Genomic DNA, 114,305 nt, shown 5'->3' on the forward strand with positions numbered 1-114,305 from the left:
CGGTGTCCGGTAGTGCTTTGAGCCTGCTGTTGAGCGCGGCCACCACGTTGGCCAGCCGGGACTTGCCGCCCTCTTCGGTCGGCATCGACTGATCGAGCATGATCGTGACGGCGGGGCTTCCCGTCGGCGCGGCGGTCGCATTGGCCAGCGTGACCCGCATGGTGTTGTCACCGATCGACAACGGGGCCGCCAGCTTCCCGAAATCGGTCACGTCGCTGGACGGAGGCGTCGTCCCCTCTGCCCGGAAGCCGGCCTTCGCCAGCTCGGCGAGCTGCTCGGGTTTGCGTAGGTAGCGGGCGAATTCGTTGGCCGCGGTGACCTGTTCCTTCTCCAGCCAGTCTCCGGCCAGCAGGACAGTCGGGTAGTCGGCGGTGGCGGTCGGGCCGGGCGGCACCCAACCGGCCAGTGAGGACTTGGCGTCGTCGAGTGACGTGCCCCGCTGGAAGACCTGTTGTTCGGTGGTGGCCACCGCGTGTACCGGCGCGGTCGCCGGATCGGACGCGTTGAGCAGCGCATCCAGGGCGGTCCCCAGTTCGGCGTCGTCGAGCTTGGGCTGCCCATTGAGCAGACTGTTGACGCCGCTCATACCCGAGGTCGGCGGCGCCCCGGCGGGCGCGGATGCCGCGGCCACGGCCTCGGCGGCAAGCGAGGCGGCGTCGCCGTTGCTGTGGGTCGGCAGCGCGAGTTTGAGCGTGCCCCAACCGGGCAGCTTGAGCGCGTTCATCGCGGGCGGGCTGCTTTGCAACTGCGGCAGGGTGGCCCAGGTCTGTTGTGCCAGCGCGTCCTTGAGCTGCGGACGGACCGCGAGCAGAACCGGTGAGGTGACCAGGGAGCGGCTGTCGCTGACGGTCTTGGCGCCGGCGGTCGCCTCCAGTCGCGCCTCGGCGATGCTGCTGGCCGGTATCCACAGCGCCGGACGATCGCCGAGTTCCTTGGGCCACGTATTCGCGAAACCACTGACCACGCGGTCGGATTCGGCGGACTGCACGCGGACCTTGACGCAGCGGTCACCCACGGGACTGACCGATTCGTTGTAGGCGTTGGCGAGCCCCTCGATATGTGTCGAGATGGTCGGGTCGGCGATGACCGCAACGCCGAGTTCACCGTCGACACACCGCGCGGCCGCGGCGTCGCTGCGCCCGGCGAGAACGCCACCGACGAACTTCCACAGGATCATCGCGCCGACCACGGCCACCACCGTGACGAGGGCGACGATCACACCGACGCTGACACCGCGGCGCCCGGACGCGACCGCGCGATGGCTGCCGGTCCACTCGCCGCCGTCCCAGTCGCCGCCGTGCTGGCGACTCGACGGGGTGGACGGGGGTGGCGGTTCGGAGACGGCCTCGAACTGCGCGGTCGGCTGATCATCGGCGTAGTCGTCGTCCGCGTACTCGTCCTCGGAATACTCGGCCGAGAATTCCGGCGCATAGTCGTCGTCGGCGGCATCGGCGTACTTGCCGCGGTATCCGTCGATGAACTCGTCGTCGTAACCGGCGTCCTCGACGTAGTCCGCTTCGTCGTAGTCGGCGTATTCCGAGTCCCGATAGTCCGATTCGTAGTCGTCGTCACCGTCCGCGTACCGGGGCGTGCGGTAGTCGGGCTCGGCTCGATGCGCCCGGTCGTCGGGCTGGTCGCGGTAGGCGGGCGCATCCCGGTAGCCGCGGTCGGCCGGATGCCCGGGCGCGCCGAAATCGTCTCCGGCGCGCCGAGACTGCTCGCGGCGGGGCGGTTCGTAGTCGGGCTCGTATTCATCGGAGAACCCGGACTCGCCGACGTGCGGCTCGTCGGGAGCATCCTCAGGGTCGGGAATGCTGTGCCTGCCCATTCCTAACCCCTGTACGTCTCGCGCCGACTAGTCATCCGGACCCGCCGAAGTCTAATCACTTCCCGGCGGTGCTCGCTTTGAACTCGCGGCGGCGCCGGTGCAGGATCGGCTCGGTGTAACCGTTGGGCTGCTGGGCCCCGGACAGGATCAGCTCCTGTGCCGCAGCAAACGCGATGCTGGCCTCCGGGTCGGGGGCCATCGCCAGGTAGTCGGCGTCACCGGCGTTCTGCTCGTCGACGACTGCGGCCATCCGGCGCAGGCTGGCCTTGACGTCCTCTTCGGTGATGACGCCGTGACGCAGCCAGTTGGCCAGCAGCTGGCTGGAGATCCGCAGGGTCGCGCGATCCTCCATGAGTGCCACGTTGTGGATGTCGGGCACCTTCGAGCAGCCGACACCGGCGTCGATCCAGCGGACCACGTAGCCCAGGATGGACTGGCAGTTGTTGTCCACCTCTTCGTGGATCTCCTCCGGCGACCAGGTCAGCGAGGAATCCGCGAGCGGGATGGTCAGCAGGTCTTCGATGGTGCTGCGCTTCTTGCCGGCCAGTTCCTTCTGAACGGCCTCGACGTCCACCTGGTGGTAGTGCATCGCGTGCAGGGTGGCCGCCGTGGGCGACGGCACCCACGCCGTGGTGGCGCCTGCCTTCGGCTGGCCGATCTTCTGCTCGACCATGTCGGCCATCAGATCGGTCATGGCCCACATGCCCTTGCCGATCTGGGCCTTACCGGCCAGGCCGGTGGCCAACCCGACGTCGACGTTGTTGTCCTCGTACGCCTTGATCCATGGCTGGGCCTTCATGGCGCCCTTGCGGATCATCGGGCCGGCCTCCATTGAGGTGTGGATCTCGTCGCCGGTGCGGTCCAGGAAACCGGTGTTGATGAACACCACGCGGTCGGCCGCTGCCTTGATGCAGGCTTTCAGGTTGACCGTGGTGCGGCGTTCCTCGTCCATGATGCCGACCTTGAGGGTGCCGCCCGGCAGGCCGAGCACGTCCTCGACGCGGCCGAACAGTTCGCAGGTGAAGGCGACCTCGTCGGGACCGTGCATCTTGGGCTTGACGATGTAGACCGAGCCGGTGCGGCTGTTCTTCAGCGGCCCGTTGGCTCCGTCGTTGTCGGCGGCATCCTTCAATCCGTGCATGGCGATCAGGCCCGTGAACAGGGCGTCCTGGATGCCCTCGGGGATCTCGTTACCGTCTGCGTCGACGATGGCGTCGTTGGTCATCAGGTGTCCGACGTTGCGGACGAACAGCAGGCTGCGTCCCGGCAGGGTCAGCTCACCCTCGCCGTCCGGGGTGGTGAAAGTCCGGTCGGGGTTGAGCACGCGGGTGAAGGTCTTGCCACCCTTGGCGACTTCCTCCGACAGATCGCCGCGGTTCAGGCCCAGCCAGTTGCGGTAGCCCAGCACCTTGTCGTCGGCGTCGACGGCGGCAACCGAATCCTCGAAGTCCATGATCGTGGTGATCGCGGATTCCAGGACCACGTCCTTGATGCCGGCGGCGTCGGTGGAGCCGACGGGGGAGTCGGGATCGATGAGGATCTCGATGTGCAGGCCGTGGTTGGCCAGCAGCACCGACCACTGGGGCCGGCCCAGCTCACCGGTGTAGCCGACGAATTGTTCGGGCGTGGCGAGGCCGGTACTGAGATCATCACCGTAGGTCACCAGCAACTGGCCGGCCCCGTCTTCTTGGACGATCTTGAGTCCCGTGGCGTCGCTCCAGGAGCCGGCGGCCAGCGGCGCGGCCTCGTCCAGGAAGTTGCGCGCGTAGGCGATCACCTTGTCGCCGCGGATCTGGTTGTAGCCGGACCCCTTCTCCGCGCCGTCTTCCTCGCTGATGACGTCCGTGCCGTACAGCGCGTCGTACAACGAGCCCCACCGGGCGTTGGCCGCATTGAGGGCGAATCGGGCGTTGAGGATCGGCACCACGAGCTGAGGGCCGGCGGTCGAGGTGATCTCGTCGTCCACGCCGGAGGTGGTGATGCTGAAGTCGGCCGGCTCGGGCAGCAGGTAGCCGATATCGGTGAGGAACTGCTTGTAGGCCTCGGGATCGACCGGCTCCAGCACATGTGCGCGGTGCCATTTGTCGATCTGCGCCTGCAGATCATCGCGACGGGCCAGCAGGTCCTGGTTCTTCGGGGTGAGGTCGGCGACGACCTTGTCCACGCCGGACCAGAAGCTGTCCGGGTCGACGCCGGTTCCCGGCAGTGCCTCGTTCGTGATGAAGTCGTGCAGCACCTGCGCCACACGCAGGTTTCCGACAGTCACGCGGTTGGTCATGCGCGTTTCCTCCCTCGGCTCCAGGCACCGTGCGATGCCTGCCGTTTATCCAGCTTACCCATTGGTAACGTCGGCCTTTCAGCCGTCCAGCCCGGTGAGCAACAGCTCACACCGGTTTGCCAGAGTGACCCGCAACGGAGCCGCCCGTTCGGCGATGCGCTGTTGGGCCCTGACGTATTCAGCACGCCCGGCCGGTGTTTCGATGGCGATCGGCTGGAAACCATACTGCGTCAAGTCGTATGGGCTGGCACACATATCGAGCGCCCGCGCGTCGGCCGCGAGTTCGAGCGCGTCCATCACCAACTCAGACGGCACCAGAGGGCCCAGTTTGTAGGCCCACTTGTAGGTGTCCATCGCGGCGTGGATGCAGCCGGGCTGCTCGGTGTCGATCTGCTGGTCCCGGCTGAGTTGTCGGTCGTTGCGGCTGACCGCGGCGTCGGTGAAGAAGCGAAACGCATCGAAGTGGGTGCACCGCAACGGCATTGACTCGACGACGGCATCGGTCCCGACGCCGCCGAGGCGCAGCGGAACCTGGCCGTGCCGCAGCTCGGGAGTCCGGTAGACCATGGCCCATTCGTGTAGGCCGAAACAGTTCATCCGGGGTGCGCGCGTCGCGGTCGCGCGCATCAACCGGGCGACGAATCGGACCGTCTCAAGACGGGACAACAGGTAATCGTCGCGGACCGTGACGCCGCGCGCATGCGGGCCGTACCCGGTGCGCTGCAGATACTCGTCGGCGCCCTCGCCGGAGAGCACCACCCCGAACCCCGGATGCCATCGTCGTAGCTGCCGGGGACGGAGGCTGTAATAGGTGAACAGAAAATCCCACACCGGATGCGGTTCACCGGCGTGTTGCCGTCGCAGGTGTGGTGTGAGGAAGTCGTCGGCGCGGCGCCGGTGTGATTCCGCACGGGCCGCCCAGTCCGGGGCCGCCAAAACCTCGTCGGCTTCGGCGACACCCGGCAGGGTCTGTCCAGCCGCGCCAGATCCAGCGCGTCCTTGCATGTCTCCTCCACCAGATGCCCGCCGCCGTGCGGCTCGAGCCTACCGGTGGAGTCGGCGGCTCAGTCGTGTGCGCCGGTGGTGACGACCAACCGGCCCGTGGTCTGCCGGGCCTGCATCCGCTCCAGTTGCGCGGGCAGATCCGCCCACGCCACCTCGGCGCCGACGACGGTGTGGATCGCGCCGGTGCGCAGCATCTCGAGCAGCTTGACGTGGGCATCGAGGCCCTCGGAGCGGGCGGGCCAGTTGAACCCGAGGGTGCGGCGGACCGCCAGCGGATCGGTCACGTAGACCAGGCAGACGCCGCACACGTCGAAGTTGCCGTAGGCGATGGGACGGGGCGAGAGGTAGTCGCCGTCCTCCAGCGCGATGTCCTCGGCGAACCCGGCCATCAGGTGCCGGCCGTGCAGGCCCATGCAGCGGAACGTGTCGGTGGTCACGCTGCCGCCGACCGCGTCGAATGCGACGTCGACTCCGCGGCCGTAGGTGAGGTCCATGACCTGCTCGACCCAGTCGCCGTTGCGGTAGTTGATCGCGTGGTCGGCGCCGAGCCGGCGGCAGAACTCGACCTTCGCGTCGCTGCCCGCCGTGGCGATCACCCGGGCGCCGAGCGCCTTGCCGAGCACCAGCGCGCCCGAGCCGGTACCGCCGGCCGCCGCGTGCACCAGCAGCGTCTCGCCGGCCTTCAGCCGGCCCCGCTCGTGCAGGGCGAACCAGCCCAGGTGGAACGGGTAGTGCAGGGCGGCGCCGTCGGTATCGCTGATCCAGTCGGGCAGCTCGAGTGCGGTCGCGGCGTCCACGATGGCGTAGGAGGCGTACCCGCCGAAGGCCATCGACGGGATGCCCACGATGCGCCGGCCCACCAGGTGCTCGGCACCGAGACCGGCGCTCTCGACGACACCGACGGCCTCCATGCCGGGGATGAACGGCGCCTGCAGGGGCATGGTGGTGTACCGGCCCTGGATGACGTCGATGTCGTTGAAGTTGAGACAGAATGCCCGCACCGCGACCCGCACCTCACCGGGCCCGGGGGCGCGCACCTCGACGGTTTGGCGTTCGAGGACCTTCGCCGGATCGCCGAGGGCGGTGGCCACCCACGCTTCAGCCGAAATCGCTTGGGCTGCAGTATTGTTCACTGGTTCTCCATTTCATGGTTGTGGTGAAGAGAGTTCGCGGCGCCGACGGTCACCGGGATGCCGTTGAGCGCACCGTTGCCGGAGGGCTCGTCGACGAAGGTCGGTGGCGAGAGGATGTTGGTGTTCACGCCCGGGGAGGCGTTGGCGACCCGCAGCCGGGTGCCCGCCTTCGCATGACCCCAGCCGTGCGGCATCGACACGACGCCCGGCCTGATGTCATCGGTGACCTCGGCGGGAACGTCGACGCTGCCCGCCGAGGACGTGACGGTCACCAGATCGCCGCTGAGGACCCCGCGGCGCTCGGCGTCGGTGGGATGGATCAGCAACGTGCAGCGGCTCTTGCCCTTCATGAGCGGCGGCATGTTGTGTAGCCACGAGTTGTTGGACCGCAGATGCCGACGGCTGACGAGGACCAGGTCGTCGGCGGGGCGGACGATGCGCGCCGCGAGCCGTGGCAGGTCGTCGGTCAGGTACTCGGGGGCGAGGCGGATCTTGGCGTCGGCGGTCCGGAGCACTTCGGCGATCCGCGGGACCATGGGGCCGAAGTTGATGCCGTTCGGCTGGTCCTTGAGCGCCTCCAGGGTCACCCCGTCGGGGTTCTCGCCGTACCGATCGCCGAACGGACCAGTGCGCAGCGTGAGGTCGAGCATCCGTTCCGGCCCGCCGGCCTCGTACTGCTCCCGCAGGGCGGCGCCGTCGAGCCCCCGGGTGAACGCCATGTAGTCGAAGAATCCGTCATCGATGGCCGCGACGTCGACGTCCTCGGCCGGGGTGCCGGTGCACAGCCCGGTGAGCCGGATGAGGATCTCCCACTCCTCGGGCCGGTCGGGGTCCTCGGGAAAGAACACCGGCGGCGAATAGTTCGCGAAGCTGTTGATCGCGAAGCCCAGCAGCAGATCGTCGTGGTGTGGCTGCTCCAGAGGGGACAGACCGGGCAGGATGACGTCGGCGTGCCGGGTCGTCTCGTTGAGGAAGATGTCCACCGAGATCATCGCCTCGAGGTCGGGTAGCACGTCGTCGAGCTTGTGTCCGCCCGGGGTGGACAGCACCGGATTGCCGGCGACCGTGATCAGCGCCTTGATCTGGCCCTCGCCGGGTGTCGCGATCTCCTCGGCGAGGCAGGACACGGGGGCCTGGCCGAGGACTTCCTTCGCGCCACGCACCCTGGTGTGCCAGCGCCCGAAGCCGGCCGACCCGTCCTCAAGTCCGGGCAGGGTCTCGGTGGTCAGGGTCCAGACCGCCGGGCGCGGGAACATCGCACCGCCGGGCGTGTCGAGGTGCCCGGTGAGGATGTTCACCACGTCGACCAGCCAGCTGGCGAGGCTGCCGAACTCCTGGTTGCACAACCCGATTCGGCCGTAGACCACGGCTCGGGGCGCGGCGGCGAGTTCGCGGGCCAGGTCCCGGATGCGGTCTGCGTCGATACCGCATGTGCCGGCGACGCGTTCGGGGGACCAGTCCCCGGCGATCACGCGCAGCCGGACCATCCCGTCGAGGAGGGGCGCGAGGTGGCCGGTGTGGACCAGGTCCTCGTCGAACAGCACGTGTGTCACTGCCATCAGCAGCGCAGCGTCGGTGCCGGGGGTGATCGGCAGCCATTCGTCGGCCCGCGCCGCGGTCGCGGTGCGCACCGGATCGACCACGATCACCTTGCCGCGCTTGCTGATCTGGTCGATGAGTCCGACGACGTCGGGAGCCGACATCATGGACCCCTGGGAGGCGGCGGGGTTGGCGCCCATGATGACGAACATGTAGGTGCGCTCGAGATCGGGGATCGGGAAGCTCCACCAGCTGCCGTACATCAGGTGTGACGACAGGTTCTTCGGCCACTGATCGATGGTTCCGGGCGAATAGGTGGACGGTATCCCGGACATCCCCATCAGCACTCCGGCATAGCGGCTCAACGAAAAGGTATGTCCCAGTGGGTTTCCCGTGTAAGCGGTGACGGCGCCAATGCCGTACTTCTCGATGACGGGTGCCAGGAGCTCGGTGCAGCGGCGAAACGCTTCGACCCAGCTGACCTCGTGCCAGGTTCCATCGGTCTTGATCATCGGTCGCCGGATCCGGTCGGGGTCCTCGTGGAGCGCTCCGAGTGACGCGCCCTTCGGGCAGATGTGACCGCGGCTCCAGGCATCGTCCCGGTTGCCCGTGATGCGGGTGACCCGGCCGCCGTCGACGTGAACTTCCAAGCCGCACATGGCTTCACACAGAGGGCAGGTGTGTAGATGGCGGCCGTCTTGCCCACGCGCCGTGAGCGGAAGCTGTGATCCCAAGGCGTTCGCCTCCCGTGAGCATTTGTCGTTACACGATGTAACAACAAATGTGGCACCATGGCAATAGGCGGTGATGCAGTGGGAACTCCCGTGTGCCGGGATGTGCCAAACTCGGCTGACCCGCCCGGCGATGTGAGGAGACAACGTGGAGTTGCGTTCGGCCGGCATCCGCCATCGGCGGCAGGGCTCACGTCCGGACCCGTCCATCGACGAGGCGGTACTGTCCACCACCCGCCGGCTGTTGGTGCAGCGTGGCTACGCGGCCACGTCCATCGACCTGATCGCCAGCACGGCAGGAGTCAGCCGGCCGACCATCTACCGCAGGTGGAAGTCCAAGGCGCTGCTGGTCCACGAAGCGGTCTTCCCGGATCTGGACCCGGCCGCGCCGAGCGACGACATCGCCGCCGAGATCACCCGGCTGTGCCGCGGTGCGTTTCTGATGTTCTGCGAACCCGCTGTGCGCGAATCGATTCCGGGATTGTTGACCGACCTGCGCGCCGACTCCGACATCCGCAGGCTGATGACCGAGCGCCTCGATGCCGCCGCACGCACCCAGCTCACGTCACTCGTGGACGAGGCCGCCTCGCAGGGACGGGTGCGTCCGCAGGTCGACGTCGACACCATCATGGACGCGATCGGCGGGGCCGCCATGTACGCGGTGTGCGTGCGCGGTATCGACGAGCAGGACATCGAGCGCGCAGCCGCCGACCTGGCAGACCTCATCCTGCGCGGGCTGCTCGATCGATAGTCCTTTCGGCTCAGATGCGATGCGTGTCGTCGCGTACCGTTCCGACCAGATCTTCGACCAGGTCCTCCAATGCGACCATCGCGGTCACGATGTCCTGCGTGCCTTCAGCCTGCAAGTCGGCTGAACGCTCATTGGCGACCACCAGGGCGAGGTGACTGTTACTCCGCCGCATCAACGACAACGCGTCGGGCAGCGGCGTCGTCGCCGAGACGCGGGGCAGCGGACGCACCATCGTCGCGGCGAGCACCGCGTCGGGGTCGTTGATGTGCGGCAGCACATCCTTGATGTGCAGATACCCGACGACGGATCCCGATCCGTCGGTCACGGGGAAGCGCGAATACCCGGTCTCGGCGAGGGCCCGCTCGACGGCCCCGACGGTCGGACCACTGCCTTCGGCCGCGACCGGGATGGCGTGAATCTCGCTTAACGGCACCGCCACATCGCTGACCGTGCGGCTGCGGGTCTGCAGCGCCCGGGTGAGCCGTCCATGCTCCTCGGTGTCGAGCAGACCTTCCGAAACCGACTCCGCGATCATCTCCGACAACTCGACGGTCGACACAGCGGATTGCAGCTCGTCCTTCGGTTCGACGCGGAAAGCGCGAAGGGTCGCATTGGCACACCAGTTGTAGAACGCGATGAACGGCCGCGCCGCCCGGATGTACAGCAGGTACGGCGGGACCAGCAGCATTGCTGCCGTCTCGGGACCCGCGATGGCGATGTTCTTCGGCACCATCTCGCCGAGCAGCACGTGCAGGATCACCACGACGGCCAGCGCGACGAAGAACGAGACCGTGTGCAGCACGGTGTCGGAGACGCCGACCAATGCGAACGGCTTCTCCAACAGATGCGCGACGGCGGGCTCACCGACCCGGCCCAGCAGGATCGAGCAGATCGTGATGCCCAACTGGGAGCCGGCCAGCATCAGCGACAGGTGCTCGCCTGCCCGAATGACGGTGACGGCGCTGCGCTTGCCCTGTTCGGCCAAGGCCTGCAGGCGATCCCGGCGAGCCGAGATCAGCGAGAATTCCGCGGCCACGAAGAACGCGTTCGCCGCCAGCAGCAGCACGGTCAACAGCACGCCGAGAATGTCACCCATGGCTGCTCTCCCGGTGGCCGAGGCTGGTCAGCTCGAGCAGGTCGATCCGCCGGCCGTCCATACGCACCACGGTGGCCAGCCAGCGCACCGGTTTGTCGGGATCTCCGTCGGGATCGAAAGCGGTGAGCTCCACGGATTCGCCGTTCTCCGGTATGTGGCCCAGCTCTTGCAGGACCAAGCCACCGATGGTCTCGTATTCGCCTTCGGGAGCACGGAATCCGGTGCCCGCCGCCACCTCGTCGATGCGCAGCAGCCCCGACACCTGCCAGCCGGCTCCGGCCGGCACCACGTCGGGGGTGGCGTCGTCGTGTTCGTCGCGCACGTCGCCGACGATCTCCTCGATCAGGTCCTCCACCGTCACCATGCCTGCGGTGCCGCCGTATTCGTCCACGACCAGCGCGGTCTGCAACCCGTTGGCGCGGATCTGGGTCATCACGGCGTCGCCGTCGAGGGTGGAGGGCACGGTCGCGACGGGCAGCGCGAGCGCCGCCAGCCGGGTCCGGGCCCGGTCCTCGCGGGGAATCGAGAACACCTGCTTGATGTGCACGACACCGATGGTCTCGTCGAGGTCGCCCTCGACGATCGGGAAGCGCGAGTAGCCGGTGCGGATCGCTGCCGACATCAGCTCGGCCACCGAATCGCCGGCGTCGAGGACCTCGATCTTGGAACGCGGGGTCATCAGCTCTTCGGCGGTGCGCTCGCCGAACTGCAGCGAGCGGTGCACCAACAATGCGGTCGACGCGTCGAGTGATCCGCTGCGCGCGGAGTTGCGCACCAGCGATGCTAGCTCCTGCGCCGAGCGTGCCGACCGCAGTTCCTCGGCCGGCTCGATGCCCAGCCGGCGCAGGATCCAGTTGGCGGTGCCGTTGGTCAGCCGGATGACCGGGGTGAACAGCATCGAGAACAGCAACTGGAAGGGTGCGGCCGCTCGGGCCGTCGGTACCGGGCGGGCCACCGCCAGGTTCTTGGGGACGAGCTCGCCGAACACCATCGACAGTGACGTCGCGATGAGTACGGCGAGGAACAGCGACAAGCCGCCGGCGAATCTGGCGGGGATACCGAGCGCGTCCAGCCCGGGCCGGATCAACTCCCCGACGACGGGCTCGGCGAGGTAACCGGTGGCCAGGGTGGTGATCGAGATGCCGACCTGCGCCCCGGACAGCTGAAAGGACAGCGTGCGGTGTGCGCGGCGGACCAGTTGGTCGCGGCGGTCACCGGTGCGGGCGTTGGCCTCGACGGTGCTGCGCTCAAGCGCGGTCAGAGCGAACTCGGCGGCCACGAACACCGCGGTGCCGAAGGTGAGCAGGACGATCGCCAGGATCGACAGCAAGGAGAAGACCAGATCCGTCGAGCCGCCCATCAGATTCCCACCAGGGTTACGCCGGGCCCGGAGCCCGGCCGACTAGGAGAGGGGTCGTCAGCTTCGGCGCTCAGCATTGACTGGTGTTCCACCCCGAAGGCCGGTTCAGAACCGGAGGCCTCGGCGGGTGCCTGCGGCACGTGAACCCTTTCGTTCGATCTGACACAGTGTGGGCGACCGGGTGACGGGCGGCCGTCCCCTCGGTATACGCAGAGCCCCAATAGTATCGCGATCGCGTCGTGGAATCGGCGGCAGACGCGAGCGCTGAAACGTCACCAGCCTGTCGGAAGCGGATGGCCCTCGGCGAAACCGGCGGCCGACTGCACGCCCAGCACGACGTTCTCGTGCAGTTCGGTGAGATTGGTGGCGCCGACATACGTGCAGGTGCTGCGCACCCCGGAAGTGATGTGGTCGAGCAGGTCCTCGACGCCACCGCGGCCCGGGTCGAGGTTCATCCGCGACGACGAGATGCCCTCCTCGAACAGCGCCTTGCGGGCCCGGTCGAACTGGCTGTCCCCGGCGGTCCGGGCGGCCACCGCACGCTTGGAGGCCATGCCGTAGCTCTCCTTGTACGGGCGTTCCTCCCGGTCGTGCAGCAGGTCTCCGGGGGACTCGTATGTTCCGGCGAACCACGACCCGATCATCACGTTCGACGCCCCGGCGGCAAGCGCCAGCGCCACGTCACGAGGGTGCCGGACGCCGCCGTCCGCCCACACATGGGCACCGAGTTCCTTTGCTGCAGCGGCACATTCGACAACCGCAGAGAATTGGGGCCGGCCCACGCCCGTCATCATCCGGGTCGTGCACATCGCGCCGGGGCCCACGCCGACCTTGACGATCGACGCACCGGCCTGGATGAGGTCGCGGGTGCCCTCGGCGGAGACCACGTTGCCCGCCGCCAGCGGCAGCCCGAGATCCAGGGCGGCCACCGATTTGATGGCGTCGAGCATCTTGACCTGATGACCGTGTGCGGTGTCGATGACCAGCAGGTCCACCCCGGCCTCGGCCAGCGCGCGGGCCTTTGCCCCGACGTCGCCGTTGATGCCGACGGCGGCGGCGATACGGAGCCGTCCGGCGGCGTCGACGGCCGGGGTGTAGATGCCGGCTCGCACCGCGGCGGTGCGGGTGAGTACGCCGGCCAGGGACCCGTCGGCGGCGGTGAGTACGGCGAGATCGATCGGCGCGTGCTCGAGGAGGTCGAACACCTTCCTCGGGTCGGTGCCCACCGGCGCGGTGACGAAATCTGGCACCGCGACGTCACGGATGCGCGCGAATCGGTCCACCCCGACGCAGCCGGCCTCGGTGACCAGTCCGATCGGGCGTCCCGCCCCACCTGATTTGCTTGTTGCGTCCGCGTCCACCACCACGGCAGCGCCGTGCGCCCGCTTGTGCAGCAATGCCGCCGCATCCGACACCGAGTCGTCAGGGCTCAGCGTCACGGGGGTGTCCACCACCAGATCACGGCTCTTGACGAACTGCACGGTGTCGGCGACGACGCCGCTCGGCAGATCCTGCGGTAACACCACGATGCCGCCGCGCCGGGCGATGGTCTCGGCCATGCGCCGGCCCGCCACCGCCGTCATGTTCGCCACCACCACCGGGATGGTGGTGCCGGAACCGTCGGAGGTGGACAGATCGACGTCGAACCGCGATGCCACTTCGGACCGTCCCGGGACGACGAAGACGTCGTTGTAGGTCAGGTCGTACAGCGGCGTGTGTCCGTTCAGAAATCGCACGCCCACGAGTCTAGTGGCGCGGTTCCTCCGCCGAGCAGACAGAAAACTGCCTCATCTCGGGACGACATGGGCAGTTTTCTGTCTGCTCGCGGTCGAGAATCAGGCAGTCACTTCGCTGCGGTCGCCGCTCCAGAGGGTGTGGAACTTCTGCCCGGGCTCGGCGTCGGTACGCCCGTAGGTGTGCGCGCCGAAGAAATCGCGCAGGCCCTGTGTCAGTGCGGCGGGCAGCCGTTCGGTGCGCAACGCGTCGTAGTACGACAGTGCCGACGCGAAGCCCGGTACCGGGACGCCCAGTTCGGTGGCCGTCACGACGACCCGGCGCCAGCTGTCGATCCCGGCCTCGACCGCACTGCGGAAGTACGGCGCGGCGATCAGGGTGGCCAGCTGTGGGTCCTGGTCGTAGGCCTCTTTGATCCGATTGAGGAACTTGGCCCGGATGATGCAGCCGCCGCGCCAGATCGTCGCCATGTCGCCGAGAGTGATATCCCAGCCGTATTCGGCGCTGCCGGCCTGAATCTGGTTGAACCCCTGGGCGTACGCGATGATCTTGGAGGCGTACAGCGCCTTGCTGACGTCGTCGATGAACTGCTTGGCGTCGGTGGGCTTGGCGCCCAGCTCGCCGGACGCCAGGCCCGTGGTGGCCTTGCGCTGGGCCACCGACCCGGACAGCGCGCGGGCGAACACGGCCTCGGCGATGCCGGTGACGGGAACTCCGAGGTCCAGGGCGGACTTCACGGTCCAGCGCCCGGTGCCCTTCTGCTCGGCCTCGTCGACGATCACGTCCACCAGCGGCTTGCCGGTCTTGGCGTCCACCTGACGCAGCACCTCTGCGGTGATCTCGACCAGGTAGCTGTCGAGGTCGCCCTTGTTCCACTCGGTGAACACGTCGGCGATCTGTGCCGCCTCCAGGTCCAGGCCGTCGCGCAGCAACTGATAGGCCTCGCCGATCAGCTGCATGTCGGAGTACTCGATGCCGTTGTGCACCATCTTCACGAAGTGTCCGGCGCCGTCCGGGCCGATATGGGTGCAGCACGGCACGCCGTCGACGTGGGCCGAGATCTCCTCCAGCAGTGGGCCGAGAGACTTGTAGGACTCGGCGGGGCCACCGGGCATGATCGACGGGCCGTTGAGCGCGCCTTCCTCGCCGCCGGAGATGCCCGCGCCGACGAAGTGCAGGCCGCGCTCGCGGATCGCCTTCTCGCGGCGGATGGTGTCGGTGTAGAGGGCGTTGCCGCCATCGATGATGATGTCGCCGGGCTCCATGGCGTCGGCCAACTCGTTGATGACGGCATCGGTCGGATCGCCGGCCTTGACCATGATGATCACCCGGCGCGGTTTCTCAAGGGCGTCAAGGAATTCCGCGATCGTCTCGCTGCGCACGAACTTGCCTTCGGAGCCGTGCTCGGCCAGCAGCGCATCGGTCTTGGCGATCGACCGATTGTGCAGTGCGACGGTGTAGCCGTGGTGGGCGAAGTTGCGAGCGAGGTTGGAGCCCATCACGGCCAGGCCGGTGACTCCGATCTGCGCCGTGCCGGAAGTGCCGGTCTTGCTCATGCAGCAGCCTTTCGTTGTTTTGTTGTGTCAGAACGCCTGTCGGACGGGGGTTTATCCCAGTCCGGCGAACAGGCGGTGGAGCTCGGTGAGCCAGGGGACTGCGACGGCGACGGTGGGTACCACCAGAACGGCGGCCGCGGTCAGATAGGCGGTGGCGGCCATGGCCACGCTGTTGGGCTTGCCACCGAGGCGTCGCACCCGGATCACGGTGGTCGGCCCGCCTGCGGCCAGTGCACCCGAGGGAGTGCGGCCGCTGGCGCAGGCGACCAGCGCCCGGGCCAGGGGAGTGGGACCCGCGGTGCGTACCGCGGCGTCGTCGGCCAGAAGCTCGATCAGCAGCCGGACCGCATCGAGGGCGTTGGCGCTGCGGACGAACCGCGGGAAGGCCGCATGGACGGCGGTGAACATCTCCAGCACCAGATCGTGGCGGGCGCGCAGGTGGGCCCGCTCATGGGTGAGGATCGCGGCGACCTCGTTGTCGGACAAGGTGGTCAGGGTTCCCTCGCTGACCACGACGCGGCTGCGGACCCCGGGAAGGCAGTAGGCGAGCGGCTGTGCGACGTCGAGGATGCGCAGTCCGTCGCCGGCGAACGGTCGGTGCGCCGTACAGAGGTGGGCGGGCACCGCGTCGCGCGACTTGCCGAGCAGGTCGACCATCATGCGGTGATGTGCGCGGCGGCGTCGCGTGGCCACCGCCACCTGGATCACGGCCGCGCACAGCCGCCCGCCGACGAACAGCGTCAGGGTGAACACCACGACCAGGAGCAGCCACAGCGGCCAGCCGAGGGCTTCTATCTCGCTGGTGATGGTTGCCGTCGGCCGCCCATCGGGCCCGGGCACGAACAGCCGGCTGGCGATGGCGATACCTGCAGAGAAGGCCGACAGGACGGCGGCCAGTGCGATCGACTGCCACAGCACGATCGCCGCGCGTGGGGCGCGCAACGGCCACGCCGCGCGCGCCAGCACTGCCGGCACCGGTCCGACCAGAGCCAGTGCGACGAGGGTGAAGGCCAGCGCGGACACGCTGTAAGTCTCTCTCAGGCGGTGCCCGAATTACCAGCCGGTGGGGGCAGCTCGTGCTTGCTCTCCAGTTCGGCCAGTGCCCGGCGCAAGGCCCGGGCTTCGTCGGCACCGACTCTCTCGACGAAATGGACGAGCGCGGCCTGGCGGCTGCCAGAGTCCGAGGCCTGGTCGAGCGCGTCGACCATCAGGCCCGCGACCAGCTCGTCGCGCCCGTGGGTGGGCGCATAGCGGTGTGCGCGGTCATCGCGGTGCTGTACGACGAGGTTCTTCTTCGCCAGTCGTTGCAGCACGGTCATGATCGTGGTGTAGGCCAAGTCACGGCGGGCGGCGAGCGCCTCATGGACTTGGCGCACTGTTTGGGGTTCGGGTGCGGACCACAGGTGATCCATCACCTCACGCTCAAGGTCCCCGAGACGCGTCAATTTGGCCATGTTCCGTTCACTCTCCTGAGCAGTAAAGCCAGCGTACTACGGGTTTACTACCGCGCGTCGTATGCCTTTGGCGAAGGCGCTCGAACTGCCGTGTACAGCGGTTTAGGGCAAGGTCAGCGCCATATGTGGCGTCGGTTGTGAATCGAGTCACAGGGGGTGGCTCTCATCGGTCACCTGACTATAGTAAGGCTAACCTAAGTGAAACTGGAGCCTTCGGAGGTGGCATGACTGTCTTGATCGAAGACCCGCTGATCGCGGGCATGGCCATCGAGCGGACGCTGCCGCTGCACGAATCGAGCCGGCGCCTACGTGAGCTGTACCCCGAGTGCCCGCGGGTCTACGGCGTGGCCGTGGTGGGCGACCTGTCGCGCCGGCGGTGGTGGCCGCTGGCCGAGGCGTTGTCCGCGGATCGGTTGCAAGGCATGTTCGACGCCGCAATGGCCGAGACGGGTAATTCTGCCGCGGTCGCCCAGCAGTTGGCCGCCACGTTCATCCATGTGGTGATCGGGCGGGTGGTGCCGCTGCTGGTGCTGGAAGGACGCGCGTGGGACACGGGGCTGGAGAACCTGTGGGTCCACGTCGATTCGGAAGGCGCGATCGACTGGGTCGGCGTCGTCGATCCGACCCTGCGCGGCCTGCCCGAGGATCCGTACTACTCCGGCCGCGCCGTTCGGTTCGCGAGTGCGTCCCATGACGGGATAGTCGCGTTGCCCAGCGAGGCTGCGCTGACCACCTGGGTGGCCCATCGCAGTCATCGCGCGCTTGAGCCGTTGTTCGCGCGGCTGGTCCAGATCAGTGAGGGCGCGATGTCGGTCGCTGCGATGTGGCACATGGTGGGGGCGGCCGTCGTGGGGGCGGCGACGCAGGTCCCGCTGCTGGCCGGGTCCAGCGAGGTGGTGAGCATGCGGCGGGGTCAGGCGGTGCTCGATGCGCTCGTGGGGTTCGGTCTGCCGGTCCGCGGCTGCGGCCGCGCAGGGAAGGTCTTGTTAAATTAGGGAAGCCTTGCCTATTATGTAGATACGAGGCTAACGGACCGCGCCGGAGTCCTGAGGGCTGCAGAGACCCCCGGTCCGCTCGAGGGCGGGTCCCGCGTTTGACACGCGGGACCCGCCCGCATCTTTGTGGCAATACGGCGTGTAGACACGAGGGTTGTGACCACTGATTCCCCTGAAGGCCTGGGCAAAGGTTTCGACACCGAACTGGGCCTGACCTATCTCGAGCTCACTCCCGACGGCGGCCGCGCGCAGTTGACGATTCACGACAAGCTGCTGCAGCCCTGGGGCATCGTGCACGGTGGGGTGTACTGCTCGATCGTCGAAAGTCTGGCCAGTGTTTCCGGCCATATCTGGCTGTCGGAGAACGGCGGCGGCACCGTGGTCGGGGTCAACAACAACACCGATTTTCTGCGCGCGATCGGATCCGGGACGGTCACTGCAGTTTCCGAGCCGATTCACCGGGGCCGGCGCCAGCAGCTGTGGCTGATCACCATCACCGACGAGAATGGCAAGCCCGTGGCCCGCGGCCAGGTGCGGCTGCAGAACGTCCCCGAGTAGCGGGCGGGCCTGCCGGCCGAGCGGGCACACCGAGCGCTGCCGAACCCCGCTCGGCGTGGCAATATCGCGCACTATGCGTTTGACCCCGCATGAGCAGGATCGACTGCTCATCTCATATGCCGCCGACCTGGCGCGGCGCAGACAGGCTCGCGGCTTGCTGCTCAACCATCCCGAGGCCGTCGCGGTGATCACCGATCACCTGTTGGAAGGCGCTCGTGACGGTCGCACGGTCGCCGAGTTGATGGTGAGCGGACGCGATGTGCTGACTCGCGCAGAGGTCATGGAGGGAGTGCCCGAGATGCTGCACGACGTCCAGGTCGAGGCCACCTTTCCCGACGGAACCAAACTGGTCACCGTCCACAACCCGATCGCCTAGACGTCGATGATTCCAGGTGAGGTCGTGTTCGGTGAGGGTGCTATTGCGCTCAATGCCGGTGCACCACGGTTGATTATCGATGTGGTCAACACCGGTGATCGACCGGTGCAGGTCGGCAGTCACGTTCATCTGCCGCAGGCCAACGCGGCCCTGGACTTCGACCGGACCGCCGCCCGCGGTCATCGGCTCGACATTCCGGCCGGCACCGCGGTTCGCTTCGAACCCGGTGTGGCCCAGCGTGTCTCGTTGGTGCCGCTGGGCGGCGCTCGCGAGGTTCACGGCATCAGTCTCGACCCGCCCGGCCGATTGGGATCCGCATGACCGAGTTGACCCGTGCCCGCTACGCCGCGCTGTTCGGCCCCACCACGGGTGACCGGATCAGGCTGGCCGACACCGATCTGTTCATCGAGATCACCGAGGATCGCAGTGGCGGCCCCGGCCTGGCCGGTGACGAGGCGGTGTTCGGCGGCGGCAAGGTCCTTCGCGAGTCGATGGGGCAGTCGAGGGCGACCCGCGCCGACGGCGCACCCGACACTGTCATCACGGGCGCGGTGATCATCGATCACTGGGGAATCATCAAGGCCGACATCGGGATCCGCGACGGCCGTATCGTGGCCATCGGCAAGGCCGGCAATCCGGACATCATGACCGGTGTGCACCCCGATCTGGTCGTCGGTCCGTCGACCGAGATCATCGCGGGCAACGGTCGCATCCTGACCGCAGGCGCGATCGACTGCCACGTGCACCTGATCTGTCCGCAGATCATGGAAGAGGCCATCGGCGGCGGCATCACCACCATCGTGGCCGGGGGTACCGGACCGGCCGAGGGCAGCAAGGCGACCACGGTCACACCCGGCGCCTGGCACCTGGCCAGGATGCTGGAATCTCTGGACTCCTGGCCGCTGAACGTCGCGCTGCTCGGCAAGGGCAACACGGTCAGTTCCGAGGCGATGTGGGAGCAGTTGCGCGGTGGCGCGGCAGGATTCAAGCTGCACGAGGACTGGGGCACCACGCCGGCGGCCATCGATGCCTGCCTCACGGTCGCCGAAGCCGCCGGGGTGCAGGTCAACATCCACACCGACACCCTGAATGAGGCCGGCTTCGTCGAGGACACCCTGGCCGCCATCAAGGGCCGCGGCATCCACGCGTACCACACAGAGGGTGCCGGCGGCGGACACGCACCGGACATCATCACGGTCGCCTCACACCCGAATGTGCTTCCCAGCTCGACCAATCCGACCCGTCCGCACACGGTCAACACACTCGACGAGCACCTCGACATGCTCATGGTCTGTCATCACCTGAATCCGAGCGTGCCGGAGGATCTGGCATTCGCCGAGAGCCGGATCCGGCCGTCGACCATCGCGGCCGAGGATCTGTTGCACGACATCGGCGCCATCTCGATGATCGGCAGCGACTCGCAGGCGATGGGCCGGGTCGGCGAGGTGGTGCTGCGAACCTGGCAGACCGCACACGTGATGAAGCGCAGGCGCGGTGCCCTGGAGGGGGATGCGGGGGGTGCCGACAACAATCGCGTCCGCCGATATGTCGCGAAATACACCATCTGCCCCGCCATCGCACACGGCCTCGACGACGAGGTCGGCTCGGTCGAGGTCGGCAAGCTCGCCGATCTGGTGTTGTGGGAACCCGCGTTCTTCGGGGTGCGGCCGCACGCGGTGCTCAAGGGCGGCATGATCGCCTGGGCAGCGATGGGTGATGCCAACGCGTCGATTCCCACCCCGCAGCCCGTTCTCCCGCGGCCCATGTTCGGCGCGGCCCCGGCCGCCGCAGCCGCCACGTCGGTGCATTTCGTGTCGCCGCAGGCGATCGAGGACGGCCTGGCGGACCGTCTCGATGTCCGCCGAAAACTGGCCGCGGTCAAGAATGTCCGGCAGATCGGCAAGGCCCGGATGCCGCTCAACGACGCGCTGCCCCACATCGAGGTCGAGCCGGACACCTTCACGGTTCGGATCGACGGGCAGGTGTGGCAGGAACAACCCGCGGCCGAGCTGCCCATGGCCCAGCGATACTTCCTGTTCTAGATGACCAGCCTGGCAACGCTTCTGACCCTGGCCGACTCGAGATTGCCGACCGGCGGGCACGTGCACTCCGGTGGTGTCGAAGAGGCGGTCACCAGCGGCCTGCTCACCGACGCCGCCACGTTGCGCGCCTACCTGGTCCGGCGCATCCGCACCAGCGGGCTGGTTGCCGCCTCGATGGCGGTGGCGGTACAGACCGGGGCTATGGACATCCGGTGTGCCGATGCCGAGACCGACGCCCGCACACCGGCTCCGGCAGCCCGCGACGCCTCGCGGGCACAGGGCCGCGGGCTGGTCCGGCTGGCCAGGCGGGTCTGGCCCCAGCAGTCGTGGGACGCGCTCGGGCCTCGGCCCCATCTGCCGGTTGCGGCCGGGGCGGTCGGCACGGCCGCAGGGCTGGATCCGGCCCAGACCGCGCTGTCGGTGGTCTACACCACCATGACCGGGTCGGCCACCGCCGCGCAGCGCTTGCTCGCATTGGACCCCGCCGATGTCGCGGCGCTGACCTTCGAGCTGTCCGGGTTGTGTGACGCGGTGGCGGCTGAGGCGGCTTCCGGGCCGGCCGACCTGTCCGATCCCTTGCTCGACGTCCTGGCGCAACGGCACACCGAACGCGACCGGCCGTTGTTCGTCTCCTGAATCTGTCTGCCAAGCACTCGAAAGGTCCACCATGCCACCGCATTTCCTCGACGGCGAACCGCACACCCACGCCGACCGGCCAAAACGCGTGCGCCTGCCGGGCGAGCCGCTGCGCATCGGCGTCGGCGGCCCGGTCGGATCCGGGAAGACCGCGCTCGTGGCGGCGTTGTGCCGGCAGTTGCGCGACGAGCTGTCGCTGGCGGTGTTGACCAACGACATCTACACGACCGAGGATGCCGACTTCCTGCGCAGGCACGCGGTTCTGCCGGACGAGCGCATCGCGGCGGTGCAGACGGGTGGATGCCCGCATACCGCGATCCGTGACGACATCACCGCCAATCTCGATGCGATCGACGACCTGGTCGAGGCGAACCCGGCACTGGACCTGATCCTCGTCGAGTCCGGTGGCGACAACCTGACCGCGACGTTCTCGTCGGGTCTGGTGGACGTGCAGATCTTCGTCATCGATGTGGCCGGGGGAGACAAGGTGCCGCGCAAGGGTGGGCCGGGCGTGACGTACTCGGACCTGTTGGTGGTGAACAAGACCGATCTGGCACCGCTGGTGGGTGCCGACCTGGAGGTGATGCGCCGCGACGCGGCCGCGGTCCGCGCACACCGGCCGACGGCGCTCATCTCGCTGACCGATGATCCGTCCGCGGGGCCGGTTCTGGCGTGGGTGCGTGAGCAGCTGAAGGTCGCGCAGGCCTCGTCCGCGTGATGCAGACCCACGTCGTCATCACGGCCTCGCCGGGGCGGTTGCCGCGGATCGAGGCGCGCGGCGGGCTGGCCGGACGCTGCACCGAACCCGATACGGTGCATCTGATCTCCACGGCGGCCACCCCGCTGGGCGGTGACACCGTCACGGTGCGGCTCGTGGTGGAAGCCGGGGCCCGGCTACGGATCCGGACCGCCGCGGCGACGATGGTGCTCCCCGGCGGCCACACGCCGGAGTCGGCGGCACAGTGGGAGCTCGATGTGGCCGGGCAGTTGGATCTCGATCCGCAACCCACCGTGGTGGCCGGTGGTTCGGTGCATCACACCACGACCCGGCTGCACCTCACCGAGTCGGCACAGATCCGCTTCCGGGAGCGGGTGCAGATCGGCAGATCCGGTGAACGGCAAGGATTCTGGTCGTCCAGTTTGCATGCCGACGTCGGCTCGACGCCACTGTTGCGTCATCGCATCGAACTCGGGTGCGGCGCAGTGGGTGATGACGTGCTGGTGGCGCCAAGGGCTTGTGCGAGTGAACTGCGCTATCCCGCAACGTCATTCGACGCCCGCGGAACCGTTCTCGCGCTGGCCCGCGGCGGCAGCCTGGCCACCTGGCAAGGGGACCGGCTGCCGCCCGAGGGTGCCGAACGCTCAGAAGGCTAGGACGCCGCCTTCTCGGTTTCCTGTACGGCCGCCGCGATCTCTTCGAGTTCTTCGATCCTGGTGCGGGCATAGGCCTGCTGCTCGGTGATGGTGAGCTGTCCGCGTTTGGTGCTCAGGAACGTCACACCCCACGACAGCACCGTCACCAGCCGGCTCTTGAACCCGACGATGTACACCAGGTGCAGCACCAGCCAGCAGACCCACGCGAAGAATCCGGAGAACTCAACCGGCCCCACCTTGGCCACCGCCGAGAAACGCGACACCGTGGCCATCGAGCCCTTGTCGAAGTATTCGAACGGGGCTCGGATCTTCGGGCTGGTGCCTGCGACCTCACGCTTGATCAGCTTGGCCGCGTAGCGACCGCCCTGGATCGCGCCCTGCGCAACGCCGGGCACGCCGTCGACGGCGGCCATGTCGCCGACCACGAACACATTGGGATGGCCCGGGATTGTCAGATCGGGTGCCACCTTCACCCGGCCGGCGCGATCCAGCTCCACACCGGACTGCTCGGCCAGATCCTTGCCCAGCGGGCTGGCCGAGACACCGGCAGACCAGACCTTGCAGGCCGATTCGATGCGTCGCAGCGTGCCGTCGGAATCCTTGACCGTCAGCCCGTTGCGGTCGACGTCGGTCACCATGGCGCCGAGTTGAACCTCGACCCCCATCTTCTCCAGCCGTTCCTGGGCCCGTTTGCCCAGCTTCTCGCCCATCGGCGGCAGCACCGCCGGTGCGGCGTCGAGCAGGATCACCCGGGCCTCGGTGGGATCGATGTGCCGGAAGCTGCCGCGCAGTGTCTGATCGGCCAATTCGGCGATCTGCCCGGCCATTTCGACACCGGTCGGACCCGCGCCCACCACGGTGAAGGTCAGGAGCTTGGCGCGGCGCACCGGATCGCTGGAACGCTCGGCCTGTTCGAACGCGCCGAGGATACGGCCACGGAGTTCCAGCGCGTCGTCGATCGACTTCATGCCTGGAGCGAACTCGGCGAAATGATCGTTGCCGAAGTAGGACTGCCCGGCGCCGGCCGCGATGATCAGGCTGTCGTACGGCGTGGAATAGGTGTGTCCGAGCAACACCGAATCCACGGTCTGGTTCTCCAGATCGATGTGGGTGACATCACCCAACAGCACCTGGGCGTTCTTCTGCTTCCGCAGGATCACGCGCGTGGCCGGGGCGATCTCGCCTTCGGAGATGATGCCGGTGGCCACCTGGTACAGCAGCGGCTGGAACAGGTGGTGGGTGGTGCGGGCGATCAGCTTGACGTCGACGTCGGCACGTTTCAGGGTCTTCGCGGCGGTCAGACCGCCGAAACCCGATCCGATGATGACTACCTTATGCCGATCCGACGCCGTAGCTCCGGGATGGCTCATTGCTGCTCCTCGCGGACGTGTTTGCCACTCGATACAACCGATAGGTTAGTCGGCGCCATTCCCACGGGTGCGGTGAGATGGCCAACCAAACCGAATGTTTACCCGGATATGAGTGGTTTCAAGACTTCGCCGACCGCAGCGATATCGCCGGGACGGTAACCGTGCAGCTGAGTCGGCAGGTTGAGCACCACGCCGCCGATGCCAGCGTCGAGCACCTTCGTCTGGATCTGCTCGGCGATGCGCTCGGGGCTACCGGCGACGGTGCGCTGCCTGAATGCTTCGGGCACCGCATCGACGGTCGCGTTCTCGTCGATGAGCGCGGTGAGCAGCACACTGGTTTCCAGCGTCGCCGGGTCGCGGTCGATCGCTTCGCACTGCTGTTGGGCCACCTCGACTTTGCGCGGCAGCTCGTCGAAGTTGGCGATGATGTTGAGGTGATCGAAGTGCCGTGCCGCGAGCGGAATGGTCTTCTTCTCGCCGCTGCCGCCGATCATCAACGGAATGTGTTCGCGGAAACGGGGATTGGCCATCGCCTCCTGCGTGCGGTAGTACTTGCCGGTGAAGGTCGGCCGCTCGCCGGCGAGCATCGGCAGGATGATCTGCAGGGCTTCGCCGAGTTTGTCGAAGCGTTCGGTGAAGGTGCCGAATTCGTAGCCGAGCTGATCGTGCTCGAGTTCGAACCAGCCGGTGCCGATTCCGAGGATGGCACGGCCCTGGCTGATCACGTCGAGCGTGGTGATCGCCTTGGCCAGCAGGGTCGGATTCCGGTAGGTATTGCCGGTGACCAGGGTGCCGAGCTGGACGGCCTCGGTCGCGGTGGCCAGCGCGCCGAGCGCGGTGTAGGCCTCCAGCATCGGTTGGTCGGGCGTGCCGAGACCTGGCAGCTGATAGAAGTGGTCCATCACGAAGACGGAGTCGAAGCCGGCAGCTTCAGCTTCCTGTGCTTGCGCGATGACGGTGGGGAAGAGTTCGGAAACCCCGGTGCCGTAGGAGAAATTGGGTATCTGGAGTGCGAGTCGGATCGTCACTCCGTCAACCGTAACCCTCTCAGCCGAGGGTCGCCATCGCGCCGCGGCTGACGTGCATGGTCTGACCCGTGATGTGGCGAGCCGCCGGTGTGCTCAAAAACAATGCGAGGCGGGCGAATTCATCGGCGACCGACGGAGGCGTGCTAACCAGGCCGTCGTAGCCGGGCTCGGCGGACAGGCCGGGGGCAATGGCGTTGACGGTGATTCCGCGGGTGCCGAAGTAGGAGGCCTGACCGGCCGTCCAATCGCTGAGCGCTGCCTTGACCGCAGCTTCGGCGCTGCCGTCACGCGGGCTTGCCGGCACGACGTTGATGACGGAACCGCCCGAGCGCAGGTGATCGCCGACGATCTGCACGGTCAGCACTGCCGAGACCACGGTGGCATCCAGGGCGTTGCGCCAGGCGGTGGCCAGATCGGTCAGCGTGAACGTGCGGGGGTCCTTGGACTCGAACAGCGGAGCGGGGACGTTGACCAGGGTGTCGAGGTGGTGCGGGAACAATGCCCGGGCGCTCTCGAGACTGGAGGCATCGGTGTTGTCGAACACGACCGACGCGACGTCGAGCTGTTTGGCGGCCAACTCCAGATCTTCGCGGCGGGCGCCCGCGATGACCACGTTGTGGCCTGCGTCGAGGAAAGCTGCCGCGATCGTGCGGCCGAGTTCGGTGTCGCCGCCGGTGACCAGCACCTCCGCCATGATGTACCTCCATGTACCCGGGGATCGCCGCGCCGGACGGGGGCGACCAACGGCCAATGTTACTGGACAGTAGCTAGGACACGAAACCCGCCGCGCCCAATGTCGGCTCACATAAGGTGGCGGAGATGATTCGACCCAGCGCTCTCACCTGCGTCGACGTGGTCGGCGAGGCTGCATGGTGACCAATCCGCCACGGCTTCCGCGCTGGATATATTTTCCCGCATTCGCCGGGGCGATGTTCGTCGTTCTGCCGCTGGTGGCAATGGTGGCAAAGGTCGACTGGCCGCGCTTCGGGTCGTTGATCTCGAGTGCGTCGTCCACGGCGGCGCTCAGGCTCAGTCTGGAAACCTCGTTGGCCAGCACGGCGTTGTGCGTCCTGTTCGGGGTCCCGCTCGCGCTGGTGCTGGCCCGCACGGGAGGTCTGGTGACCCGGATCGTCCGGCCGTTGATCCTGCTTCCGCTGGTGTTGCCGCCGGTGGTGGGTGGTATCGCGCTGTTGTACGCATTCGGGAGGCTCGGGCTGGTCGGCCGTTACCTGGAGGCCGCCGGGATACAGATCGCCTTCACCACGGTGGCGGTCGTGCTGGCGCAGACCTTCGTGTCGCTGCCGTTCCTGGTCATCTCGCTGGAAGGGGCGGCCCGCACCGCCGGCGCCGATTTCGAGGTGGTGGCGGCGACGCTGGGTGCATCGCCGACCACGGTGTGGTGGCGCGTGACCCTGCCGTTGCTGGGCCCCGGTCTGATCTCGGGAGCCGTGCTGGCCTTCGCGCGTTCTCTCGGTGAGTTCGGCGCCACGCTGACATTCGCGGGCTCGCGTCAGGGCGTCACCCGGACCCTTCCGCTGGAGATCTACCTGCAGCGCGAGAGCGACGCCGACGCCGCCGTGGCGTTGTCGGTGGTGCTGGTGGTGGTCGCGGCGGTTGTGGTGATCGGGCTCGGGGGCCGTCGGTTGAGGGCGGGCGGTTGGACATGACGCTGCAGGTACGCGCTGTCGTCGAGAATCGGGACCTGGAAGTGGAATTCGCCGTGCCCGCCGGGGAGGTGCTGGCTGTGCTCGGCCCGAACGGCGCAGGCAAGTCGACCACCCTGCATTCGATCGCCGGATTGGTCGGCCTGGACGCCGGGCGCATCCAGGTGGGGGATCGGGTGCTGAGCGACGCGGCAACCGGTGTGCACGTGCCGACACATGACCGCCGGGTCGGGTTGTTGTTGCAGGAACCTCTGCTGTTTCCGCATCTCAGCGTGCTGGCCAACGTGGCATTCGGTGCCCGCAGTGGGCGCCGGCTGGGGCGTGGTGCTGCACATGAGAGCGCTCACCGGTGGTTGGCCGACGTTGATGCCACCGACTTGGCCGATCGGCGGTCACGCCGCTTGTCGGGAGGTCAGGCCCAGCGCGTGGCGCTGGCGCGCGCATTGGCCGCCGAACCCGAGGTGCTACTGCTCGATGAACCGCTGGCCGGATTGGACGTGGCCGCGGCGGCGTCGATGCGCAAGGTGCTTCGTCGGGTGCTGGCGAGCGGGGGCAGGTGCGCCGTGCTGGTCACCCATGACCTGCTGGACGTACTCACGCTGGCCGACCGGGTGATCGTGGTGGACGGCGGACGGATTGTCGAAAGTGGTCCTGCTGCAGAGGTTTTGGCGACTCCAAAGAGTCACTTCGGGGCGCGGTTCGCCGGGGTGAACCTGATCGGTGGCACGGTCACCGCCGATGGCGCTCTGGCCACATCTTGGGGTGCGCATTGGCACGGCGCACCCGCCGGCCAGTTGTCACCCGGTGCATCCGCGGTCGCGGTGTTCTCGCCGGCCTCGGTCTCGGTGTACCGCGATGAGCCGCACGGCAGTCCGCGCAACACCGTCGCTGTGACAGTCGCCGAACTCGACAGCCGGGGGCCGGGCATCCGGGTGCGGGCCGACGAGCAACCCGACGGTGCACCCGGGCTGGCCGCCGATATCACTGCGGAGTCGGCCACCGAGCTGCGGCTGGCACCCGGCGACACGGTGTATTTCTCGGTGAAGGCCCAGGAAGTCGCCGTTCACCTCGCGGGGCATGCGCAGTGACTGTGGGTCCCGCGTAACGCAGGCCCGCGCAGGGCCGAATCATGTGTTGAGGGGACCGGTAGCACCGGTCCGGGAGGCGGGTAGCCAGGTCCGGCGTGGCGCCCGACGCGCCCACGTGTCAGCAACCGGATGTGTTGCTTTCTAGCTGCCCATATCTCATCTGTCGCAACCGCACTTTTCGGCACTCTAAGAGCAACTCACACTTGCGTCACGGCCGTAACACGGTAGTTTCTTTCCCATGGACGAGTCGGACGCGATGTCACATCGGCGCAGGGGTCTGTCGAACAAGCTGGCGCTGGTTGCGATGACCGGCGCGACTGCCGCGGCCGTAGCGCTGCCGGCGGTCGCCTATGCGGATCCCGTACCGGCGCCCCCGGCGCCCGCCCCAGCGCCGGCAGTGCCCGGCGCTCCGGCCGCACCTGCACCTGCGCCTGCTGCCGCTCCCGGTGCCCCGGCCCCCGCCGCGCCCGGTGCCCCGGCCCCTGCCGCACCAGTCGATCCCAATGCGCCGGTTCCGGCCCCCGCGCCCGCCCCGGCTCCCGTCGACCCGAATGCACCCGCACCGGCGCCTGCCGATCCGAACGCTCCGGCTCCCGCTCCCGGTGCTCCCGCTCCGGCGCCGGAACCGGGCCGCGTGGACAACGCCGCGGGCGGCTTCAGCTACGTGGTGCCCGGCGGCTGGAAGATGTCCGACGCGACCCAGTTGTCCTACGGGCAGGCGTTGTTGACCAAGATTCCGCCGGAGGGCACGCCTGAGCCGCCGAACGACACCAGCGTGCTGCTGGGGCGCCTCGACCTCAAGCTGTTCGCCGGTGCCGAGGCCGACAATGCCAAGGCGGCCGTCCGCCTGGCGTCCGACATGGGCGAATTCTTCATGCCGTTCCCCGGAACCCGGGTGAACCAGGAAACCGTGCCACTCGACGCCAACGGCCTCACCGGCGTCGCCTCGTACTACGAAGTGAAGTTCACCGACACCAACAAGCCCAACGGCCAGATCTGGGCCGGCGTGGTCGGCGCGCCGCCGGCCCCGGGCACCCCGCGCGGGCAGCGCGCACCGGAACGCTGGTTCGTGGTCTGGCTCGGCTCGGCCAGCCACCCGGTGGACAAGGCGGCCGCCGCGACGCTGGCCAACTCGATCCGGCCGTGGACGCCGCCTGCGGCCCCGGCAGCGGACCCCAACGCGGCTCCGCCGCCGGCTGACCCGAACGCGCCGCCACCCCGTCCGGGTGTCGGGGTGCCGGTACCGGTCACCAACGCTCCGCCGGAGATGCAGCCACCGGCCTGACGCCGGGTCGAACGCTGATCGTTCCCAATTGGCCAACCGAATTGTTACGTTCGGGAGGTACACCTGGGGTGTGGCTCAGCGAGCCCGCTGGGCATAGCCAGTGACAGGCAGGAGACCTGCAATGGACTTGATGGCGGCTACCGAAATCCTGGCTCGTTCGTCTACGCAGACGAGCGTCGGCTGGATCGGCTACATCATCATCGGTGCTATCGCCGGATGGATCGCGGGCAAGATCGTCAAGGGCGGTGGCGCGGGCATCCTGATGAACATCGTCATCGGTGTGATCGGTGCACTCATCGGCGGATTCCTTCTCAGCTTCTTCCTCGATACCGCTTCCGGCGGCTGGTGGTTCACCCTGTTCACGGCGATTCTCGGATCGGTGATCCTGCTCTGGATCGTCGGACTCGTGCGCAACCGCAGCTGACCGGCTCGGGACATGGCCACCCGGCCCGCCGGGACCATGACGGCCTGGCAGGTCGCCAGGCCGGGGCCGGTGAGTTCGCATCCGCTGCAACGGGTTAACTTGCCCAGCCCGCAGCCCGGGCCTGACGAATTGCTCGTCGCGGTGTTGGCGTGCGGGGTCTGTCGTACGGATCTGCATGTGGCAGAAGGCGATCTGGCCGTACACCGGCCCCGGGTCATCCCCGGGCATGAGGTCGTCGGCGAGGTGCTCGCGGTCGGTGCCGATACCGGCGGCGGATTCGCACCCGGCGATCGCGTCGGTGTGGCCTGGTTGCGGCACACGTGCGGACGATGTGCTTACTGCCTGCGCGGCCGGGAGAATCTCTGTCCGTCTTCGCGGTACACCGGTTGGGACGCTGACGGCGGCTATGCCGAATTCACCACCGTTCCGGCTGCGTTCGCACTCCGGCTGCCCGCCGGCTATTCCGATGTCGAGCTGGCCCCGCTGTTGTGTGCGGGCATCATCGGATACCGGGCACTGTTGCGCACAGACCTACCGGCCGGCGGGCGGCTGGGAATATACGGCTTCGGCGGCAGCGCGCACCTCACGGCTCAGGTGGCCTTGGCTCAGGGGGCCCGGGTACATGTGATGACCCGGGGTGAGCGTGCCCGCGAACTGGCTCTGGAGCTGGGGGCTTCGTCGGCTCAGGGCAGCGCCGACATGCCGCCGGAGCCGCTGGACGCCGCGATACTGTTCGCCCCCGTCGGGGAACTGGTGCTGCCCGCGATGGCGGCGCTCGACCGCGGCGGCGTGCTCGCGATCGCAGGCATCCACCTCACCGACATTCCGGCCTTGAACTACCAACGGCATGTGTTCCAGGAACGCGAGATCCGGTCGGTCACCGCCAATACCCGCGCCGACGCCCGTGATTTCCTGGCGTTCGCCGGGGAACACCGGATGGCGGTCAGCACCCCCGTGTACGGCTTGGACCGGGCCGATGAGGCGCTGGCCGATCTGAGCGCCGGCCGCATCTCGGGCGCGGCGGTGCTGCGGGTGTAGTTCAGAGTGCGGCCAGCGCAGCGCCCAATCTGCCGTTCAGATCGCCGTGGCCGAATGCGTACAACGGTCCGAGCCCGTCGTTGAGCACCCTGGTGAGCCGGGCCATGCCGCGCGCGTCGACGGGCACGGGCGAATGCAGCCGTAGGGTGATCGCGTCGATCGTCCGGCGTGCAGCGGCGATGTTCTTCCGGTGCAACGGGATTCGTGATGACCACAGGAACGTGTCGTCCGCGGCTTCGCGCACACAGCGGCGCAGCACGCGGGCGATCGCCTCCCGTTCCGAGGGTGACGTCAGCCTGGCCGCGCGCGCGGCGATCGCACTGCCCGGGGGCGTCGGTGCGCCGACGGCCAGCATGGCGTCGAATCGTCCCGACCGGATACGCGCGGTCAGGCGGGCCCGGATGGACGGGCGGCAGGGGATCGGTGCTCGGCGGAATGTGGTCGCTGGTGCGGCAGAAATTCGGTTGTCGTTCATGGCGATACCTCGTAGGTTTCCGTGTGCCGAGTCCGAGAAGCGTGACTGTCTACGACGGTACGCCGGTCATGAATGACTAGTCAAACCAATTCAGCGGTCACGGCGGTACGCTTGAGGTATGACGACGACATGGGCCGGTGACGCCGAGAGCAAGCCTGCGCCCGAGCCGCTGGCCCGGATTCAGTCTCTGGTCAACACCATCGAATTGCCGGCGGGAACCGATCGGCTCGCCGATCCTGACGATGCGGCACCGTGGCTGGAGGCCAACGGTTTGCTCGGCGCGGGGACCAGGCCGACGGCCGCCGACCTGGATCTGGTGCGCAAGGTGCGCGAGGCATTGCGCGCGCTGCTGATTCACAACACCGGGGGACCGGCGCCCGCCGCCGATCATCTCGCCGTGCTGCAGGAGCTCACCGACGCGTCCACCGCACGCGTCGGCCTGGAACCTGACGGGCAGGTGCGGTTGTCAGCCGCGGGGCAGACCGTGGCCGACCGCCTCCTCGAGCTGCTGCTGGTGATGCGCGATGCGCAACGCGACGGCACGTGGGCACGGCTCAAGGCGTGTGCGAACGACGAATGCACCTGGGCGTTCTATGACCGGTCGCGCAACCATGGCGGTACCTGGTGCGTGATGTCGGAGTGTGGGAACAAGCTGAAGAACCGTGAGTTCCGCGCGCGCAGGCGTGCGGGCGGTTAGGTCGACAGGTGCCACACCAGGGCGGCGGCCAGTGCGCCGACCCCGTTGAGTGACCAGTGCAGGGCGATCGGTGCGATCAGGCTGCCGCTGCGCCGACGCAGCCAGGTGAACACGAAGCCGGCGATGCCGGTGGCGATCACGGCCAGGACGACGCCGGCGATCATGCCGACCACGCCGCCGCCGAACAGTCGCGTGAAGCCGACGTTCTCGCTCGTCAGCCCGAGCGAACTGGCGATGTGCCACAGACCGAACAACAGCGAACCGCCGGCGGCCACGCCGCGAAAACCCCAGGCGCGGTTGAGGGTTCCGTGCAGCACACCACGGAACGCGAGCTCCTCGGGGATCACGGTCTGCAGCGGGATGATCACCATCGACGCGAGCAGCGCACCTGAAATGGTCGCGTAGTTGTCGTTCATGAACATCGGCCTGGTCCACGGCAGCGCCGCCCCGATGGCGATCACCGACACCACGAGGGCGACCGCGCCGAGCGCGTAGCCGACACCGGAGCGCCAGTGTTCGCGGCCCAGTCCCAGCTCGGTCCAGCCCAGGCCGCGGGCCCGCACCAGGATCAGCAGGGCGACTGCGGCGGCCGGGACGGTGGCGATGCTCGCCCACGGGGTGGTGAAGTGCGCGATCAGGTTGGTCAGCGTGAGGATGACGACGACGATGCCGATGTCGGCGTAGATCCGGAAATGGTGCAATGCCGAGAGCTGGGCCACCAGCGGATGGGGATGCGCGGCCACGGCGCTCTGATCAGACATGACTCGCCAATCGTACCGGCGCGGCGCAATTACCCAGGTCACACTGCGCCCCAGGTCCAGTTGGCGATGGCTGGATCGTCCTCCCCGTAGGTGCGGGTATAGCTACGGGCGGCGAGTCGTGCGTCGACCATCTCCTGACGCAACCCGGCAGCGCTGACGGCCAGCCCCTCGACCCGGTCGATCACGTCCATCACCAGGTGGAACCGGTCGAGGTCGTTGAGCATCACCATGTCGAACGGCGTGGTCGTGGTGCCCCGCTCCTTGAACCCGCGCACGTGGAGTTGGTCGTGGTTGGTGTGCCGGTAGGCGAGCCGGTGGATGAGCCACGGGTAGCCGTGATAGGCGAAGATGATCGGTTTGTCCGTGGTGAAGATCGAATCGAACTCGCGGTCGGACAACCCGTGGGGGTGTTCGGACTCGGGTTGCAGCCGCATGATGTCGACGACGTTGACCACGCGGACCTTAACCTCGGGAAGCCGGCGGCGCAGGATGTCGGCGGCGGCCACCGTTTCCAGCGTCGGGATGTCACCGGCACACGCGAGCACCACATCGGGTTCCCCGGTGGTATTGCTCGCCCACTCCCAGATCCCCAAACCGCGGGTGCAGTGCGCGACAGCCTCGTCCATCGTCAGATACGTCAGGGCCGGTTGCTTGCCCGCCACGATGACGTTGACGTACTGCCGGCTGCGCAGGCAGTGGTCGGCTACTGACAGCAGGGTGTTGGCGTCCGGTGGCAGGTAGACGCGGACCACCTCGGGGCGTTTGTTGGCGACGTGGTCGATGAAGCCCGGGTCCTGATGCGACGCGCCGTTGTGGTCCTGGCGCCACACATGGGAGGTCAGCAGATAGTTCAGCGAGGCGATCGGCCGCCGCCAGGTCAGGTGCGAACTGCTGGACAACCACTTGGCGTGCTGGTTCAGCATGGAGTCGACGATGTGGACGAATGCCTCGTAGCAGTTGAACAGCCCGTGCCGTCCGGTCAGAAGGTATCCCTCCAGCCAGCCTTGGCAGAGATGCTCGGAGAGCACTTCCATCACCCGGCCGTCAGGGGCCAGGTTCTCGTCGACGGGCAGGGTTTCGGCCTGCCAGGCCTTGTCGGTCTTCTCCAGCACCGCGCCCAGCCGGTTGGAGGCGGTCTCGTCCGGGCCCATCAGGCGGAAGCGGTCCGGATTGGCCGCGATGACATCACGCAGGAACGTGCCGAGTACCCGGGTGGCTTCGGCGGTCCCGGTGCCCGGGCTCTGGACGGGCACGGCGTAGTCGGTGAAGTCCGGTAGGTCGAGGTCGCGCAGCAGCAATCCACCGTTGGCGTGCGGGTTGTCGCTCATCCGGCGAGTACCCGAGGGGGCCAGCGCGCGTAGATCGGGCCGCAGCGCCCCGGTGGCGTCGAACAGCTCCTCGGGCCGGTAGCTGCGCAGCCAGGTCTCGAGCTGCGCCATGTGTGACGGGTTGGTCCGCGTCTCCGACAGCGGCACCTGGTGGGCGCGCCACGTGCCCTCGACCGGTTTCCCGTCGACTTCGTGCGGGCCGGTCCAGCCTTTGGGGGTGCGCAGGATGATCATCGGCCACAGCGGACGGCCCGGCTCACCGTCGAGGCGGGCCGCGCGTTGGATCGCCGCGATCTGGTCGAATGCCTCGTCCATGGCCGCGGCCAGCTGCTGGTGGACGTTGGCCGGATCGTCCCCGGCCACGGTGATGGGACGGTATCCGTAGCCGTAGAACAGTGATTCGAGCTCCTCGGCCGGAATGCGCGACAGCACTGTGGGATTGGCGATCTTGTAGCCGTTGAGGTGCAGGATCGGCAGCACCGCGCCGTCGACGACCGGGTTGAGGAACTTGTTCGAATGCCAGCTCGCGGCGAGCGGGCCGGTTTCGGCTTCACCGTCGCCGACGACACAGGCCACCACCAGATCGGGATTGTCGAATGCGGCGCCATAGGCGTGCACCAGGGCGTAACCGAGTTCGCCGCCCTCGTGGATGGAGCCGGGTGTCTCGGCGGCCACGTGGCTGGGAATCCCACCGGGAAACGAGAACTGGCGGAACAGCTTCCGCAGACCATCGGTGTCCTGCCCGATACCGGTGTAGACCTCGCTGTAGGTGCCTTCGAGGTAGGCGTTGGCCACCAGTCCGGGACCACCGTGGCCGGGGCCGGTGATGTAGATGACGTTCGCGTCGCGTTCGCGGATGATCCGGTTCAGGTGGGCGTAGAGCAGATTCAGTCCCGGGGTGGTGCCCCAGTGGCCCAATAGTCGCGGTTTGACGTGCTCGGCGGCCAGCGGCTCTTCGAGCAATGGGTTGTCCAGAAGGTAGATCTGGCCGACGGACAGGTAATTGGCCGCACGCCAGTATGCGTCGAGCTGGTCGAGTTCCGTGTCGGTCAGTGCCGGTGAGAGGGTCGCGTCGCTCATGTTCTCCATAGTGGCCGGTGTCGGTGAATGGCGCCCGCGATCCGGGTTACCCGAATGCGCAACGGTCAACCAACAGCACGCGAAACGCCCGGCCACGATGGGGCCGAGTGATCGGCCGCGGACCGGATTCCGAGGTCCGCATACCGCGTCGGCTAGGTTCGTGGGCATGACGGTCACCAGCGCTCTCGACCCGCGAACCCCGGTACTGGTGGGCTACGGCCAGGTCAACCAACGCGACGAGAAGCCGGACGTCGAGCCCGTCGATCTGATGGTCGCGGCGGCCCGGGCCGCCGCGGATCCGCGGTTGCTGGAGGCGGTCGACTCGGTGCGGATCGTCAACCTGCTGTCGTGGCACTACCGGGACCCGGGTTTGCTGTTGGCGCAACGCATCCACGCCCGCAACGCCGCGACGCGCTACACCGGGGTGGGCGGCAACGTACCGCAGACTCTGGTGAACGAGGCCTGCCGGGATCTGCACGGCGGACGGGCAGAGGTGGTGCTCATCGGAGGCGCCGAGACCTGGCGGACGCGCAGCCGGCTGCGGGCCCGCGGCGAAAAGCCCGATTGGACCCGCCAGGATGAATCGGTGCCGGAGGCTCCGGGCGCGCACGAGGGTGTGCCGATGGCCGGTGAGGCCGAGATGCGGATCCAGCTCGACCGCCCGGCCCACGTGTATCCGATATTCGAACAGGCGCTGCGCATCGCCGCGGGCGAGTCCAGCGAGGACCACCGCAGGCGGATCGGCGCACTGTGGTCACGGTTCAGTGCGGTAGCGGCCGACAATCCGCATGCCTGGAGTTCCGAGGCGGTGCCCGCCGAGCACATCTGGCAACCCGGCCCGGACAACCGGATGATCAGCTGGCCCTACACCAAGTTGATGAACTCGAACAACATGGTGGACCAGGGCGCGGTGCTGATCCTGACCACGGTCGAGAAGGCAACATATCTTCAGATCCCTTCCGACCGTTGGGTTTTCCCGTATGCCGGGACCGATTCGCACGACACCTATGCGATCGGTGAGCGTGCGGAGCTGTACCGTTCGCCGGCGATCCGGATCGCCGGTCGGCGGGTGCTGGAACTGGCCGGTGTGAGTCTTGACGAGATCGACTTCGTCGACGTGTACTCGTGCTTTCCGTCGGCTGTGCAGGTGGCGGCGGCCGAAATCGGTCTGCCGCTGGACGATCCGTCGCGGCCGCTGACGATCACCGGCGGGCTGACATTCGCGGGCGGTCCGTGGAACAACTACGTGTCCCACTCGATCGCGACCATGGCCGAGCGACTGGTGGCCGATCCGGGTAGCCGCGGGCTGATCACCGCCAACGGCGGTTACCTCACCAAGCACAGCTTCGGCGTGTACGGCACCGAGCCGCCGACCCATGAATTCCGTTGGCAGGACGTACAATCCGAGGTCGACGCGGAGCCGACACGTCAGCTGCTGGTGGAGTTCACCGGTACCGGCACCGTCGAATCCTGGACCACGCCCGTCGGTCGGGACGGTACCGCCGAGCGGGCTTTCCTTGCGGTACGGACCCCTGACGACGCGCGCACCCTGGCCCGGATCGTCGACGAGTCACAGGCGGCCGCGACCATGTCCGAGGACATCGCCGGGGCGAAGGTGCAGGTTCACGCCGACGGCAGCGCGACGCTGCTCTGAGCGCACGCGGGCCGACAGCTCAGCGCGCGGCCAACTCCCGCTGCGCCAGTGCGAGGACCTCGTCGGTGGTCGGCGGACTGGGCGGGTGGTGTGACAGGCACCATGGCGTCTGGATCTTGTGAAAGCTGTCGCCTTCCAAGGCCAGGTAGAACTGGCCCGAACGCAGCTTGCTGATGTCGGGCACGTGACCGCCCTTCACCCGGGCCATCTCGCGGGCCACCGCGATCTGGGCGGGGGAGTTGAGCAGGCCGTAGAACTGCGTGGTGGCATTGCCCGGGATGTGGTTGTGCAGACCCCGCGGCGATTGCGTGGCGAACACCAGTCCCAACCCGTACTTGCGGGCCTGCGACGACAGCGCCAAGGTGCTGTGCGTGCAGGCGGTGGTGTGACTGGACGGCGCGAAGTTCTGTGCCTCGTCCATCACGAGGAGCCCGCCCAGGGGGCGGTCACCGGCCGGGTTGCGCTTGATCCAGGCGAAGAGCGCCATCTGCAGCTGGTTGACGAACCCCTCGCGCTGCTGATCGCTGGTCAGCCCGACCATGCTGATGACCGACACCCGCGCGCGGTAGCCCGCGGACGGTGTCAGCAGCATCCCGGGATCGGCGGCGGTGCCGGTGCCGCCGAAGAGCGGATCGTTGACGGTCGCGGCGCGCAGGTTCTGGGCCAGCTCGGCGGCCAGTTTCTGCGCCCCGCCCAGTGCACTGACTTCGACGGGCAGATTGCCCAGCAGGTCCATGAAGCCCTCGAGGCTGGTCGAGGGGCTCGCCCCGTAGAACCGCAGGGCCTCGCGCAGCACCGCCCGGGAGCGTTCGGCCTTGGCGGTGTTACCGGCGATCAGGGCGCGCGGTTCGAGTGCGGCGACGGCGGATTCGACGGCATCGGAGAACTCGTCGGCGTCGTCGATGACGCTGGCGAAGTCGGGGAGCGGCTGGAAGGACAGCGGGCGACCGGTGGACCGGCGCGGGGTCCACACCACGACCTCGGTGTTGTCGAGGTAGGCGTCGGCACGCTCGTCGTCCGCCGGGTGCCAGCCCGGGGGATTCTCGGGCCAGGGGGCGCCCAGCCGGGACAGGTCGTTGTTGGGGTCGAGCACGATCGACGACACGCCCCGCAGTGCGCACTCCTCGACGAGGCGCCGGATCAGCACCGTCTTGCCCGACCCGGAGCCGGCGAAGATCGCGGTGTGCTTCCGTAGTGCCGCCAGGTCGACCGACACCGGGCGCCCGCCGGTGCTGTCCAGGCCGAGGGTGATCGCGGTGGGCGAGTGTTCGATCACCGGCGCAGGCTGCTCGGTACGTATCGGGCCGGTCGCGAGTTCGGCCTCCACGTCGATCTGGGCCGGTGGCGGCGGATCGCCCGCGATGTCTCCGAGTGCGGCACGCAGCCAGCCGATTCCGTGGGCGGGCCTGCGGCGGCGCAGCCATTCGGGCAGGTCCGGGTGGTTGTCGTCGATGAGGTCGCGCAGCGCGGTCATCGTGCGCACGTCGTCCTCACTCATCGCCAGCACCCGCCCGCCGGCCGCCTCGAACTCGGCGATCATCACGGCGGTTTTGGCGCCCTTCGGCCACCCGGTGTTGCGCAGCAGGAAGAGTTTGCGCCGGTCCGGGTTGAAACCCGTTGCCTCCCAGGCTTTTCGGACGCGGTTCTGGACGGCGACGGCATTGCCGGACGAGATGGCGCGAAATGCCCAGTGCCGCTCGTCGTCGGTGGCGGCATCGAGAGTCTGGCGCAACCGTCCGTGCAGCACCACGCGTTGTCCCGGGAGCGGATCCGGGCGGAACGACTGTCCGACCTCGCCGAGCTCGGTGATCCACGCATCCAGCGCGGCCGAGAGCAGACCCGGCATCGTGGTGTCCTCGCCGTCGGGGTCCAGCGCCGCGACGGTCACGGCACGGCTCCGGTACTCGGCGAAGCGGCGGTCCAGTTCTCCCGTGTCGCCCAGAGCGGTTGTCTCGCCGCCGGTGTGCCCGTGTGTTTCGGCCACCTCACCGGTGAGTTGGGAGAGTTCTTCGATCGTGTCGTGCTCCAGGCACCGGCGCACATGGGTGTCGGCACGCTTGAGCAGCTGGCGCGGTGTGTACTGGGTCGCCTCGTCGAATGCCGACGGCAGGATCGGCCAGCTCGGATACGGCGCGGTGAATCCGATGGACCCGTAGCTGGACGTGAACCGGCGTTCCAGGATGGCACGGCCGACCTCGGGCGTGGGTAGGCCCTGCAGTAGCGCGGTGGTACGGAACCGGTCCTGGACGGTGGCGGTGGCCCGGTCCTGGATCGCCTCCCACGCCGCCGGCAGGCAGGCCACCACGCCCACCGTGCGGCGCATGGTCTGGCGGATCGACATCAGCCCGTGGGCGACGTGTTCCAGATCGCCCGCTGTCTGGGCAGCTCGGCCGGGGTCGGCGGCGGCGGTGTCGGTGCGCTCGATGGACTGGGCCAGCAGCGTGTCGATCTGGTCGAGGGCCAGCACCGAGGGGCCGGCCAACGCGATCAGCCGAGAGATGTCGCGCACCGACTCCTGGGGGGTGAGCACCGGTGCGGGCAGCCCCCAGGATTCCTTCTCGCCGCTGCCGGTCAGGTATGCCTCGCCGATGTCCTGCAGCTCGAGATCGCCGGCGCCGAGCAGCACCAGGGCGCGCAGGGTGTGGTGTGCGCGCTTGACGGTGTGGCGGTGGACCTTGTGCAGGGAGTTGACGAAGTCGGTGAGGATCTCGGGTGTCAGGTCGTCGTCGCCGATCACGGCCCGGCGATTGGCCCGGGAGATGTGGGCCACCGAGGACAGTTCCCACAGCAGGTCTTTGAGTTGGGTTTCGCGCTCGCTGCCGGGCCGGCCCAGGCTCTCCAGGATGCCCGCACGGGCGGACTGCCAGAAGCTGGCCGCATCGAGAAGTTCGACCAGGAAGAAGAATCCGCCGCCGGTCTGCACCTGCTCGCGCACCTGGCCGAGCAGGTGGGTCTTGCCGGATCCGGCCGGGCCGCGGACCACGACGCCCAGCGGGCTGGAGTCGGTTTCCCGTTCGGCATCGCCGAAGGCGGCCATCACGTCGGCCATCGGCCGGTCGTGGAGGCCGCGCACGTGCAGCGCGCCCTGCGAGTGCCACAGGTCGTCGGCGGTCGGCGCCCAGGTGAGGCGGAGCGCGCTGAGCGCTTCGCGGTGTGAGAGTTCCATCAGGACTCGATCGCGATCAGGTGCTTGTCCTGGTTGCCTATCTCCACCGCGGCTTCGCGGTCGGCAGGGGTGAGCACCTTCTGGTTCTCCTCGGGGATCAGGCTGACGCCGGGTTGCTGATAGAGGCTGATCAGCGCGGCGTCGACGGTTGGGCGGGCGAGCCCGGGTACGGCCTGGCGCAGCCGCAGCAGGCTGACCCAGCCGCCGGGCCGGCTGGTCAGACCGGCATAGGCGGTACGCAGCTGGACTTCGGGACCGGCGCCGGGGACCTGGGTGGATTCCACTGCGGGCTCCTCGGTGGGCTCCTCTGCGGGCAGGAACACGTCGGCCGGAACGAGTTCGGCGTGTTCGAAATAGCGGTGCAACGCGTTGAGCAGGGTGTACATGGCCCGGCCCTGGCCGCTGGACCGGGGCGGGGTGTCGGCGCCGAACAGCGCCCGGCACAGCGCCCAGCCCGCATCGGTCAGTTCGTGGACGAGGGGCCGGGTGCCGGTGGTCTCGATCAGGCCCAACCGGTTGAGCCGGTCGCGCTGCGGTTTGTCGAGTTTGGGCCCGAGCCGTTCCAGCTCAGGGTTGGGCACCGGGCGCGACTCGGCCATCAGTACCAGCAGCACTGCTTGCTCGCTGCCGGTCAGCTCGTCGGGCGCGACATTCACCGGATGCTCACCTTCCTGCCATCGTGGGTGTTGCACGCGGGCGTGGTGATACCGGCACGTGTCTCATGCACGTTAGCCTGTACCCCCGACCGCGCGAGAATGTTGTTGCGCTGCACGGTTTTCGCCCGCGGACCGGGCTGGGTGCCCGCAGCTACCCGGCGGGCAGCGGCTGCGACGGGTCGGCGATGCGTTCCGGATCGACGGGCGTGGCCGACCGGATCATTGCTTTGACGTCGTCAAGCACATCCCACACATTGACGTTCATCCCCGCCAGAACACGGTTCTCGGCATCGAGCCAGAACGCGACGAACTCGCGCCCAGCAACGTCGCCGCGGAAAACGACCCGCTGATATTCGGGTGCGTGACCGACATACTCCATGCCGAGGTCGTACTGATCGGTGAAGAAATAGGGCAACTCCGAGTATTCGGTGGCGGACTGCGGGCCCAGGCCCAGCATCCCGGCCACCGCCACGGCGGGCTGCTTGAGTGCGTTGGCCCAGTGCTCGGTGCGGATTCGCACCCCGAAGAGCGGATGCTGTGCGGCGGCGATGTCGCCGACGGCAAAGATGTCGGGGTCGCTGCTGCGCAATGACGCATCGACGAGCACTCCGCCGTCGGCGATGGCCAGTCCGGCCCGTTCGGCCAGTCCGATGTTCGGTGCCGCGCCGACGGCGACCAGCACCGCATCGGCGGTGACGGTGGCGCCGTCCCCGAGTCGCAGTCCGGTCGCGACGCCGTTGTCGGTGGTGATCTCCCGCACCGACTGGTCCAGTCGCAGATCGACGCCGTGCTCACGGTGCAGCTGTGCGAACACCTCACCCACCTCGGGGCCCAGGGCGGCCAGCAGAGGTAGGTGCGCGGCCTCGACGACCGTGACGTTCACGTCGCGGCCACGGGCTCCGGCGGCGACTTCCAGGCCGATCCATCCGGCGCCCACGATGGCCAGCGCCGAACCCGGGGTCAGTGCCGCGCTCAGTGCCGCGGCGTCGTCGATCGTGCGCAGATAGTGCACCCCCGCGGCGTCGGCTCCGGGAATCGGCGGTCGGCGCGACGCGGACCCCGTGGCCAGTAGCAGCTTGTCGTAACCGACGGTGGAGCCGTCGGGCAGGGCGAGGGTGTGCTCGGCGGCGTTGACGGCCGCGACCTCGGTTCCGAGCCGCAGGTCGATGTTGTGGTCGCGGTACCAGGCCGCCGGATCGACCGTGAAGTCCGGGAGTGACTTGTCGCCGGCCAGGTAGTCCTTGGACAGCGGCGGACGCTCGTAGGGCAGATGGTCTTCGGCGGAAAACAGCACCACATGACCGTCAAAGTCGTTGTCCCGCAGTGCTTCAGCGGCCTTGGCGCCGGCCAGGCCACCGCCGACGATCGCGAAGGTGGACGACGTTGTCATATCGATCCAGCCTACTCGTCCGCCACCAGCTGCTTGAGTTTTCGGGCGTTGCGCACCGCGTGACCACCGAGATCGTTGTTGAAGTACACGATCACGCGATGGTCGTCGTGGTGCCATCGCCGGATCTGCCGAGCCCACCGGCTCAACTCGTCGTCGGAGTAGCAGCCGGCATACATGCCGTTGCCGCCCGGGCCGTGCATGCGGACGTAGACCAGATCGCTGGTGGCCACCGCGCGGCAGGTCAATCCGGGTCCGCTCATCACCACATACGCCGCCCCGTACTGCTCCAGCAGCGTGAACACCGCGGGTTCGTGCCAGGACGGGTGGCGCAGTTCCATCGCCACCCGGATCTTGCGGGGCAGTTGTGCGAGGAAACCGGTGAGCAGGTCGTCGTCGCGTTCCAGGGCTGGGTGAAGCTGGACCAGGAGCGCCTCGTTGTGAGGTTCGAGCAATTGCCAGTACTGCTCGAACCGCGGCGTCCAGGCCTCCGGTGTCCGAAGCCGCCGGTAATGGGTCAATCCGCGATGTGCCTTGACGGACATGGTGAAACCGTCGGGCATCTGGTCGCGCCACCCGGTGAACGTGGTCTCGGCGGGCCATCGGTAGAAGCTGCCGTTGAGTTCCACGGTGTCGAACTCATCGATGTAGCGGGCGAGTCTCGATTTCGCCGGTGTGCCTTTTGGATACAGCACACCGGTCCAGTGGTCGTACGACCAGCCCGAGGTGCCGATCTTGATCATGTGCCATCGCTAGGGGACGTCTGTGTAGTTGAGGGTGTAGCCCTCGGCGGAGAAGGTGAAACCTCGGCCGGTCAGCTCCCGCACGCAGGAGACCCCGGACTGCTCCTGCACGTTGCACCGGAATCCGGCTACTGCCAGCACCTTCCCGAACGGCAGCACGGCCGCGGCGGACTCGGCGAATTCGGGCTGTGCCACGTTGGCGAAGTGGGCGTCGGTATCCCGGTCGAGCACAAGGGCATTCGGTGCCGCGGTCCCGCCGGCCGCGTCGGGCACCTCGGTGGGGGCACCGGTCACCGACATCGTCGACGTGCCGCCGGCCGGTTGGCAGCCGGCGCGGTCGCGAGGCAGGATCGCGCACTGCCATCGCCCGCTCGGGGTGCTGAAGTAATAGCCCTTGCGGCCGTCCACCTCCAGCATGTAGTCCGCGGCGTTGACCAGGTGCGCGGTGCCGAACGCCGGCGGTGCGGCGGTGGTGGTCACCGGCGGCGGCGACGCCGAGTCGCCCGTGTTGACGACGGTTCCCGACGCGCATCCGGAAAGCACGGACGCGGCGGCTCCCCAGATTGCACAGACGACGAGGCAAGCCTTCACGACGCAAGACCCTAGCCAATCAGCGGCAGCCCTCGGGCGTCAGCGTCGAGTTTTGCCTGAGGCACATGCTGATCCCGGGTCATCACATCCCGACGCACACGTCGGCACCCAGCAGCAGCACCGGCCACAGCAGCGTCACCTGACCGAAGGCCACCAGATTGGCGCCGGCAGGAAACTTGGTCAGCAGGCTCGCTTCGATGATCTGCACCTGCTCGGGATGGAAGAACGTCCACACCAGGCCGATCACGAGGTACGGCAGGGACAGCCACATCAATGTTTCGAGCAGTTGCTCGACGCTGAGTTTGTAGCTCAGGGCGCGGCGGATCCGGTCCATCAGATCAGCGCCTTGCCGGCCGCCACCCGTCGGCGGACGTCGGCAAGCAGCAGGTAGCTGCCGCCCTGGCGGACGAACACCGGCAGGAAGCGGTTGCCGAAAGCCACGGCCAGGAAGAGCCATTCGAACAGCCGCTGCCTGCCGCGGCCCCAGCCGAAGCCGACGGCGTCGCGGAACACCGGGGCCAGAAAACCCGCGGTCAGGAACTTCAGCAGCGGTCGAAACGGTATGCGCAGCAACGGGTTGATCATCCGCAGGTCGACCAGGTCGTGCAGGTATCGTCTGACGACGTCGTCCATCTGGACCTGCTTGCAGGCGGCGTCCCAGTACGTGTCGAAATCGGTCCGCGTCGCAGGCCACTGCTCCGGGCTGACCTGCAGCGTGGTGCCCAGCGTCGCGGCGGATCGATAGAACTGCTCGGCCTGCGCGCCGGTCATCTCGCCGCGCAGCAGCTGGTACACGTCCTCCAGGCCGACGAACAGGCAGGCCGCCACCCACAGCTGCAGGTCGCGGTCGAAGGCGTTGTACTGCACGGGACTTGCCGGCCCGGACCGGACCTGCCGGTGGGCCGTGTCGACGGCTTCTCGGAAGGCCGTCCGGTCCTCGGGGCTGCCGAGGATGGCCACCGCCAGATAGCTGAGCGTGGTGCGGGCGCGCTTCCACGGGTGCTTGAGCAGGTTGCCCGAATCCACCGTGCTCTCCACGACTCCGTAGCCGACGCCCGGCGAGGACAGCTGCATGATCACGTTGGCCGCGCCGGCGGCGAAGCCCCACAGGTCCATCGCGTCGGCGATCGTGACGTCTCCGTCGGACCAGCGTGCGGTGCGTCGGCCGATCGAGATGCGGTTGGCGGGGGCGGTGTCGCCCAGAGACTTTCGAGACATTCGCCGGTCCTCAGCTCATGCAGACGTTGGTGAAGAGCAGGACGGGCCAGGAGACGATGGAGCCCAGAAAGGACACCGTGGCGTCGGCCCCGTGCATCCCGGCCAGGTGGCTGGTGTGGGTGAGCGACCAGACCAGACCGATGAGCAGGTAAGGGGCTGCGAGGATGACGGCCGTGCCGAGCCACTCGGCGATGGTCATCTGGAAGCCGAGGATCTTGCGTACTGCGGTCAACATATGAGTGGGCCCCCGTCGTTGTCAGACGGACTCTATGTTAACGGTGATTCTGTTCTGCCGCCCCGGAAATCACTTGGGCGGCAGCTGCTTGGCATAGGTGAGGCCCCGCTCGACCCACGGCTGGAGTTGCCGTTTGGTCTTGATGGCGGGGCCGGCGATCCGCAGCCAGCCCCGCATCTGCCGGCCGCCCATCACCATCGGCTCGACATGGTCGCGTTGCAGCAGTTTCTCGCTGTCGTCGGGCGAGACCCGCACCATCAGGCCGCCGTCCCGCGACGCCGCGACGGCCATGTTGCCGTTGATCAGGAACGCCAGCCCACCGAACATGCGTTTCTCGTCGAGACCGCGTTCGGTGGCCGCCAGTTCACGGATGCGGTCGGCCAGGTCCGGATCGAAAGGCATGTCGGTCGAGACCGTCAGTCGGAATCGGCGGACTTGAGTTCGGCGCGGAAGGCGGCTTCACGGGCCAGATGTCCGGGGCGGCGCCGCAGCACCAGCCAGGCGATACCGAGCACCAGGAACCACACCGGGGTGACCAGTTCGGCCTGCAGGGTGTCCTCCTTCTGGGTGAACGCCCACAGCAGGAAGGCGAAGAAGGCCAGGACGACGTAGCACATCACGACGCCGCCGGGCATCTTGAACTTCGACGCCTCGTGCAGTTCCGGCCGGCGCCTGCGGTACACGAGGTAGCTGACCAGGATGATCGTCCAGACGAAGATGAAGCACAGCGATGAGATCGTGGTGACCAACGTGAAGGCCGCGACGATCGAGTCGCCTGCGGCCACCATCACCACACCCGACAGCAGGAACACCCCCGACAGGAACAACGCGTTGGCAGGCACGCGCCGTGAGGTGAGCCGGCCGAACAGGCTCGGCGCATCGCCTTCGGTGGCCAGGCCGTAGACCATTCGGGAGGTCGAATAGATGCCCGAGTTGGCTGACGACGTCGCCGAGGTCAAGACCACGAAGTTGACCACCGATGCGGCGATGCCCAGGCCCGCGAGGCTGAACATGGCCACGAAGGGGCTCAGTTTGGGATCGATCTCGCGCCACGGCGTGACCGCGATGATGATGGTCAGGGCGGCGACGTAGAAGAGCATCACGCGCACGGGGATCGAGTTGATGGCCCTGGGCAGGTTGCGCTCAGGGTCCTTCGCCTCGGCCGCAGTGGTGCCCACCAGCTCGATGCCGACGAAGGCGAAGGTGGCGATCTGGAATCCGGCGACGAATCCCATTGGGCCGGTGGGGAAGAACCCGCCGTCGTTCCACAGATTGGCGAATGAGGCCTGGGCGCCACCGGGCGCTTGGAAACTGGTGAAGACCATCACGAGGCCGATGACGATCAACGTCACGATCGCGATGATCTTGATCAGGGCGAACCAGAACTCGGTCTCGCCGAAGGCCCGCACGGTCGGCAGGTTCAGTGCGATGAGTATCACGACCGTGGCGAGCGCCGGGATCCACAGCGGGAGATCGGGCCACCAGAAGGCCACATAGCCCGCGATCACCACCACGTCGGCGACGCCGGTGACGATCCAGCAGAACCAGTACGTCCAGCCGGTGAAGAACCCCGCCCACGGGCCCAGCAGGTCCGCGGAAAAATCGGCGAAGGATTTGTAGTGCAGGTTGGACAGCAGCAGCTCGCCCATCGCCCGCATGACGAAGAAGAGCATGAAGCCGATGATCATGTAGACGAAGAGCACCGACGGGCCGGCCAGGGAGATGGTCTTGCCGGAGCCCATGAACAGGCCCGTCCCGATCGCACCGCCGATCGCGATCAGCTGGATGTGCCGGTTCGACAGCTGGCGGGAGAGATGGCGTTCGTCTGTGGATGTATCTGACGTCACACCGTGAAGGATTGCAGGCGGGGAGATGAGCGCTGCAGCCAGCCCGGCATTCTCCGCAGCTGCTAACCCAGTATCGGGAACCGGCGCTGTGAGGCGAGCCGGTCCAGCGCCGTCTGCATGACATCGCGGATGTGTGCATCGACGTCGACGGCATCCGGGTCGGCGCCGAACCGAGCGGTGATGTCGATCGGAGGCAGGACCTCGGTGACGATCTTGGTCGGCAGGGGCAGGTTGGGCGGCACGATGACGCTGAGGCCGAACGGAAGCCCGACGCTCACCGGCAGGATGTCCAGCCGGAAGCGGGGCAGCCCGAGCCGCTTGGCCAGCCAATTGCCCCGGGTGAGGAACAGCTGGCTTTCCTGGGCGCCGATCGACACGGTCGGCACGATCGGGACGCCGGCGGCGAGCGCGGTGCGGACGTATCCGGTTCGCCCGTTGAAGTCGATGGTGTTCGCCTCGGCTGTCGGACGGTAGGCGTCGTAATCGCCGCCGGGAAACACCAGCACGACAGCACCGGACTGCAGGGCCGCCGCGGCGTTCTCCCGGCTGGCGTGGATCACCCCGAGCCGCCGGAACAGATCCCCTGTCGGCCCGAGCAGCACCCCGTAATGGGCCAGCGTGTACAGCGGGCGGCGGTATCCGAAGTGGCGGTAGAACTCCGGCGCGAAGACCAGGACGTCCGGTGTCAGCATGCCGCCGGAATGATTCGCGACGACGAGCGCACCGCCGTGGTCCGGGATGTTCTCGAGGCCGCGGACCTCCGAGCGAAACCACCACCTCGCGATCGGCCCCGCCAACGACTCCATCCGCCGTGTGACGACAGGGTCCCATTGGTGGAGTTCGGTTTCGTCCATCGTCGCTTCCCGCTCTGCCCGACAGGGTTTGTTCACAATGCTGCTCGGGATGGTCCCCGCTGACGCCGCTATTGGGCAGATTGCCCCGAATGACTCATAAAAGGCGTCCGCCGTGTGACCTAGGGGTCACACGGCGGACGGCGGTTTCGGCAGCGAGCGCCTCGGTTGCCTATGCGGCGACCGACGCGGCCTCGCGAACCGGTTCGAGCGCCTCGGCGACGATGGCGGCGACATCGGTCATCGGTTTGACGTCCAATGCCTCCAGCACCTCGGCCGGAACCTCATCCAGGTCGGGCTCGTTGCGCGCCGGGATGAAGACCGTTTTCAGTCCGGCCCGTTGCGCGGCCAGCAGCTTCTGCTTGACGCCGCCGATCGGCAGCACCCGGCCGTTCAGCGTCACCTCGCCGGTCATGCCGACATCGCCGCGCACCTGCCGCCCGGTGGCCATCGACACCAGTGCCGTCACCATCGTGACGCCGGCCGAAGGACCGTCCTTGGGCACCGCGCCTGCGGGCACGTGCACGTGGATCTGCCGGTCCAGCGCCTTGGGATCCACACCCAACTGCTCGGCGTGTGCCCGGACGTAGGACAGTGCGATCTGCGCCGACTCCTTCATGACGTCACCCAGCTGACCGGTCAGCTTCAGGCCCGGCTCGCCCTCGTTCGAGTTCACCTCGATGTAGAGGACGTCGCCGCCCAGGCCGGTGACGGCCAGGCCGGTCGCGACACCCGGCACCGCGGTGCGCTCGTCGGATTCCGGCGTGAACCGCGGACGGCCCAGGTACTCAACCAGATTCGGCTCATCAACGATGATGTTCGTGATTCCGCCCTCTTCCAGTTTCGTCGTGACCTTGCGCAGCGCCTTGGCCAGCAGCCGCTCGAACTGCCGCACGCCGGGCTCGCGGGTGTAGTCCGCGGCGATCTTGCGCAGCGCAGCATCGGTCACCGTCACCTCGGCATCGGTCAGGGCCGCGCGTTCGGCCTGCCGGGGGAGCAGGTAATCCCGCGCGATGGCGACCTTGTCGTCCTCGGTGTAGCCGTCGATCTGCACCAGTTCCATCCGGTCGAGCAGGGCTGACGGGATGTTCTCGATGACGTTGGCCGTGGCCAGGAACACCACATCGGACAGGTCCAGATCCAGGTCCAGGTAGTGGTCGCGGAACGTGTGGTTCTGCGCCGGATCCAGCACTTCCAGCAGCGCTGCCGACGGATCGCCCCGGTAATCGGAGCCGACCTTGTCGATCTCGTCCAGCAGCACAACGGGATTCATCGAACCCGCCTCGCCGATGGCCCGCACGATGCGGCCCGGCAGCGCACCGACGTAGGTACGCCGGTGGCCGCGGATCTCGGCCTCGTCACGCACACCGCCCAGCGCGACACGCACGAACTTGCGGCCCAGAGCCCGGGCGACGGACTCGCCCAGCGACGTCTTGCCCACCCCGGGCGGACCGGCCAGCACCATCACGGCGCCGGAACCGCGACCACCCACGACCGCCATGCCACGCTGGGCGCGACGGGCCCGCACCGCCAGGTATTCGACGATGCGGTCCTTGACGTCGTCCAGGCCATGGTGGTCGGCGTCCAAGATCTCGCGCGCACCCTTGAGGTCGGTCGAATCCTCGGTCCGCACGTTCCACGGCAGGTCCAGCACGGTGTCCAGCCAGGTGCGGATCCAGCCGCCCTCGGGGCTCTGCTCGCTGGAGCGTTCCAGCTTGCCGACCTCGCGCAGCGCGGCCTCGCGCACGTTCTCGGGCAGCTCGGCGGCCTCGATGCGGGCCCGGTAGTCATCTGACCCCTCGGGCTCGCCTTCACCGAGCTCCTTGCGGATGGCGTTCAGTTGCTGGCGCAGCAGGAATTCCTTCTGCTGCTTGTCCATGCCCGCCCGGACGTCCTCGGCGATCTTGTCGTTGACCTCGACCTCGGCCAGATGCTCGCCGGTCCATCGGATGAGGTTGCTCAGGCGGACAGCTGTGTCCTCGGTCTCCAGGAGTTCGCGCTTCTGCACGTCGGTCAGGTACGACGCGTACCCGGCCGTGTCAGCCAACGCCGACGGGTCGGTGATCTTGTTGACCACGTCGACGATCTGCCAGGCCTCGCGCCGCTGCAGCATGGCCAGCAGCAGCTTCTTGTACTCGGCAGCCAGCGCCTTGGTTTCGTCGGTCGTGGTTTCGGCCTCGGGGGCTTCCTGCACCTCGACCCACAGGGCCGCTCCCGGTCCGGTGGTTCCGGATCCGATGTGGGCCCGGCGTTCACCGCGGACGACGGCGGCATCGGCACCGCCGGGCATGCGTCCGACCTGCACGATCGATGCGATCACACCGTGGGTGGGGTAGCGGTCGTCCAGGCGCGGGGCGATGAGCAGCTTGCCGGATTCGCTGGCCTGGGCGGCGTCGATCGCCGCGCGGGCAGCGTCGTCGAGCTCGACGGGCACCACCATCCCGGGCAACACGATCGGTTCGCTCAAGAACAGGACGGGCACTGCGTTTGATCGGGACATCAAACCTCCAAAGTTCAGTCTGATGCGCTCAACCTTGGTGAGCCTGGGTTTGTTCCCGGTATCCGGGCAGATGGGTTCGCCGTGGGCGAACGCGCACATCCGGCCAGGTTCGAACCCACCGAACCCCGATCTACGCTCGTGACGATCTCCGCGCCGGCGCCCACCTGCGGCCGTAGGCTCGTGTCGATGGTCGAGACGTCCGCGATCCGGTTCCTTGCCCGCGGCGCCCGCCGCGTGGCCTACGAGATCCGCGGGGACGGTCCACCCCTCGTCGCTCCGGCGTGGTGGGTGAGTCACCTCGAACTCGACTGGCAGAGCGCGGGCTTTCGGCGCTTCTGGCAAGGCGTTGCCGACGGGTACACCCTGATCCGCTACGACCGGTTGGGTGTCGGCATGTCCGACCGTGAACTGCGGGAGTCGGATCTTTGCCTCGACGCTGAAGTCGCGGTCCTGCGGGCGCTGCTCGACGAGCTCGAACTGGAGCGCGTGTCACTCGTCGGCGGTTCATCCGGGAGCTGCACCGCAATCGCTTTCGCCGCAACGTTTCCCGAGCGTGTCGAACGCCTGGTGCTCTACGGGTCCTACGCCGACGGCGGGGCGATCACGCCTCCGGGCGTGGCGGACGCCATCCTCGCGGCGGTACGGGCGCACTGGGGGCTCGGCTCACGCCTGCTCGGTGACATGTTCCTCAGTGGTGCCGAGGCGGCGGACCGGGAGAACTTCGCGCGGTTTCAGCGAGAGGCGGCGACCGCCGAGAACGCCGCCGCCATATTGGATCTCGTCTATCGCCTCGACGTGCGCGCGCAGCTCTCCCTCGTCTGCCGGCCGACGTGGGTGGCGCATCGTCGCGATGACCGGGCGATTCCGTACCGGCTCGGGCGTGAGGTCGCGGCCGCGATTCCAGGCGCGACGTTCATCCCGCTGCGGGGGAGCGCGCACTTCCCCTGGCACGGTGATGTCGATTCCGTCGTCCGTGCGTGTCGCGAAGCGCTGGCGCCGGCGCAGTCGTCATCGCCTGGTCCGAGCGAGTCCGTACCCGTCCCGCTGTCCGATCGTGAGCGCGAGATCCTGGCCTGCGTCGCACGGGGGCTGAGCGATCGCGAAATCGCCGAGCAGCTCGTGTTGAGCCCACATACCGTTCACCGCCACGTCGCCAACATCCGCCGCAAGCTGGGACGCACTTCCCGGTCTGCCGCCGTCGCGGAAGCCGCCCGTCTCGGTTTGCTGTGACACGGACTGCCGCGACATGGCCGTTACGGGCCATGTGCTGAAGATGGCCGTTGCGAGCGATGCGCCGCGTGACGGGTGCCTCATACGTTCACGACATGACAAACACCACCGGCCCAGACCTCCGCACCCGGCCGCCGTCAGCAGGGTGGCTCCGGATCATGGCCCTGGTCTATGACCCGTTCTGCTGGCTGGGCGAGGCCGCCGGGATGCGTCGCCGGCGACGCACGCTGTTGGCCAATGCCCGCGGGCGGGTTGCCGAGATCGGTGCCGGCACCGGCCTGAACATCGCGCACTATCCCGACGGGATCGCCGAACTCATCCTCACCGAACCCGTCGAGGCGATGCGCCGGAAACTCGCACATCGCCTACGGCGTGATGGGAAGTCCGCGCGAATCGTCGACGCGCCCGCCGATCGGCTACCGCTGCCTGACGCGTCGGTCGACACCGTCGTCTCGACCCTGGTCCTGTGCACGGTCGACGACCCCGAAGCCGCGCTCCGCGAGATCGCACGCGTGCTCCGCCCAGATGGGCAATTGCTGTTCATCGAACACGTCCGCGCCGGTTCGCGGTTCCTCGCAGCGTGTCAGGATCTGTTGGACGGGCCTTGGCGTCGATTTGCCGCCGGCTGCCGGTGCAACCGCGCGACGCTGGAATTGATGCGCGCCGCCGGGTTCGACGTAGCGGCAGGCGCCATGGTGTGGCGCGGTATGCCGGCGATCGTCCATCCCCTCATCGTCGGCCGGGCTACTCGGTGATGCGGGTTTGGTCCCGCAGACGTTCTCCCTCGGCCCTGGCCCGCTTGCCCACCACCACCGTCGCCACCATCAACAATGCGGTCAACGCCAGCGAAACGACGGTGTTCACCCCGTTGGCGATGTCGATGGACAGCGAGAAGATGATTGCCAGGCTGATCAGCATCCCGATCAGCAAGCCGATGCCCCACATGGCCGAGAGCGAAACATGGACGCGGTGCCGGAATGCCGTCTCACGTGGACCGGCGTCGTCTGGCGGGACGGTCTGTACTCGTTCGGCCACGATCTGCGTCAGCGGCCTGCCGACGAAGCAGCTGCCCAGGAACAGCAGTGCGCCGATGCCCCCGACAAGGGTGTTGCCCGCCATCAGCATTCGGGCATCAGATGTCGCCAGCCCCACCGCGAGGCTCAGACCGAAATTCAGCATCAGGTACGCCGCGAACGGATCGAGTCGGCGGGCCTTGATCGCGTCATACGAAACCTTGATCCCGGCGAGCACTGTCGCGGTCAGCAATGCGACGTATTCCGATACACCGGCAGCGCGCAGCCCGTAGTAGGCGATCAGCGGAGGGGCGACGTCGAGCAGGATGCCCCGCATGACGGGGCGCAGTGAGGGTTCTCGGCTCACTGTGGCGAAGATATGGACCTACCCTGTGAATCTCCTGTATATGGAATGTTTTCGGGCCCGGGTTCGTCATACGGCGTATGAGCAGAGCAGTGCAGTTCGACGAATACGGTGAGATCGACGTCCTGCAGGTGCGTGATCTGCCGAGGCCTGTTCCCGCCGCCGGTGAGGTCCTGGTCGAGGTCAGGGCCGCAGGTATCAATCCGGGTGAGGCCATGATTCGCCGCGGCGCCCTACGTGACCGGTTCCCCGCCACGTTTCCGTCCGGCCAGGGCAGCGACCTCGCCGGCGTGGTGGCCGAGACCGGAGCGGACGTCACGGGGTTCCAGGTGGGCGACGAGGTGCTGGGATTCTCTGATTCCCGGTCCAGTCACGCCGAGTATGTGACGGTGCCGGCCACGCAACTGGCTGCCAAGCCGCCGGGCCTGTCCTGGGAGGTGGCCGGCTCGCTGTATGTCGCGGGAGCCACCGCCTACGCGGCGGTCCGGGCCGTGCGACCCCAATCCGGCGACACGGTGGCGGTCGCAGGCGCGGCCGGCGGTGTCGGCACCATCGCGGTTCAGCTCGCGAAGCGCGCGGGCGCCACCGTGCTCGGCATTGCCGGGTCCGGCAACGACGAATGGCTGTCGGCGCACGGTGTCATCCCGGTCAACTACGGGGACGGGCTCGCCGCCAGGCTGCGCGCCGCGTCGCCATCGGGGCGCGTCGATGCTTTTCTGGATTTCTTCGGTGGCGGATATGTGAAGCTGGCCGTCGAGGAGTTGGATGTCGATCCCCAAAGGGTCGACACCATCATCGATTTCCCCGCGATCGAGCAGTTCGGTGTCCAGGCGGCCGGCAATGCCGAAGGTTCTGACATCGCCGTGATCGCCGAGCTGGCGGGTCTCGCCGCGGCAGGGGAGCTTGAGGTGCCGATCGCCGGGGTGTTCGCCCTCGACGATGTCCGGGCGGCCTACACCGAACTGGAAAAGCGCCATACCAGAGGCAAATTGGTGCTGAGGCCCTGACCCGCACAGCACTTCCGGCGCGTAGCATCCAAGCATGAACAGGGGATTCGTCGTGACCTTGGCGCTCGGTGTGCTCGTGGCGCTGTTCGGTGTGATCTGGGCGCTGCAGGGGTTCGGTGTGCTGCAGGGCAGTCCGATGAGCAATACCACCACCTGGTCGGTCATCGGCCCGATCACCGTGGTGATAGGCGTCCTCATCGCGATCTTCAGCTGGCGCAAGATCTCGTCGAGGTGACCGACACCGATACGGCTATCCCACGGTGAAGTCCACCGAATGCCAACCGGTGGCGCCGTCGGGCACGGTGGGGGTCTCGTCGGATGTCTGGACCGCACCGGTGTTGTCGGTGGCCCGCACCGTGATGGTGTGTCGGCCCGGGCTGCTCGACTGCCAGGGGTAGCTCCACAACCGCCAGGTCTGGTTGGAGTAGGCGTCCCCGAGCCGGGCCGATTGCCATGGGCCGTCGTCGATTTGGACCTCGACGTTGCGCACGCCACGGTTCTGTGCCCACGCGATCCCGCCGAAGGTCGTCGGGCCCACCGCGATGTGCTGGCCGCGTCTCGGCACGTCGATGCGTGACTCGGTTTTGATGGGGCCGCGCGGTGCCCAACCCTGTTTGGTCCAGTACGCCTCCGCCCGGTCGAAGCGGGTCAGTTCGAGGTCGGTGACCCACTTGGTGGCCGATACGTAGCCGTAGAGTCCGGCCACCACCAGCCTCGCCGGGTAGCCGTGTTCGACGGGTAGCGGCTGTCCGTTGAGGCCGATGGCCAACATCGCGTCACGGCCGTCGGCTATGGCCTCCACGGGGGTGCCCACGGTGAACCCGTCGGCGGACTTCGACAACACCATGTCGGCGTCAGGGGATACCCCTGCGGCCGCCAGTAGATCGGTCAACCGATAGCCGGTCCACATTCCGGTCGAGATGTATTCGCCACCAACGGAATTGGATACGCATGTCAGCGTCACGGCCTTCTCGACCACTTCGAATCGGTCCAGGTCGGTGAAGCTGTAGGTGATTTCGCGGTCCACCATCCCATGGATCCGCAAACGCCATTCGTCGCGGCTCAACTGCGGCACGCTGAGTGCGGTGTCCACGCGGTAGAAGTCCGCGCCGTCGGTGATGAAGCTCGGCAGGGCAACATCTTTCGGTTGCACGCCGGCCGGGACCGCCGGGGCGGGGACACGCGGGCGCGGGATCACCGAGGTGTCGCGTTCGGCTGCAACGGAACTGGTCATCCGGTCGATCACGACGCCGAGAAGTCCGCTTACCGCCCCGAATCCGAGTAGTCCCGCCGTGGTGAGCCAGGTTCTCCTGGTGGCGTCGAATTTGTCTGTGGCGGCATGCTCATCGTTTCGGCCCGTCCACACCCGCAGCGCGAGCAGGCGCAGCGCCGCCACGCCGGCTGCGGTGCCGACCACGGTGGGCACGACGTCGAGCGGGGTCGCGCCGGGCCGCGTGAGCACGGCGGCACAGCCGAGCAGTCCGGCGACGACGAAGATGACGCTGCCGATCGGGCGACGCCGGGTTTCGTACGTCGCGGCGAGGGCGGCGAGGGCGGCGATCACCACCAGGACGACGACCGCCAGGAAGAGCTTGTCCAGTCCGCCCAGTGCCTGGATCACCCATTCTTTGACGGGCCCCGGTGTCAGATCGACGATTGCCGAGCCGATCGCGCCGCGCGGTTCGGCCTGCGCGCGGAACGGAATGGCAACAAGCGCACCGACGCCGAGCGCGACCGTGGCGGCAGCGACTCCGCCGAGCATCCGGGTGTTCGGCGAGGACGTGGGTGAGGACTTCGCCGTGGACCCGGACGAGGACTGGGTCATCGTCCCCAAGATACTCCCGCGCACAGAGCAGGGAGCCTGCCGTGAGGGGAAACGACAGGCTCCCTGGGTGGGTGGCTCTCTAGGTGGCCGACTGCGCGCCGAGCACCCGCTGGATATCGGGCTTCATCTGCTGCAGCTGCTGTCCCCAGTAGCCCCAGGCGTGGGTGCCGTTGGCGGGGAAGTTGAACACCCCGTTGGTGCCGCCGGCGGCGATGTAGTTGTCGCGGAAAGTGACATTGGTGCGCAACGTCAGCCCTTCGAGGAACTGGGCTGCCATCAGGTTGCCGCCATTGGAGCCCGCGTCGAGATCGGACGGGGTTCCGGTGCCGCAGTAGATCCAGATGCGGGTGTTGTTGGCGACCAGCTGGTTGATGTTGACCATCGGGTCATTGCGCTTCCATGCCGGGTCGGTCGACGGCCCCCACATGCTCTCGGCGTTGTAACCGCCTGCATCGTTCATCGCCAGCCCGATCAGCATCGGCCACCAGCCCTCGGACGGGTTGAGGAAGCCGGAAAGCGTTCCGGCGTAGATGAATTGCTGCGGGTGGTGGATCGCGTAGGTCAGTGCTGCGCTACCGGCCATCGAGATCCCGACGACGGCGTTGCCGGTCTGCGACACGCCGCGGTTGGAGGCCAGCCAGGTCGGCAGCTCGCTCGTCAGGAAGGTCTCCCACTTGTAGGTGTAGTCCTGGCCGTTGCCCTTCGACGGCTGGTACCAGTCGGTGTAGAAGCTGGACTGCCCGCCGACCGGCATGACCACCGACAGGCCCGAATCGTTGTACCACTCGAACGCCGGAGTGTTGATGTCCCAGCCGTTGAAGTCGTCCTGGGCGCGCAGTCCGTCGAGCAGGTAGACCGCGTGCGGCCCGCCACCCTGGAACTGGACGCGGATGTTGCGGTTCATCGACGGCGAGAACACGTCGAGGTACTCGACCGGCAGACCGGGACGAGAGAATGCACCAGCGGTCGCCGAACCTCCCGCGAGACCGATCAGCGCGGGCAGGGTGGCGGCTGCCATTGCCCCCGCCGCCAGTCGGCGCATCCACGCTCCGCGAATCTTGTTGAGGAACTTCATAACGGCAACCAACCGTCCTTTCTGCACGTATGCCAAGCAGTTTGCCGCTTGCTCCGGTAGTGAATCACGCACCTCATCAGTCACACGCGTAACAACACCGCGCATGCAGATCGCGGTTTACTAACGGTTGGAACTCGGCGCCGAGACCGTCGGCGGCGCCGGTCAGCGCCCGGGTGCGGTGAGCGCCTGTTTGACGCTGGCCCTGCGCTCCTCGATGGCCCGGCCGATCTCCTGTAGCAGCACAGGCTTTCGCGCGACGAGATCTTCGATGCACTCGCGGTCGAACTGCGCGACGGTGACCTCCGTCAGCGCGTATGCCGTTGTGGTGACCGGTTCGCGGGTCAGCGCGGTCTGGCCGAGAAAGTCGCCCTTCTCCAGGGTGAGGACGGGGACGAAGAGATCGCCGGTGCCGTTCGCGGCCAGTTGCACCGTGCCGGCGACGACGAAGCTCATCTTCTTGGGGACCTGACCGGCGACCTGGATGACCTCATCGGTGCCGTACCGGGCGAGCCGGGCGTATGGCAGCAGCTCCTGCTGATCCTCAGGGCTCAGGCGCAGGGTCGGGGCGATGAGGCGAAGCGTCTGTTCGACGCGTTCAGCGGTGGCGAACTCGTCCTCGGCCTCGTCCAGATGCAGACCGGCACGCCGCGAGGCGTACCAGGTCCAGCGCAGGAAGGTGGACCTCGCGGCGAAGTCGTCGGCGGGTGAGTGCAGCGGGATCATGGTCTTGTACTGCAACGCGCCGGCCGCGACGGTGGACACCGTGCCGTCGCGGCGGAGCTGGGGCAGCCGGCGGGCCACGTCGGTGAGTACCCGGCAGACCTCGTCGGGGGCATCGTCGACGGCGAACACGGTGACCACACTGATGGTGTGCGCGGCTGCCGGGCGGCTGAGGTTGGTGAACGATGCTCCGGCCAGCACGGAGTTCGGGATCACCTGCAGGCCGCTGCCGGTGTCAATGTGGGTCGCCCGCCAGTTCACCTCCACGACGCGGCCCCGCGCCGACGGCGCGTCGACCCAGTCGCCGAGCCGGAACGGCTGCTCGAACAGCAGCAGAAGTCCTGAGATGATCTGGCCGACGGAGTTCTGCAGCGCCAGGCCCAGCACGATCGAGGACACGCCCAGGGCTGTGAAAAGCCCACCGATGTTGGCGCCCCAGATGTAGGCGAAGATCAAACCGATGCCGACGGCGATCAGCGCGAATCGGGCGACGTCCAGGAAGATCGACGGAATACGCTTGCGCCAACTGCCTTCCGGGGCACTCTGGAAGAGCGTCGCGTTGAGCCCGGACAGCAGCAGGACCAGCACGACGAAGCCGAACACCGTCGCCACCATGCGGACCGGGGTGGTTTCTCCGGAGATCTGCATCGCCTGGATCAACAGGATCAGCAGCGCGCCCAGCGGCAGGATGTAGGTGCGGATCAGGTGCACCGGGCCGGCCAGAAAGCTGCCGCGCCGGCGCAGTGCGCTGTGGAGTTCGGTGAGCAGAACCAGACAGACCGGAAATCCGACCGCGACGCCCATCGCCCAGTAGAACCATGGAGCGTCGAGGACGCCTGTCATCGCCGGTCCTGGAGTTGCCAGATCGGCTCGTCTGTCCCATCCACCTGCACCGTGCCGGCCGGCTCCAGGTCGCGGGTATCGCCCACCACGTCGAACACCCGCGTGGTGACGTACACGCCCGGCTGTGGTGAGCCCCGCTGAACCCGGTAGGCGAGGTTTACCGCGGAACCCCACATGTCGTAGGCCAGATTGGAACGTCCCACCAAACCGCTACTGACCGCGCCGGTGTCGATTCCCGCGCGCAGCTTCAGTGCCGTCCCGGCCTCGGTGTTGAAGCGTTCGATGATGCGCTGCATTTCGAGAGCGAAGTCCACCATCCGCCGGACGTTGTCGAGGCGCGGTACGCTCAACCCTGAGCTGGCCCAGTAGCCGTTACGCAGAGTGCGAACCCGCTCCACCCCCAGATCGTCTGCGGCGGCATCGAATTGGTGCACCAGGCGGTTGACGATCGCCAGCGCCTCTTCCGAGGGCATTCCTGATGTCAGCTCGTCCAGACCGAACGTGTCGGCGAACAGGACGGTCACATTGTGGTGGTCCTGCGCGATCGTCTCTTCGCCGTCCCGGTAACGCTGCACCACCGATTCCGGCATGAGCGTGCGCAGCAACCGGTCGTTCTCCCGGCGTTGCTCGGCGAGCAGATCCTCCTTGATCGCCAAGTTGCGGCTCATGTCGTTGAATGCCGTTGTCAGATCACCGAATTCGTCGCGTGACTGCACCGGAATGGAGATGTCGTAATCGCCGGCGCCGATCTGCTGGGCGCCGGCCTCCAGCCGGCGCAACGGCCGGACGAACAATCGCGCCAACATCATGGCGGCCAGACACACGATGAAGGTGATGACCACCGTCGACAGCACGAGGGTGCGGGTGAACGTCGTGACAGGGGCGAAGGCTTCAGCTGTGTCGATCTTCGCGATGACCGACCAGTTCAGCCCGTGCAGGTTGACCGGCGCGTAGGCCTGCAGCGTCTCGTTGCCCAGGTAGTCGTCTTCGATCACGGTGCCGCTCTGGCCCCGCAAGGCCAGCCGGGTGGCGGTTGTCTCCACTGGCTGCACCAGCGTGGTGCCGTGCTGGCGCAGCGATTTCGCCGCCACGGCCGGCGGCGTCCCGGCATCGATGACGTCGCGTTCGAACTTCTCCGGATTCTCAAGGAACAGGCGCGAATCCGACCGCATCAGACCGTCGGGGCCCACCGCGAACGTCTCGCCGGTCGCGCCCATCCCGGCGGTCTCCCATTGTTTGTCGGCTGTCATCAGCCGGTTGATCTCGGAGATCGGGAACTGGAGTGCGAGCACACCCTCGACCCGGCCGGGCGGGCCGACCGGCGCCGTCATCCAGGCCGTGGGTTCATCGGCCGGCTGGTAGTCGCCGAAGTCGGTGATGCCGACATAGTCGACGGCGTTCGATTCCAGCGTCTTGTCGTAGGCGTCTTTCAGCAGGCTCTGGCGGTACGGACCCGTGAGGATGTTGGTGCCGAGGTCGACGCCCTTGTACGCCGTGTAGACCACGTTGCCCGCGGTGTCGAGCAGGAGCGCGTCCTCGAACTGGAAGCGTTCGACGATCTCTCGGAAGTAGTCGTTGAATCTGGCGTTCGCGGCCGACCAGGCACTGCCGTCGCGGGCGTCGTCGACGCGGATCGCCTTTTCCGCGTCGGCAACCGGTGCTGTGTAGTACGCCTGCAGGTACTTCTGTGCGTTGGAGGTGGGCAGCAGCCGGGACACGTCCACGGTGTCGCCGGTCTGCTCCTGTTCGTACGGTGTGAACTCGGTGTTGTAGTAGTCGACGATCGACTGCCACTGCTGCGGATTGACCGTCGAGTTGTTGAGCTGGCCGAATCCGCCGGAGAACGCCTCTACGGCCTCGATGGTCGTCGTTCCCCGCGTGTAGACGATCAGCGAATCCTCGAGGTCGGAGAACTTGGACTCCAACTGCCGGGTCTGCGATTCGCGCACCTCGGTCAGCCGGTCGAACACCGACTGCCGAAGCGAGGACCGCCCGGACTGGTATCCGATGGCGCCCACCACGGCGGCCGACAGGATGCTGGTCACCAGCAGCATGACCAGCAGCTTCGACTGAATGCTGATCCGGGACAGAACCGGCCGGCGCACACTTCCGGGCGGGGCGACGTGCTCTGCGTCGGCTGTTGTAGTCATTGAATCCCGAAGATTAGCTTGTCACGATGTATTGCGTGAGGCTGCGCGACAAACTTCGCCCATGAGCGCCCCGTTCGACTTGCACAGATTCGTCGACGCCCAGGCCGGCGTGTACGCCGATGTCTGCGATGAACTGCGGGAAGGCCGCAAGCGCGGCCACTGGATCTGGTTCATCTTCCCCCAGCTGCGGGGGCTGGGCCGAAGCTCGACCGCCCAGTACTACGGCATAGCCTCGCGCCAGGAGGCGTGCGCGTATCTGGCCCATGATGTTCTCGGTCCCCGGTTGCGGGAGTGCGCCCGGTTGGTGGCCCAGGTCGACGGGCGCACGGCCGAGCAGATCTTCGGTCGGCCGGACTGCCTCAAGGTCTGCTCATCCATGACGTTGTTCGCCGCGGCCGCTGCCGACCCTTCCGAGCGCGCGGACTTCCAGGCCGTACTGGACAAGTTCTATGACGGGCGCGGTGACCCGTTGACCCTCGAAATGCTCAGTGCGGCTCGATGATCAGCCACCCGTGTGGAGGAACGTGCGGGTGGCTGATGTCGTCCTGCGGCGGTGCTCCCGAACCGGCGACCACTCGGCCGGACGCCAGCCCGAGATCGGGCAGGGACAGCGGCAGCGGCGCTTCGTCGATATTGAGTGCGACGACCAGTGACTCGGCACCGGCACTGGTGCGGTAGACGTAGTGCGTGTTGGTGATCTGCACCGGTGAGGTCTTCGCGGTGTGCAGCCAGGGATGGCGCCGACGCAATCCGATCAGATACTGATGCAGCCGCAGCGCATCGGAATCATCGGGGGGAGTGGTGAATTCCGGACGAACCGCATCGTCGCCGCCGCGGCGTTCCTCCTTGACGCCGCGGTAGCCCGACTCGTCGCCCGCATAGATGCTCGGCGTTCCGCCCGTGGTCAGCAGCAACACCAGGGCGTGCTCCAGGTGCGCGGAATTCTGCAACTGGCTGGCGATCCGGGTCACGTCGTGGTTGCCCACGAAGGTCAGCGGGACAAACGTGTCCAGGAAGTCGTTGTGCCGCTTGAGCGCCCAGTCCAGTTCGTGGAAGTTACCGTCGTTGAGGCTGCTCCAGACCGCCTTCCAGAGCTCGTACTGGGTCACCGAGTCGAATGTGGAGGCGTGGACCGTCGCGGAGTAGTCGCCGTGGATCACCTCGCCGACGAACCAGGCGTCGGGGAACTCGCGGCGCACCGACGGCAGCACCTGCGCCCAGAATCGGTCCGGCACCGCATACGCGGCGTCGAGGCGCCAACCGTCGGCACCGCGGTCGAGCCAGTGCCGCAGCACGGTGGCGGTGTAGTCGACCACCTCTGGCTCGTCGTGGTTGAGCGCGATCAGCTCGTCGTGCCCTTCGAACGTATCGAATCCGGGTGCTTTGCCGGCCCGCCGAAACCAGCTCGACGCAGGGTGGTCGGGCCCGCCGTCGACGGCTTCGCGGTATCGGGCGAAGTCGGTGCCGACATGGTTGAACACCCCGTCGAGCAGGATTCGTAGCCCGCGCCGGCGCGCTTCGGCGACGAGGTGGTCGAAGTCGTCGTCGTCACCGAGGCGCGGGTCGATGCGGAAGTGGTCCGTGGTGTCGTAACCGTGGGTTCGTGAGGCGAAGATCGGACCGAGCGCGATACCGGAGGCACCGAGCCGCACAGCATGGTCGAGCCATCCGACGACACGGCGCAGCCGGTGCTCGTCGGCTGACGGCGGTGGGTCTGCGGGGAACGCGCCGACGAAACCCAGTGGATAGATCTGCCACCAGACGGCGTGCGCGACCCAGGACGGCTCAGACACGAAACTTCGCCGCGTACAGATCTTTCATGGTCTCGGCCAGTTCCCGCGCCGGCCCGTCCACCTCGAGGCCGGGGGCCACGGTGGCGATCGGCAGGGCGGCCACCGGGGCGGCAGGCACACCCCATTCGGACAACCAGCCGACCAGCTGCTCCGACGAGGTGGCGTAGACGATCCGGCCCAGCCCCACCCAAGCGTGTGCGGCAGAGCACATCGGACAGTGCTCACCGGAGGTGTACACCGTGGCGCGGGCGCGGTCCCGGGGGCTCAGGTGCTCGACGGCCCAACGGGCGATGGCGAACTCGGGATGCTGGGTGGCATCGCCGTCCTTGACCCTGTTGCGGTCGGCGAACACCGTGGTTCCGGTGTGATCGACCAGGATCGACCCGAAGGGCTCGTCACCGTCGTGAAGCGCTTCGCGGGCCAACTCGACACATCTGCGCAACTGACCGAGGTCGTTCTCGCTGATAGCCACGCGGGCGAGTTTACGCTCGGGGCGGTGCCGGACTGATCAGTCGCCGCCACAGCAGGCGTTGGGCACCTGTAGGCGGCACGCGCAGGAGGCCTGCACCGCGACGTCGGCACGGGCTTGGGCCAACTCCAGTTGCTGCCCGATGATGACGGCCTCGGCGTCGCGGCCCAGCCGGCGCAGGCATTCGTGGTAGCCGTGCAGGCTCCAGACATTGTTCGGATGGTGGCTGGACCGGCTCAGTGTGGGGTCCAGGCCAAGGTCGGCGGCATAGACGCGGGCGGCCTCCTCGACATGTCCCTGTTCGAGCAGCAGTGCGCCGTAGGCATGCCGGGTGGGCTGCATCCATCCCCAGGGCTCGTCGTAGGGCAGGGCGTCGTCGAGCTCGATGGCCCGGCGCAGGTACGTGAATGCCGTTTCGTAGTCGCCTTCCCGATAGGCGATTTCACCGTTGAGCATCTGCTCGGCGATGGCCAGGATGTCCCGGCTGGTGTTGTTGAACAGGTAGCGCGTCTCGGGGATGCGCCCGTATGCGGCGAGGAACCTGTCGCGCTCGGAACGGGCCTGCTCCACCCGGCCGGTGGCCGCGTAGGCGACGCCGCGGCCGTAGTGGATGGTCGCGGTCGTGGTGCAGTAGAGCTCGGGATCGGCGGGCAGAGGTTCGGCGATCAGCTCGTCCCAGCGGCCGAACCGCACCAGCACGTGCACCCGCAGGGGAACGAAGGCCTCCAGCCAGTCGGCCATCGGCGGTGAGGCGACCGAGAGGACCTCGGGGGTGAGCTGCGTGGACAGCTCCTCGGCGGCGTCCAGGGCGATCTGCGAACTGCCCTCGAACATGGCCGAATACACGACGAAATGAAGGTCGTGCGCCCGGTACAGCGAATAGAAGTTCAGTGCCCCCTCGCGGGCCACGAACTCTCTGTCCGCTTGTACCGCAGCCAGATTGGCCGTCACCGAGTTGCGGTAGTCCCCACACAGCACGTCGATGTGGCTGGCCATGTGTTGCAGATGACCGGCGTCGGGCACCAGCCCGCGCAACAGATCGGCGGCGGGCAGCGCCGCCTGGGGCGTCGTCGACATCTCCATCGCGTGGATGTACAGATGCAGGATCCCGGGGTGTCGCCGTCCGGCGGCGGTGGCCAGCGCCGCGTCGAGGATCCGTTTCGCCTCCACCACACGGGATCCCGGAGCGGGCTCACCGGTGCGGCCGTCCCACAACGCCCACGCGGTCACATTGAGCAGGGCGTCGGCGGCCAGCGTCTGCACGTCGATGTCCTCGGGATGGGCGGCGGCCAGCGCCGTCATCGCATCGGCGTAGTCGGCGTGCCCGGCCGTGAGGGCTTCGGCGTCCTCGGGATCGGCGGTCGGAAATCGCTTGTGCAGAGCGGTGATCAGGTCGCGTTCCAGTGCCGAGGCGCGGCCCGTGGCGGCGCGCTCGAGTTCGGTGCGGGCCCGGGCCAGCGATGTGGTCAGGTCGACCGGGTCGAACGCGTCCCAGGCTTTGTTGTAGTTGGGGCCGACCGCGTAGGCGATGCCCCAGCGGGCGAGTGCGAAATCCGGGTCGAGCCGCAGTGCCCGCTCGAAGCAGCGGATGGCCTCCTCGTGGTTGAAGGCGTATGACCAGACCATGCCGCGGTCGAACCAGATCTGCGCCGGCGGCGAGGGGGTATCCGTCGGCCGGTGATAGGCCCCGAGCCGGTAGTACGGTTCGGTCTGGGCGGGATCCGTCACGATGCTGACGTTAGTTCAGCAACCATGGCGCTGCGTACCGTTGGACGAACCACTGAGTCGAATGCCGGCTGGCTCGACACCGGCGCGCCGCACATGTTCTAGTTCCCCAATGGCGGGTTACACCCATGTCGAGGGTCTCAGTTCCGCGGATGTTCAGCGGCTGCGGTCGGTGTGGGCGCCGTTGGCCGATTCGGTGCGGGCACTGATCGACGCCAGTATCCGTTCGCAGGTCGATGCCGACGAGGTCGCGGCGGTGCGGGCCCAGATCGAGGATGCGACCGCGCGGTTGCGGGCCGAGCAGATTGACGGGCCGTTCGGTGTGCAGTTCACGTCGGACGGGGACCGGATGCCGTGGGGCAACCCGGCGATCGGGATCCGCAATCCGATCGCCCCGCCACTGGTGATGGTCAAGGACCCCGACGGTGGTGTCCACACCGATTTCCATCTCGGCGCCCCCTACGAAGGGCCGCCCGGCCACGTGCACGGCGGCATGGTGGCCATGGTGCTCGATCACGTGCTGGGGGAGGTTGCTGCCAGCGACTCGGACCGCCCGCGGTTCACCGGCACTCTGACCATCCGCTATCTGCGGGCGACTCCGTTGGGCGATCTGCACGCCGAGGGCCGGATCACCCGTACTGATGGGATCAAAGCCTTTGCCTCGGGCCATGTTTCAGATGCCGAGGGGATCACCGCTGAGGCCGAAGGCGTTTTCATCCTGCCGAAATGGGCGCGCGGGTGAGCTAGCGCGAGTCGCCGGCGGGTTCGACGCGATCGATCGCGATGTCCTCCAGGCTGCGGGTGATCGTGGTCAATTCGCCGATCAGGATGCGGGCCGCGCCGTTGTCGGCGGACAGCGTCGAGGCCACGTTGTGCACGCGGCGCAGTGCGGTCGACAGTTCGGCGGTATCCAGGCTCCACGGCACGGCTGGGCTCGGTGGTGCTCCGCGAAGTGCCTCGACGTAATCGTCGACCGCGGCAATGAACTCGCCGTGCAGGGCTGACGACGGATGTGTCGGCAGGCTATTCTCCAGCGTGGTGCAGGCACTGGTCACCGAGTTCAGGGCAGTGCGGTAGGACCGTAGCCACCGCCGCAGGATCGGTGGGTCCAGGCTGGTGGCGCCCCACGCGGCCTCGAATGCGGCCCGGGCCCGGAACGCCCGCTGCCACGCCGCCGACAGGATTTCCGTCGGGTGGTCGATTTCGTGCACGAATGCCTTGATCACCAGTGCGGCGTAGTCGATCTCGGTCATCAGCAGTTCCCCGGCCCGCTGACGCAGCCGGATCATGGCGTGGTCGGGCAGCGCCACGTGGGCCATGACGGCCAGGGCGCCGCCGATCATCACAGCGAACAGGCGGTCGGTGTTGCCGGACCAGGGCGCCGATGCGCTCACTCCGATGGCGAACATCACGATCGCGCCGACGGTCGCGCCGACGGCGAGATAGCCGAACCGCGCGACGGCGTAGGCCAATCCGACGAACAGCAGCGCGCATACGGCCGAGCCGATCGGGCCGGGCTGCCAGACGAATGTGAGGATCGAGGCGACGACGATGCCGACGCAGAGTCCGGCGATACGACCGGCGCACCGGGTGTAGGTGTGTGCCGTCTCCGGTCGCATGACCACCACCACGGCCAACGGCATCCAGTAGCCGTGTTCCAGACCGCCGTACCGGGCCGCCGCGACCGCGAGCGCCGTCGTCACCGACAGCCGGATGGCGTGGCGGAGGATCGGGGAGGTCCAGGTCAGGTGTGAGCGCACCACGGCCGGTGCCGAGGCCAGCGACCCGATGAGGTCAGGCCGGTGCAACTGGCCGAACCGCAGTACCGTTGCCTCGCGCAGTTGCTCGCAGAATCGTTGTGCGAGCGCCGCTTCGGGACCTGTCACGGCGGCCGCGGCACTCTGGACACGCACCAGGGCATGCTCGGCGTCCCGCCGTGCGGTGTGCCCGTGATCGGCGATCGCATCGAGCAGCACCGCCGCGGCGGTCAGCAGTTGTGCCAGCCCGTTGTCGGTCGCGGAGCGGTCGTCGGTCTTGTGGTCGGCGGTGGCATGCAGCTCGGCCAGTGTGCCGGCGAGGCGTTCTGGCAGCCGGTATCCGCCGTGGTAGGCCCGCGGCCGCTGGCTGACCTGGCTGTCGGCGAACACCTCACGTAGCCAGGTGAGCGGCGCGTCGTTGACGTTGGCTGCGCTGTCGGCCGCGACGTTGCGTGAATCGGTGGCCAATGACCGGTAGGCGCGGGTGAGTCCTTCGCGTTGGGCTCGCCAGCGCCGGGGCGGCCACACGGCGATGAGTACCGCCTGCACCACACCGGCGATCACCACGAGGGCGGGTGCCAGCAGGACCTGCGCGGGCGTCGGCGCGATCGGTGGCGTCAGCACCAGCAGTGCGCTGGCCGCCGAGGCCACCAGACCCGCATTGGCACCGAGCGACCACTGCATGCCGGCGGCGAAGCACCACAGCGCCACTACGGCGATGAACACCGGGCTGTGCCTGCCGGCCACGGTTCCGAGCAGCACGGCGATGGCCAGTTCGACGGAGCCGGTGACGACCAGGGGGACGCGGCCGCCGGGGCTGCGCTGCAGCGCGATGGCGCCGGCGATCACGCCGGCGCTCAGTGTCCACATCGCGGTGGCGCCGGAGCCCCACGCCATGGCGACGGCAGTCACCGCCAGGACGCCGATCAGGCTTCGGGCCACCGCGCCGGCGTCGGGGGTGCTCAGCCGAAGCGCGTCGGCTGCCTGTCCGCCCGTGTGCACCCCACCATTCTCGCTCGGCGCGGGCTGCCCGTGTGCCAACCGCCCACGCGTGGCGCGGATCGGTGCGCCGGTAGGTTCTGCTGGTGTGGAGAAAGTCATCGTCCTGCTACGCGCCCCGCAATCGGATCAGCAGTGGTGTGAGCGGCTTCGCGGCCGCGTCGCCGATGAGCTGCTGGCGCTCGGGCTCCCCGGCCTGACGGTCAACGTTCGTGACGACGCGGTGCGCGAGTCGTTGATGACGCTGACGACGCTGGATCCGCCGGTGATGGCGGTGGTCAGCTTGTGGACCCAGCAGTACTACGGTGACCAGGTCGGTCGGGCGTTGGAACTGCTTGCGGCTGAATGCGATTCACTCGCGGCGTATCTGGTCACCGAATCGGTCCCCATGGCGCCGCCCCCGATGGGGGTGGGGGAGCGCACCGACGGGCTGGCCAATATCGCGCTGTTGCGCCGGCCACCGGAGCTCGATGAGGCCACTTGGCTGCACCGTTGGCACGTCGACCACACCTCGGTGGCCATCGAAACCCAGGACACCTTCGGCTATACCCAGAACACCGTGGTCCGGGCATTGACCGACGACGCCCCGGCGATCGACGGCATCGTGGAGGAGTTGTTCCGCCAGCAGGCGGTGTCGGATCTGCACGTGTTCTTCGGCGCCGCCGACGACGACGATCTGGCCGACCGCATGCGCCGCATGGTGGCCAGTACCGACGCCTTCGGTGCCAGCAGCAACATCGATACCGTGCCGACCAGCCGTTATGTCTTCGCCAGCCCACACGCGGGCGGTGTGTCCGCACCCGGCCCGCAATAGTGGAACGTGTTCTAGTTAGGCTGCAGCGGTCACACGGCGCGTACGCGAGGAGTGAGAAATGGCCCTGCTGATCGAGGACAACAACCGGGTTCGCACTCTGACCCTCAACCGCCCGGACGCGCTCAATGCGTTCAACGAGGCGCTGTACGACCAGACGACGGTCGCGTTGCGCGCCGCCGCCGAGGATCCCGACGTGGCCGTGGTGCTGCTGACGGGCGCCGGAAGGGCGTTCAGCGCGGGCAATGACCTCGTCGAGATGCAGACCCGCATAACCAACCCGGAATTCACCCCGGGAGAGCACGGCTTCTACGGCATGCTCGAGGTGCTGGCGGATTTCCCGAAGCCGCTGATCTGCGCGGTCAACGGGGTCGGCGTGGGTATCGGCGCCACCATCCTCGGGTTCGCCGATCTGGCGTTCATGTCGTCCTCGGCCCGGTTGAAGTGTCCGTTCACGAGCCTGGGCGTGGCGCCCGAGGCCGCCTCGTCGTATCTGATGCCACGGTTGCTCGGCAGGCAGAACGCCGCGTGGCTGCTGATGTCGTCGGAATGGGTGGACGCGACCGAGGCCCGCGAGATGGGTCTGGTGTGGAAGGTCTGCGAGCCCGACACTCTTTTGGCCGAGGCTCGCCGGTATGCCGAAACGCTGGCGGCCAAACCGATTTCGAGTCTGATCGCCGTCAAGCAGGCCATGGTCGCCCCGATCCGCGACCAGATCGCGGCGGCCGTGGAGCGGGAGAAGGGCTTGTTTGTCGAGCTGGTGGGCGCGGCGGCCAACATCGATGCGCTGGCTCAGTTCGCCGACCGCAAGAGTTAGTGGGTGGCCCGCGAAGGGCAACCGTTGAACTGGGTGGGACAGCCCTGGGCCGCCTGATGGGCGGCGATGATGGCACGGATGGTGCGGCGGCAGCGGCCGCAATCGGCTCCCGCGCCGCAGGCCTCGGCGACCGCTTTGGAGGTGGTGGCCCCGGACTCCACGATCTCGTTGACGACCTGACTCGTCGCGCCGGTGCACAGGCAGACGAACATCAGTCTTCCCGCTCGTCGACGTTCATGATGTGGGCCAACTTGCCCACGAACAGGCTGGGGTATGCACCGAATCCGGCGGTGGTCATCCATTCGGCGGCCGCGTCCGGATGATCGATCCACTGCCTGGCGCTGACCTCGTCGGAGACCTCCTGCAGGATCATCACTTCCTGGCCGTCGTCGAGCGCCTGGTAGACCCAGATCTTGCGAATGCCGCCCTGCTCGAACCGGTCCAGGCCGTCATGCACTTTGCGCATCAGGGTGGGGACGTCGTCGACGGTGGCCACCGCGCCCACGATCACCCCGGCCACATGCCCCTCCGGGGACGGCTCGGTGAGATCGATTTTCTCCACCACTTCGCCACCGAAAATCGGCGGAATATCTTCGACACCGGAAATGTCGAACCACTCGAATATCGCCGGTGAACGCAATACATCGCGAATGGAACGGGCATGCCGTATACCGATGGTCACCAATACCCGGCCCGGCTCCCAAATCGATTTGTACAGCACCACATGGTGGGCGCCGATCGACATCAGGCCGGAACGGTGTTTCCTCATCCATTTCCACATTTGTTCGACATCTTCGACGCGGAAATCGCAAGAAAGTATGAGCGAGTGCAAATCGTACCCACTCATTTGTGACCGGCCTTTCTTTCGGGGTGCGGCAAGGGATTAGCGCAGTCTAACCTTAGTTAGGACAGCCAGTCCACTCTTCGTGGCCACGCCTCGGTCCGGGGGCCCCAGAAGTTCCGGTAATACCGCAAGAACACGCCGAATTAGGTGTCAACCATTGCGTCCCACAGTGCTTTCTGGACTAGATTGGATGTGCATGGCAAACGGCAACACTTGACCAGCCCTCAAGGTGCTTAGGAGTAACGATGCAAGGCGATCCGGATGTTCTGAAATTGCTCAACGAGCAATTGACCAGTGAACTCACCGCAATCAACCAGTATTTCCTGCATTCGAAAATGCAGGATAATTGGGGATTCACCGAACTGGCTGAACACACCCGTTCCGAGTCTTTCGAAGAGATGCGGCACGCGGAGACCATCACGGACCGAATCCTGCTCTTGGACGGACTGCCCAACTATCAACGACTGTTTTCGCTGCGCGTCGGCCAGACGCTTCGTGAACAGTTCGAGGCGGACCTGGCAATCGAGTACGAGGTGGTTGCGCGGCTTCGACCCGGAATAATCATGTGCCGCGAAAAGGAGGACGCGACCTCGGCGCGGATCCTGGAGACGATCCTGGCCGACGAAGAGTCGCACATCGACTATCTGGAGACCCAGCTCGAGCTCATGGAGAAGTTGGGCGACGCGCTCTACGCAGCGCAGTGTGTCTCCCGCCCGCCCCAATAGGCTGGGAGAAGCGCCGCCGTTTCGATTGAAGCCGCCCTGGGTAGCCGGTCACCGCCGGTTGTCGTCCAGGGCGGCTTTGTTCATGCTGTAACTTTCATAGCCTGTCTAACGATAGTCATGGTTGTACTGGCCAGGCTGGTGAAAGGAACTCATGTCTAGCCCATCGACCACCGCCGAGCAGGCAACTGGCGGCGCGCTGTTGAGTGTGCGCAGGCGCAATCTCGTCTTCGTCGCAGTCCTGCTCGGCATGCTCCTGGCCTCACTGAACCAGACCATCGTCGCCACCGCCCTGCCCACGGTGGTGGCAGATCTCGGCGGCGCCGGACATCAGGCCTGGGTGGTCACCAGTTATCTGTTGGCCTCGACCGTGGTCACCGCCGTGGTCGGCAAGGTCGGCGACATCTTCGGCCGGAAAGTGGTGTACCAGACGGCCGTTCTGTGTTTCCTCGTCGGATCGGTGCTCAGCGGTCTGTCGGGATCGATGGCCATGCTGGTGGCCGCGCGGGCGCTGCAGGGCATCGGTGGCGGCGCGATCATGGTGACCTCCTCGGCGCTGATCGCCGAGGTCATCCCGCTGCGAGATCGTGGGCGCTACCAGGGTGCCCTCGGGGCGGTGTTCGGCGTCACCACCGTGGCCGGTCCGCTCCTCGGCGGCTTCGTCACCGATCACCTGGGGTGGCGCTGGGCATTCTGGCTCAGCATCCCGGTTGCTGTTCTCGTCCTCCTGGTCTCCGCCGCCACGATCCCGGCATTCGCTGCGCGCGCTTCCCGCCCGGTGATCGACTACGCCGGAATCGTGTGGGTCGGCATCGGGGCATCCGGCCTGACGCTGGCGACCAGCCTCGGCGGTGAGTTGGCCTGGACCTCACCCGCCATCATCGGACTGGCCGTCGGCTCGGTCCTGGCCCTGGCGATGTTCGTCCGGGCGGAAACCCGGGCAGCCGAACCGATTCTGCCGATGCGATTGTTCCGCAATCCGGTGTTCACCATGTGTTGCGTGCTGTCGCTCGTGGTCGGCTTCGCGATGCTCGGTGCACTGACCTTCATGCCCACCTTCATGCAGTTCGTCGACGGTGTGTCACCGTCGGAGTCGGGGTTGCGGACCATGCCGATGGTGGTCGGACTGCTGATCACGTCGACAGTCAGCGGCAGTCTGGTGGGACGCACCGGCCGCTACAAGATCTACCCGGTCGCCGGTACGGCGATCATGCTCGTGGGTTTTGTGCTGCTGTCGCGGATGAACGCGGCGACACCGATCCCGCTGCAGTCGCTTTACCTGTTGATCCTGGGCGCGGGGATCGGCATGTGCATGCAGGTGCTCGTTCTCATCGTGCAGAACACCTCCGATTTCACGGATCTCGGCGTCGCGACGTCGGGCGTGACGTTCTTCCGCACCATCGGGAGTTCGTTCGGTGCCGCGATTTTCGGCTCGCTGTTCGCCGGCTTCCTCTCGGACCGGTTGCCGGGCGCGTTGGCGGCCAGCGGCGCCCCGCCCGTCGCGGGTGCATCTCCGGCGGCACTGCACAAACTCCCGCCCGACGTCGCCGCCCCGATCGTGAATGCCTACGCCGATGCTCTGGATCTGGTGTTCCTCTGTGCGGCGCCGGTGGCGCTCGTCGGCTTGATCGTGGCGCTGTTCCTCAAGGAGGTGCCGTTGATCGACGCGGAGGCGACCTCGGCGGTCGACCTCGGCGAAGGCTTCGGCATGCCGAGCGCGGAGTCCTCGGACCAGGTTCTGGAGACCGTGGTCAGCCGGTTGATGCGCAGCTCACCCGAAATACGGCTGCGGAGCGTCGCCGGAACGCCGGGGTGCGAGCTGGATGTCGCCGGCCTGTGGGCGCTGCTGAAGATCTACCGGCACAGCCAGATATTCGGCTCCGCGCGGCTGACCGAGATCGCCGATCGGCTCGTCGTGCCATACGAAGTGCTGGAGCCGACGTTCAACCGGTTGGTGCAGGACGGCTATGTGCTGCGCACCGGGGACACGTTGTGGCTGACACAAACTGGGGTGCAGCAGGTCGACGGCGTGTCCGCCGCCCTGGTGGGGCGCATCGTCGACAAGTTGGGTGAGTCGCCGTTGTTCGAGGGCCGGCCCGACCGTGCGCAGGTCGAGGCCGCTCTCGAACGGATCGCTCATCGGGTGGTGGTGCAGCGGGACTGGGGCGACGACGGTGCCGCGCAGCTCAGCGCGGCGGGAACGAAAAACTAGAACTTGTTCCAGAATCGCCGGCTCGCGCGTACGATTCGGCCATGAGCCGTATCGGAGAATTTCCCGACGACGACGTGGCCGGCTGGATCTTGCGGTCTCCCGAGATCGGCACAGCCATGGCCAACTACACCAATGCGGTGTACACCAAGGGCCGGCTGCCGCTGCGGGTGCGTGAGCTGGCCCGCATGGTGATCGCGCTGGACAACGAATGCGTGGTGTGCCAGAACACCCGTGACTCCGACGGGGCCGCGGCGGGCGTGGACGAGGATCTCTACGATCACGCCGCCGAGTGGCGGACCTGGCCGGGTTACAGCCCGCAGGAGCGGATCGCGGCCGAGTTCGCCGAGCGTTTCGCGAGCGATCACACCGGATTGCGTGACGACGAGGACTTCTGGGAGCGGGCGGGGGAGCAGTTCGATGCCGAGCTGCTCACCGACCTGGCGTTGTCGTGCGCGATGTGGCTGGGCATGGGCCGGATGCTGCGGACGCTCGACATCGGCCAAACCTGCAAGATCACGCTGTAGCTCGCGGCGCCTCGGCGCACAATGAGGATGTGACATCCGGATCGTCAGGACCGGCGAAACCCCTGGCTGCGGCCGCCATCGCGCAGCTGGAATCGGACGGGGTCGCGACGCTGATCGGTACGGTGACCGGTCCGGCGGGGCTGACCCACGCGAAAACCGTTCCGCTGCGCCGGATGGGCACCTTCGCGGATCCGGGTCTGGGCGCCAGCCCCGTGTTTCACGCGTTCACCATCGATCAGACCGGTATCGCGATGGGCGGGGACATCGGAGTGGTGGGGGATCAGCGGATCCGCATCGACCTCGGCGCCTTGCGGATCCTGGGTGACGGATTCGCTTGGGCCCCAGCGGCCTTCTACAACCAGGACGGATCTTTCGACCCGTACTGCAGCCGCGGTGTGCTGCAGCGGGTGCAGGACGGTCTGGACGCTGCCGGCCTCACCGCACTCGTCGGGCATGAGGTGGAGTTCGTGCTGGTCGCACCCGACGGGGGCCGGCTGCCGTCGCTGCTGTGGGCGCAGTACGGGCTGGCCGGGGTGCTCGAATTCGAGGGATTCGTCCGCGACGTCACGGATGCGGCCAACGGCTCCGGAGTCACGATCGAGCAGTTCCACCCCGAGTACGGGACCAACCAGTTCGAGATCTCCCTGGCGCCGTTACCGCCGGTGGCCGCCGCCGACCAGCTGATCCTCACCCGGATCATCGTGTCCCGAGTTGCCCGGCGCTACGGGATGCGGGTCAGCCTGTCCCCGTTGCCTTTTGCCGGCGGCGTGGGTTCTGGTGCGCACCAGCATTTTTCGCTGAGCCTGGCCGGTGTGCCCTTGTTCTCAGGCGGCACCGGCGCCCGTGGAATGACGCCCGAAGGCGAGTCCGCGCTGGCCGGACTGCTCGCCGGGTTGCCCGCCGCGCAGGGCGTGCTGTGCGGATCGGTGCTGTCCGGGCTCCGCATGCAGCCGGGTTACTGGGCAGGCGCCTACAACTGCTGGGGCACCGAAAACCGCGAAGCCGCCGTACGTTTCCTGATCGGCGGCCCGAGCAATCCCTACGGCGCCAACGTCGAGGTCAAGGTCATCGACCCCTCGGCCAACCCCTACCTGGCCACGGCGACGATCCTCGGCCTGGCTCAGCACGGGATCAGCCAGAGCCTGGTACCGGCGCGTGAGGTACCGGTCGATCCGGACTCGCTGACCGACGCCGAGCGTGCCGATGACGGGATTGCGCTCTTGCCGAACAGGCAGGCCGACAACCTTGCCGCACTGCGCTCTTCGACGCTGATCCGGGACATACTCGGTGACCCGGCAGTCGATTCCGTACTTGCGGTCCGCGACTACGAGCGGGAGACCTTCGGTGACCTCGGCACCGAGCAACTCACCGAGCGATTCCGCATGGCCTGGAGTGTGTGAGCGGGGGACAGGGCGGTTTGGCCGGCGCCGCGTACGGCAATATCGGTGACATGATCGGAACACTTCGCTCCATCGTGCTGGACACCCGGGATCCCGCTTCGCTCGCGGCCTTTTACGCGGAGCTGCTCGGCGGGACCGTCACCACCGAGGACGACACATGGGTGGTGGTGACAGACCCGGCGGGCCGGCGAGTGGCGTGCCAATATTCACCCGAGCACGAGCCGCCCGAGTTCCCCGATCCGCGGGGGTCTCAGCAGATCCATCTGGACATCCAGGTCGACGATCCGGACGAGGCGCACCGTCAGGTTGTGGCGCTGGGCGCCACCCGCGTCAGCGATGCCGTTGGTGAGGAGTACTTTCGGGTGTTCCGGGATCCGGCAGGGCACCCGTTCTGCCTGGTGTGGGGTATCGACTGAGGGGCCGCCGATGTACCCCGCCGTCAGACCAGCCCGGTGGCGTCGAACACCCACGACATGTCGGCGGTGGCAAAGTTCTCCAGCCAGTCCGGCGGGGCATGGTTGGCCAGGGCCCCCATGTCCCAGTAGTCCTTCCACAGGGTCACCTTGTCGTTCTCGACCCGATGCACCGTGACGAACTGCAGCACGGCGGATTCCCCGCTGGCCCAATGCCATTCCTCGTGATGCTCGTACATGGCGTCGCGCCCGTTCTGCACGAGCAGTCCCGGGAAGTTCTCGTACGATGCCAGCGGTTCGAGACCGATCTTGAGCCGCTTGACGATGTCCTCGGGACCCCTGGCGGCAGCGGCGGGACCCACCGGCATGTCGAGGTAGATGCAGTCCTCCGACAAGTACGTCTTGAGCAGATCCCAATCGCGTTCTGACAGCGCTTTCCACATGCCGTGGACGGTTTCCTCAAGCGACATGTTCTCAACGGACACCGGTCAGCTCGCTTTCCTCGGTGGAGATCGACGGGGTCTGACGTGCTGTCCGCAGGAATGTGCCCGTGCGCTGTTTGCCGACCAGCTCGGTCAGCTGACCGTCGGCGAACACGGTCCGTCCCCCGACGAGAACCGCGGTGACGGTTTCGTCGTTGCGGTTCACCATGCGGGACAGCCCGCCGTACTGGTCGACCGTCTCCTCGGCGTAGGCATCGAGCGAATCGTCGAGGCGCTCCGGGTCGATCACCACGATGTCGGCGCGGTCTCCGATGCGCAGGTGGCCGGCGTCGATCCGGTACCAGTCGGCGAGCTCACCCGTGAGCCGGTGCACGGCCTGTTCGATCGACATGAACGGCGTGCCGGCCCGTTCGGCGTCGCGGACGTGCCGCAGCAACCGCAGCCCCATGTTGTAGAAGGCCATGTTCCGCAGGTGGGCACCGGCATCCGAGAACCCGAGCTGGATACCCGGATCGCGGGCCAGCTTCTTGAGGACCTCGGGCCGGTGGTTGGAGATGGTGGTGCGCCACCGGAGCGCGGTGCCGTGCTCGAGCACGAGATCCAGGAAGGTGTCGACCGGGTGCAGCTCACCGCGCTCCTGGCCCACCTGGCCGAACGACTTTCCGACGACGGATTGGTCCGGGCACGCGACGATCTCGGCGTCGAAGAAGTCGCGATGCCAGACCCGCACCCCGAACTTGCTGTCGTAGTCCTTGCGGAACGTGCGCCGGTAGGACTCGTCGCGCAGCAATTCGTTGCGTTCTACCTCGTCGCGCAGATGCAGGGCCGCTGCACCGGAACCGAATTCCTCGAACACCACCAGGTCGATACCGTCGGCGTACACCTCGAACGGCACCGGCAGGTGCTGCCACCGGAAGTTCCCGCCGAGCTTGTTCACCAGCCGGGCCACCGGGCCCATGATCATGATCGAGTACGGGTTGGCCTTGATGTCGGCCGCCGAGAGCAGGCTGGTTTTGAGGGTGCCGCGGAACAGCCCGATCGACTGCGCCAACTGCGAGACCAGGTTGAGCGGATTCTGGATGTCCGGACCGGACTGCAGCACCCGCCCCGAGCGGCGCAGCATCGACTTGAGCCGGCGCAGCTCGCGGGGCTTGGCATACGTCGACGGCAGGGTGCGGGACCGGCAGGTCTCGCCGTCGATCTTGTCGAAAAGCAGTTGCTGCGAAGACATTCCGACAAAGCCCGCATCGAGGGCCTCCTTGAGCATCTGCTCCATGCGAGATTGTTCGGCGGCGGTCGGCCGCGCGTCCTTGCGGGTGGCGCGGTCGAGTCCCATCACCGCGGTTCGCATATCGGAATGCCCGATGAAGGCGGCCAGGTTGGGGCCCAGCGGCAGGGATTCCAGCGCCGTCACGTATCCGTCGCAGTCGGTCCACGTCTTGTTGGCATCCACTGCGGCGATGACGTGCTCGCGTGGGATCGCCTCCACCCGGCCGAACAGGTCGCCGGCGTCGACGCCGCCGACGTGGACGGTCGACAGCGAGCACGAACCGAGCATTGCGGTGGTCACGCCATGGCGCAGGGACTCCGACAGCGACGGGCCGCCCAGCACCTCGACGTCGTAGTGGGTGTGAATGTCCAACATTCCGGGCATCACCCATTTGCCGGTGGCGTCGATGACCTGCGGGCAGTCGGTCTCATCCAGATGGTCGGGAGAGACGGCGACCACGTGCCCGTTGCGAATGCCGATGTTGCGCAGCGCCGACGGGGCACCCGTTCCATCGAACCAGCGGCCGTTGCGAATGATTGTGTCGAAGCTCACTCAGCCATAGAACAGGCCGCCCATGGCGGTGTCAATGAAAATGGTGAACAGATATCGAAAAATGTCTACTGGGCCGATCGTGTGCCCATCCACCTGGGATTACAGCGGCGCCCAGGCGTCCGGTAGGCGCCCGTCGAGGTCGATGAGCCCGTAGTGGCGCGCCAGGGCGGCCGAGCTGACCGACCGCTGGTTCCAGCGGGCCCGGTCCGGGTCGGCGGCCAGGGCGGCGATTCCGCGCCCGACGAAACGGGGCGACTCGGATTCGACGAAACCCGGCGGCGCGGCGGGGTAACCGTCATTGCGGGCCAGGTCGAGGGCGGACTGCCAGTTGGCTTCGGTGACACCGTAGTTGTCGAGCATCATCTCCGAGCGCAGCCAACCCGGCGTGACCGCGACGGCGGTGGCACCGAACGCGGCGAGCTCGTACCCATGGGAGAAGGCCAGTCGGTTCACCGCTGTCTTGACCAGGTCGTAGAACACCGAGAGCCGGGGGTTCTCGGCATTGAATTCAGTTGTCCCATCGGTGATCTCGACCAGCAAGCCGCCGGCACGGTCGGCCAGCAGAGGCAGGATGCAGTGCGAGGTGATGAGGTGCGTGTCGAGTCCGAGCCGCAGCATCCGCAATCCGTCGTCGAGGTCGTGCTGCCACATCGGCCGTCCCCAGGTGTGGGGCGGACCCTTGAGCACCTCAGCGCCCCAGATGTCGTTGACCAGGATGTCGATGTGCCCGTAGTCCGCCTTGAGCCGCCCGGCGAGTTTGCGTACCTGCGCGACATCGAGGTGGTCGACTTGTACGGCCACGCCGACCCCGCCCAGGTCCGTGACCAATTCCGCGGTTTCCTCGATGGTTTCGGGCCGGTGGTAGTCCGAGTCGCGGTTGCCGCATCGGCTGCTGCGCCCGGTGCACACCACGGTCGCACCGACCTCACCCAGCGCCGTGGCTATGCCCCGGCCCGCCCCGCGGGTGGCCCCGGCGACCACAGCGATGCGGTCCCGCAATGCGTCCGGGTCCGGTATCCAGCCCATCCGATGAGTATCCCGCCGCGCGCGGTTCTCAGGCTGTGGTTCGGCATTTCGGCGCATACTTGCGGGGGTGACTCCGCTGCAGCGCTATATCGCCGAGGAAATCGCGACCGATCACCTCGACGGGCTGTTGTCGCGCCGAGAGGCGCTGCGTCGGCTGGGACTGCTGGGAATCGGTGCTGCCGCGGCGAGCGGTCTCATCGCCGCGTGCGGTGAGCAGAAGCGGTCTGCTCCCGCCTCGACATCCGGCCAGGTTCCGGCCGCCGCACCCGTGACTTCCCCGCCTCCGGGAGCTCAGGGCGCGCTGCCGACCAGTGAGGTGCGTTGGGCCGGGCCCAACGGTGAGTTGCGCGGCGCGTGGGCGGCCGCATCACAGCCCGGGGGCGCGGTGCTGGTGATCCACGAGAACAAGGGGCTCACCGACCACATTCGTTCGGTGGCCGGACGGTTCGCCGGCCTCGGCTATGCGGCGCTGGCCATCGACCTGCTCTCGGCACAGGGCGGCACCGCCGCGTTCGCCGATCAGGCGGCCGCCACCGCTGCGTTGAGCAGGATCGAACCGCCGGAGTTCGTCGCCGATCTGAAATCGGGCATCGGGGAGCTGCAGCGGCGCCTACCGGGCCGCAAGATCGCCGCGGTCGGCTTCTGTATGGGCGGTGGGCTGGTCTGGCGGCTCCTGGCGGCGGGCACTCCCGCGCTGGCCGCCGCGGTGCCGTTCTACGGCCCGGCACCCGACAGTCCGGATTTCGGTGGCTCGCGCGACGTTGCCGTGCTCGCCTTCTTCGGTGCCCTGGATCAACGGGTGAACGCTGGGGAACCCGTGGTACGCGCGGCGCTCGAGAAGGCCGGCATGGTGCACGAGCTGATCACCGAACCGGATGCCAACCATGCGTTCTTCAACGACACCGGCGATCGCTACGATCCGGCCGCCGCGTCGGACGCCTGGCGCCGCATCCAGGACTGGTTCGGCACGCATCTCAGGTGAGCCGGCTCGGGCTTGTTCAGCGGCTGTTCAGTTCTCGGTTGCAGCCCCGTTGTTGACCGCACACGCGGCCCGGTTCTGATCAGGGCATGCGGGTTGTCCAGGTCGCCAACTTCTACGGCCCGCGATCGGGAGGTCTGCGGACCGCCGTCGACCGGCTGGGCGCTGAGTATTGCGCCCTGGGCCACGAGGTGTTTCTCATCGTGCCGGGATCGCATCCGCGACGGCACGTACTCGCCAGCGGTGTCGTGCGAATATCCTTGCCGGCCAGGCTCATCCCGTTCACCGGTGGCTACCGCGCGGTGCTGCCCGGTCCAGTGACGGCCTTGTTGGGCGAGCTGGGGCCGGATGCCATCGAAGTCTCCGACCGGTTGACGCTGCGATCGCTGGGTCCGTGGGGCCGCAGGCACGGTGTGGCCACCGTGATGGTCTCGCACGAACGCCTGGACCGGTTGGTCGGTCAGGTGCTGCCCCGATCGGCCGCAGTCATGGTGGCGGACTTCGCCAATCGTCGTACCGCGGCCAACTATGACGCCGTGGTGTGCACGACGGGTTTCGCGCGGGAGGAATTCGACCGGATCGGCGCGGAGAATGTCGCCACCGTCCCGCTCGGTGTGGACCTCGAGCAATTTCATCCCCGGCGCCGGTCCGCGCAGATGCGGAGCCGCTGGGCCGCGCCGCAGCAGACCTTGCTGGTGCACTGCGGCAGGTTGTCGGTGGAAAAACATGCCCACCGCAGCATCGATACCATTGCGGCTCTGCGGGATTCAGGGGTGGACGCCCGGTTGGTGGTGGTAGGGGAGGGTCCGCTGCGAGCCCGGCTGGAACGGCAGGCCGGCGGACTGCCGGTGGCATTCACCGGATACATCGGCTGCCGTGACACCGTCGCGACCATCCTGGCCTCGGCAGACGTCGCGCTGGCGCCGGGGCCGCACGAGACCTTCGGCCTGGCCGCACTGGAAGCGCTGGCCTGCGGAACCCCGGCGGTCGTGTCACGGACCTCCGCGCTGGCCGAGATCCTCACCTGTGACAGCGGGGCCACCGCCGACAACGATGCGGGCGCGATCGCCCGCGCGGTCACCTCGGTGATCGGTCGGCCCGAACCGCAGCGACGCAGCAGCGCCCGGCAGCGTGCCGAGGAGTTCACCTGGCCACGATCGGCGGCCGGGATGCTCGATGTGTTGAGGGCGCGGTAGCCGCCGGGTTTTGCGCACGCTGACGCCAGACCTGGTGTGCCGGTACCCGCTCGCCCTATGTTCCGCGGGTCATCTTTACGCGCCCGCTGCCTGAAGGACGGTCGAGCATGTCCGAAACCACCACAGCCCCAGAATCGTTGGGCTACCAGCCGCCGCCTACCGGTCGGCAGCTGCGCGGCAACCTCGGGGTTGCCTCGATTGTCTTCATGGTGGTGGCCGCGGCCGCACCGCTCGGTGTGATCGGCGGGGTGGTGCCGTTGGGTATCGCGTCGGGCAACGGCACCGGCTTCCCCGCCACGTTCATCGCCGCCACGGTGGTGCTGCTGTTGTTCGCCGTCGGCTTCACCGCGATGACGCCCTATGTCGACGAAGCGGGCGCCTTCTTCTCCTACGTGCGGCAGTCGCTCGGCCTGCCCACCGGAATCGGTGTCGCCTTCGTGGCATTGGTGAGCTATGTGGCCCTGGAGGCGGGTGTGTACGGGTTGCTCGGTCCGGCCGGAGCCGGGGTGGTCGAGCTCGCCGGCGGCCCGACTCTGCCGTGGTGGCTGTTCGCCGTGGCAGCCTTCGTCGTCACCACGTACCTGGGCTACCGCAACATCGAGCTGTCCAGTCGCGTGCTCGGCGTGCTGCTCACCGCGGAGATCGTGATCGTGCTTGTGCTGGATGCGGTGATCGTGGCCAATGGCGGCGACCATGGCCTGTCTTCTGGCATCGTGAATCCGAGCGCGATCTTCTCCGGCTCACTGGGTATCGGATTGCTGTTCGCGATCATCAGCTACGTGGGATTCGAGGCGACCGCGATCTTCCGCGACGAGGCCCGTGTTCCGGAGCGCACGATTCCCCGGGCCACCTACCTGGCGCTGATCCTGATCGGGGTGTTCTACGCGGTCACCAGCTGGGCCATGATCTCGGGCTGGGGCGACGAACAGGCTGTCACTCGCGCCACCGATTCGGGCTCGACCTTCCTCGGCGACACCGCACACCGGTACATCGGCGCCGCGGGGGCCGACATCATCACGGTGCTGTACTTCACCAGCCTGTTCGCCTGCATCCTGGCATTCCACAATGTGGCGTCGCGCTACGTGTTCGCGCTGTCCCAGCGTGACGTGCTGCCCGCGCGGTTGAGCCGGCCGCACGATCGGCACGGCTCGCCGCATCAAGCCTCGCTGTGGATCTCCGGTGTCGTCGCGGTGAGTGTGTTGCTGGCGGTCGTGTTCGGCTTGGACCCGGCCGCCCAGTTCTACACGTGGTTCGCCGGGGCGACGACGGTTGGCGTGGTGCTCCTGATGATTGCCACGAGCGTGGCGGTGCTGGTCTATTTCGCCTCTGACCGGCGTGGACATTCGCTGTGGCGGGTACGCGTCGCCCCGGCGCTGGGGTTGGCCGGGTTGTTGGGCGCGCTCGTGCTGATCCTGACCAACCTCAACGATCTGGTGGGCGGTTCGAGCGTGTTGGCGTGGGTGATCGTCGGTGTGCTCGTCGGGGCGTTCGCCGCCGGTGCGGCAGTGGGTCGCCGCGGCGCGTAAACGATTGGCCTGCAAGATATTCGAGGACAGCCACGTCTCGCCGTAGGTCGGATCGGCAGAATCGGGCACATCGCGGCACGGCGCGACGGATAATCGTCTGCGGCGACGACGATTGTCAGGGGGCGCGGGTGTTTCGACTTGCAGTGTTGACGGTGTCGATGTTCCTACTCGCGGGGATGATTGTCGCGTGCGGGCAGCCCAGTTCGCCCGGCGGTCACGGCGAGCATTCCGAGACTCTCACGGCCGGCCCCGGTACGTCCGCGCCCACCGGACCCGTCCTCGCGATCGAGGGCATGGGATTCGGGTCCCTCGGCGCGGTGGCGCCGGGCACCGAGATCACCATCGTCAACAACGACGAGGTCGAGCATTCGGTCACGTCGCGGACCAAGGGCCTGTTCGACGTCCACGTCGACGGGAAGGGACGTGGGACCCTGACGGCTCCCCGAGAACCGGGTGAGTACGCCTTCTACTGCCTGTATCACCCCGCGATGCTGGGCACTCTCACGGTCAGGTGACCGGGGCGGGCTGTCGTGGCGCGTAACGCAGCACCGCGGCGACGCCGTCGGCGGCGGAGTACCCGGCAGGCATCCTGATCAGATCGGCGCCGGTCGCGATCGCCAGCATCGGCAACGCCTCGTCAGCGCGCAGCACCCGGCTGGGCGCCGCGCCCAACTCGGACAGCACCTCGGGATTCGGTGCGACGGTGTCCAATTCATCGGAGCTCACTACGGTGGCATCGCCGATGTCGCCCACGAGGAGGGTGTCGACGGCTCCGGCGCGCAGCGCCGCGCACACTCCGGGCAGCCCTTCTGTGGCCCGGCCGCGGTCGCGACGGATCTCCGCCGAAAAGTCTTGGGCCACTGCGTCCACCGCGTCCTGTCGGTGCTGTGCGAGCCATTCGGCGACGGCCTTGTCGAGCGTGTGGCGATCGAATCCGCTGTGGCGGGCGCCGACCTGCAGGTGCACCACCAATTTCGTCACCCTGTCAGGCAGTGCGTTGGCGAGATCGTTGCGCGAACGCACTTCGCCCACGAGGAACACCACGTCCGGCTTGTCGTCATCGACGAGCGCGGTCACTTTGTCGGCCACCGCACGGATGTTCTTGGACCGGTTTTCCTCGGTATGTTGCTGCGGGTCGCCGTACCCCGGGGTGTCGGCTCGGCCTGCTTTGTGTACCGGGAAGCCGCCGCCCTCCACGGTGGTGGCGAAGGCCGTTTTCTTGTCGTCGCGACCGCGGTGCAGTTCGATGTCGGCGCCGGCATGGTCGACGACGACCACGAGATAGCCGGCACCGTCAGCGTCGGCTTCCAGTGCCGGCACGATGTACGGCAGTTCCGAGACCCGCGCGTGAAGCGTGCCTTCGCCCTCGCTGAGGTGTTGATCAACCAGTACGCCGTCAGCGTTCGCCACCACGACGCGGCTCCCGCGTCCCACCGCCGGACGCTGTTCGGTGACGGCGAGCTCCAGCCGGCGGAGCAGCTCGTGACCGGCTCCCTGGCGTTCGAGTTCGGTGCGCAGCCCCCGCCATTTCAACTCGATCGTGGTGGCCGCATCCGCGGTGTCGTGCGAATCGTCGAAATAGACAGTCCCGTAAGGCCCATGTGAGGCCAACAGGTTCTGAAAACGTTCGGAGTGCATGATCCCTCCGTCGGTGTGGTTGGGCTCTCTGGAAGGAATGCCCGGAGCGCGGCCGGACAAACCACCGGCCGGTGCCCGTGTTACCTGGGCTCGTGGCCCCAGGCCACGGGCATGTGCTTGATGCCGTGGATGAACTGTGACTGCAGCCGGTCGGGCTCCTCGGTCACGACGATGTCGGGCAATTGCCGGTGCAGTTCCTCGAACGCGACGGTGATCTCACGCCGGGCCAGGTTTGCTCCCAGGCAGAAATGCGCACCGCCACCGCCGAATCCGAGGTGGGGATTGGGATGACGGGTGACGTCGAACATCCACGGATCGGCAAACTTCGACTCGTCGCGATTCGCCGATCCGTACCACAGCGTCACCTTGGCCCCGGCGGGCAGCGGTGTCCCGCCCAGGACGGTGTCCTGGGTGACCGTGCGGCGCATGTAGCTGACCGGCGATGCCCAGCGCACGATCTCCTCCACCGCGGTGGGCGCCAATTCGTCGTACCCTGACCACCACTTGCGGCGCTGCTCGGGGTAGCGGGTGAGTGCGAGCACGCCGTGGCTGATGGCGTTGCGGGTGGTCTCGTTGCCCGCGACCACCAGCAGGATGAAGAAGGAGGCGACCTCGGCGGAAGTCAGCCGTTCACCGTCGACCTCGGCCTGGACCAGGCTCGTCGTCAGATCATCGGTGGGCGCTGCTCGGCGCTCGTCGGCCAGCGTGGTCGCATACGCGCCGATGTCCGTCGCCACCCTGAGGAACTCGTCGAAGTCGGTGGTCAGATCCGGATCGCCGAAGCCGAGGATCACGTTGGTCCAGTGGAAGATCTGTTGATGGTCCTGCTCCGGGATTCCCATCATGTCGCAGATGATCTGCAACGGTAACGGGCCGGCGAGTTCGGTGACCAGGTCGGCGTTGCCGTCGGGATTCCTGGCCACCATATCGGCCACCAGTCCCCGCGCCCGGTCACGGACCGAGTCCTCGATCAGCGCCACCACCCGGGGTGTGAACGCGCTGCGCACGATATTGCGCAGGCGGGTGTGGCGAGGATCGTCCATCACGATCATCGAGCCGAAATACTCGGCCAATTCCGGTGTCTGATCGCCGATGGTGATTCCCGAGGCCGAGCTGAAGATCTCGGGATGGCGGCTGGCATGGAACACGTCGTCATACCTGGTCACCGCCCAGTGCCCGTGGCTTTCGGGGAAACCGTCGAGGACGCATGCCGGGTGATACGAGACCGGGTCTTCGCGCCGCAGGACAGCGAACGCGCCGTCCCGGATGTCATCGTCCTCACGCCAGAACTGCCACGACCCCAGCTCGATCTCCGAGCGCCGCACTGCCGGAGGAGGCGTCCCATTGACCCGCGGTCCGATACCCACTCCGCCAGGGTAGGGCCGGAGCCGCCCGGGTCGGTGGGTAACGCTGGGATCAGGCGTGGCGATACCCCACTGGGGTGCACGTTTCGCCGCTCGCGCCAGGGATGAGTTGCAAGGCGTTGCGGCGCCGGGCCTTTGGGGGATGGCCGGCGCCGGGGTCACGACGGTAGGAGGTTCAGGTATGAAACTGTCCAAGTTCGTGGCGGCTGCGTTGACGGTCGGTGCGTTCGGTATGGGCGTGACGGGTTTAGGGGTTCCGGTGGCTTCGGCGTCGCCGGCTGTGCCGGCTCCGCTCAAGCCGGGGCACGGCAATGACGACTGCTTCCCGTTCTGCAACGGGGGCCCGCCCGGTCACGACCGCGATTTCGACAGTCGAGGGCACGATCGTGGCCCTGATTTCGACCATCGCGATCACTGGGACGACAAGGGCCCCTGGTGGGCGAACAACCGGCACGACTGGTGGGATGACCGTCAGGGTCCGCCGCCGTGGGGCTGGGGCCCGCCACCACCGATGCACTGGAACGGCGGACCGCTTCCGCCGACCGTCAACTACTGGGGCTACAACTTGAACCCGGTGTGGGACGACGGTTTCCGGCAGTGGGGTGTGTGGTTGTTCGGCGTCTGGATCCCGATCATCGGGGTCGGCGTCCGCTGATGCCGCGTCGGTAGTGCCATCGGCATGCCGGTCAGCCGCTCTCGCGGGTGGGTCCCTCGTCGCCGTCCCGATCGACGTCGTCCTGATCGTGGCGGACGACGCGGACCCGCCCGTGCGGCAGGCACGCGGCATAGCCGTGGTGTTTCCCGTACAGCTCCCATGAGGTCTGGTTTTCGTCGGGCCGGACATCGATCCGGTGGCCGTCGGAGAAACACAGGTGGAGGCTGCCGTCGTTTTCCCAGTCGGCGTGCGTGCAGCGTTGGCCGGCGAAATCGAACAGCGGGCGGACCTCGTTGCGCAATGCGCGCGGGTCGAGCGCCACCACTTCGGAATCGTCGCTGCCGATTGCCGGAAGTGTCAGTTGCAGCGGAACCGAGATGACCAGTTCGTTGTAATCGTCGAGGTTGAGCACCAGGCCATCACGAAACGCGATCCGCTGGACCAAGCATCCTTGAATCCATTGTTCGCTCATTGTCTTACTCTGAACCGCCGGCCGAGCGGGCACAAGAGGCGCCGTCCCGGTGTTACGTCGAATATGGACAGCATGGGAAAGTTCCGATGAAGGTGCGGTTCGGCGTGGGAATCGGCGCCGAGACCGCCCCTGACGAATTGGCCGGCATCGTGGACGACCTGGAGAGCTCCGGGGTCGACTCGCTGTGGTTCTCCGAGCTGGTGTACACACCGGCGGTCGATCCGTTCGTCGGGATGGCCTACGCGCTGGCCCGCACCGACCGGCTTAAAGTCGGGACCTCTGTCGCGATCCTGCCCGGGCGCCATCCGGTTCTGGTGGCCAAACAGCTCGCCTCGCTGGCGGCGCTGGCACCCAAGCGGGTACTGCCCGTGTTCGGTCTGCACTCCGCACTGCCCGCCGAGCGGGACATCTTCGTGGTGCCTGACGGCCGCCGGGCCGCGGTCTTCGACGAATCGCTGGACCTTTTGCGATCGGCCCTGCGCGGTGGCGACGTGTCATTCGACGGCGATTACTTCACTGTCCGGTCCGCACACGTGCAGCCGCTACCGGCCACCCCGATCGATATCTGGCTCGGCGGGTCCGCCCCGGCAGCCCTGAACCGCATCGGCAAATTCGGTGACGGGTGGCTGGGCAGCTTCCTCACACCCGACGAGGCGGGCGCGGCCCGCAGGCGTATCGAAGCCGCAGCGGTTGCCGCGGGACGGACCATCGAGCCCGACCACTACGGCATCAGCCTGGCCGTAGGGGACGGCGCCCTCCCGGCCGATGTCCTGGCCGCGGTCCGTCGCCGCCGACCCGACGTCGACCCCGGGCAACTCGTCGCGGCCGATTGGCCGGCCCTGCACCGTCAACTCGACGGCTATCTCGCCGCCGGCCTGACCAAGTTCGTGATCAGGGCGGCCGGCCCTACCGACCGCAGTGCGTTCCTGGAGCGGTTCACCACCGAGCTGTTGCCCCGGCAGTCCTGATACCCGGGCAAAACTCCGCACTGTTGAACTCCGGCGTGCCTGACGTCGTGTCAGGGGTATGCGCACACCGCACGCGTGATGCGCCCTGAACTGAGGAGACGGTGCCATGAGGATGCGGCTCTCGCGGTTGCACACATCGTTCGCTGCCGGCCTGACGGGTGTTCTGTCTGCCCTTGCGATGGTGTTCGCGCTGGTCGCCGCCCCGGGGGCGGCCGCCGATGATCGGCTGCAATTCACCGGAACCACCTTGTCCGGTGCCCCCTTCAACGGGTCCAGCTTGTCCGGCCGGCCTGCGGTGCTGTGGTTCTGGACACCGTGGTGCCCGTTCTGCAACGCCGAAGCTCCGTCGGTGAGCCAGGTCGCCGCCGCCAATCCCCAGGTCAGCTTCGTCGGTGTGGCGGCACACTCCGATGTCGGCGCCATGCAGGGTTTCGTCGACAGATACCACCTCGATTTCCCCAATCTCAATGATGCCGACGGCTCGATCTGGGCCCGGTACAACGTGCCGTGGCAACCTGCCTACGTCTTCTACCGCGCCGACGGGTCGTCCACGTTCGTCAACAACCCGACGTCGGCGATGTCGCAGCAGGAGCTCGCCGACCGGGTCGCGGCCCTGAAGAGCTAGCCACCCCGCGTGCTCGACAACAACCTGGTGGGGTTGGCGTTCGGCGCCGGACTGGTCGCGGCACTCAACCCCTGCGGTTTCGCGTTGCTCCCCGGATATCTCGCGCTGGTGGTGCGCGGCGCCTCAGCGGGCGGACCGCTGCAGGCGCTGGGTCGCGCGCTGGTGGCCACCATGGTGATGACCGCCGGATTCGTCGCGGTGTTCGGCACATTCGGGCTTCTCACGGTGGCGGCCGCGAGCACCGTCCAGCGCTACCTGCCCTACGTCACCCTGATCATCGGTGTCGTCCTGATCGTTCTCGGCGTCTGGCTTTTGGCCGGCCGTCGGCTCGGGTTGCTACTTCCCGGTGCCGTGACGGGTCATACCGGTTGGGCGCCGACCGCCCGGCTCGGGTCGATGGCCGGTTACGGCGTCGGTTACGCCGTGGCATCACTGTCGTGCACTGTCGGGCCGTTCCTGGCGGTCACCGGCGCGACACTGGAATCGAACACCGCTTGGCACCGGGTGGCGGTGTTCGCCGCGTACGCGGCGGGTTTCGCCCTGGTGGTCGGGGTGCTGGCCGTCGCCACGGCGCTGGCCGGGACGGCGGTGGTCGACCGGTTGCGACGCATCGTTCCCTACATCAGCCGGATCAGCGGAGCGCTGCTGATCGCCGTCGGCGCGTATGTCGCGTACTACGGCTGGTATGAGATCCAATTATTCAGTGCCGCAGGAAATCCCGACGATCCGGTGATCGCCGCCGCCGGGCGCCTGCAGGGCACGCTCGCGGGCTGGGTCCACCGGCACGGGGCGTGGCCGTGGGTGCTCGCCCTGCTCGTATTGGTGGCGCTCGGTGTGTGGCGCGTCAGAGTCGCCGCGAGAAGTCGCCACGTACATCCGGCCACGGTGGGCGACGCACCATAGCGACCGTAGCCAAGGTCGCTGCCACCAACCCGATAAGTTCACCCATCAACGCGATCCGCGTCGTGTCCACAGCGGGAATCCAGGTGGGTTTGCCGTCCTTGAGGACGAAAATCCCCAGCGGTCTGGAACTGAACCGTCCGCTGTCGCCCCTGTGCCGGACCTTGCTGACCGGTATCACCGTCGCACCGTCGGGCGTCACATACGGCTCACCGAACACCCGTGAGGTTGTCGCGTTGTCAGCGGTGATGCTGTCGAGCGCATCGGGCAAGCGCATGCCGGGCTTCCTTTGTTTCAGCGGTCGAAGTCGGACTCGTCGTCCAGGGGTACCACGATGGCCTGATCGATCAGATCGGCTTCGGCGGCGTCGGTCGAGACCCGCACTCGCCGCAGATCCGACATCGCCTCGTCCTCGTCGTCGACGGTGACCGGTATCAGTTGTTCGACGACGTCTGCCTCGGGCGCGTCGTCGAATTCGGCATCATCGAATCCGCCACGCTCGGCGCACATCATGCTTGCTCCCTCATCGACCGGCATCGACATCCATACCGATTGTGCTACCCGTCAACCGGCGTTTCAACGCGAATTTTTCGGTTGCTCGGGGTACGGGACGAAAATCACTGGCCGGCAACGGAACTGAGTGCGGCGCGAATGGTATCGGGAACTTCTCGCTTGCACCAGTCGGTGGTCGAGACCACCACGTACACGTTGCTCCCGCACACCCGCGGCTGTTCGTCGCCGGCCGTGTCGGTGCCCAGCACCGTGAAGCCCAGGGTGAAACTGGTGGTGCCGACATGCTCGCACCGCACCGCGATCCGTACCGGCTCCCGCCAACGGACAGGCGCCCGGAAGTCGATCTCGGTATGTACCACCTGCATGTCGAGTTCGTCGGCTACCAGGTCCGGGTAGCTCACCCCCAGGTGGTCGAACAGCCCGGTACACGCCTCGTCGAACCAGGTGAGGTAGTGGCCGTTGAACACCACGCCCTGTTGGTCGATCTCGGCGTAGCGCGGCACGATGCCGAAGCTGTACTGGGTCACGGGAACACTCCGAAGCCGGTGGGTGGTCTGCCGCTCCACGGTAACGGCCGGTGCGGCGACCCGGACTTTCGCCGGCACGTTCCGCGGGAGAGACTTGTGCGGTGAAGCTGGTGACCCTCGACGACATCGACGCCGCGGCCCGGCGGATCGACTCCCACATCGTGCGAACTCCGCTGCTGGCCGCCGGGTGGGGAGACCCCGATCGGCCGTTGTGGCTCAAGCCGGAGAATCTGCAGCCGATCGGGGCCTTCAAGATTCGCGGCGCGTTCAATGCGCTGGGCCGGCTCGATCCCGAAGTACGGGCCAGGGGAGTGGTGGCCTACTCCAGTGGCAATCACGCTCAGGCGGTGGCCTATGCGGCTGCGGCCTTTCGCGTGGCCGCCCACATCGTGATGCCCGAGGAAACGCCCGCGGTGAAGGTGCAGGCAACCCGGGATCACGGCGCGAACGTGGTGCTGTGTGGAGCTGGACAGCGTGAATCGGTCGCCGCGGAGTTGGTCGAGCGGACCGGTGGTGTGCTGGTGCCACCGTTCGACCATCCTGACGTGATCGCCGGCCAGGGCACCATCGGGCTTGAGATCGCGCACGATCTGGCCGATGTCGCATCGGTGTGGATCCCGGTCAGCGGAGGCGGTCTGGCCTCGGGAATCGGTACGGCGATCCGTGCCTTGTGCCCGCAGGCCGAGATATTCGGCGTCGAGCCGGAACTCGCCGCGGACACGGCCGAGAGCCTGGCCGCCGGTCACCGGGTGGAGTGGCCTGTGGCGCAACGCAATCGGACCATCGCCGATGGCCTGCGTTCGACACCGTCGGCGTTGACCTTCGCCCATCTGCAACGGGTGCTCGACGACGTCATCACCGTGACCGAGGACGAGATCCGTTCAGCGGTGAGACAACTTGCGCATCGTTCCCACCTGGTGGCTGAACCCAGTGGTGCGGTGGCGCTGGCGGGATACCGGAAAGCCGCGGCGCGACCGGGCCCGGCGGTCGTCATCGTGTCCGGCGGCAACATCGAGCCGCAGTTGCTGGCCGATATCCTGTCCGGCGGTCAGTGAACCCCTTCCATCAGCCGGCTGATCCACGGGGACATCAGCAGGACCACGACGCCGACCAGGATGGCCACCGCCCCGAGTATGCCGAAGTAGGCGGCCTCGTGCGTGGGATCGTAGTGCTGCGCGAGCACACCGGACATGGCCGTACCCAGCCCGACGGAGAAGAAGAACAGCGCCATCATCTGGGCCCGGAAAGCCTCCGGCGCAAGCTTTGTCGTCACCGAGAGGCCGATCGGCGACAGCAGGAGCTCGGACACCGCGAACACCACCATGATGCCGGCCACCAGTATTGCGGGCACCACCCTGCCGGGGGTCGGTGCCGTCGGCAGGAACAACAGGAACGCCGCACCCATGCCGATCACGCCGAAGGCGAACTTGCGCGGAGTCGTCGGTGCACGGTTGCCCAGCCGGGTCCACAGCAGCGCGAACAACGGTGAGAGCAGGATGATCCAGACGGGTTCGATCGAGCCGATCCAGTTCGACGGTGCGGTCCAGCCGAAGATCGACCAGTCGACCCGTTCGTCGGCGTAGACCGCCAGCACCGTGAAAGTCTGCTGGAACAGCGACCAGAACACCGCGTTGGCGATGAACAGCGGGATGAATGCACGAACCCGAATGCGTTCGATGTCGGACACTTTGGTGCTGGTCAGCATCACGGCGAAGTACATCACCGAGGCCACGACGATCACCCCCGTGGTGAACTGTGACAGGTTCGCCAGCTTGACCACGTGCATCATGAACAGCGCCGCCACGGCGACCGCCAGGGCGGCAACGACCCCGAAGACCTTCCCGATTGCATTGGGCGGCAATGGGTTTGCCACGGTGCGGCCGTGGCTGCCGAGATTGCGCCGGAACCACACATACTGCGTCAGCCCCAGCGTCATGCCGACGGCCGCGACGCCGAACCCGTAGTGGAACCCGATGCGCGTCTGCAGGATTCCGGTCGCCAGCGGTCCGACAAAGGCGCCCAGATTGACTCCGAGATAGAACAGGGTGAAGCCGCCGTCCGCGCGCGGGTCGTTCTTGCCGTAGAGCGTGCCCAGCAGGGAGGACGCGTTGGCCTTGAGCGCACCGGACCCCAACGCGACGAGGACGAGGCCGATCCCGACGCCGGGCAGGCCCGGGACCACGGCGAGCGCGATGTGGCCGGCCATCACGACCACCCCGCCGTAGAACACCGTGCGTTCCATGCCCAGCAGTCGATCGGCGATCCAGCCGCCCAGGACGGTGGACAGGTACACCAGCCCTCCGTAGGCGCCGACGATGCCGGTGGCGGTGCTCTTCGGCAACCCCAGACCACCGTCGGCGGCCGTGTAGTACAGGTAGTAGCCCAGGATGGTGAGCATCCCGTAGAAGGAGAAGCGCTCCCACAGTTCCACCCCGGACAGATTGGCCAGGCCGATGGGGTGGCCGAAGAATGTGTGGTGGCGTGGTGAATCCTGCACTCGCTGCATGCGCCATCACTTTGCCACGCGCACGGTCCGTGGGCAGATCTCTGGCCATGCCGTTGGCAAACCGATATGTCGTCGTGTACTGGCTGTTCTGCGGCACAGCACATTTCGCATCGATCCGGCGCGAGCATGGCGGCGGTGCAGGGGAGAGGCGCGACGCTGCCACCCGGTAATGTCACCGTGAAACGTTTGGACGACGGCCACACTTTTCGGGGGGTGAACGTGGACGCGGTGCTCGGTGTTTCGTTGACACCGTCAACCGTCGGCCTGGTCCTGGTCGAGGGCCGTGAGGCTGACGGGGCGACCGTCGACCACGACGCGATTGACATCCGTGGCCTTGCACCCGCACGCACCGATGACATCTGCGCCGACGTCGTGAAGGCGGTTCGGCGCGTCGAAAGGGTTGCCGCAGAACATGGTTTGCGGCTCGCGGCGATCGGTGTCACCTGGAGTTCCGGGGCGGCGTCCGAGGCGGCGGTGCTGCTGAAAAAGCTCGCGGACGCCGGATTCGCCGGGGTGGTTCCGGTGCGATTGCCGCAAGCGACGGACGCATTGGCACGCCGCGTCGCCGGCATCGTGGGATTCGACACCACCGGTGTATGCGTCCTGGAACCCGATGTCGTGCAGGCGATGACGGTGGGTGGCAACGATCCGGTGCAGACCACGGTCAGCCGGGGCATCGAAACTGTGGCCGGCCTGACCACGTGGCTGTCCGACATATTCGATGCGGCCGCCCCTCGTCCCGATGCGCTGGTGGTCGTGGGATCCGCCGTCGACCTGGACTCGGTGCTGCCGAAATTGGAGCAGGCACTCGCGGTGCCGGTGTTCACGCCTGCCGAGCCAGGATTGCCGTTGGCCAGGGGTGCCGCGCTGGCCTCGGTGCGACGCGGCCGGCTGGCGGGCGACGACGGCACGGCCCCGGCCGGGTGGCGGTGGCCCACCGGGCAATTGACGCCGCTGGCGATATTGGTCGGTGGAGTGCTGGCCTTCGGAGTATCGCTGGCGCTGGCCATCGGTCAGCAGCTGTTGCCCGGTTCCGAGCCGGCTCCGCACCGGAGCACCCGTCCGGTGGTGAGCACGTCGGGCGACTCGGCCGCCGTGCAGCAGCCCGCTACAGCCGCGATCCCCGTGCCGTCCGAGACGTCGCCGGTATTGGAGACCGTCGTGCAAGACGCCGCGCCGGAGCACACCATCGGCCAAACCCCAACGGCCCCACCCGGGAACACCGCATTGCAGGGCGAGCAACTCGCTCCTGCCGGATCCGAGCCGTACCCGGTGGCATCGGAGCTGCCACCGGGATCGCCCGAGCAAGCACCTGTTGCGCCGGTGCTCGAGGCGGGACCACAGGCACCGCCGATGAGCCAGCCGCCGCCGGGAGAGACAGCGCTACCGCAGGCGCCGCCTCCGTCATCGGATGCGCCGCCGCCTCCGGTCCCCGAGGCTGCCCCGCCGCCGCCACCGGCCTCCGAGGTTGCGCCGCCGCCTCCACCACCGGCCTCCGAGGTTGCGCCGCCGCCACCGCCGCCACCGCCGCCAGCGGTCGCATCGCAGGAGTCGGCACCCGTGCAGCAGACCGCCGCCCAGGTTCCCGCGGGCGACTCCGCGCAACCGGCGCCGGAAGCCGTTCCACCCGCGCCCGAAGCTGCGCCACCAGTGACGGAGGCCGTGCCTCCCGCGCCGGAGCCGTTACCCCCCGCGCCCTGATCGCTGTGACGTTGCTGAGGCCGGCCCGAGGCCGCCAATGCTGCGGTGAAACGTTCTGACAGGTCGCATCGATGTGTTCACCATGGGCCACTCACCGCGCTACCGCCGACACCGATCTGCCGCCGTCACGCTGCGCCTGGAAGGTGCAGTGCCGGTGAGCACCTACACTGGTGGAATGCTGAGCGCCCCATCGTCGTCATTCGGAACCGTTCGAGCGTCGGTACTGAAAGTGTTTGCGGCGATTGGTGTCGCCACCTTGGCCACCGCGAGCACGGTCAGTGTCGCATCGGCAGCTGTGAGCACACCTGAGCCTGGAGTGACCATCGAGCCTGCCGCCGGTTCGGTGGTGGGTGTCGCCATGCCTTTGACCGTGACTTTCGACCGCCCCGTGACCGACCGCAACGCGGCGCAGGGCAGCCTTCGGATCAGCTCACCGCACACCCCCACAGGCACATTCAGCTGGCTCAGTGACGACGTGATGCAGTGGAAGCCCGATCAGTTGTGGCCGGCGCACTCGAAGATCTCTGTATCCGCCGGCGGCGCTAAGACCAGCTTCGAGACCGGGGCCGAGGTACTCGGTGTCGCCGACATCGACGCCCATACCTTCACCGTCAGCATCGACGGCACGGTGGCTCGCACGATGCCCGCCTCGATGGGCAAGCCCAAGCACCCGACTCCGGTCGGCACCTTCACCGCTTTGGCCAAAGAGCCTGTCGTGGTGATGGACTCGCGCACCATCGGAATTCCGCTGAGTGACCCCGAGGGCTACAAGCTCACCGTGTACGACGCGGTCCGCGTGACCTGGGGTGGCGTCTACGTACACGGGGCGCCCTGGTCGGTGGGATCGCAGGGCTATTCCAACGTCAGCCACGGTTGCATCAATTTGAGTCCCGACAACGCCGATTGGTACTTCAACACGGTGCACCTCGGCGATCCTATTGTGGTGCAGGCATAGTCGCATGCAGGTTCTTCGCCGTCGGTGAGGTGGACACCGTCGCCGGGTCAGGGTGGGTTCTCAGCACCCGATCGGCGGTTCCGGCGGTGGTGACCGTGAACCAGTAGTGCTCGTTCTTGTAGTGATGCTGACGATGGTTGCGCCAAATCGCCCGATATGCACGGGTTTTCGGCGTGTAATCGCTGTGGATCAGGTAGTGGCACCACTCGTAGGACAGGCCCAGCACTGTGAGGAACGACAGAAAGGTCAGGCCGAGGCCGAGTCGGGGGAACACCAGTAGTGCCACGGCCACCGCGACGGGCAGTATCCACAGCAACGACCGCCACGGTATGAAGATCAGTGGGACGTCGCGGGGGTCGACGTGGTGGAGCCGGTGATCGCGGGCCAGCAGTGAATCCAGTGTGATGCGGCCGAATCGCCTTGGCTTCCAGTGCAGCACGAAGACGTGCACGATCCACTCGAAGAACGGAAACGCCACCAGCATCACCACAGGCACGAGTGCATCGGTGAGTTGCCAGTCACCGGCTGCGGATCGCGCGACTGCGCTGAGCGCCAGGGCGGTGCCGATCATCCAGGGGGAGGGGTGCCTGGCGAATTCCCGTAGCGCGTGTCCCAATGTGAATGCGTTGCGTGTCATCGGGTTTCCTCCAGCGCGTCGAGGGCGCCCATGAGCGCCGTGGTGGCCGGTTCGAGCAATTCCGCAGCGGCCTGGCGGGCTGCCGTCGGGTCACCCGCCTCGATCGTCTCGACGATCCGGCGGTAGGCGTCCGGACGGCCGACCTCGTCGGCCATCATGGTGGCCAACGCCGGAAGTGCGGGCTCATAGGTCTGCCGAAGGGTGTTGTACATCAAGCGGAATGCGATCGAATCCGCGCCGTCGACGACCAGGTCCCAGAAGGCGAGCGCATGGCGTTGTTGGGCCACCGGATCGGATTCGGCGGCCAAGGAGTCCACGGTGCGGCCGAGTTGGGCGATCACGTCGGCAGGGGCGCGCCGGGCGGCCAGCTCGGCCACCTTGGGACCGTTGTGCAGCCGGGTTTCCAGAATGCTGCGGACCACGCTGACGTCGAGTTCGCCTGCGCGCAAGAGCAGTCGGGGCAACAGGTCGAGGCCGGCGTGTCTGCGGAAGTCCCGCACCGTCGTCGAGTCGCCCTGTCGTACCTCGACCAGGCCGGCTTCGGTGAGTCGCTTGATCGCCTCGCGTACCGCCGGACGGGACACTCCGAGTACCTCGGCCAATCTGCGTTCGCTGGGCAACGACTCTCCGGGTTGCATCTGGCCACTGAGCACTTCGCCGATGATCTGATCGAAGACGTCCTCCGGTACGGAGCGGCGGTTCACCGGTTGCAGGGCCATGCGCCCCATGCTGCCCCAGCGTTTGGTCAGAGGTCAAGTGGTAAGACCAATCGCATTCAATATAGAGCGCGAGCCGTCTTGGCGTCCGCCGGCAGGAACGCCTCGATGCTCAGTTCTGCGGCCGTCAGGTCCAGTGCGGTGCCGAACGTGGTGACGGTGCTCAGGAAAGTCAGCACGGTGCCGTCGGGCGCGTCGAGTTCGAGGGGGACTACCACACCGCCGAGGTCGCGGACCGGTTCCATGCCTCCCGGATAGGACTCGAGCTCGGCGAGAAGGCCGGCGAGTTCGGCCGATCCGCTCACGGTGACCTCGCGGCGCAGTCGGCTGATCAGGTGGTGCCGCCATTCCGCCAGATTGCGGATGCGCGGGGCCATACCCTCCGGGTGCAGGGTGATCCGCAGGGCGTTGGGCCGAGCCAGCAGGTGTGGTGCGACGCCTTCCAGCATGACCGCGCTACCGGCATTGGCCTGCAACAGATTCCACATGCGATCGACCACCACACAGGGAAACGGGTTGTAGGCGTCCAGCACTCGGGTGACACCGTCGCGCACGGCGGTCATCTCGGGATCGTCGAGAGTTCGTTCGGCGTAGACCGGCGCCAGTCCGGCCGCCAGGAGCAGCTGGTTCTGGTCCCGCAGCGGCACTTCCAGGGCTTCGGCAAGTCGCAGCACCATGGCACGGCTCGGCACCGAACGTCCGGTTTCGATGAAGCTGAGATGACGCGCCGAAACGTCGGCCTCGATGGCAAGATCCAGCTGACTGATCCGGCGGCGTAACCGCCAGTCGCGCATCAGTGAACCGATCGGTGTCTGCGTTGGCGCACTCGTCACCACCCGAGTCTCACCCACACGAGTTCGGATAACCACTACCTGAGGAGTAATTGCCCCGCTTACCCGCCGAGCGTCATCGTTGGGTCACACCAGCTCAGAAGGAGTCAACGATGAGACAGCCACCTCAGTCGCCCCAATCGATCCCGCGTTGGCTGCACTTCGTGATGGCCGCCGACCGGGCGGGGTCGGCGGCCTACATCGGGACCGGTTTCTTCTTCGCACCTGTGCTGGTGCTCGTGTCGCCGTGGCCCGTACTGACCACCATCCTCTGGGTGGCGATCGCCGCCGCCGGCCTGTGGCTCGGCCTCCTCGGCATCGCGATGGCAACCGGCCTGGCGATCGTGCTGCGGTCGAATACCGAAATCCCCGAGGACTATTGGCGATCCATCATCGACTATCCGAGCGGCCGCGGTAATCCACCTGCCAATGTTTGATGCCGTTCAGCCAACCTGACCGTAAGCGTTCCGGTGCCGACAAGGGGGTCAGGTCGGGCATCCCGTCGGCGATGGCGTTGAAGATGAGGTCGATCGTCATCCTGGCCAGGTTGGCGCCGATGCAGTAGTGCGCCCCGGTGCCGCCGAATCCCACATGCGGGTTGGGGTCCCGCAGGATGTTGAAGCTGTAGGGGTCCTCGAACACGTCCTCGTCGAAATTCGCCGAGCGGTAGAACATCACCACCCGCTGGCCCTTCTTGATCGGCACACCGGCCAGTTCGGTGTCCTCCAGCGCGGTGCGCTGGAACGAGGTGACCGGCGTGGCCCATCGCACGATCTCGTCGGCGGCGGTGCCGGGGCGCTCGCGTTTGAACAACTCCCATTGGTCGCGATGATCGGCAAAAGCCATCATTCCCTGCGTGATCGAGTTCCGGGTCGTCTCATTGCCTGCCACCGCGAGCAGGATGACGAAGAAGCCGAACTCGTCGTCGGAGAGCTTGTGCCCCTCCACGTCGGCCTGCAGAAGCGTCGAGACCAGGTCTTCGCCGGGGTTCTTCGTCCGCTCGGCCGCCATCTGCATCCCGTACATGATCAATTCGACCGAGGCGCTGATCGCGTCGTTGGAGGCGAACTCCGGGTCCTGGTCTCCGACCATCTGGTTGGACCAGTCGAACAGCTTCTTCCGGTCCTCCTGTGGCACTCCCATCAGTCCCGCGATCGCCTGGAGGGGCAGTTCGCACGACACCTGCTCGACGAAGTCGCCCGAGCCTTCGGCGGCGGCTGTCTCCACGATCGTGCGGGCCCGCTCGGCGAGGTCGGCACGCAGGCGTTCTACCGCGCGCGGTGTGAAGGCCCGCGAGATGATCTTGCGCAGGTGTGTGTGGTGCGGGGCGTCCATGTTGAGCAACACGAACCTGCCCTGGTCGATCTGCTGTTGGATGGTGCCCTCGCGGTAGCGGGGCAGGGCGGTCTTCTCCTGGCTGGAGAAGACGTCGCTGCGCAGAGACACTTCTTTGACGTCCTTGTGCCTGGTGACGACCCAGAATCCGCCGTCGTCGAAGCCTCCCTGGCCCTCCGGCTGTTCGTTCCACCAGATCGGAGCCAGCTTGCGCATCTCCGCGAGTTCTTCGACAGGCAGACGTTCGGCGTAGATGTCGGGATCGGTGAAGTCGAATCCGGGTGGAAGGTGCAGTGTCGGCATGGCGTGGGCGCTCCTCGCGACGACGTTGTGTAGTGGCGTAAGCCATTGCTACACCACAGGTGGGGCCCCATGGAGCGGGTTTCGGAAACTCCCACATCGTTGGTATTGGAACGTGTTCCGATTCTTGAACCGTAGCGGTTGGACGAGCGCGACGAAGCGCTCAGCGTTACCATCTGTCCCGGGAGCAACAGCAGGAGGCCACTGGTATGCGAGTCGACATCCGAAGGTTCACGTCCGTCTTCGTGGGCTGTGTGTCGGGTCCTATCGTTGCGTTGTCACTGGCGGCCGCGGCGGCTGCGGAGCCGCCCAGTCCCGTGGTGCCACCCGCACCGGGACCGGCGCCGGCGCCCGGGCCCGCGCCGATGGCTCAAGCGGCCGGAGACCCGGCTGCCGCCGCGGGGGTCCCGCACCTGCCCAGCCCGGATGCGCTGCCGCCGGGAGCGACGATGGACCCGTCGGGACAGGGCGCGGAGACGCCCAACCTGAGTTACCTGAAGGACCTGTGGCATGCCGTGCAGAACCAGGAGATCAGCGGCAAGGAAGCACTGGTCCTCGGGCTCGCCCAACGTGGCATGAACACGCCCGTCCCGGGTCAGGTGCCCGGCCCGAACGTACCGATCGCGCCCGAGGCGCCGGTGCCGCCCGGGGTCCCTGTGCCCGTGGTGCCGGCCGCTCCGCTCTCACCGCCTGCGCCCGCGCCCGCGCCCTGAGGCGCGGAACGACAGATCAGGCCGGAACCCTTGCGAGCGGAATCCGCTCGACCCGGGCGGGCACGTGTTTGTGCCAAGGTGTGCCCGCGTATTCGTCGCGCCACTGCGACGAGGTGAGTTCGTTGGGCGCGACACCGGGGGCAACCGCCTGCCCATCGCGGTCGGTGTAGTCGGTGCCGAATCCGTTGGGCAGTGAGATGTGCCCCGGCAGCATCGCCTCGCTGATCTCGACGGTGGCCTCCGCACTGCCGCCGGCGGTGGTGATCCTGGCCCGGTCGCCGCTGAGCAGGCCCATGCGCTCGGCGTCTTCGACACTGATCCGCAAGGCGCCCTCGGTGTCTCGCTTGCGCCAGCCGGGGTCACGGAAGATGTCGTTGGCGGTATAGGCCCGCCGCTCCCCGGCGGACAGCACCATGGGGAACTCGGCGGTGGTCAGCGCTGCCGGTGTGGTCGGCAATGCCCGTACCGCGTCGAGCATTTCGGGCATGTCGAGCGCGATCTTGTGGTCGGGGTGGCCGATCAGCGCGAAATCGTCGCGATACTCGTGCTCGGTGAACGTCAGCCCGGACCGGCCGGCCAGGATGGCCTCGAACAACGCGTTGCCGTCGGCGTGGCCCGCGCGGCGGACCGCGTCGGGGTAGGTCATCGCCGTCTTCTGGGCCAGGCCCCACAGTGCTGCCGCTCCTGCCAGACCGTCCGGGAGAACCGGTCCAAGCGTCTCGTAGAGCACGTACGGCAGCACGCGGCCCAGCGCCGGGTTGGCGCCCACCGCGCCGAGGAACGCTGCGGCATAGGCATCGAGCCCCTCGCGCGCGGCACGCCGCAACGGCTGCAGCTCGGCGTCGTCGACCGCACCGATGGCACGGACCAGCCGAGCCCAGATCTCGGGTTCGGGCAGGGTTCCGGGCAGCGGATCGAACAACGGATGGCGCAGCTGGAACGTGTTGTGCGGGAACTCGAGGTTGAAGAACGTTGCCTCGGCTTTCTCGAACTGGTTGGCCGCGGGCAGCACATAGTGTGCCAACCGTGCCGTCTCGGTCATCGCGACGTCGATGACCACCAGGAGCTCGAGCGATTGGAGTGCGGTCCGCACCGCCGCCGAATCGGCCACCGAGTGCGCCGGGTTGCTGCTCTCGACGATCATCGCCCGGAACCGGTCGGGATGATCGGTGACGATCTCCTGCGGCACCACGTTCGACGGCACCAAGCCGGCGATCACGGGAGCGCCGGTGACCGGGCTGCGGCCGACACCGGCCGAGCCGAACAGTGGCGCGAACGACGAATGCAGGTGCTGTGCACCACGTTTGGCGAAGTTGCCGGTGAGGATCCACAGCATCTTGTTGAGGTACGAGCACAGCGTGCTGTTGGGTGCCTGCTGGATGCCGAGATCCTCGAACACCGCCACGCTGCCGGCTGAGGCGATGCGGCGTACCGCCTGCCGTATCAGGCTTTCATCGACGCCGCACCGCTGCGCGTAGTCGGCGATCGGTACCTGCGCCAGCACGTCGCGGACTGCGTCGACGCCGTTGACGTGTGCGGCCAGAAAAGCCTCGTCGCACAGGTTTTCCTGCACCAGCACCGCGGCCATGGCCGCCAGGCACCAGGCATCGGTCCCGGGCCGCACCCGCAGGTGGAAGTCGGCCAGCTTGGCGGTGTCGGTGATCACCGGGTCGATGACGATCATGGCGCGGTCCGGATCCTTGGCTATCTCGTTGAGCACCACCCTGGCCCGGGGGAAACTCTGCGACATCCAGGGGTTCTTGCCGACGAACACCGAGACCTCGGCGTGCTCGAACTCGCCTCGGGTGTGCCCGCCGTAGAGATAGGCATCGACCCACGCCTCACCGGTCTTCTCCTGCGCCAGAGCATTCGACCGGTACCGCGATCCGATGGCCTTGAGGAACGCGCCGCTGTAGGCACCGCCCAGGTGATTGCCCTGTCCGCCACCGCCGTAGTAGAAGATCTTGTCCCCGCCATGGTTGTCCCGGATCGCCAGGAAGCCGGCGGCGATCTCGGAAATCGCGGTGTCCCAGTCGATCTCCTCATAGCCGCCGTCGGGCGTGCGCCGCAGCGGTGAGGTGAGCCGGTTGGTGCTGCTCTGGTAGTGATCGAGCCGCAGCGCCTTGTTGCAGGTGTAGCCCTGCGACGCCGGATGATCCTTGTCGCCGCGGATCTTGGTGATGGACCGGCCTTCGGTCTGCACCACGATGCCGCAGTTGCACTCACACAGGATGCAGGCGGTCGGTTGCCATTGATCTACGGTCATGACGATGTTCCTCTCGGCAGGAGCGCACGTAGTTGACCGTGGATGAGGTCCAGCGGTTTGAGGTCACGGGTGGCGCGGGCGACGACGATCGCGCCCTCGACGGCCGACAGGATCAGCATGGCGAGTTCGTCGGCACGGTCCGGATCGGCTCCGTCGGCGCGGAGCCGGTCGGTGATCACCCCGGTCCACCGGGTGAACGCGGCCCCGGCGCGTTCCAGCACGGGGTCGGGCGCATCGGCCTGCTGGGGATCGCCTGCCTCCACCGCGACGGCGACCACCGGGCAGCCTGCGCGGAAGTCCGAAACGAGAAGCTGCTTGCGGTACATCTCGATCATGCCGTCGAGCAGAGTCGCGGCGCTGTCGGCCTCTGCCAATCTGGCCACCACATAATCACCGGCGTAATCGATTGCTTCGCAAAGCAATTGGGTGCGACCGCCGGGGAAGTAGTGATAGGCCGAGCCACGAGGTGCGCCGCTGTGGGCCAGAACGTCGGCGATGGCGGTCGGGTGCGCTCCGCGTTCCCGGATCAGCAAAGCTGCCGACGCCACCATGCGCTCACGAGGACCAGCCACATCGAGCCCTTTCGACGGTTATGTATGACACCATACATAGCGGCGCTGGCTGGGACCAGCACCTCCCCGAAAATGACGAAATGGCTGCGAGAACCAAGGTTCTCGCAGCCATTTCGTCGACTGCGCGGCTGGTGCGTCGATCAGACGCCGGCGGCCTCATTCAGTGAGTTGAGGGTGCCTGTCGCCTCCAGGTATTCCTGGACCCAGCGCTCGATCACCGCGGAGGTCTTCTCCACCTTGGTGAACTGGCCGACCACCTGGCCCACCGGGTTGAACGCGACGTCGACGCTCTCGTTGGGGTACTTGTGGGTCGCGGCCACGGCCATGCCCGACACCATGTACTGCAGCGGCATGCCGAGCGGCTTCGGGTTGTCCGGGTTCTCCCACGCCTCGGTCCAGTCGTTGCGCAGCATGCGGGCCGGCTTACCGGTGAACGACCGGCTGCGGACGGTGTCGCGGCTGGTCGCCTTCGCGTAGGCGGCGTGCTGCACCTCGGTGTGCTCGGACTCCTCGACCATCACCCACTGGGACCCGGTCCAGGCGCCTTGCGCGCCGAGTGCCAGCGCCGCGGCGATCTGCTGGCCGCTGCCGATACCGCCGGCGGCGAGCACCGGGACAGGAGCGACCTCCTTGACCACCTGGGGCCACAACACGATGGACCCGATCTCGCCGCTGTGGCCGCCGGCCTCGCCGCCCTGGGCGATGATGATGTCCACGCCGGCGTCGGCGTGCTTGCGGGCCTGCGAAGGCGAACCGCACAGGGCGGCGACCTTGCGGCCTTCGGCGTGGATGCGCTTGATCATGTCGGCCGGGGGCGTGCCCAGCGCGTTGGCGATGAGCGTCATCTTGGGGTGCTTCAGCGCGATCTCGACCTGAGGAGTCGCGGTGGCCTCGGTCCAGCCGAGCAGCTGGAGGGCGTCGTCGTCGCTGTGGTCGACCGGCACGCCATGCTCGGCGAGGATCTTCTTGGCGAATTCGAGGTGCTCCTGTGGCACCAGGGACTGCAACATGCCCTTGAGCTCGTCGCCGGACATGTTGGCATCCATGCCCTCGTACTTGTTCGGGATCACGATGTCGACGCCGTAGGGGTGGTCGCCGATGTGCTCGTCGATCCAGTTGAGCTCGATCTCAAGCTGTTCGGGAGTGAACCCGACAGCGCCGAGCACGCCGAAACCGCCGGCCTTGCTGACTGCGACGACGACGTCGCGACAGTGGGTGAACGCGAAGATCGGGACATCGATCCCGAGCTCGTCGCAGAGTGCGGTGTGCATTCGGAGCTCCTTGAAGTGACGGTGCGGTCGGAGAGTCCTCGGTCATTGGACCCGGACCGAAGTGAAACGTGTTCTAGTTTAGTACCACTCGTGACCGGTTTGGGACGTGACCCGGCATATTCACCCGAGCTCGGCGACGAACGACACTTCATTTCCGTCTGGGTCGGCGACATCGATGACGGCGACGATATTGGCGATGACCTGTGGTTCTGTGACCCGCACACCGTCGTCGCGCAGCCACGCGGCGGTAGCGTCGAGATCGTCGACCCCGAATCGGACCGCCGATCGCCCGGCACCGGCGGAATCGGTGATGACCTGTAGCCAGGCGGTCGCAGTCAACTGCCATTCGGCGACGCCTGGAACTGGTTCCAAGTCGGGTTCGCGGCCGAGGAGTCGCGAATACCACGCCCTTGCGTCCTCGAATCGTGCGGTGGAGATCACGGCCGCGACGTCCTTGATGGCGATCGAAGATGCCGTTGAGGTCATTCCCCATTTCTAGTCTCAACTGGCCGAGAGCGGTGCCGGCTTGGTGTACTGGCTCCATGGGCCGCACCTTGTCGCCACCCGAGTCGCTCGACGAGATCGGGACCGGTCCGGGCGGGGCGCAGGTGGGCGCCTTCTTCGACCTCGACGGCACATTGGTGGACGGCTTCACCGCCACGGCGCACGCCGGGCATCGCATCCGCAGGCGACAGGCCGCGGCCGGTGAGATTCTCGGAATCCTCGAAGCCTCGGTTCGCTACCGGATCGGCCGGATGCCGTTCGAGCGCCTCCTCGTGCGGGCGGCCGGATACCTGCGAGGAGAATCGCTGTCCGAACTCGACGAGCTGGGGGAGTACCTCTTCGAGAATCGCATCGCCCAGCGCGTCTATCCGCACATGCGTGATGTGGTGCGCCGACACCAGGACCGCGGCCATACCGTCGTACTGAGCTCCTCGGCTCTGACCATCCACGCCGAGCCGGTCGCGCGGCACCTCGGCATCGGCCACGTGCTGTGTAACCACTTCACGACCGATGCCCAGGGCAGGCTCACCGGCGGGATCGTCGAGCCCATCATCTGGGGCGCCCGCAAAGCCGCTGCGGTACAAGCTTTTTGCCGAGCCGAGCGGGTCGACCTGGCGCGCAGCTATTTCTATGCCGACGGCGACGAGGACCGCGCACTCATGCGGTTGGTGGGCAATCCGAGGCCGGTGAATCCACGGCCGGGCCTGGCCGCGGCCGCGACGGACCGGGATTGGCCCGTGCTCGCCCTGCCGCGCCCGAACGGCCGGCGCCGCGGCGATCGCCGGCTCCGGCCCGGGGCCTGACCGGATCCCGTCAACCCAGCTTGTAGAGGCCCTTGCCGGTGACCAGCGGTAGGTCCAGCGTGGTGCGGATGCCCGGCTCGGCGGCCACCACATCGGGGATGGCGTTGACGATCCGCCCGGCCGCCGCCACGATCGCGGCGTGGTTGTGGTCGCCTCGATCGCTGGTTGGGCAGATGTCCACGACATACGACGGCTCGCCGGTGATCTCGACGCGGTAGGAGCCGCCGGGCTGGGCCGGTTGCGCCCAGTCCGGTCGCAGGTCCGCACGCACCCGGGTGACGTGTTCGACGACGATCACCGGCTTACCGCCGACCATGCCGTTGATCTGGAAGCGCATCGCCGCCACCGTGCCCTTGGCGATGACGCCGGTCGCGACTTCGATGTCCTCGGGCGCGGGCTCCAACTCGTAGTGCTCGGTGATTTCTTCGACTTCGACGCCCAGTCCGGCGGCGAGCATCCGGATCGCGGTCCCCCATGCAGCGCTGAGGATTCCGGGGAGAAACAACATTCCGGGCTGGTCGATCGGATTGCCGAATCCCATGACGATCGACATCACCTCGGTGCCGTCATAGGTGGCGTAGTCGGCGATCTCCATGGTCTTGATCTGATCGATGCGCTGACATGTACCGGCGATCGCGAACGGCACCAGGTCGGTGGCGAACCCGGGGTCGACACCGGTGATGAACACGCTTGAATTACCCGCCTGAGCAGCTTCTTCGACCCGTGCGATGGCCTTCTCCGGCATGGCGCCCCAGGGGAATTGCAGGCCGCCCGGGGCCGAGCCCACCACATTGATCCCGGCGGCCAGTGCGGCCATCACATCGCGGGTGGCTTCCACGGGGCGGGTGTCACCCATCGCGCAGTACACCAGGCAGTCCGGTTTGGCGGCGATCGCGGCATCGATGCCCAGCGTGGCGGTGACCCCGGTGGCGCCGCCCAGCCCGGCCAGTTCGCCGGCGTCCAGGCCGACCTTCGCCTCGGTCGAGGTGCCCACCGCGACGAGTTCGAACCGGGGGTCGTCGATGAGCTGGATCAGGGCCAACCGGCCGCAGTTGCCGGTGCCGACGATCGCCACGCGAATGGCCATACAGGTCTCCTCAAGGTGTTCGGTCCAATCGCAGTATGCCGATCGGGCGCCAAAATTGGAACAGGTTCTAATTTCGCGCCGCAGGCGGTAGCCTCACCCGTCATGGGACGGGTAGACGGAAAAGTGGCACTCATCAGTGGCGGGGCGCGCGGTATGGGCGCCGAGCACGCCCGGGCATTGGTCGCCGAAGGCGGCAAGGTGGTGATCGGCGACATCCTCGACGACGAGGGGAAGGCGCTGGCCGCCGAACTCGGCGAGTCCGTGCGCTACGTGCACCTCGACGTCACCCAGGAAGACCAGTGGGACGCCGCGGTCGAAACCGCCACCTCTGAGTTCGGTCTGCTCAACGTGCTGGTGAACAACGCCGGGATCGTCGCGATCGGCCAGATCGGCAAGTTCGACATGGCCCAGTGGCAGAAGGTGATCGACGTCAACCTGACGGGCACCTTCCTGGGCATGCAGGCGTGCGTCAAGGCGATGAAGGCCGCGGGCGGCGGCTCGATCATCAACGTCTCGTCCATCGAGGGCCTGCGCGGTGCGGCCATGGTCCACCCGTACGTCGCCTCCAAGTGGGCGGTACGCGGACTGACCAAGTCCGCGGCGCTGGAACTGGGGTCCAAGCAGATCCGGGTCAACTCGATCCACCCCGGATTCATCCGCACCCCGATGACCGAGCACTTCCCCGAGGACATGCTCACCATTCCGCTCGGCCGGCCCGGGCAGCCCGATGAGGTCTCCAGTTTCGTGGTGTTCCTGGCCAGCGACGAATCCCGTTACGCCACCGGTGCCGAGTTCGTCATGGACGGCGGCCTCGTCAACGACGTCCCGCACAAGCTCTGACGCACCGGCCGCACGCAGCGGTACCCATCACGGCAGAATGACCCCGCAGGGCATCGACTCATCGACACGGTGCCGCACCGGTCTGTGAGGAGCTGCCCATTTCCGCCCGGAATCGCCGCGCCGGCCTGAGCCTTCGGGCCAGGATTGCGGGGTTTGTCCTCGCCTCGCTGCTGGTGTTGTCGCTGAGTGCCGCCGATTTCCCGCCGTTCGCCACGCCGGAGCCACCGTCCGGACGGATGGAACTGGCGCAGGGCTGGCAACTGGCCTCGGCGCGCACGGTGACGGCCGACGGGGCCGCGATGTCCACCCCCGGCGAGGTGAACGCCGACTGGCACCCCGTCAAGCGGATGCCGTCCACCGTGCTGGGGGCGCTGCAGGAAGACGGGACCTACCCGGACCTCTACGTGGGCGACAATCTCGCCGACGTCCCGGATGACCTGTTCCGGCAGGACTGGTGGTACCGCACGACCTTCACCGCACCGCGGGGCAGCTCCAGTTACCGGCTCGACTTTCCCGGCATCAACTACCGCGCCGAGGTCTGGCTCAACGGCACGATGATTGCCGGCAGCTCACTGCTGGTGGGCATGCACACCATCCACGAGATCGACGCGACTCCCTGGATCAACCCCGGCGGGGTCAACACGCTGGCGGTCAAGGTCACTCCCGAGCAGGCGCTGCAGGACATCGACGGGGTCGAACTGGCCGACAGCTGGTGGGACTGGCTCAACTGGAACCGCATCGGTTATCAGGGGCCGGACAAGAACCCGCTGCGCGGCAATTCCTATGTGGCCGACCGCAATGCGGGCATCTTCAAACCCGTCTACCTGAGTTACTCGGGTCAAGTGGTGCTCAGTGATCCTCTGGTCACCTCCGAGCTGCCGCTGCCCGCCACGGACTCTGCCCGGCTCACCGTCTACTCCGACATCCGCAACACCGCCGACGTGCCGATGCGCGGTGTGGTGCGGGCCCGCATCACCCGGCCCGGCAAACCGGCCGTCTCGGTGGATCAGGCGGTCACCCTGGCGCCGGGGGAGAGCCGTGAAATCCGGTTCGACCCGGATACTTTCGCGGCGTTGCGAGTGAGCGACCCGGATCTCTGGTGGCCCTACACCATGGGCAGGCCCGACCTGTACGACCTGCGATTGGAGTTCGTGCGGTACGGCCGGGCCACCGACACGCTGGATTCGCGATTCGGGATCCGCACCGTGGCGCAGCACCGTGACAACGACGAGCAGTATCCCGACCTCGGTCGCGGCGGCAGCTTCTACCTGACGGTCAACGGGCGCGATTTCCTCGTCCGGGGTGCGGCCTACACACCTGACCTGCTGTTCTCCTACGACCCCGAACGCGAGGACGCCATCCTCGGATACGTGCGCGATCTCGGGCTGAACATGCTGCGTCTGGAGGGAAAGTTCCCGGGCGACAACATCATCGAGCGGGCCGACGAGCTGGGCATTCCGCTGATGTACGGGTGGATGTGCTGCAACCAGTGGGAGAAGTGGTGGCAATGGGACGACGAGGATCGGCGGGTGGCCGACGAGAGCATGCGCTCGCAGATCCTGTCGCTACGCGGGCACGCGTCGGCGTTCCTGTGGGCCAACGGCAGCGACGGCAAGCCCCCGGCGCCGGTGCTCGAGGGCTATCACGGAATCCTGCGTGATCTGCACTGGCCCAACACCGTCGTCGACACGGTGTCGTCCCTGGCGCGTGACGCCGACGGGGAACCTGACTGGGATGGCATCCACATGGCAGGCCCGTACACCTGGCGCCCGCCGAGCTACTGGTTCAGCGGCCGGTATCAGGCCACCCGCGGTTCCAACGCCGAACAGGGCGACAACGAACACATCCCGCCGTTCGCCAGCCTGCAGAAGTTCATCCCGCCGGACAAACTGTGGCCGATCAACGAGGCCTGGTATTTCCATGCCGGCGCCAATCCCAGCAACGCCGCGCTGGAGAGCATCCGCACGGCGGTGGTCCAGCGTTACGGATCATCGCGTGGCGCTGAGGAATTCGCTCGCAAAGCACAACTGGCGCACTATGAGTCCACCCGTGCGCAGTTCGAGGCCTTCGCGGCCGGCGGGTGGGACAACCACAAGATGACCATCTACTGGATGCTCAACAATCACTGGCCGTCGTTCTTCGGTCATCTCTTCGACTACTACCTGCGGCCGGGCGGCGCCTATTACGGGGCCAAGAAGGGTCTGCAGCCGCTGTCGGTGGTGTTCGACTCCTATGCCACCGGTGATCACGACACCGCCCACGTGAGTGTGGTCAACCAGTCACCGCAGGAGCGGACCGGCTTGAAGGTGCGGGTGCGCACCTACGACCTGACGGGCCGGATGCGCGACGACCGGAGCTCAGATGTGCCCTCCGTGCCGTCGAACGCGGTGGCACCCGGGCTGACGCTGCCGCGACTCGCCGCGGACTCGCCGGTGGTGTTCGTCCGTTGCGAGCTCCTGGACGAGAACGGCGACATCGTCGCCGACAACACCTACTGGCAATCCCAGCAGCTCGACGACGTCGGTCCTCCCGGCAACGACCAGGCATTCGACCTCGTGCAGAGCAGCTGGGCCGACATGACGCCGCTCAACACTATGGCGCCAGAGGCCCTGCAGGTGACCGCGCACCGCACCGAGTCGTCCGACGGCGGTGCCAGCGTACTGATCCGCCTGCACAATCCGGGCAGCCAGATCGCGTTCTTCGAACGTGCCGAGATCACCACGACTCGCGACGGCGATGAGATCCTGCCGATCGAGTACACCGACAACTACGTCACCGTCTACCCGGGGGAGACGGTGGAGGTGACCGGCACGGTGACCGGATCGGAGCCGGAGGCGAACTGGGTCCGCGTCGGCGGCTACAACAGCGCACCGACGGTGGTACCGATCGACCAGGGGGCACGACGATAGGATCGCCTGATGACCACAACCGATGAGCGCCAAGAGGTCGGCCGGCTGGCCGAGAGCGGCGGATGGCTGCACCGGGATCTCGACCGGGTGGACGTCTACCAGCGCGGTGCGAACCGGATCAGGGTGGTGTGGCAGGGGCCGACCACGATCAGCGGGGCGACGCTCTACCAGGACGACATCATGACCACCTACACCCGCGAACTGGCGACCTTGAACGCGTGGCTCAAGCGCTGAGCAGATAGCGGTCTGGCCGCGCGGGCGGAAAATCGGTCGCGCCGGTCCGTGACGGTATGGCACCGTCAGGTTCTGTGATCGACAATGTGGCTTCCCCGACAACAACTTTGACCCTGCACAGCGTCACCGACGCCGACTGGGCGGGCATGGCACTGCTCGGCAACACCGCCTTCGGCGAGATCAATCACCCGGATTCGATGGCGGCGTGGCAGCAGATGGTTCCCGCCGGGGGCGGCGTGGTGGCCCGCGACGGGGACGCCTCCGCCGACATTGTCGGGCAGTCGATATTCCTCGATCTCAGCTTGACCGTTCCGGGCGGCGTGGTGCTGCCCGCGGCCGGCCTGAGCTACGTCGCTGTCGCTCCCACCCACCGGCGGCGCGGGATCCTGCGCTCGATGTACACCGAGTTGCACGAGCGGATCGCCGAGGCGAAGTATCCGATCGCCGCGCTCACCGCGAGCGAAGGCGGAATCTACGGCAGGTTCGGCTACGGCCCTGCCACCACCGTGCATCTGATGACGATCGACCGCAGGTTCGCCGAGTTCCGGGCCTGCGTGCCCGATCCCGGCGGCGTGCGTCTGGTCAAACCTGCCGATCATCGCGACACCTTCGCCGAAATCTACGACCGCTGGCGACAGCGGACGCCGGGTGGGCTGGTATGTCCCACCGCGCTGTGGGACGACGTCCTCGCCGACCGGGAGAACACCCGCGACGGCGGCTCGGAATTGTTCGCGTTCCTGCACCCTGACGGATATGCGCTGTACCGCGTGCACGGCGACGAGTCCAGGTCGCTGCGCGTACGCGAGGTCACTGCCGTCACCACCGACGCCTACATCGCACTGTGGCGGGCGCTGCTGGGGATGGACCTCATGGAGAAGGTGAGTGTCTGGACGCACCCCGACGACGTCCTGCCCTACCTCTTGACCAACTCCCGGCTGGCGCGCGTGACCTCCAGCAGCGACGACCTGTGGATCCGCATCATGAACATCCCGGTCGCCCTTGAGGGCCGCCGGTATCAGGCCGACCTCGACACCGTGCTGGACGTCGCGGACGGTTTCCGCGGTGACGGCGGAAGGTTCGCCCTGCGGATTCGCGGCGGCCAGGCACGGTGCGAACCTACCGACGCACCGGCCGACATCGAGCTCGACCTCGACGTACTCGGCAGCCTGTATCTCGGTACCCACCGTCCGGAAGCCTTCGTCGCGGCAAACAGGTTGCGGAGCAGGGATTCAGAGGCGGTGCGGCGGCTGGGTGTCGCGTTTGCGAGCGATGTTCCGGCCGAGCTGGGCTACAGCTTCTGAGCTGATGCGGTTGGGCGCTGCGTAGTGTTCATCTGGTGAGCGCACGTGCAGGCATCGTTGTCACCGGAACCGAAGTACTCACCGGAAGGGTTCAGGACCGCAACGGTCCGTGGCTGGCCGACCAGCTCCTCGAGCTCGGGGTCGAACTGGCCCACATCACCATTTGCGGTGACCGTCCACGGGACATCGAGGCGCAGCTGCGTTTTCTGGCCGCGGAGGGCGTGGACCTGATCGTGACGAGCGGGGGGCTCGGGCCGACGGCCGACGATCTCACGGTGGCGACGGTGGCCGGGTTCTGCGGTCGTGAACTCGTTCTCGACGAAGCCATGGAAGAGCGGATCGCCGCGATCCTGCGCGAGCTGATCGGTGACCGTCCCGGTGTGGATTTCGAAGCCGTGCGAGCCGCCAACCGCAAGCAGGCCATGGTGCCCGTCGGTGCCGAGGTTCTCGCGCCCGTCGGCACGGCGCCCGGGGTGGTCGTCGGCGGCAGTCCGACGGTCGTCGTCTTGCCAGGGCCGCCGCGGGAATTGCAGCCCATGTGGCACACCGCCCTGGCGACTGAGGCTGTGCAGCAGGCTATTTCGGCCCGAACCCGCTACCGGCAGGAAACGGTGCGGATGTTCGGCCTGGCCGAATCCGGCCTGGCCGAGACCCTGCGTGAGGCCGAGGGTGCGATCGCGGGTTTCGACGCACTCGAGATCACCACATGCTTGCGCCGAGGTGAACTCGAGATCGTCACCCGCTACGAGCCCGACGCCGCCGGGGCCTATCGGGACCTGCTGACGCTGCTGCGTGATCGGCACGGTGCCGCGCTGTACTCCGAGGACGGCTCGACCGTGGACGAGCAGGTGGCGAGCCTGTTGGCGGGGCACCGGATCGCCACCGCGGAATCGTGCACCGCGGGGCTGCTGGCCGCGCGGCTGGCCGACATCCCCGGCTGCTCGGACTACTTCGCCGGTGGGGTGGTCAGCTATTCGAACGAGGCCAAAGCCGAACTGCTGAACGTGGATCCGGTTCTGATCACCGAGTACGGCGCGGTCTCCGAACCGGTGGTCGAAGCGATGGTCACCGGAGCGTTGCACCACTTCGGTGCCGACACCGCGGTGGCGATCAGCGGGATTGCCGGCCCGGCCGGCGGCAGTCCGGACAAGCCCGTCGGCACCGTGTGTTTCGCGGTCCGGGCCGGATCGGTGGCGATCACCCGCACCCTGCACCTTCCCGGCAACCGATCCGACATCCGGGAACGGTCCACCACGGTGGCGCTGCACCTGCTGCGTCGGGCGCTCGCCGAAACCGCCGCCTAGTCGCGAGTCACGCCCCGCGTGAGTAACGCGAACGCCAAAGCGTGGGTGCAGCATCGACATTGCGCTGAGGGACAGAAACAGCGCCGATGCTGTACCTGGCTTCAGTTTCGATACGGGTCAGCTCGATACTTCCTCGCTGACCGCTGCGACTGTGGGGACGAGTGGGCGCCGGGAGGCGTCGCGGCGTCGTCGCGAGGCGCCGGTGGCCACCCGCCGCACGATGGACGGATGGAACAGGTGGCTGGGCGGATCGACGAGGTTCATCACCCGGAAGAACGCCTCGGTGACCGCCGGATCGTGCTCGGCGGCGGTGAGCACCCGCTCGGTGTACCAGTTGGACAGCCGGACCGATGCCGTGCGTGGTCCTTCCACCTGGGGCAGGGCCAGATCGGCGCCGCGGGCCATCTGCCATGCCGTATTGACGCAGCCGCCCGCGGCCCGCAGGAATCTGCGGCCCAGATCATCCGGGCCGTGGGAGAGGCACTCGCGTAACGCGATTGCCTCGAGTGCGGCCACCGACATGCCTTGTCCGTACACCGGGTTGAAGCTGCAGATCGCGTCACCGAAGACCAGCAGGCCGTCGGGGAACCGGGCCATCCGTTCGTAGCGTCTACGCACACTGGCCGGGTAACGGAAGGTGGCCGGCCGCCCGATCGGTTGGGCGCCGCGCAGGGCGGCGATCGTGTCGGCCGGGAACACATCCTCGACGAAGTCGATCATCCCGGCCAGATCGGCCGGTGGTTCGCAGCCCGCCATCCCGGCCGTGGTGAGTAGCCATGTGTTGTTCTCGTAGGCGAACAATGATCCACCACTTGGTCTTTCAGGAACAGTGCCCACGAGGGTGAGGCGATCGCGGGGGGCGCTGTCGCCGAAGCTCAACAGTTGGCTGGAGTAGGCCACCTGTACGGCAATGCGGTGTTCGGCCGGCCGCCCGAAGCCCGCGCTCTCCAGGAACGCCGGGGTCCGTCCTGCGCGTCCCATGGCGTCGACGATCAGATCGGCGGCTATCGCCCGGCCGTCACCACCGTGCCGATCGGCCACCAGCACGCTCGTCACCCGCCGGCGCTCGTCCATCAGCAACTCGACCGCATCGTGACCGTCGAGAATGCGAATATTGTCGATGGCGCGCACGCGGTCTCGGAGGTGAGCCTCCAGGAACGGCCTGCTGGCCAGATACGAGGCGATCGGCTTGGCGGACGTGCCATCGAGTTGGAGAGTGTGACCTCCCAGCGTCAACGAGATGAGCGACAGAGTCGCCCCTTCGAGCACCGTCGCGCCATCAGCGGCCAGTTCTTCGGGGAGCCCCGGAAACAACTGGTCCAACGCCTGCAACCCACCGCTGAGCAGGCCGTGGCCATGTTTGCCCTGCGGGACGCCCCGTCGTTGGGCCGCGCCGTCGGGCAGCACGTCGCGCTCCACGAGCGTGACGGTGTCGTAGAAGTCGGCCAGCACACGGCCGGCCAGCAGCCCGCCCATGCTCGCGCCCAATACGACTGCGTGTTTGCCGATCGTTGTCATTGCCGACCTCCGGACCGAGCTGGCACGTCGCCAGTTGTTCGAAGTATCGGAGCAGGCCGGAGCCCGGCATAGAGTAGTGCGCTACTCGAAGATCACCGGGTCACCGGTATGGACAGCAACGCCTCGTCGACGCATGCCGGCCAGGCTCCCTCATCGAGGACGGTGACCGCACGCGCCCCGTAGGCGCTGGAGATGACGACATCCGGCTGCAACCCCGCCAACAGCTGCAGGCTGTCGGCCATGGCTGCGGCGTCGCCGATGCCGGGGATCACGAACGTCGACCAGCGACCGTCGGCAGCGACGAACATGGTGTCCCCGGTGAACAGATATCGGCCCTGTGCGCCTTCGACGAGATAGCTCGTGCTGCCGGGCGAGTGACCCGGGGTGGGGATCACCTCGACACCGCGATCATCGATGTGCCGCGCGCTCAACGGTACGTCGATCGGGCTGTGCCGCTCGATCGTCTCGCGTTCGGCGGCGGGTGCGTGCAGCCGAGTGCCGAACCGCTCGGCGATCCGGGCCAGCATGGGGCCGGCCTCGTCCTGGTGGGACAAATATTGGTCGTCGACCCCGCCGAGTGAATCGAGCGTCGCGAAATCCGCCTCGCCGGCCGGACAGTAGAACAGTGCATTCGACCCGCCCGGCGTCCACAAGTAGGAGTGTGTGGTCAAACCCGGAAACGGTGTGTCGGTACGGGTTTGCCAGAGGTCAGTCCGGATCTGGGTCATCAGTGGGGAACTCGGAGTTACCATGACCCCAGCCTCGACCCTCAACAATGGTTGAGGTCAACCCCTGCGATCTCAGTCGCTTTCGGCCTTGTCCCAGGTCGAGATCATGGTCCCCATGATCTCCTCGGCACAGCCCAGCCCACCGAGGTGGCTTTCGTAGGGCAGCTCGGTCATGACCGCGTCGGGGAGGCGGGACACCACGTGCTGACCGTGTGCGAACGGCACGATGTGGTCATGGTCGCCATGCCACCAGTGCACCGGCACGTTGACCTCGTCGAGCCGGAAGCCCCAGTCGCGTTCGAATACGACGATGTCGTAGAAGGGCGCTGCCAGTTGCTTACGGCTGCCGTTGAGCAGGTCATCGAGGAACATGGCC

Annotated in this window: 110 protein-coding genes (2 of these 110 cut by a window edge); 48 read left to right on the forward strand and 62 right to left on the reverse strand. The window is 67.3% G+C overall.

What is annotated here, in order from left to right:
• From H977_RS0119245 to H977_RS0119265, 5 genes are all read right to left on the reverse strand, one after another.
• Positions 1-1,828, reverse strand: partial view of a substrate-binding domain-containing protein gene (locus H977_RS0119245; RefSeq protein WP_029109380.1) — the 5' portion only. Its footprint begins 461 nt before the window's first position; only the first 1,828 of its 2,289 coding nucleotides appear in the window; it begins with the start codon at positions 1,826-1,828; its stop codon lies beyond the left edge, outside the window.
• A gap of 55 nt (positions 1,829-1,883) precedes the next feature.
• The gene (locus H977_RS0119250) at positions 1,884-4,106 is read right to left on the reverse strand and encodes a malate synthase G (protein WP_029109381.1); all 2,223 of its coding nucleotides are present in this window, start codon (positions 4,104-4,106) and stop codon (positions 1,884-1,886) included.
• Positions 4,107-4,184: 78 nt separating this feature from the next.
• The gene (locus H977_RS0119255; RefSeq protein WP_155946724.1) at positions 4,185-5,111 is read right to left on the reverse strand and encodes a 3-methyladenine DNA glycosylase; all 927 of its coding nucleotides are present in this window, start codon (positions 5,109-5,111) and stop codon (positions 4,185-4,187) included.
• A 59-nt stretch (positions 5,112-5,170) separates the two neighbouring features.
• Complete coding sequence (locus H977_RS0119260; RefSeq protein WP_081681780.1) at positions 5,171-6,244, reverse strand: zinc-binding dehydrogenase; 1,074 nt, start codon at positions 6,242-6,244, stop codon at positions 5,171-5,173.
• Complete coding sequence (locus H977_RS0119265) at positions 6,241-8,517, reverse strand: molybdopterin-dependent oxidoreductase (RefSeq protein ID WP_029109384.1); 2,277 nt, start codon at positions 8,515-8,517, stop codon at positions 6,241-6,243. Before H977_RS0119265 ends, H977_RS0119260 begins: the two co-directional genes overlap by 4 nt.
• Positions 8,518-8,662: 145 nt before the next feature.
• Here H977_RS0119265 and H977_RS0119270 point away from each other — a divergent pair, with 145 nt between their 5' ends.
• Positions 8,663-9,265, forward strand: a complete 603-nt coding sequence (locus H977_RS0119270) for a TetR/AcrR family transcriptional regulator (protein WP_029109385.1) — start codon at positions 8,663-8,665, stop codon at positions 9,263-9,265.
• Between the two features lie 10 nt (positions 9,266-9,275).
• Here the strand turns inward: H977_RS0119270 and H977_RS0119275 are convergent, their stop codons facing one another.
• The 6 genes from H977_RS0119275 to H977_RS0119300 all read right to left on the reverse strand — a co-directional run bounded on the left by H977_RS0119275 (position 9,276) and on the right by H977_RS0119300 (position 16,465).
• Complete coding sequence (locus H977_RS0119275) at positions 9,276-10,361, reverse strand: hemolysin family protein (RefSeq protein ID WP_029109386.1); 1,086 nt, start codon at positions 10,359-10,361, stop codon at positions 9,276-9,278.
• Entirely contained in the window at positions 10,354-11,721 is a 1,368-nt protein-coding gene (locus tag H977_RS0119280; RefSeq protein WP_029109387.1) for a hemolysin family protein, read from the reverse strand. The genes H977_RS0119275 and H977_RS0119280 overlap by 8 nt, the downstream gene beginning before the upstream one ends.
• Before the next feature lie 272 nt (positions 11,722-11,993).
• A complete protein-coding gene (locus tag H977_RS0119285) occupies positions 11,994-13,457 on the reverse strand; it encodes a GuaB1 family IMP dehydrogenase-related protein (RefSeq protein WP_029109388.1) in 1,464 nt (487 codons plus the stop codon).
• 99 nt (positions 13,458-13,556) lie between these two features.
• Positions 13,557-15,011, reverse strand: coding sequence for an NADP-dependent phosphogluconate dehydrogenase (gene gnd / locus H977_RS0119290; protein WP_029109389.1), 1,455 nt, complete (start codon positions 15,009-15,011; stop codon positions 13,557-13,559).
• A 51-nt stretch (positions 15,012-15,062) separates the two neighbouring features.
• On the reverse strand, positions 15,063-16,034 hold the full coding sequence (locus H977_RS0119295) for a M56 family metallopeptidase (RefSeq protein ID WP_029109390.1): 972 nt from the start codon (positions 16,032-16,034) through the stop codon (positions 15,063-15,065).
• A 14-nt stretch (positions 16,035-16,048) separates the two neighbouring features.
• Complete coding sequence (locus H977_RS0119300; RefSeq protein WP_029109391.1) at positions 16,049-16,465, reverse strand: BlaI/MecI/CopY family transcriptional regulator; 417 nt, start codon at positions 16,463-16,465, stop codon at positions 16,049-16,051.
• A gap of 224 nt (positions 16,466-16,689) precedes the next feature.
• On the opposite strand from H977_RS0119300, the gene H977_RS0119305 reads away from it, so the two are divergent.
• The 8 genes from H977_RS0119305 to H977_RS0119340 all read left to right on the forward strand — a co-directional run bounded on the left by H977_RS0119305 (position 16,690) and on the right by H977_RS0119340 (position 22,446).
• Entirely contained in the window at positions 16,690-17,460 is a 771-nt protein-coding gene (locus H977_RS0119305) for a hypothetical protein (protein WP_029109392.1), read from the forward strand.
• A 156-nt stretch (positions 17,461-17,616) separates the two neighbouring features.
• Positions 17,617-18,018, forward strand: coding sequence for a PaaI family thioesterase (locus tag H977_RS0119310; RefSeq protein WP_029109393.1), 402 nt, complete (start codon positions 17,617-17,619; stop codon positions 18,016-18,018).
• 73 nt (positions 18,019-18,091) lie between these two features.
• A complete protein-coding gene (locus H977_RS0119315; protein WP_029109394.1) occupies positions 18,092-18,394 on the forward strand; it encodes an urease subunit gamma in 303 nt (100 codons plus the stop codon).
• A 6-nt stretch (positions 18,395-18,400) separates the two neighbouring features.
• A complete protein-coding gene (locus H977_RS0119320; RefSeq protein WP_029109395.1) occupies positions 18,401-18,715 on the forward strand; it encodes an urease subunit beta in 315 nt (104 codons plus the stop codon).
• A complete protein-coding gene (locus tag H977_RS0119325) occupies positions 18,712-20,436 on the forward strand; it encodes an urease subunit alpha (RefSeq protein WP_029109396.1) in 1,725 nt (574 codons plus the stop codon). Before H977_RS0119320 ends, H977_RS0119325 begins: the two co-directional genes overlap by 4 nt.
• Positions 20,437-21,072, forward strand: a complete 636-nt coding sequence (locus tag H977_RS0119330; protein WP_029109397.1) for an urease accessory protein UreF — start codon at positions 20,437-20,439, stop codon at positions 21,070-21,072.
• A gap of 31 nt (positions 21,073-21,103) precedes the next feature.
• A complete protein-coding gene (ureG, locus tag H977_RS0119335) occupies positions 21,104-21,790 on the forward strand; it encodes an urease accessory protein UreG (RefSeq protein WP_029109398.1) in 687 nt (228 codons plus the stop codon).
• Entirely contained in the window at positions 21,790-22,446 is a 657-nt protein-coding gene (locus tag H977_RS0119340; RefSeq protein WP_029109399.1) for an urease accessory protein UreD, read from the forward strand. Before ureG ends, H977_RS0119340 begins: the two co-directional genes overlap by 1 nt.
• Here the strand turns inward: H977_RS0119340 and H977_RS0119345 are convergent.
• From H977_RS0119345 to H977_RS0119355, 3 genes are all read right to left on the reverse strand, one after another.
• Positions 22,443-23,816, reverse strand: a complete 1,374-nt coding sequence (locus tag H977_RS0119345; RefSeq protein WP_029109400.1) for an NAD(P)/FAD-dependent oxidoreductase — start codon at positions 23,814-23,816, stop codon at positions 22,443-22,445. The two genes, H977_RS0119340 and H977_RS0119345, sit on opposite strands and share 4 nt — an antisense overlap.
• Positions 23,817-23,914: 98 nt before the next feature.
• A complete protein-coding gene (locus tag H977_RS0119350; RefSeq protein WP_029109401.1) occupies positions 23,915-24,844 on the reverse strand; it encodes an LLM class F420-dependent oxidoreductase in 930 nt (309 codons plus the stop codon).
• Between the two features lie 19 nt (positions 24,845-24,863).
• The gene (locus H977_RS0119355; RefSeq protein ID WP_029109402.1) at positions 24,864-25,538 is read right to left on the reverse strand and encodes an SDR family oxidoreductase; all 675 of its coding nucleotides are present in this window, start codon (positions 25,536-25,538) and stop codon (positions 24,864-24,866) included.
• 175 nt (positions 25,539-25,713) lie between these two features.
• On the opposite strand from H977_RS0119355, the gene H977_RS0119360 reads away from it, so the two are divergent.
• From H977_RS0119360 to H977_RS0119380, 5 genes are all read left to right on the forward strand, one after another.
• Positions 25,714-26,511 (forward strand): ABC transporter permease, encoded by a 798-nt coding sequence (locus H977_RS0119360; protein ID WP_036476458.1) that lies wholly within the window; start codon positions 25,714-25,716, stop codon positions 26,509-26,511.
• Positions 26,508-27,596 carry a sulfate/molybdate ABC transporter ATP-binding protein gene (locus tag H977_RS0119365; protein ID WP_029109404.1) on the forward strand — a complete coding sequence of 363 codons (1,089 nt, stop codon included), beginning with the start codon at positions 26,508-26,510 and terminating at the stop codon, positions 27,594-27,596. Before H977_RS0119360 ends, H977_RS0119365 begins: the two co-directional genes overlap by 4 nt.
• Positions 27,597-27,834: 238 nt before the next feature.
• On the forward strand, positions 27,835-28,881 hold the full coding sequence (locus tag H977_RS0119370) for an alanine and proline-rich secreted protein Apa (RefSeq protein WP_029109405.1): 1,047 nt from the start codon (positions 27,835-27,837) through the stop codon (positions 28,879-28,881).
• Between the two features lie 121 nt (positions 28,882-29,002).
• Positions 29,003-29,305 carry a GlsB/YeaQ/YmgE family stress response membrane protein gene (locus H977_RS0119375; RefSeq protein ID WP_029109406.1) on the forward strand — a complete coding sequence of 101 codons (303 nt, stop codon included), beginning with the start codon at positions 29,003-29,005 and terminating at the stop codon, positions 29,303-29,305.
• A gap of 12 nt (positions 29,306-29,317) precedes the next feature.
• The gene (locus H977_RS0119380) at positions 29,318-30,343 is read left to right on the forward strand and encodes a zinc-binding alcohol dehydrogenase family protein (protein ID WP_196808276.1); all 1,026 of its coding nucleotides are present in this window, start codon (positions 29,318-29,320) and stop codon (positions 30,341-30,343) included.
• Position 30,344: 1 nt separating this feature from the next.
• On the opposite strand, the gene H977_RS0119385 is transcribed toward H977_RS0119380, so the two are convergent.
• Entirely contained in the window at positions 30,345-30,818 is a 474-nt protein-coding gene (locus H977_RS0119385) for a hypothetical protein (RefSeq protein ID WP_029109408.1), read from the reverse strand.
• Positions 30,819-30,936: 118 nt separating this feature from the next.
• Between H977_RS0119385 and H977_RS0119390 the strand changes: the two genes are divergently transcribed.
• Entirely contained in the window at positions 30,937-31,515 is a 579-nt protein-coding gene (locus H977_RS0119390; protein ID WP_029109409.1) for a CGNR zinc finger domain-containing protein, read from the forward strand.
• On the opposite strand, the gene H977_RS0119395 is transcribed toward H977_RS0119390, so the two are convergent.
• Complete coding sequence (locus H977_RS0119395) at positions 31,512-32,276, reverse strand: CPBP family intramembrane glutamic endopeptidase (protein ID WP_029109410.1); 765 nt, start codon at positions 32,274-32,276, stop codon at positions 31,512-31,514. The genes H977_RS0119390 and H977_RS0119395 overlap by 4 nt on opposite strands.
• A gap of 38 nt (positions 32,277-32,314) precedes the next feature.
• On the reverse strand, positions 32,315-34,684 hold the full coding sequence (locus H977_RS0119400) for a phosphoketolase family protein (RefSeq protein WP_029109411.1): 2,370 nt from the start codon (positions 34,682-34,684) through the stop codon (positions 32,315-32,317).
• Positions 34,685-34,850: 166 nt separating this feature from the next.
• On the opposite strand from H977_RS0119400, the gene H977_RS0119405 reads away from it, so the two are divergent.
• The gene (locus H977_RS0119405; RefSeq protein ID WP_029109412.1) at positions 34,851-36,338 is read left to right on the forward strand and encodes an acetyl-CoA acetyltransferase; all 1,488 of its coding nucleotides are present in this window, start codon (positions 34,851-34,853) and stop codon (positions 36,336-36,338) included.
• Between the two features lie 19 nt (positions 36,339-36,357).
• Here the strand turns inward: H977_RS0119405 and H977_RS0119410 are convergent, their stop codons facing one another.
• The 12 genes from H977_RS0119410 to lon form a co-directional block, all read right to left on the reverse strand.
• Positions 36,358-39,504 (reverse strand): helicase HerA domain-containing protein, encoded by a 3,147-nt coding sequence (locus H977_RS0119410; RefSeq protein ID WP_029109413.1) that lies wholly within the window; start codon positions 39,502-39,504, stop codon positions 36,358-36,360.
• Positions 39,504-40,160: a hypothetical protein gene (locus H977_RS0119415; protein WP_029109414.1), complete on the reverse strand. Its 657-nt coding sequence runs from the start codon at positions 40,158-40,160 to the stop codon at positions 39,504-39,506. Before H977_RS0119415 ends, H977_RS0119410 begins: the two co-directional genes overlap by 1 nt.
• 151 nt (positions 40,161-40,311) lie before the next feature.
• Positions 40,312-41,550 carry an NAD(P)/FAD-dependent oxidoreductase gene (locus tag H977_RS0119420; RefSeq protein ID WP_029109415.1) on the reverse strand — a complete coding sequence of 413 codons (1,239 nt, stop codon included), beginning with the start codon at positions 41,548-41,550 and terminating at the stop codon, positions 40,312-40,314.
• An 11-nt stretch (positions 41,551-41,561) separates the two neighbouring features.
• On the reverse strand, positions 41,562-42,290 hold the full coding sequence (locus H977_RS0119425) for a DUF72 domain-containing protein (protein WP_029109416.1): 729 nt from the start codon (positions 42,288-42,290) through the stop codon (positions 41,562-41,564).
• Positions 42,291-42,299: 9 nt separating this feature from the next.
• Positions 42,300-42,833: a hypothetical protein gene (locus H977_RS0119430; protein WP_231396003.1), complete on the reverse strand. Its 534-nt coding sequence runs from the start codon at positions 42,831-42,833 to the stop codon at positions 42,300-42,302.
• Positions 42,834-42,963: 130 nt separating this feature from the next.
• A complete protein-coding gene (locus H977_RS0119435; protein ID WP_029109418.1) occupies positions 42,964-43,215 on the reverse strand; it encodes a hypothetical protein in 252 nt (83 codons plus the stop codon).
• A complete protein-coding gene (locus tag H977_RS0119440) occupies positions 43,215-44,099 on the reverse strand; it encodes an oxygenase MpaB family protein (protein WP_036476463.1) in 885 nt (294 codons plus the stop codon). The genes H977_RS0119435 and H977_RS0119440 overlap by 1 nt, the downstream gene beginning before the upstream one ends.
• A gap of 10 nt (positions 44,100-44,109) precedes the next feature.
• Positions 44,110-44,334, reverse strand: a complete 225-nt coding sequence (locus H977_RS0119445; protein WP_029109420.1) for a hypothetical protein — start codon at positions 44,332-44,334, stop codon at positions 44,110-44,112.
• Positions 44,335-44,403: 69 nt separating this feature from the next.
• Positions 44,404-44,736: a TfoX/Sxy family protein gene (locus H977_RS0119450; protein WP_029109421.1), complete on the reverse strand. Its 333-nt coding sequence runs from the start codon at positions 44,734-44,736 to the stop codon at positions 44,404-44,406.
• 14 nt (positions 44,737-44,750) lie between these two features.
• Positions 44,751-46,181 carry a D-serine/D-alanine/glycine transporter gene (cycA, locus tag H977_RS0119455; protein WP_029109422.1) on the reverse strand — a complete coding sequence of 477 codons (1,431 nt, stop codon included), beginning with the start codon at positions 46,179-46,181 and terminating at the stop codon, positions 44,751-44,753.
• A gap of 62 nt (positions 46,182-46,243) precedes the next feature.
• Positions 46,244-47,035 carry a lysophospholipid acyltransferase family protein gene (locus tag H977_RS0119460; RefSeq protein ID WP_029109423.1) on the reverse strand — a complete coding sequence of 264 codons (792 nt, stop codon included), beginning with the start codon at positions 47,033-47,035 and terminating at the stop codon, positions 46,244-46,246.
• A 169-nt stretch (positions 47,036-47,204) separates the two neighbouring features.
• Entirely contained in the window at positions 47,205-49,532 is a 2,328-nt protein-coding gene (gene lon, locus H977_RS0119465; RefSeq protein WP_029109424.1) for an endopeptidase La, read from the reverse strand.
• Between the two features lie 186 nt (positions 49,533-49,718).
• Between lon and H977_RS0119470 the strand changes: the two genes are divergently transcribed.
• Together H977_RS0119470 and H977_RS0119475 are read left to right on the forward strand one after the other, a co-directional pair.
• Complete coding sequence (locus H977_RS0119470) at positions 49,719-50,762, forward strand: alpha/beta fold hydrolase (RefSeq protein ID WP_029109425.1); 1,044 nt, start codon at positions 49,719-49,721, stop codon at positions 50,760-50,762.
• A 95-nt stretch (positions 50,763-50,857) separates the two neighbouring features.
• Positions 50,858-51,517: a class I SAM-dependent methyltransferase gene (locus H977_RS0119475; protein ID WP_051288968.1), complete on the forward strand. Its 660-nt coding sequence runs from the start codon at positions 50,858-50,860 to the stop codon at positions 51,515-51,517.
• Here the strand turns inward: H977_RS0119475 and H977_RS33525 are convergent.
• Positions 51,507-52,142 (reverse strand): VC0807 family protein, encoded by a 636-nt coding sequence (locus H977_RS33525; RefSeq protein WP_231396004.1) that lies wholly within the window; start codon positions 52,140-52,142, stop codon positions 51,507-51,509. The genes H977_RS0119475 and H977_RS33525 overlap by 11 nt on opposite strands.
• A gap of 77 nt (positions 52,143-52,219) precedes the next feature.
• Here H977_RS33525 and H977_RS0119485 point away from each other — a divergent pair, with 77 nt between their 5' ends.
• Entirely contained in the window at positions 52,220-53,146 is a 927-nt protein-coding gene (locus tag H977_RS0119485; protein ID WP_029109427.1) for an NADP-dependent oxidoreductase, read from the forward strand.
• A gap of 34 nt (positions 53,147-53,180) precedes the next feature.
• Positions 53,181-53,381 carry a hypothetical protein gene (locus tag H977_RS0119490; protein WP_029109428.1) on the forward strand — a complete coding sequence of 67 codons (201 nt, stop codon included), beginning with the start codon at positions 53,181-53,183 and terminating at the stop codon, positions 53,379-53,381.
• 15 nt (positions 53,382-53,396) lie between these two features.
• Here the strand turns inward: H977_RS0119490 and H977_RS0119495 are convergent, their stop codons facing one another.
• The 4 genes from H977_RS0119495 to H977_RS0119510 all read right to left on the reverse strand — a co-directional run bounded on the left by H977_RS0119495 (position 53,397) and on the right by H977_RS0119510 (position 59,759).
• A complete protein-coding gene (locus H977_RS0119495) occupies positions 53,397-54,908 on the reverse strand; it encodes a molybdopterin-dependent oxidoreductase (protein ID WP_029109429.1) in 1,512 nt (503 codons plus the stop codon).
• Between the two features lie 142 nt (positions 54,909-55,050).
• Positions 55,051-56,046, reverse strand: coding sequence for an esterase family protein (locus H977_RS0119500; RefSeq protein ID WP_029109430.1), 996 nt, complete (start codon positions 56,044-56,046; stop codon positions 55,051-55,053).
• 162 nt (positions 56,047-56,208) lie between these two features.
• A complete protein-coding gene (locus tag H977_RS0119505; protein ID WP_029109431.1) occupies positions 56,209-57,609 on the reverse strand; it encodes a mechanosensitive ion channel family protein in 1,401 nt (466 codons plus the stop codon).
• Positions 57,606-59,759 carry an adenylate/guanylate cyclase domain-containing protein gene (locus H977_RS0119510; RefSeq protein ID WP_051288957.1) on the reverse strand — a complete coding sequence of 718 codons (2,154 nt, stop codon included), beginning with the start codon at positions 59,757-59,759 and terminating at the stop codon, positions 57,606-57,608. Before H977_RS0119510 ends, H977_RS0119505 begins: the two co-directional genes overlap by 4 nt.
• A gap of 61 nt (positions 59,760-59,820) precedes the next feature.
• On the opposite strand from H977_RS0119510, the gene H977_RS0119515 reads away from it, so the two are divergent.
• Complete coding sequence (locus H977_RS0119515) at positions 59,821-60,261, forward strand: DUF1810 domain-containing protein (RefSeq protein ID WP_029109433.1); 441 nt, start codon at positions 59,821-59,823, stop codon at positions 60,259-60,261.
• Here the strand turns inward: H977_RS0119515 and H977_RS0119520 are convergent.
• Genes H977_RS0119520 through H977_RS0119530 form a run of 3 tightly spaced genes read right to left on the reverse strand, consistent with a single transcriptional unit; the run spans position 60,245 to position 63,749 of the window.
• Entirely contained in the window at positions 60,245-61,552 is a 1,308-nt protein-coding gene (locus H977_RS0119520; protein ID WP_029109434.1) for an alpha-amylase family protein, read from the reverse strand. The genes H977_RS0119515 and H977_RS0119520 overlap by 17 nt on opposite strands.
• The gene (locus H977_RS0119525) at positions 61,545-62,024 is read right to left on the reverse strand and encodes a nucleoside deaminase (protein WP_029109435.1); all 480 of its coding nucleotides are present in this window, start codon (positions 62,022-62,024) and stop codon (positions 61,545-61,547) included. The genes H977_RS0119520 and H977_RS0119525 overlap by 8 nt, the downstream gene beginning before the upstream one ends.
• A gap of 36 nt (positions 62,025-62,060) precedes the next feature.
• Positions 62,061-63,749, reverse strand: a complete 1,689-nt coding sequence (locus H977_RS0119530; protein ID WP_286162651.1) for a tetratricopeptide repeat protein — start codon at positions 63,747-63,749, stop codon at positions 62,061-62,063.
• 109 nt (positions 63,750-63,858) lie between these two features.
• On the opposite strand from H977_RS0119530, the gene H977_RS0119535 reads away from it, so the two are divergent.
• Positions 63,859-64,488 carry a PaaI family thioesterase gene (locus tag H977_RS0119535; RefSeq protein WP_029109437.1) on the forward strand — a complete coding sequence of 210 codons (630 nt, stop codon included), beginning with the start codon at positions 63,859-63,861 and terminating at the stop codon, positions 64,486-64,488.
• A 1-nt stretch (position 64,489) separates the two neighbouring features.
• On the opposite strand, the gene H977_RS0119540 is transcribed toward H977_RS0119535, so the two are convergent.
• Positions 64,490-66,505: an FUSC family protein gene (locus H977_RS0119540; protein ID WP_029109438.1), complete on the reverse strand. Its 2,016-nt coding sequence runs from the start codon at positions 66,503-66,505 to the stop codon at positions 64,490-64,492.
• Between the two features lie 85 nt (positions 66,506-66,590).
• Here H977_RS0119540 and H977_RS0119545 point away from each other — a divergent pair, with 85 nt between their 5' ends.
• On the forward strand, positions 66,591-67,316 hold the full coding sequence (locus H977_RS0119545; RefSeq protein ID WP_029109439.1) for an EthD domain-containing protein: 726 nt from the start codon (positions 66,591-66,593) through the stop codon (positions 67,314-67,316).
• A 58-nt stretch (positions 67,317-67,374) separates the two neighbouring features.
• Positions 67,375-68,130 carry an enoyl-CoA hydratase/isomerase family protein gene (locus tag H977_RS0119550; RefSeq protein ID WP_029109440.1) on the forward strand — a complete coding sequence of 252 codons (756 nt, stop codon included), beginning with the start codon at positions 67,375-67,377 and terminating at the stop codon, positions 68,128-68,130.
• Here H977_RS0119550 and H977_RS0119555 read toward each other — a convergent pair.
• Together H977_RS0119555 and H977_RS0119560 are read right to left on the reverse strand one after the other, a co-directional pair.
• Complete coding sequence (locus H977_RS0119555; protein WP_029109441.1) at positions 68,127-68,342, reverse strand: (2Fe-2S)-binding protein; 216 nt, start codon at positions 68,340-68,342, stop codon at positions 68,127-68,129. The genes H977_RS0119550 and H977_RS0119555 overlap by 4 nt on opposite strands.
• The gene (locus H977_RS0119560; RefSeq protein WP_029109442.1) at positions 68,342-68,977 is read right to left on the reverse strand and encodes a hypothetical protein; all 636 of its coding nucleotides are present in this window, start codon (positions 68,975-68,977) and stop codon (positions 68,342-68,344) included. The genes H977_RS0119555 and H977_RS0119560 overlap by 1 nt, the downstream gene beginning before the upstream one ends.
• A gap of 242 nt (positions 68,978-69,219) precedes the next feature.
• On the opposite strand from H977_RS0119560, the gene bfr reads away from it, so the two are divergent.
• From bfr to H977_RS0119585, 5 genes are all read left to right on the forward strand, one after another.
• The gene (gene bfr / locus H977_RS0119565) at positions 69,220-69,699 is read left to right on the forward strand and encodes a bacterioferritin (protein WP_029109443.1); all 480 of its coding nucleotides are present in this window, start codon (positions 69,220-69,222) and stop codon (positions 69,697-69,699) included.
• 151 nt (positions 69,700-69,850) lie between these two features.
• Positions 69,851-71,908 (forward strand): MDR family MFS transporter, encoded by a 2,058-nt coding sequence (locus tag H977_RS0119570; protein ID WP_029109444.1) that lies wholly within the window; start codon positions 69,851-69,853, stop codon positions 71,906-71,908.
• A gap of 41 nt (positions 71,909-71,949) precedes the next feature.
• Positions 71,950-72,432 (forward strand): carboxymuconolactone decarboxylase family protein, encoded by a 483-nt coding sequence (locus tag H977_RS0119575; protein ID WP_029109445.1) that lies wholly within the window; start codon positions 71,950-71,952, stop codon positions 72,430-72,432.
• 29 nt (positions 72,433-72,461) lie between these two features.
• Complete coding sequence (locus tag H977_RS0119580) at positions 72,462-73,832, forward strand: type I glutamate--ammonia ligase (RefSeq protein WP_029109446.1); 1,371 nt, start codon at positions 72,462-72,464, stop codon at positions 73,830-73,832.
• Positions 73,829-74,248, forward strand: a complete 420-nt coding sequence (locus H977_RS0119585; RefSeq protein ID WP_231396005.1) for a VOC family protein — start codon at positions 73,829-73,831, stop codon at positions 74,246-74,248. The genes H977_RS0119580 and H977_RS0119585 overlap by 4 nt, the downstream gene beginning before the upstream one ends.
• A gap of 23 nt (positions 74,249-74,271) precedes the next feature.
• Here the strand turns inward: H977_RS0119585 and H977_RS0119590 are convergent, their stop codons facing one another.
• From H977_RS0119590 to H977_RS0119605, 3 genes are all read right to left on the reverse strand, one after another.
• Positions 74,272-74,715 carry a nuclear transport factor 2 family protein gene (locus tag H977_RS0119590; protein WP_029109448.1) on the reverse strand — a complete coding sequence of 148 codons (444 nt, stop codon included), beginning with the start codon at positions 74,713-74,715 and terminating at the stop codon, positions 74,272-74,274.
• 4 nt (positions 74,716-74,719) lie between these two features.
• Positions 74,720-76,510, reverse strand: coding sequence for an N-acyl-D-amino-acid deacylase family protein (locus H977_RS0119595; RefSeq protein WP_029109449.1), 1,791 nt, complete (start codon positions 76,508-76,510; stop codon positions 74,720-74,722).
• Between the two features lie 99 nt (positions 76,511-76,609).
• The gene (locus H977_RS0119605) at positions 76,610-77,536 is read right to left on the reverse strand and encodes an SDR family oxidoreductase (RefSeq protein ID WP_029109450.1); all 927 of its coding nucleotides are present in this window, start codon (positions 77,534-77,536) and stop codon (positions 76,610-76,612) included.
• Between the two features lie 67 nt (positions 77,537-77,603).
• Here H977_RS0119605 and H977_RS0119610 point away from each other — a divergent pair, with 67 nt between their 5' ends.
• The 4 genes from H977_RS0119610 to H977_RS0119625 all read left to right on the forward strand — a co-directional run bounded on the left by H977_RS0119610 (position 77,604) and on the right by H977_RS0119625 (position 81,752).
• A complete protein-coding gene (locus tag H977_RS0119610) occupies positions 77,604-78,518 on the forward strand; it encodes a dienelactone hydrolase family protein (protein WP_029109451.1) in 915 nt (304 codons plus the stop codon).
• An 86-nt stretch (positions 78,519-78,604) separates the two neighbouring features.
• Positions 78,605-79,711, forward strand: coding sequence for a glycosyltransferase (locus tag H977_RS0119615; RefSeq protein WP_029109452.1), 1,107 nt, complete (start codon positions 78,605-78,607; stop codon positions 79,709-79,711).
• 107 nt (positions 79,712-79,818) lie between these two features.
• On the forward strand, positions 79,819-81,237 hold the full coding sequence (locus H977_RS0119620; RefSeq protein WP_029109453.1) for an APC family permease: 1,419 nt from the start codon (positions 79,819-79,821) through the stop codon (positions 81,235-81,237).
• 128 nt (positions 81,238-81,365) lie between these two features.
• Positions 81,366-81,752, forward strand: coding sequence for a cupredoxin domain-containing protein (locus H977_RS0119625; RefSeq protein ID WP_231396006.1), 387 nt, complete (start codon positions 81,366-81,368; stop codon positions 81,750-81,752).
• Here the strand turns inward: H977_RS0119625 and H977_RS0119630 are convergent.
• Together H977_RS0119630 and H977_RS0119635 are read right to left on the reverse strand one after the other, a co-directional pair.
• A complete protein-coding gene (locus tag H977_RS0119630; protein WP_029109455.1) occupies positions 81,745-82,875 on the reverse strand; it encodes an Rv2629 family ribosome hibernation factor in 1,131 nt (376 codons plus the stop codon). The genes H977_RS0119625 and H977_RS0119630 overlap by 8 nt on opposite strands.
• A gap of 80 nt (positions 82,876-82,955) precedes the next feature.
• The gene (locus H977_RS0119635; RefSeq protein WP_029109456.1) at positions 82,956-84,242 is read right to left on the reverse strand and encodes a cytochrome P450; all 1,287 of its coding nucleotides are present in this window, start codon (positions 84,240-84,242) and stop codon (positions 82,956-82,958) included.
• Positions 84,243-84,420: 178 nt separating this feature from the next.
• On the opposite strand from H977_RS0119635, the gene H977_RS0119640 reads away from it, so the two are divergent.
• Positions 84,421-84,894 (forward strand): hypothetical protein, encoded by a 474-nt coding sequence (locus tag H977_RS0119640; RefSeq protein WP_029109457.1) that lies wholly within the window; start codon positions 84,421-84,423, stop codon positions 84,892-84,894.
• Between the two features lie 31 nt (positions 84,895-84,925).
• On the opposite strand, the gene H977_RS0119645 is transcribed toward H977_RS0119640, so the two are convergent.
• On the reverse strand, positions 84,926-85,366 hold the full coding sequence (locus H977_RS0119645; RefSeq protein WP_029109458.1) for a DUF6188 family protein: 441 nt from the start codon (positions 85,364-85,366) through the stop codon (positions 84,926-84,928).
• An 86-nt stretch (positions 85,367-85,452) separates the two neighbouring features.
• Here H977_RS0119645 and H977_RS0119650 point away from each other — a divergent pair, with 86 nt between their 5' ends.
• The 3 genes from H977_RS0119650 (at position 85,453) to H977_RS33530 (ending at position 87,862) form a co-directional block, all read left to right on the forward strand.
• A complete protein-coding gene (locus H977_RS0119650) occupies positions 85,453-86,334 on the forward strand; it encodes a TIGR03854 family LLM class F420-dependent oxidoreductase (protein WP_029109459.1) in 882 nt (293 codons plus the stop codon).
• 106 nt (positions 86,335-86,440) lie between these two features.
• On the forward strand, positions 86,441-86,959 hold the full coding sequence (gene dsbE / locus H977_RS0119655; RefSeq protein ID WP_029109460.1) for a disulfide bond-forming protein DsbE: 519 nt from the start codon (positions 86,441-86,443) through the stop codon (positions 86,957-86,959).
• Positions 86,960-86,968: 9 nt separating this feature from the next.
• Entirely contained in the window at positions 86,969-87,862 is an 894-nt protein-coding gene (locus H977_RS33530; RefSeq protein ID WP_036476470.1) for a cytochrome c biogenesis CcdA family protein, read from the forward strand.
• Here H977_RS33530 and H977_RS34925 read toward each other — a convergent pair.
• From H977_RS34925 to H977_RS0119670, 3 genes are all read right to left on the reverse strand, one after another.
• Complete coding sequence (locus H977_RS34925) at positions 87,804-88,136, reverse strand: hypothetical protein (protein WP_081681781.1); 333 nt, start codon at positions 88,134-88,136, stop codon at positions 87,804-87,806. The two genes, H977_RS33530 and H977_RS34925, sit on opposite strands and share 59 nt — an antisense overlap.
• A gap of 17 nt (positions 88,137-88,153) precedes the next feature.
• Complete coding sequence (locus tag H977_RS0119665) at positions 88,154-88,402, reverse strand: Rv3202a family protein (protein WP_502691185.1); 249 nt, start codon at positions 88,400-88,402, stop codon at positions 88,154-88,156.
• A 74-nt stretch (positions 88,403-88,476) separates the two neighbouring features.
• Positions 88,477-88,899: an acyl-CoA thioesterase gene (locus H977_RS0119670; protein WP_029109462.1), complete on the reverse strand. Its 423-nt coding sequence runs from the start codon at positions 88,897-88,899 to the stop codon at positions 88,477-88,479.
• A 101-nt stretch (positions 88,900-89,000) separates the two neighbouring features.
• Here H977_RS0119670 and H977_RS0119675 point away from each other — a divergent pair, with 101 nt between their 5' ends.
• Positions 89,001-89,954, forward strand: coding sequence for a threonine ammonia-lyase (locus tag H977_RS0119675; RefSeq protein ID WP_029109463.1), 954 nt, complete (start codon positions 89,001-89,003; stop codon positions 89,952-89,954).
• Here the strand turns inward: H977_RS0119675 and H977_RS0119680 are convergent.
• On the reverse strand, positions 89,948-91,405 hold the full coding sequence (locus tag H977_RS0119680; RefSeq protein WP_029109464.1) for a peptide MFS transporter: 1,458 nt from the start codon (positions 91,403-91,405) through the stop codon (positions 89,948-89,950). The two genes, H977_RS0119675 and H977_RS0119680, sit on opposite strands and share 7 nt — an antisense overlap.
• A 213-nt stretch (positions 91,406-91,618) precedes the next feature.
• On the opposite strand from H977_RS0119680, the gene H977_RS33535 reads away from it, so the two are divergent.
• Positions 91,619-93,106, forward strand: coding sequence for a DUF7159 family protein (locus H977_RS33535; protein ID WP_155946725.1), 1,488 nt, complete (start codon positions 91,619-91,621; stop codon positions 93,104-93,106).
• 175 nt (positions 93,107-93,281) lie between these two features.
• Positions 93,282-94,061, forward strand: coding sequence for a L,D-transpeptidase (locus H977_RS0119690; protein ID WP_029109465.1), 780 nt, complete (start codon positions 93,282-93,284; stop codon positions 94,059-94,061).
• Here the strand turns inward: H977_RS0119690 and H977_RS0119695 are convergent.
• The 3 genes from H977_RS0119695 to H977_RS0119705 are packed head-to-tail and all read right to left on the reverse strand — an operon-like array spanning position 94,042 to position 96,208.
• On the reverse strand, positions 94,042-94,698 hold the full coding sequence (locus H977_RS0119695) for a sterol desaturase family protein (protein ID WP_029109466.1): 657 nt from the start codon (positions 94,696-94,698) through the stop codon (positions 94,042-94,044). The genes H977_RS0119690 and H977_RS0119695 overlap by 20 nt on opposite strands.
• Positions 94,695-95,417, reverse strand: a complete 723-nt coding sequence (locus H977_RS0119700) for a FadR/GntR family transcriptional regulator (RefSeq protein WP_029109467.1) — start codon at positions 95,415-95,417, stop codon at positions 94,695-94,697. The genes H977_RS0119695 and H977_RS0119700 overlap by 4 nt, the downstream gene beginning before the upstream one ends.
• Positions 95,418-95,473: 56 nt before the next feature.
• Positions 95,474-96,208, reverse strand: a complete 735-nt coding sequence (locus H977_RS0119705; RefSeq protein ID WP_155946736.1) for a helix-turn-helix domain-containing protein — start codon at positions 96,206-96,208, stop codon at positions 95,474-95,476.
• A gap of 149 nt (positions 96,209-96,357) precedes the next feature.
• On the opposite strand from H977_RS0119705, the gene H977_RS0119710 reads away from it, so the two are divergent.
• Positions 96,358-96,681: a hypothetical protein gene (locus H977_RS0119710; RefSeq protein WP_029109469.1), complete on the forward strand. Its 324-nt coding sequence runs from the start codon at positions 96,358-96,360 to the stop codon at positions 96,679-96,681.
• On the opposite strand, the gene H977_RS0119715 is transcribed toward H977_RS0119710, so the two are convergent.
• Positions 96,635-97,882: a cytochrome P450 gene (locus H977_RS0119715; RefSeq protein WP_029109470.1), complete on the reverse strand. Its 1,248-nt coding sequence runs from the start codon at positions 97,880-97,882 to the stop codon at positions 96,635-96,637. The two genes, H977_RS0119710 and H977_RS0119715, sit on opposite strands and share 47 nt — an antisense overlap.
• A 206-nt stretch (positions 97,883-98,088) precedes the next feature.
• Between H977_RS0119715 and H977_RS0119720 the strand changes: the two genes are divergently transcribed.
• Positions 98,089-98,592: a hypothetical protein gene (locus H977_RS0119720; RefSeq protein WP_029109471.1), complete on the forward strand. Its 504-nt coding sequence runs from the start codon at positions 98,089-98,091 to the stop codon at positions 98,590-98,592.
• Positions 98,593-98,608: 16 nt separating this feature from the next.
• Here the strand turns inward: H977_RS0119720 and H977_RS0119725 are convergent, their stop codons facing one another.
• From H977_RS0119725 to H977_RS0119740, 4 genes are all read right to left on the reverse strand, one after another.
• Positions 98,609-100,858, reverse strand: coding sequence for a molybdopterin-dependent oxidoreductase (locus H977_RS0119725; RefSeq protein ID WP_029109472.1), 2,250 nt, complete (start codon positions 100,856-100,858; stop codon positions 98,609-98,611).
• Positions 100,855-101,430: a TetR/AcrR family transcriptional regulator gene (locus H977_RS0119730; protein WP_029109473.1), complete on the reverse strand. Its 576-nt coding sequence runs from the start codon at positions 101,428-101,430 to the stop codon at positions 100,855-100,857. Before H977_RS0119730 ends, H977_RS0119725 begins: the two co-directional genes overlap by 4 nt.
• 140 nt (positions 101,431-101,570) lie before the next feature.
• Positions 101,571-102,701 carry a nitronate monooxygenase gene (locus H977_RS0119735; protein ID WP_029109474.1) on the reverse strand — a complete coding sequence of 377 codons (1,131 nt, stop codon included), beginning with the start codon at positions 102,699-102,701 and terminating at the stop codon, positions 101,571-101,573.
• A gap of 120 nt (positions 102,702-102,821) precedes the next feature.
• Positions 102,822-103,187 (reverse strand): VOC family protein, encoded by a 366-nt coding sequence (locus H977_RS0119740; protein ID WP_036476472.1) that lies wholly within the window; start codon positions 103,185-103,187, stop codon positions 102,822-102,824.
• A 56-nt stretch (positions 103,188-103,243) separates the two neighbouring features.
• Here H977_RS0119740 and H977_RS0119745 point away from each other — a divergent pair, with 56 nt between their 5' ends.
• Positions 103,244-104,008 (forward strand): HAD family hydrolase, encoded by a 765-nt coding sequence (locus tag H977_RS0119745; RefSeq protein WP_029109476.1) that lies wholly within the window; start codon positions 103,244-103,246, stop codon positions 104,006-104,008.
• A 10-nt stretch (positions 104,009-104,018) separates the two neighbouring features.
• Here the strand turns inward: H977_RS0119745 and H977_RS0119750 are convergent, their stop codons facing one another.
• Positions 104,019-105,095, reverse strand: coding sequence for an NAD(P)H-dependent amine dehydrogenase family protein (locus H977_RS0119750; protein ID WP_029109477.1), 1,077 nt, complete (start codon positions 105,093-105,095; stop codon positions 104,019-104,021).
• A gap of 102 nt (positions 105,096-105,197) precedes the next feature.
• Here H977_RS0119750 and H977_RS0119755 point away from each other — a divergent pair, with 102 nt between their 5' ends.
• The 5 genes from H977_RS0119755 (at position 105,198) to H977_RS0119775 (ending at position 111,683) form a co-directional block, all read left to right on the forward strand.
• Complete coding sequence (locus H977_RS0119755; protein ID WP_029109478.1) at positions 105,198-105,935, forward strand: glucose 1-dehydrogenase; 738 nt, start codon at positions 105,198-105,200, stop codon at positions 105,933-105,935.
• A gap of 236 nt (positions 105,936-106,171) precedes the next feature.
• Positions 106,172-108,844, forward strand: a complete 2,673-nt coding sequence (locus H977_RS0119760; protein WP_051288970.1) for a glycosyl hydrolase 2 galactose-binding domain-containing protein — start codon at positions 106,172-106,174, stop codon at positions 108,842-108,844.
• A 9-nt stretch (positions 108,845-108,853) separates the two neighbouring features.
• Complete coding sequence (locus H977_RS0119765) at positions 108,854-109,078, forward strand: hypothetical protein (RefSeq protein WP_029109480.1); 225 nt, start codon at positions 108,854-108,856, stop codon at positions 109,076-109,078.
• Between the two features lie 56 nt (positions 109,079-109,134).
• Positions 109,135-110,379, forward strand: coding sequence for an enhanced intracellular survival protein Eis (locus tag H977_RS0119770; RefSeq protein WP_051288959.1), 1,245 nt, complete (start codon positions 109,135-109,137; stop codon positions 110,377-110,379).
• A gap of 35 nt (positions 110,380-110,414) precedes the next feature.
• On the forward strand, positions 110,415-111,683 hold the full coding sequence (locus tag H977_RS0119775; RefSeq protein WP_029109482.1) for a competence/damage-inducible protein A: 1,269 nt from the start codon (positions 110,415-110,417) through the stop codon (positions 111,681-111,683).
• A 117-nt stretch (positions 111,684-111,800) separates the two neighbouring features.
• Here the strand turns inward: H977_RS0119775 and H977_RS0119780 are convergent, their stop codons facing one another.
• The 3 genes from H977_RS0119780 to H977_RS0119790 all read right to left on the reverse strand — a co-directional run.
• Complete coding sequence (locus H977_RS0119780) at positions 111,801-113,201, reverse strand: FAD-dependent oxidoreductase (RefSeq protein WP_029109483.1); 1,401 nt, start codon at positions 113,199-113,201, stop codon at positions 111,801-111,803.
• 92 nt (positions 113,202-113,293) lie between these two features.
• A complete protein-coding gene (locus tag H977_RS0119785; RefSeq protein ID WP_029109484.1) occupies positions 113,294-113,929 on the reverse strand; it encodes an MBL fold metallo-hydrolase in 636 nt (211 codons plus the stop codon).
• A 72-nt stretch (positions 113,930-114,001) separates the two neighbouring features.
• On the reverse strand, positions 114,002-114,305 hold the 3' end of the coding sequence (locus H977_RS0119790) for an alpha/beta fold hydrolase (protein WP_029109485.1). 611 nt of this gene lie beyond the right edge of the window; 304 of the gene's 915 nt are visible here — the last part of the coding sequence; its start codon lies off the right edge, out of view — the gene reads right to left on this strand; it ends in the stop codon at positions 114,002-114,004.

It is taken from the genome of Mycobacterium sp. URHD0025, assembly GCF_000426065.1.
Classification (GTDB): Bacteria; Actinomycetota; Actinomycetes; order Mycobacteriales; family Mycobacteriaceae; genus Mycobacterium.

Coding starts and splice junctions, on each gene's coding strand:
- H977_RS0119620 (WP_029109453.1), top strand. CDS start 79,819: ATGTCCGAAACCACCACAGCCCCAGAATCGTTGGGCTACCAGCCGCCG.
- H977_RS0119705 (WP_155946736.1), bottom strand. CDS start 96,208: ATGCGCGACTGGCGGTTACGCCGCCGGATCAGTCAGCTGGATCTTGCC.
- H977_RS0119440 (WP_036476463.1), bottom strand. CDS start 44,099: ATGTCTCGAAAGTCTCTGGGCGACACCGCCCCCGCCAACCGCATCTCG.
- H977_RS0119385 (WP_029109408.1), bottom strand. CDS start 30,818: ATGAACGACAACCGAATTTCTGCCGCACCAGCGACCACATTCCGCCGA.
- H977_RS0119345 (WP_029109400.1), bottom strand. CDS start 23,816: ATGAGCCATCCCGGAGCTACGGCGTCGGATCGGCATAAGGTAGTCATC.
- lon (WP_029109424.1), bottom strand. CDS start 49,532: ATGTCCCGATCAAACGCAGTGCCCGTCCTGTTCTTGAGCGAACCGATC.
- ureG (WP_029109398.1), top strand. CDS start 21,104: ATGCCACCGCATTTCCTCGACGGCGAACCGCACACCCACGCCGACCGG.
- H977_RS0119550 (WP_029109440.1), top strand. CDS start 67,375: ATGGCCCTGCTGATCGAGGACAACAACCGGGTTCGCACTCTGACCCTC.
- H977_RS0119325 (WP_029109396.1), top strand. CDS start 18,712: ATGACCGAGTTGACCCGTGCCCGCTACGCCGCGCTGTTCGGCCCCACC.
- H977_RS0119495 (WP_029109429.1), bottom strand. CDS start 54,908: ATGCTCGGCGGAGTCGCTGCCGCCACGGTCGCGCTCGGCGTCGGTGCG.
- H977_RS0119640 (WP_029109457.1), top strand. CDS start 84,421: ATGAAACTGTCCAAGTTCGTGGCGGCTGCGTTGACGGTCGGTGCGTTC.
- H977_RS0119735 (WP_029109474.1), bottom strand. CDS start 102,701: ATGCACACCGCACTCTGCGACGAGCTCGGGATCGATGTCCCGATCTTC.
- H977_RS0119555 (WP_029109441.1), bottom strand. CDS start 68,342: ATGTTCGTCTGCCTGTGCACCGGCGCGACGAGTCAGGTCGTCAACGAG.
- H977_RS0119460 (WP_029109423.1), bottom strand. CDS start 47,035: ATGGACGAAACCGAACTCCACCAATGGGACCCTGTCGTCACACGGCGG.
- H977_RS0119405 (WP_029109412.1), top strand. CDS start 34,851: ATGACGGTCACCAGCGCTCTCGACCCGCGAACCCCGGTACTGGTGGGC.
- H977_RS0119630 (WP_029109455.1), bottom strand. CDS start 82,875: ATGCACTCCGAACGTTTTCAGAACCTGTTGGCCTCACATGGGCCTTAC.
- H977_RS0119275 (WP_029109386.1), bottom strand. CDS start 10,361: ATGGGTGACATTCTCGGCGTGCTGTTGACCGTGCTGCTGCTGGCGGCG.
- H977_RS0119250 (WP_029109381.1), bottom strand. CDS start 4,106: ATGACCAACCGCGTGACTGTCGGAAACCTGCGTGTGGCGCAGGTGCTG.
- H977_RS0119315 (WP_029109394.1), top strand. CDS start 18,092: ATGCGTTTGACCCCGCATGAGCAGGATCGACTGCTCATCTCATATGCC.
- H977_RS0119485 (WP_029109427.1), top strand. CDS start 52,220: ATGAGCAGAGCAGTGCAGTTCGACGAATACGGTGAGATCGACGTCCTG.
- H977_RS0119505 (WP_029109431.1), bottom strand. CDS start 57,609: ATGACAGGCGTCCTCGACGCTCCATGGTTCTACTGGGCGATGGGCGTC.
- H977_RS0119435 (WP_029109418.1), bottom strand. CDS start 43,215: ATGGACCGGATCCGCCGCGCCCTGAGCTACAAACTCAGCGTCGAGCAA.
- H977_RS0119340 (WP_029109399.1), top strand. CDS start 21,790: ATGCAGACCCACGTCGTCATCACGGCCTCGCCGGGGCGGTTGCCGCGG.
- bfr (WP_029109443.1), top strand. CDS start 69,220: ATGCAAGGCGATCCGGATGTTCTGAAATTGCTCAACGAGCAATTGACC.
- H977_RS0119380 (WP_196808276.1), top strand. CDS start 29,318: ATGGCCACCCGGCCCGCCGGGACCATGACGGCCTGGCAGGTCGCCAGG.
- H977_RS34925 (WP_081681781.1), bottom strand. CDS start 88,136: ATGCGCTTGCCCGATGCGCTCGACAGCATCACCGCTGACAACGCGACA.
- H977_RS0119390 (WP_029109409.1), top strand. CDS start 30,937: ATGACGACGACATGGGCCGGTGACGCCGAGAGCAAGCCTGCGCCCGAG.
- H977_RS0119695 (WP_029109466.1), bottom strand. CDS start 94,698: ATGACACGCAACGCATTCACATTGGGACACGCGCTACGGGAATTCGCC.
- H977_RS0119715 (WP_029109470.1), bottom strand. CDS start 97,882: ATGCCGACACTGCACCTTCCACCCGGATTCGACTTCACCGATCCCGAC.
- H977_RS0119615 (WP_029109452.1), top strand. CDS start 78,605: ATGCGGGTTGTCCAGGTCGCCAACTTCTACGGCCCGCGATCGGGAGGT.
- H977_RS0119560 (WP_029109442.1), bottom strand. CDS start 68,977: ATGAGTGGGTACGATTTGCACTCGCTCATACTTTCTTGCGATTTCCGC.
- H977_RS0119710 (WP_029109469.1), top strand. CDS start 96,358: ATGAGACAGCCACCTCAGTCGCCCCAATCGATCCCGCGTTGGCTGCAC.
- H977_RS0119645 (WP_029109458.1), bottom strand. CDS start 85,366: ATGAGCGAACAATGGATTCAAGGATGCTTGGTCCAGCGGATCGCGTTT.
- H977_RS0119665 (WP_502691185.1), bottom strand. CDS start 88,402: ATGTCGATGCCGGTCGATGAGGGAGCAAGCATGATGTGCGCCGAGCGT.
- H977_RS0119755 (WP_029109478.1), top strand. CDS start 105,198: ATGGGACGGGTAGACGGAAAAGTGGCACTCATCAGTGGCGGGGCGCGC.
- H977_RS0119490 (WP_029109428.1), top strand. CDS start 53,181: ATGAACAGGGGATTCGTCGTGACCTTGGCGCTCGGTGTGCTCGTGGCG.
- H977_RS0119410 (WP_029109413.1), bottom strand. CDS start 39,504: ATGGAACTCTCACACCGCGAAGCGCTCAGCGCGCTCCGCCTCACCTGG.
- H977_RS0119375 (WP_029109406.1), top strand. CDS start 29,003: ATGGACTTGATGGCGGCTACCGAAATCCTGGCTCGTTCGTCTACGCAG.
- H977_RS0119450 (WP_029109421.1), bottom strand. CDS start 44,736: ATGCCTTTCGATCCGGACCTGGCCGACCGCATCCGTGAACTGGCGGCC.
- H977_RS0119770 (WP_051288959.1), top strand. CDS start 109,135: ATGGCACCGTCAGGTTCTGTGATCGACAATGTGGCTTCCCCGACAACA.
- H977_RS0119725 (WP_029109472.1), bottom strand. CDS start 100,858: ATGACCGTAGATCAATGGCAACCGACCGCCTGCATCCTGTGTGAGTGC.
- H977_RS0119605 (WP_029109450.1), bottom strand. CDS start 77,536: ATGGGCTGGATACCGGACCCGGACGCATTGCGGGACCGCATCGCTGTG.
- H977_RS0119590 (WP_029109448.1), bottom strand. CDS start 74,715: ATGTCGCTTGAGGAAACCGTCCACGGCATGTGGAAAGCGCTGTCAGAA.
- H977_RS0119425 (WP_029109416.1), bottom strand. CDS start 42,290: ATGATCAAGATCGGCACCTCGGGCTGGTCGTACGACCACTGGACCGGT.
- H977_RS0119780 (WP_029109483.1), bottom strand. CDS start 113,201: ATGACAACGATCGGCAAACACGCAGTCGTATTGGGCGCGAGCATGGGC.
- H977_RS0119320 (WP_029109395.1), top strand. CDS start 18,401: ATGATTCCAGGTGAGGTCGTGTTCGGTGAGGGTGCTATTGCGCTCAAT.
- H977_RS0119750 (WP_029109477.1), bottom strand. CDS start 105,095: ATGGCCATTCGCGTGGCGATCGTCGGCACCGGCAACTGCGGCCGGTTG.
- H977_RS0119785 (WP_029109484.1), bottom strand. CDS start 113,929: ATGACCCAGATCCGGACTGACCTCTGGCAAACCCGTACCGACACACCG.
- H977_RS0119355 (WP_029109402.1), bottom strand. CDS start 25,538: ATGGCGGAGGTGCTGGTCACCGGCGGCGACACCGAACTCGGCCGCACG.
- H977_RS0119650 (WP_029109459.1), top strand. CDS start 85,453: ATGAAGGTGCGGTTCGGCGTGGGAATCGGCGCCGAGACCGCCCCTGAC.
- H977_RS0119420 (WP_029109415.1), bottom strand. CDS start 41,550: ATGACAACGTCGTCCACCTTCGCGATCGTCGGCGGTGGCCTGGCCGGC.
- H977_RS0119370 (WP_029109405.1), top strand. CDS start 27,835: ATGGACGAGTCGGACGCGATGTCACATCGGCGCAGGGGTCTGTCGAAC.
- H977_RS0119360 (WP_036476458.1), top strand. CDS start 25,714: ATGGTGACCAATCCGCCACGGCTTCCGCGCTGGATATATTTTCCCGCA.
- H977_RS0119765 (WP_029109480.1), top strand. CDS start 108,854: ATGACCACAACCGATGAGCGCCAAGAGGTCGGCCGGCTGGCCGAGAGC.
- H977_RS0119575 (WP_029109445.1), top strand. CDS start 71,950: ATGAGCCGTATCGGAGAATTTCCCGACGACGACGTGGCCGGCTGGATC.
- H977_RS0119300 (WP_029109391.1), bottom strand. CDS start 16,465: ATGGCCAAATTGACGCGTCTCGGGGACCTTGAGCGTGAGGTGATGGAT.
- H977_RS0119740 (WP_036476472.1), bottom strand. CDS start 103,187: ATGACCTCAACGGCATCTTCGATCGCCATCAAGGACGTCGCGGCCGTG.
- H977_RS0119690 (WP_029109465.1), top strand. CDS start 93,282: ATGCTGAGCGCCCCATCGTCGTCATTCGGAACCGTTCGAGCGTCGGTA.
- H977_RS0119570 (WP_029109444.1), top strand. CDS start 69,851: ATGTCTAGCCCATCGACCACCGCCGAGCAGGCAACTGGCGGCGCGCTG.
- dsbE (WP_029109460.1), top strand. CDS start 86,441: ATGAGGATGCGGCTCTCGCGGTTGCACACATCGTTCGCTGCCGGCCTG.
- H977_RS0119535 (WP_029109437.1), top strand. CDS start 63,859: ATGGCGGGTTACACCCATGTCGAGGGTCTCAGTTCCGCGGATGTTCAG.
- H977_RS0119475 (WP_051288968.1), top strand. CDS start 50,858: ATGACAAACACCACCGGCCCAGACCTCCGCACCCGGCCGCCGTCAGCA.
- H977_RS0119365 (WP_029109404.1), top strand. CDS start 26,508: ATGACGCTGCAGGTACGCGCTGTCGTCGAGAATCGGGACCTGGAAGTG.
- H977_RS0119395 (WP_029109410.1), bottom strand. CDS start 32,276: ATGTCTGATCAGAGCGCCGTGGCCGCGCATCCCCATCCGCTGGTGGCC.
- H977_RS0119720 (WP_029109471.1), top strand. CDS start 98,089: ATGCGAGTCGACATCCGAAGGTTCACGTCCGTCTTCGTGGGCTGTGTG.
- H977_RS0119510 (WP_051288957.1), bottom strand. CDS start 59,759: ATGACTACAACAGCCGACGCAGAGCACGTCGCCCCGCCCGGAAGTGTG.
- H977_RS0119470 (WP_029109425.1), top strand. CDS start 49,719: ATGGTCGAGACGTCCGCGATCCGGTTCCTTGCCCGCGGCGCCCGCCGC.
- H977_RS0119400 (WP_029109411.1), bottom strand. CDS start 34,684: ATGAGCGACGCGACCCTCTCACCGGCACTGACCGACACGGAACTCGAC.
- H977_RS0119445 (WP_029109420.1), bottom strand. CDS start 44,334: ATGTTGACCGCAGTACGCAAGATCCTCGGCTTCCAGATGACCATCGCC.
- H977_RS0119500 (WP_029109430.1), bottom strand. CDS start 56,046: ATGAAGTTCCTCAACAAGATTCGCGGAGCGTGGATGCGCCGACTGGCG.
- H977_RS0119280 (WP_029109387.1), bottom strand. CDS start 11,721: ATGGGCGGCTCGACGGATCTGGTCTTCTCCTTGCTGTCGATCCTGGCG.
- H977_RS0119305 (WP_029109392.1), top strand. CDS start 16,690: ATGACTGTCTTGATCGAAGACCCGCTGATCGCGGGCATGGCCATCGAG.
- H977_RS0119700 (WP_029109467.1), bottom strand. CDS start 95,417: ATGGCCCTGCAACCGGTGAACCGCCGCTCCGTACCGGAGGACGTCTTC.
- H977_RS0119515 (WP_029109433.1), top strand. CDS start 59,821: ATGAGCGCCCCGTTCGACTTGCACAGATTCGTCGACGCCCAGGCCGGC.
- H977_RS0119255 (WP_155946724.1), bottom strand. CDS start 5,111: ATGCAAGGACGCGCTGGATCTGGCGCGGCTGGACAGACCCTGCCGGGT.
- H977_RS0119745 (WP_029109476.1), top strand. CDS start 103,244: ATGGGCCGCACCTTGTCGCCACCCGAGTCGCTCGACGAGATCGGGACC.
- gnd (WP_029109389.1), bottom strand. CDS start 15,011: ATGAGCAAGACCGGCACTTCCGGCACGGCGCAGATCGGAGTCACCGGC.
- H977_RS0119330 (WP_029109397.1), top strand. CDS start 20,437: ATGACCAGCCTGGCAACGCTTCTGACCCTGGCCGACTCGAGATTGCCG.
- H977_RS0119680 (WP_029109464.1), bottom strand. CDS start 91,405: ATGCAGCGAGTGCAGGATTCACCACGCCACCACACATTCTTCGGCCAC.
- H977_RS0119760 (WP_051288970.1), top strand. CDS start 106,172: ATGGAACTGGCGCAGGGCTGGCAACTGGCCTCGGCGCGCACGGTGACG.